This is a genomic window from Acidovorax sp. 59 (assembly GCF_002754175.1).
Lineage (GTDB): Bacteria > Pseudomonadota > Gammaproteobacteria > Burkholderiales > Burkholderiaceae_C > Acidovorax > Acidovorax delafieldii.
On sequence record NZ_PEET01000001.1, the window covers coordinates 2,905,895 to 3,016,365 of the forward strand.

111 protein-coding genes (1 of these 111 cut by a window edge) are annotated in these 110,471 nt (G+C 65.2%); 74 read left to right on the forward strand and 37 right to left on the reverse strand.

Annotation, left to right across the window (positions count from 1 at the left end; translation table 11 throughout):
• The 3 genes from CLU87_RS13170 to cysS all read right to left on the reverse strand — a co-directional run.
• Positions 1 to 490 carry the 5' portion of an acetyl-CoA carboxylase carboxyltransferase subunit alpha gene (locus CLU87_RS13170; protein ID WP_056747083.1) on the reverse strand. The gene continues 488 nt to the left of window position 1, outside the view, so 490 of the gene's 978 nt are visible here — the first part of the coding sequence; it begins with the start codon at positions 488 to 490; its stop codon lies off the left edge, out of view.
• A gap of 79 nt (positions 491 to 569) precedes the next feature.
• Positions 570 to 1,244: a DNA-3-methyladenine glycosylase gene (locus CLU87_RS13175; RefSeq protein ID WP_056747082.1), complete on the reverse strand. Its 675-nt coding sequence runs from the start codon at positions 1,242 to 1,244 to the stop codon at positions 570 to 572.
• A gap of 47 nt (positions 1,245 to 1,291) precedes the next feature.
• Positions 1,292 to 2,674 (reverse strand): cysteine--tRNA ligase, encoded by a 1,383-nt coding sequence (gene cysS / locus CLU87_RS13180; RefSeq protein ID WP_099730718.1) that lies wholly within the window; start codon positions 2,672 to 2,674, stop codon positions 1,292 to 1,294.
• A gap of 218 nt (positions 2,675 to 2,892) precedes the next feature.
• Between cysS and CLU87_RS13185 the strand changes: the two genes are divergently transcribed.
• The 6 genes from CLU87_RS13185 (at position 2,893) to CLU87_RS13210 (ending at position 8,215) form a co-directional block, all read left to right on the forward strand.
• Positions 2,893 to 3,969 carry a tetratricopeptide repeat protein gene (locus tag CLU87_RS13185; RefSeq protein WP_099730719.1) on the forward strand — a complete coding sequence of 359 codons (1,077 nt, stop codon included), beginning with the start codon at positions 2,893 to 2,895 and terminating at the stop codon, positions 3,967 to 3,969.
• 70 nt (positions 3,970 to 4,039) lie between these two features.
• Positions 4,040 to 5,347, forward strand: a complete 1,308-nt coding sequence (locus CLU87_RS13190) for a L,D-transpeptidase family protein (RefSeq protein WP_099730720.1) — start codon at positions 4,040 to 4,042, stop codon at positions 5,345 to 5,347.
• Positions 5,344 to 5,925, forward strand: coding sequence for a peptidylprolyl isomerase (locus CLU87_RS13195; protein WP_099730721.1), 582 nt, complete (start codon positions 5,344 to 5,346; stop codon positions 5,923 to 5,925). The genes CLU87_RS13190 and CLU87_RS13195 overlap by 4 nt, the downstream gene beginning before the upstream one ends.
• A gap of 29 nt (positions 5,926 to 5,954) precedes the next feature.
• A complete protein-coding gene (locus tag CLU87_RS13200; protein WP_056064668.1) occupies positions 5,955 to 6,461 on the forward strand; it encodes a peptidylprolyl isomerase in 507 nt (168 codons plus the stop codon).
• Positions 6,462 to 6,543: 82 nt separating this feature from the next.
• Positions 6,544 to 7,344 carry a UDP-2,3-diacylglucosamine diphosphatase gene (locus tag CLU87_RS13205; protein WP_199170828.1) on the forward strand — a complete coding sequence of 267 codons (801 nt, stop codon included), beginning with the start codon at positions 6,544 to 6,546 and terminating at the stop codon, positions 7,342 to 7,344.
• Between the two features lie 46 nt (positions 7,345 to 7,390).
• A complete protein-coding gene (locus CLU87_RS13210; RefSeq protein WP_099730722.1) occupies positions 7,391 to 8,215 on the forward strand; it encodes a zinc-dependent peptidase in 825 nt (274 codons plus the stop codon).
• 109 nt (positions 8,216 to 8,324) lie between these two features.
• Here CLU87_RS13210 and CLU87_RS13215 read toward each other — a convergent pair whose 3' ends face one another.
• The gene (locus CLU87_RS13215) at positions 8,325 to 8,558 is read right to left on the reverse strand and encodes a hypothetical protein (protein ID WP_099730723.1); all 234 of its coding nucleotides are present in this window, start codon (positions 8,556 to 8,558) and stop codon (positions 8,325 to 8,327) included.
• A 144-nt stretch (positions 8,559 to 8,702) separates the two neighbouring features.
• Entirely contained in the window at positions 8,703 to 11,369 is a 2,667-nt protein-coding gene (gene mdeB, locus CLU87_RS13220) for an alpha-ketoglutarate dehydrogenase (RefSeq protein ID WP_099730724.1), read from the reverse strand.
• A 102-nt stretch (positions 11,370 to 11,471) separates the two neighbouring features.
• Here mdeB and CLU87_RS13225 point away from each other — a divergent pair, with 102 nt between their 5' ends.
• Positions 11,472 to 11,939: an Lrp/AsnC family transcriptional regulator gene (locus tag CLU87_RS13225; protein WP_099730725.1), complete on the forward strand. Its 468-nt coding sequence runs from the start codon at positions 11,472 to 11,474 to the stop codon at positions 11,937 to 11,939.
• A gap of 34 nt (positions 11,940 to 11,973) precedes the next feature.
• Here CLU87_RS13225 and CLU87_RS13230 read toward each other — a convergent pair whose 3' ends face one another.
• The 6 genes from CLU87_RS13230 to CLU87_RS13255 form a co-directional block, all read right to left on the reverse strand.
• Positions 11,974 to 12,870 carry a DUF3014 domain-containing protein gene (locus CLU87_RS13230; protein ID WP_099730726.1) on the reverse strand — a complete coding sequence of 299 codons (897 nt, stop codon included), beginning with the start codon at positions 12,868 to 12,870 and terminating at the stop codon, positions 11,974 to 11,976.
• A 163-nt stretch (positions 12,871 to 13,033) separates the two neighbouring features.
• Positions 13,034 to 13,705: an alpha/beta hydrolase gene (locus CLU87_RS13235; RefSeq protein ID WP_099730727.1), complete on the reverse strand. Its 672-nt coding sequence runs from the start codon at positions 13,703 to 13,705 to the stop codon at positions 13,034 to 13,036.
• Positions 13,706 to 13,763: 58 nt separating this feature from the next.
• Positions 13,764 to 14,594, reverse strand: coding sequence for a class III extradiol ring-cleavage dioxygenase (locus tag CLU87_RS13240; protein WP_099730728.1), 831 nt, complete (start codon positions 14,592 to 14,594; stop codon positions 13,764 to 13,766).
• Positions 14,595 to 14,764: 170 nt separating this feature from the next.
• On the reverse strand, positions 14,765 to 15,178 hold the full coding sequence (gene arfB / locus CLU87_RS13245) for an alternative ribosome rescue aminoacyl-tRNA hydrolase ArfB (RefSeq protein ID WP_099730729.1): 414 nt from the start codon (positions 15,176 to 15,178) through the stop codon (positions 14,765 to 14,767).
• Positions 15,179 to 15,205: 27 nt separating this feature from the next.
• Positions 15,206 to 15,679 carry a type II 3-dehydroquinate dehydratase gene (aroQ, locus tag CLU87_RS13250; protein WP_056064698.1) on the reverse strand — a complete coding sequence of 158 codons (474 nt, stop codon included), beginning with the start codon at positions 15,677 to 15,679 and terminating at the stop codon, positions 15,206 to 15,208.
• Between the two features lie 192 nt (positions 15,680 to 15,871).
• Entirely contained in the window at positions 15,872 to 16,207 is a 336-nt protein-coding gene (locus CLU87_RS13255; RefSeq protein WP_056064701.1) for a hypothetical protein, read from the reverse strand.
• Positions 16,208 to 16,378: 171 nt separating this feature from the next.
• Between CLU87_RS13255 and CLU87_RS13260 the strand changes: the two genes are divergently transcribed.
• The 6 genes from CLU87_RS13260 to CLU87_RS13285 all read left to right on the forward strand — a co-directional run bounded on the left by CLU87_RS13260 (position 16,379) and on the right by CLU87_RS13285 (position 21,333).
• Positions 16,379 to 18,214, forward strand: a complete 1,836-nt coding sequence (locus CLU87_RS13260) for a glutamine--tRNA ligase/YqeY domain fusion protein (RefSeq protein WP_099730730.1) — start codon at positions 16,379 to 16,381, stop codon at positions 18,212 to 18,214.
• Positions 18,215 to 18,437: 223 nt separating this feature from the next.
• Positions 18,438 to 19,220, forward strand: coding sequence for a TIGR02391 family protein (locus tag CLU87_RS13265; RefSeq protein ID WP_143227278.1), 783 nt, complete (start codon positions 18,438 to 18,440; stop codon positions 19,218 to 19,220).
• Positions 19,221 to 19,751: 531 nt separating this feature from the next.
• Positions 19,752 to 20,300, forward strand: a complete 549-nt coding sequence (locus tag CLU87_RS13270) for a DUF924 family protein (protein WP_099730732.1) — start codon at positions 19,752 to 19,754, stop codon at positions 20,298 to 20,300.
• Between the two features lie 103 nt (positions 20,301 to 20,403).
• Positions 20,404 to 20,712, forward strand: coding sequence for a nucleotidyltransferase family protein (locus tag CLU87_RS13275; protein ID WP_099730733.1), 309 nt, complete (start codon positions 20,404 to 20,406; stop codon positions 20,710 to 20,712).
• The gene (locus CLU87_RS13280; RefSeq protein WP_099730734.1) at positions 20,702 to 21,046 is read left to right on the forward strand and encodes a DUF86 domain-containing protein; all 345 of its coding nucleotides are present in this window, start codon (positions 20,702 to 20,704) and stop codon (positions 21,044 to 21,046) included. Before CLU87_RS13275 ends, CLU87_RS13280 begins: the two co-directional genes overlap by 11 nt.
• Entirely contained in the window at positions 21,043 to 21,333 is a 291-nt protein-coding gene (locus CLU87_RS13285) for a hypothetical protein (RefSeq protein WP_099730735.1), read from the forward strand. The genes CLU87_RS13280 and CLU87_RS13285 overlap by 4 nt, the downstream gene beginning before the upstream one ends.
• A gap of 57 nt (positions 21,334 to 21,390) precedes the next feature.
• Here CLU87_RS13285 and CLU87_RS13290 read toward each other — a convergent pair whose 3' ends face one another.
• Positions 21,391 to 22,332, reverse strand: a complete 942-nt coding sequence (locus tag CLU87_RS13290; protein ID WP_099730736.1) for a M14 family metallocarboxypeptidase — start codon at positions 22,330 to 22,332, stop codon at positions 21,391 to 21,393.
• A 224-nt stretch (positions 22,333 to 22,556) separates the two neighbouring features.
• Here CLU87_RS13290 and CLU87_RS13295 point away from each other — a divergent pair, with 224 nt between their 5' ends.
• The 5 genes from CLU87_RS13295 to CLU87_RS13315 all read left to right on the forward strand — a co-directional run bounded on the left by CLU87_RS13295 (position 22,557) and on the right by CLU87_RS13315 (position 26,469).
• Positions 22,557 to 23,984, forward strand: a complete 1,428-nt coding sequence (locus CLU87_RS13295; RefSeq protein ID WP_099730737.1) for a S1C family serine protease — start codon at positions 22,557 to 22,559, stop codon at positions 23,982 to 23,984.
• Complete coding sequence (locus CLU87_RS13300; protein WP_099730738.1) at positions 23,981 to 24,982, forward strand: FHA domain-containing protein; 1,002 nt, start codon at positions 23,981 to 23,983, stop codon at positions 24,980 to 24,982. Before CLU87_RS13295 ends, CLU87_RS13300 begins: the two co-directional genes overlap by 4 nt.
• Before the next feature lie 37 nt (positions 24,983 to 25,019).
• The gene (locus tag CLU87_RS13305; protein WP_015014990.1) at positions 25,020 to 25,349 is read left to right on the forward strand and encodes a hypothetical protein; all 330 of its coding nucleotides are present in this window, start codon (positions 25,020 to 25,022) and stop codon (positions 25,347 to 25,349) included.
• 152 nt (positions 25,350 to 25,501) lie between these two features.
• Entirely contained in the window at positions 25,502 to 25,819 is a 318-nt protein-coding gene (locus CLU87_RS13310) for a DUF2322 family protein (protein ID WP_099730739.1), read from the forward strand.
• Positions 25,820 to 25,986: 167 nt separating this feature from the next.
• Entirely contained in the window at positions 25,987 to 26,469 is a 483-nt protein-coding gene (locus tag CLU87_RS13315; RefSeq protein ID WP_099730740.1) for an SRPBCC family protein, read from the forward strand.
• 42 nt (positions 26,470 to 26,511) lie between these two features.
• Here CLU87_RS13315 and CLU87_RS13320 read toward each other — a convergent pair whose 3' ends face one another.
• A complete protein-coding gene (locus CLU87_RS13320; protein WP_199170829.1) occupies positions 26,512 to 27,297 on the reverse strand; it encodes a transporter substrate-binding domain-containing protein in 786 nt (261 codons plus the stop codon).
• A gap of 353 nt (positions 27,298 to 27,650) precedes the next feature.
• Between CLU87_RS13320 and CLU87_RS13325 the strand changes: the two genes are divergently transcribed.
• A complete protein-coding gene (locus CLU87_RS13325; protein WP_056064732.1) occupies positions 27,651 to 27,899 on the forward strand; it encodes a hypothetical protein in 249 nt (82 codons plus the stop codon).
• A 152-nt stretch (positions 27,900 to 28,051) separates the two neighbouring features.
• Here the strand turns inward: CLU87_RS13325 and CLU87_RS13330 are convergent, their stop codons facing one another.
• Positions 28,052 to 29,314, reverse strand: a complete 1,263-nt coding sequence (locus CLU87_RS13330) for a phosphatidylserine/phosphatidylglycerophosphate/cardiolipin synthase family protein (RefSeq protein ID WP_099730741.1) — start codon at positions 29,312 to 29,314, stop codon at positions 28,052 to 28,054.
• A 174-nt stretch (positions 29,315 to 29,488) separates the two neighbouring features.
• Between CLU87_RS13330 and CLU87_RS13335 the strand changes: the two genes are divergently transcribed.
• Both CLU87_RS13335 and CLU87_RS13340 read left to right on the forward strand, forming a co-directional pair.
• The gene (locus CLU87_RS13335; RefSeq protein ID WP_099732173.1) at positions 29,489 to 30,430 is read left to right on the forward strand and encodes a M23 family metallopeptidase; all 942 of its coding nucleotides are present in this window, start codon (positions 29,489 to 29,491) and stop codon (positions 30,428 to 30,430) included.
• Between the two features lie 88 nt (positions 30,431 to 30,518).
• Entirely contained in the window at positions 30,519 to 31,055 is a 537-nt protein-coding gene (locus CLU87_RS13340) for a pseudouridine synthase (RefSeq protein ID WP_099730742.1), read from the forward strand.
• Between the two features lie 19 nt (positions 31,056 to 31,074).
• Here CLU87_RS13340 and CLU87_RS13345 read toward each other — a convergent pair whose 3' ends face one another.
• On the reverse strand, positions 31,075 to 31,785 hold the full coding sequence (locus tag CLU87_RS13345; RefSeq protein ID WP_099730743.1) for a glutathione S-transferase family protein: 711 nt from the start codon (positions 31,783 to 31,785) through the stop codon (positions 31,075 to 31,077).
• Positions 31,785 to 32,393 (reverse strand): glutathione transferase GstA, encoded by a 609-nt coding sequence (gene gstA / locus CLU87_RS13350; protein ID WP_099730744.1) that lies wholly within the window; start codon positions 32,391 to 32,393, stop codon positions 31,785 to 31,787. Before gstA ends, CLU87_RS13345 begins: the two co-directional genes overlap by 1 nt.
• A 141-nt stretch (positions 32,394 to 32,534) precedes the next feature.
• Between gstA and CLU87_RS13355 the strand changes: the two genes are divergently transcribed.
• Positions 32,535 to 33,425, forward strand: coding sequence for a LysR family transcriptional regulator (locus CLU87_RS13355; protein WP_099730745.1), 891 nt, complete (start codon positions 32,535 to 32,537; stop codon positions 33,423 to 33,425).
• 97 nt (positions 33,426 to 33,522) lie between these two features.
• Positions 33,523 to 34,077, forward strand: a complete 555-nt coding sequence (locus tag CLU87_RS13360) for a dihydrofolate reductase family protein (RefSeq protein WP_099730746.1) — start codon at positions 33,523 to 33,525, stop codon at positions 34,075 to 34,077.
• Positions 34,078 to 34,113: 36 nt separating this feature from the next.
• Here CLU87_RS13360 and CLU87_RS13365 read toward each other — a convergent pair whose 3' ends face one another.
• Positions 34,114 to 34,608 carry a DUF2242 domain-containing protein gene (locus tag CLU87_RS13365; RefSeq protein ID WP_056747050.1) on the reverse strand — a complete coding sequence of 165 codons (495 nt, stop codon included), beginning with the start codon at positions 34,606 to 34,608 and terminating at the stop codon, positions 34,114 to 34,116.
• Positions 34,609 to 35,076: 468 nt separating this feature from the next.
• Between CLU87_RS13365 and CLU87_RS13370 the strand changes: the two genes are divergently transcribed.
• The 5 genes from CLU87_RS13370 (at position 35,077) to CLU87_RS13385 (ending at position 40,151) form a co-directional block, all read left to right on the forward strand.
• Entirely contained in the window at positions 35,077 to 35,511 is a 435-nt protein-coding gene (locus CLU87_RS13370; protein ID WP_099732174.1) for a thermonuclease family protein, read from the forward strand.
• A gap of 148 nt (positions 35,512 to 35,659) precedes the next feature.
• Positions 35,660 to 36,952: an MFS transporter gene (locus tag CLU87_RS13375; RefSeq protein WP_099730747.1), complete on the forward strand. Its 1,293-nt coding sequence runs from the start codon at positions 35,660 to 35,662 to the stop codon at positions 36,950 to 36,952.
• Between the two features lie 169 nt (positions 36,953 to 37,121).
• The gene (locus CLU87_RS13380; protein WP_099730748.1) at positions 37,122 to 38,732 is read left to right on the forward strand and encodes a DUF1800 domain-containing protein; all 1,611 of its coding nucleotides are present in this window, start codon (positions 37,122 to 37,124) and stop codon (positions 38,730 to 38,732) included.
• A gap of 57 nt (positions 38,733 to 38,789) precedes the next feature.
• On the forward strand, positions 38,790 to 38,912 hold the full coding sequence (locus CLU87_RS23605; RefSeq protein WP_255409862.1) for a hypothetical protein: 123 nt from the start codon (positions 38,790 to 38,792) through the stop codon (positions 38,910 to 38,912).
• A 12-nt stretch (positions 38,913 to 38,924) separates the two neighbouring features.
• Positions 38,925 to 40,151: a DUF1501 domain-containing protein gene (locus tag CLU87_RS13385; RefSeq protein WP_099730749.1), complete on the forward strand. Its 1,227-nt coding sequence runs from the start codon at positions 38,925 to 38,927 to the stop codon at positions 40,149 to 40,151.
• Between the two features lie 98 nt (positions 40,152 to 40,249).
• Here CLU87_RS13385 and CLU87_RS13390 read toward each other — a convergent pair whose 3' ends face one another.
• Entirely contained in the window at positions 40,250 to 41,167 is a 918-nt protein-coding gene (locus CLU87_RS13390; protein WP_099730750.1) for a DHH family phosphoesterase, read from the reverse strand.
• A 124-nt stretch (positions 41,168 to 41,291) separates the two neighbouring features.
• On the opposite strand from CLU87_RS13390, the gene CLU87_RS13395 reads away from it, so the two are divergent.
• Positions 41,292 to 41,771: a TerB family tellurite resistance protein gene (locus CLU87_RS13395; protein ID WP_099730751.1), complete on the forward strand. Its 480-nt coding sequence runs from the start codon at positions 41,292 to 41,294 to the stop codon at positions 41,769 to 41,771.
• 78 nt (positions 41,772 to 41,849) lie between these two features.
• Here the strand turns inward: CLU87_RS13395 and CLU87_RS13400 are convergent, their stop codons facing one another.
• A complete protein-coding gene (locus CLU87_RS13400; protein ID WP_099730752.1) occupies positions 41,850 to 42,185 on the reverse strand; it encodes an ankyrin repeat domain-containing protein in 336 nt (111 codons plus the stop codon).
• A 272-nt stretch (positions 42,186 to 42,457) separates the two neighbouring features.
• Between CLU87_RS13400 and CLU87_RS13405 the strand changes: the two genes are divergently transcribed.
• Both CLU87_RS13405 and CLU87_RS13410 read left to right on the forward strand, forming a co-directional pair.
• Entirely contained in the window at positions 42,458 to 43,246 is a 789-nt protein-coding gene (locus CLU87_RS13405; protein ID WP_099732175.1) for a pseudouridine synthase, read from the forward strand.
• Between the two features lie 70 nt (positions 43,247 to 43,316).
• Positions 43,317 to 44,267, forward strand: coding sequence for a nitronate monooxygenase family protein (locus tag CLU87_RS13410; RefSeq protein ID WP_099730753.1), 951 nt, complete (start codon positions 43,317 to 43,319; stop codon positions 44,265 to 44,267).
• A gap of 34 nt (positions 44,268 to 44,301) precedes the next feature.
• Here CLU87_RS13410 and CLU87_RS13415 read toward each other — a convergent pair whose 3' ends face one another.
• Positions 44,302 to 44,892, reverse strand: coding sequence for an NAD(P)H-dependent oxidoreductase (locus CLU87_RS13415; RefSeq protein ID WP_056747039.1), 591 nt, complete (start codon positions 44,890 to 44,892; stop codon positions 44,302 to 44,304).
• A 96-nt stretch (positions 44,893 to 44,988) separates the two neighbouring features.
• Between CLU87_RS13415 and CLU87_RS13420 the strand changes: the two genes are divergently transcribed.
• The 3 genes from CLU87_RS13420 (at position 44,989) to CLU87_RS13430 (ending at position 47,088) form a co-directional block, all read left to right on the forward strand.
• On the forward strand, positions 44,989 to 45,612 hold the full coding sequence (locus tag CLU87_RS13420; protein ID WP_101390010.1) for a hypothetical protein: 624 nt from the start codon (positions 44,989 to 44,991) through the stop codon (positions 45,610 to 45,612).
• A gap of 212 nt (positions 45,613 to 45,824) precedes the next feature.
• Entirely contained in the window at positions 45,825 to 46,754 is a 930-nt protein-coding gene (locus tag CLU87_RS13425) for a DMT family transporter (RefSeq protein ID WP_099730755.1), read from the forward strand.
• Positions 46,755 to 46,872: 118 nt separating this feature from the next.
• Positions 46,873 to 47,088, forward strand: coding sequence for a hypothetical protein (locus CLU87_RS13430; RefSeq protein ID WP_056064801.1), 216 nt, complete (start codon positions 46,873 to 46,875; stop codon positions 47,086 to 47,088).
• Between the two features lie 43 nt (positions 47,089 to 47,131).
• Here the strand turns inward: CLU87_RS13430 and CLU87_RS13435 are convergent, their stop codons facing one another.
• Positions 47,132 to 48,067: a succinylglutamate desuccinylase/aspartoacylase family protein gene (locus CLU87_RS13435; RefSeq protein WP_099730756.1), complete on the reverse strand. Its 936-nt coding sequence runs from the start codon at positions 48,065 to 48,067 to the stop codon at positions 47,132 to 47,134.
• Between the two features lie 105 nt (positions 48,068 to 48,172).
• Between CLU87_RS13435 and CLU87_RS13440 the strand changes: the two genes are divergently transcribed.
• Entirely contained in the window at positions 48,173 to 51,301 is a 3,129-nt protein-coding gene (locus tag CLU87_RS13440) for a polymer-forming cytoskeletal protein (RefSeq protein ID WP_099730757.1), read from the forward strand.
• Between the two features lie 385 nt (positions 51,302 to 51,686).
• On the opposite strand, the gene CLU87_RS13445 is transcribed toward CLU87_RS13440, so the two are convergent.
• On the reverse strand, positions 51,687 to 52,709 hold the full coding sequence (locus tag CLU87_RS13445; RefSeq protein ID WP_099730758.1) for an OmpA family protein: 1,023 nt from the start codon (positions 52,707 to 52,709) through the stop codon (positions 51,687 to 51,689).
• Positions 52,710 to 53,017: 308 nt separating this feature from the next.
• On the opposite strand from CLU87_RS13445, the gene CLU87_RS13450 reads away from it, so the two are divergent.
• Both CLU87_RS13450 and CLU87_RS23345 read left to right on the forward strand, forming a co-directional pair.
• Positions 53,018 to 54,307: an MFS transporter gene (locus CLU87_RS13450; RefSeq protein ID WP_099732176.1), complete on the forward strand. Its 1,290-nt coding sequence runs from the start codon at positions 53,018 to 53,020 to the stop codon at positions 54,305 to 54,307.
• Positions 54,308 to 54,387: 80 nt separating this feature from the next.
• Complete coding sequence (locus CLU87_RS23345; protein WP_167514358.1) at positions 54,388 to 54,531, forward strand: hypothetical protein; 144 nt, start codon at positions 54,388 to 54,390, stop codon at positions 54,529 to 54,531.
• A 142-nt stretch (positions 54,532 to 54,673) separates the two neighbouring features.
• Here CLU87_RS23345 and CLU87_RS13455 read toward each other — a convergent pair whose 3' ends face one another.
• Both CLU87_RS13455 and ylqF read right to left on the reverse strand, forming a co-directional pair.
• A complete protein-coding gene (locus CLU87_RS13455; protein WP_099730759.1) occupies positions 54,674 to 56,950 on the reverse strand; it encodes a bifunctional diguanylate cyclase/phosphodiesterase in 2,277 nt (758 codons plus the stop codon).
• 190 nt (positions 56,951 to 57,140) lie between these two features.
• Complete coding sequence (gene ylqF, locus CLU87_RS13460) at positions 57,141 to 58,112, reverse strand: ribosome biogenesis GTPase YlqF (RefSeq protein WP_099730760.1); 972 nt, start codon at positions 58,110 to 58,112, stop codon at positions 57,141 to 57,143.
• Positions 58,113 to 58,206: 94 nt separating this feature from the next.
• Here ylqF and CLU87_RS13465 point away from each other — a divergent pair, with 94 nt between their 5' ends.
• Positions 58,207 to 58,458: a hypothetical protein gene (locus tag CLU87_RS13465; RefSeq protein ID WP_056064818.1), complete on the forward strand. Its 252-nt coding sequence runs from the start codon at positions 58,207 to 58,209 to the stop codon at positions 58,456 to 58,458.
• Between the two features lie 56 nt (positions 58,459 to 58,514).
• Positions 58,515 to 58,685, forward strand: coding sequence for an oxidoreductase-like domain-containing protein (locus CLU87_RS13470; RefSeq protein WP_056747202.1), 171 nt, complete (start codon positions 58,515 to 58,517; stop codon positions 58,683 to 58,685).
• Positions 58,686 to 58,779: 94 nt separating this feature from the next.
• On the opposite strand, the gene gshA is transcribed toward CLU87_RS13470, so the two are convergent.
• Positions 58,780 to 60,306 carry a glutamate--cysteine ligase gene (gene gshA, locus CLU87_RS13475; protein WP_099730761.1) on the reverse strand — a complete coding sequence of 509 codons (1,527 nt, stop codon included), beginning with the start codon at positions 60,304 to 60,306 and terminating at the stop codon, positions 58,780 to 58,782.
• Between the two features lie 71 nt (positions 60,307 to 60,377).
• Positions 60,378 to 61,286, reverse strand: coding sequence for an SDR family oxidoreductase (locus CLU87_RS13480; RefSeq protein ID WP_099730762.1), 909 nt, complete (start codon positions 61,284 to 61,286; stop codon positions 60,378 to 60,380).
• Positions 61,287 to 61,603: 317 nt separating this feature from the next.
• On the opposite strand from CLU87_RS13480, the gene CLU87_RS13485 reads away from it, so the two are divergent.
• The 11 genes from CLU87_RS13485 to tolA all read left to right on the forward strand — a co-directional run bounded on the left by CLU87_RS13485 (position 61,604) and on the right by tolA (position 69,681).
• Positions 61,604 to 61,885 carry a DUF427 domain-containing protein gene (locus CLU87_RS13485; RefSeq protein ID WP_056064826.1) on the forward strand — a complete coding sequence of 94 codons (282 nt, stop codon included), beginning with the start codon at positions 61,604 to 61,606 and terminating at the stop codon, positions 61,883 to 61,885.
• A 566-nt stretch (positions 61,886 to 62,451) separates the two neighbouring features.
• Complete coding sequence (locus tag CLU87_RS13490) at positions 62,452 to 63,090, forward strand: DUF938 domain-containing protein (RefSeq protein WP_099730763.1); 639 nt, start codon at positions 62,452 to 62,454, stop codon at positions 63,088 to 63,090.
• Between the two features lie 12 nt (positions 63,091 to 63,102).
• On the forward strand, positions 63,103 to 63,399 hold the full coding sequence (locus CLU87_RS13495; protein WP_056747028.1) for a 2Fe-2S iron-sulfur cluster-binding protein: 297 nt from the start codon (positions 63,103 to 63,105) through the stop codon (positions 63,397 to 63,399).
• Between the two features lie 225 nt (positions 63,400 to 63,624).
• A complete protein-coding gene (ribBA, locus tag CLU87_RS13500) occupies positions 63,625 to 64,746 on the forward strand; it encodes a bifunctional 3,4-dihydroxy-2-butanone-4-phosphate synthase/GTP cyclohydrolase II (protein ID WP_099730764.1) in 1,122 nt (373 codons plus the stop codon).
• Positions 64,747 to 64,765: 19 nt separating this feature from the next.
• The gene (ribH, locus tag CLU87_RS13505; RefSeq protein WP_015015031.1) at positions 64,766 to 65,230 is read left to right on the forward strand and encodes a 6,7-dimethyl-8-ribityllumazine synthase; all 465 of its coding nucleotides are present in this window, start codon (positions 64,766 to 64,768) and stop codon (positions 65,228 to 65,230) included.
• A complete protein-coding gene (gene nusB, locus CLU87_RS13510; RefSeq protein WP_056064843.1) occupies positions 65,227 to 65,766 on the forward strand; it encodes a transcription antitermination factor NusB in 540 nt (179 codons plus the stop codon). Before ribH ends, nusB begins: the two co-directional genes overlap by 4 nt.
• A 118-nt stretch (positions 65,767 to 65,884) precedes the next feature.
• Positions 65,885 to 67,090, forward strand: coding sequence for a pyridoxal phosphate-dependent aminotransferase (locus tag CLU87_RS13515; RefSeq protein WP_099730765.1), 1,206 nt, complete (start codon positions 65,885 to 65,887; stop codon positions 67,088 to 67,090).
• A gap of 20 nt (positions 67,091 to 67,110) precedes the next feature.
• Positions 67,111 to 67,530, forward strand: coding sequence for a tol-pal system-associated acyl-CoA thioesterase (gene ybgC, locus CLU87_RS13520; RefSeq protein ID WP_099732177.1), 420 nt, complete (start codon positions 67,111 to 67,113; stop codon positions 67,528 to 67,530).
• Positions 67,527 to 68,240, forward strand: a complete 714-nt coding sequence (tolQ, locus tag CLU87_RS13525; protein ID WP_099730766.1) for a protein TolQ — start codon at positions 67,527 to 67,529, stop codon at positions 68,238 to 68,240. The genes ybgC and tolQ overlap by 4 nt, the downstream gene beginning before the upstream one ends.
• 15 nt (positions 68,241 to 68,255) lie before the next feature.
• A complete protein-coding gene (locus CLU87_RS13530) occupies positions 68,256 to 68,678 on the forward strand; it encodes an ExbD/TolR family protein (protein ID WP_056064849.1) in 423 nt (140 codons plus the stop codon).
• A 31-nt stretch (positions 68,679 to 68,709) separates the two neighbouring features.
• Positions 68,710 to 69,681, forward strand: coding sequence for a cell envelope integrity protein TolA (tolA, locus tag CLU87_RS13535; RefSeq protein ID WP_099730767.1), 972 nt, complete (start codon positions 68,710 to 68,712; stop codon positions 69,679 to 69,681).
• Positions 69,682 to 69,959: 278 nt separating this feature from the next.
• On the opposite strand, the gene CLU87_RS13540 is transcribed toward tolA, so the two are convergent.
• Positions 69,960 to 71,300: an MFS transporter gene (locus tag CLU87_RS13540; protein WP_056065185.1), complete on the reverse strand. Its 1,341-nt coding sequence runs from the start codon at positions 71,298 to 71,300 to the stop codon at positions 69,960 to 69,962.
• Between the two features lie 261 nt (positions 71,301 to 71,561).
• On the opposite strand from CLU87_RS13540, the gene cyoA reads away from it, so the two are divergent.
• The 7 genes from cyoA to CLU87_RS13575 are packed head-to-tail and all read left to right on the forward strand — an operon-like array spanning position 71,562 to position 78,372.
• Entirely contained in the window at positions 71,562 to 72,620 is a 1,059-nt protein-coding gene (gene cyoA / locus CLU87_RS13545) for a ubiquinol oxidase subunit II (RefSeq protein WP_099730768.1), read from the forward strand.
• 8 nt (positions 72,621 to 72,628) lie between these two features.
• Positions 72,629 to 74,632: a cytochrome o ubiquinol oxidase subunit I gene (gene cyoB / locus CLU87_RS13550; RefSeq protein WP_056064859.1), complete on the forward strand. Its 2,004-nt coding sequence runs from the start codon at positions 72,629 to 72,631 to the stop codon at positions 74,630 to 74,632.
• Positions 74,625 to 75,260, forward strand: coding sequence for a cytochrome o ubiquinol oxidase subunit III (gene cyoC / locus CLU87_RS13555; RefSeq protein WP_015015041.1), 636 nt, complete (start codon positions 74,625 to 74,627; stop codon positions 75,258 to 75,260). The genes cyoB and cyoC overlap by 8 nt, the downstream gene beginning before the upstream one ends.
• Complete coding sequence (gene cyoD / locus CLU87_RS13560; RefSeq protein WP_056064862.1) at positions 75,261 to 75,683, forward strand: cytochrome o ubiquinol oxidase subunit IV; 423 nt, start codon at positions 75,261 to 75,263, stop codon at positions 75,681 to 75,683.
• Positions 75,683 to 76,501 carry an SURF1 family protein gene (locus CLU87_RS13565; RefSeq protein ID WP_099730769.1) on the forward strand — a complete coding sequence of 273 codons (819 nt, stop codon included), beginning with the start codon at positions 75,683 to 75,685 and terminating at the stop codon, positions 76,499 to 76,501. Before cyoD ends, CLU87_RS13565 begins: the two co-directional genes overlap by 1 nt.
• The gene (locus CLU87_RS13570; RefSeq protein WP_056747020.1) at positions 76,476 to 77,807 is read left to right on the forward strand and encodes an ATP-binding protein; all 1,332 of its coding nucleotides are present in this window, start codon (positions 76,476 to 76,478) and stop codon (positions 77,805 to 77,807) included. The genes CLU87_RS13565 and CLU87_RS13570 overlap by 26 nt, the downstream gene beginning before the upstream one ends.
• A 19-nt stretch (positions 77,808 to 77,826) precedes the next feature.
• Positions 77,827 to 78,372 carry a response regulator transcription factor gene (locus CLU87_RS13575; RefSeq protein WP_056064872.1) on the forward strand — a complete coding sequence of 182 codons (546 nt, stop codon included), beginning with the start codon at positions 77,827 to 77,829 and terminating at the stop codon, positions 78,370 to 78,372.
• Between the two features lie 104 nt (positions 78,373 to 78,476).
• Here the strand turns inward: CLU87_RS13575 and sbmA are convergent, their stop codons facing one another.
• The 6 genes from sbmA to CLU87_RS13605 all read right to left on the reverse strand — a co-directional run bounded on the left by sbmA (position 78,477) and on the right by CLU87_RS13605 (position 87,745).
• A complete protein-coding gene (sbmA, locus tag CLU87_RS13580) occupies positions 78,477 to 79,466 on the reverse strand; it encodes a peptide antibiotic transporter SbmA (protein WP_056064875.1) in 990 nt (329 codons plus the stop codon).
• A gap of 150 nt (positions 79,467 to 79,616) precedes the next feature.
• On the reverse strand, positions 79,617 to 82,172 hold the full coding sequence (locus CLU87_RS13585; protein WP_099730770.1) for an ankyrin repeat domain-containing protein: 2,556 nt from the start codon (positions 82,170 to 82,172) through the stop codon (positions 79,617 to 79,619).
• A gap of 144 nt (positions 82,173 to 82,316) precedes the next feature.
• A complete protein-coding gene (gene acnB, locus CLU87_RS13590) occupies positions 82,317 to 84,908 on the reverse strand; it encodes a bifunctional aconitate hydratase 2/2-methylisocitrate dehydratase (protein WP_099730771.1) in 2,592 nt (863 codons plus the stop codon).
• An 88-nt stretch (positions 84,909 to 84,996) separates the two neighbouring features.
• Positions 84,997 to 85,638 (reverse strand): hypothetical protein, encoded by a 642-nt coding sequence (locus CLU87_RS13595; RefSeq protein WP_056064883.1) that lies wholly within the window; start codon positions 85,636 to 85,638, stop codon positions 84,997 to 84,999.
• Positions 85,639 to 85,670: 32 nt separating this feature from the next.
• Complete coding sequence (locus CLU87_RS13600; RefSeq protein WP_099730772.1) at positions 85,671 to 86,738, reverse strand: CoA ester lyase; 1,068 nt, start codon at positions 86,736 to 86,738, stop codon at positions 85,671 to 85,673.
• A 20-nt stretch (positions 86,739 to 86,758) separates the two neighbouring features.
• The gene (locus CLU87_RS13605; protein ID WP_056064888.1) at positions 86,759 to 87,745 is read right to left on the reverse strand and encodes a malate dehydrogenase; all 987 of its coding nucleotides are present in this window, start codon (positions 87,743 to 87,745) and stop codon (positions 86,759 to 86,761) included.
• A gap of 236 nt (positions 87,746 to 87,981) precedes the next feature.
• On the opposite strand from CLU87_RS13605, the gene CLU87_RS13610 reads away from it, so the two are divergent.
• From CLU87_RS13610 to CLU87_RS13660, 11 genes are all read left to right on the forward strand, one after another.
• A complete protein-coding gene (locus CLU87_RS13610; RefSeq protein ID WP_056064891.1) occupies positions 87,982 to 88,770 on the forward strand; it encodes a GntR family transcriptional regulator in 789 nt (262 codons plus the stop codon).
• 133 nt (positions 88,771 to 88,903) lie between these two features.
• Positions 88,904 to 89,338 (forward strand): succinate dehydrogenase, cytochrome b556 subunit, encoded by a 435-nt coding sequence (sdhC, locus tag CLU87_RS13615; protein ID WP_056064896.1) that lies wholly within the window; start codon positions 88,904 to 88,906, stop codon positions 89,336 to 89,338.
• 63 nt (positions 89,339 to 89,401) lie between these two features.
• Positions 89,402 to 89,767, forward strand: a complete 366-nt coding sequence (gene sdhD / locus CLU87_RS13620) for a succinate dehydrogenase, hydrophobic membrane anchor protein (RefSeq protein WP_015015055.1) — start codon at positions 89,402 to 89,404, stop codon at positions 89,765 to 89,767.
• 22 nt (positions 89,768 to 89,789) lie between these two features.
• Entirely contained in the window at positions 89,790 to 91,598 is a 1,809-nt protein-coding gene (sdhA, locus tag CLU87_RS13625; protein ID WP_008906046.1) for a succinate dehydrogenase flavoprotein subunit, read from the forward strand.
• 21 nt (positions 91,599 to 91,619) lie between these two features.
• The gene (locus tag CLU87_RS13630; protein ID WP_015015057.1) at positions 91,620 to 92,324 is read left to right on the forward strand and encodes a succinate dehydrogenase iron-sulfur subunit; all 705 of its coding nucleotides are present in this window, start codon (positions 91,620 to 91,622) and stop codon (positions 92,322 to 92,324) included.
• Between the two features lie 33 nt (positions 92,325 to 92,357).
• Positions 92,358 to 92,684, forward strand: coding sequence for a succinate dehydrogenase assembly factor 2 (locus tag CLU87_RS13635; protein ID WP_056064900.1), 327 nt, complete (start codon positions 92,358 to 92,360; stop codon positions 92,682 to 92,684).
• A gap of 59 nt (positions 92,685 to 92,743) precedes the next feature.
• The gene (locus CLU87_RS13640; protein WP_056064903.1) at positions 92,744 to 94,054 is read left to right on the forward strand and encodes a citrate synthase; all 1,311 of its coding nucleotides are present in this window, start codon (positions 92,744 to 92,746) and stop codon (positions 94,052 to 94,054) included.
• Positions 94,055 to 94,272: 218 nt separating this feature from the next.
• Positions 94,273 to 94,539, forward strand: coding sequence for a metal/formaldehyde-sensitive transcriptional repressor (locus tag CLU87_RS13645; protein WP_056064906.1), 267 nt, complete (start codon positions 94,273 to 94,275; stop codon positions 94,537 to 94,539).
• Between the two features lie 46 nt (positions 94,540 to 94,585).
• Positions 94,586 to 95,701 carry an S-(hydroxymethyl)glutathione dehydrogenase/class III alcohol dehydrogenase gene (locus CLU87_RS13650; protein ID WP_099730773.1) on the forward strand — a complete coding sequence of 372 codons (1,116 nt, stop codon included), beginning with the start codon at positions 94,586 to 94,588 and terminating at the stop codon, positions 95,699 to 95,701.
• A gap of 173 nt (positions 95,702 to 95,874) precedes the next feature.
• Positions 95,875 to 96,747, forward strand: coding sequence for an S-formylglutathione hydrolase (fghA, locus tag CLU87_RS13655; RefSeq protein WP_099730774.1), 873 nt, complete (start codon positions 95,875 to 95,877; stop codon positions 96,745 to 96,747).
• 36 nt (positions 96,748 to 96,783) lie between these two features.
• A complete protein-coding gene (locus CLU87_RS13660; protein WP_099730775.1) occupies positions 96,784 to 98,502 on the forward strand; it encodes a phosphoethanolamine transferase in 1,719 nt (572 codons plus the stop codon).
• Positions 98,503 to 98,578: 76 nt separating this feature from the next.
• Here CLU87_RS13660 and CLU87_RS13665 read toward each other — a convergent pair whose 3' ends face one another.
• Entirely contained in the window at positions 98,579 to 99,613 is a 1,035-nt protein-coding gene (locus tag CLU87_RS13665; protein ID WP_233193783.1) for an NAD(P)H-quinone oxidoreductase, read from the reverse strand.
• Between the two features lie 137 nt (positions 99,614 to 99,750).
• On the opposite strand from CLU87_RS13665, the gene CLU87_RS13670 reads away from it, so the two are divergent.
• From CLU87_RS13670 to CLU87_RS13680, 3 genes are all read left to right on the forward strand, one after another.
• Complete coding sequence (locus CLU87_RS13670; RefSeq protein ID WP_099730777.1) at positions 99,751 to 100,620, forward strand: LysR family transcriptional regulator; 870 nt, start codon at positions 99,751 to 99,753, stop codon at positions 100,618 to 100,620.
• A gap of 100 nt (positions 100,621 to 100,720) precedes the next feature.
• Entirely contained in the window at positions 100,721 to 101,008 is a 288-nt protein-coding gene (locus CLU87_RS13675; RefSeq protein WP_099732178.1) for a GNAT family N-acetyltransferase, read from the forward strand.
• Positions 101,009 to 101,194: 186 nt separating this feature from the next.
• Positions 101,195 to 102,235: a DMT family transporter gene (locus CLU87_RS13680; RefSeq protein WP_099730778.1), complete on the forward strand. Its 1,041-nt coding sequence runs from the start codon at positions 101,195 to 101,197 to the stop codon at positions 102,233 to 102,235.
• Positions 102,236 to 102,352: 117 nt separating this feature from the next.
• On the opposite strand, the gene CLU87_RS13685 is transcribed toward CLU87_RS13680, so the two are convergent.
• The gene (locus CLU87_RS13685; RefSeq protein ID WP_099730779.1) at positions 102,353 to 103,252 is read right to left on the reverse strand and encodes a LysR family transcriptional regulator; all 900 of its coding nucleotides are present in this window, start codon (positions 103,250 to 103,252) and stop codon (positions 102,353 to 102,355) included.
• An 89-nt stretch (positions 103,253 to 103,341) separates the two neighbouring features.
• Here CLU87_RS13685 and CLU87_RS13690 point away from each other — a divergent pair, with 89 nt between their 5' ends.
• Positions 103,342 to 104,406 (forward strand): sodium-dependent bicarbonate transport family permease, encoded by a 1,065-nt coding sequence (locus tag CLU87_RS13690; protein ID WP_099732179.1) that lies wholly within the window; start codon positions 103,342 to 103,344, stop codon positions 104,404 to 104,406.
• A gap of 61 nt (positions 104,407 to 104,467) precedes the next feature.
• Here the strand turns inward: CLU87_RS13690 and CLU87_RS13695 are convergent, their stop codons facing one another.
• A complete protein-coding gene (locus tag CLU87_RS13695) occupies positions 104,468 to 105,727 on the reverse strand; it encodes a PA0069 family radical SAM protein (protein WP_099732180.1) in 1,260 nt (419 codons plus the stop codon).
• A 210-nt stretch (positions 105,728 to 105,937) separates the two neighbouring features.
• Between CLU87_RS13695 and CLU87_RS13700 the strand changes: the two genes are divergently transcribed.
• Complete coding sequence (locus CLU87_RS13700) at positions 105,938 to 107,140, forward strand: ammonium transporter (RefSeq protein WP_099730780.1); 1,203 nt, start codon at positions 105,938 to 105,940, stop codon at positions 107,138 to 107,140.
• A 148-nt stretch (positions 107,141 to 107,288) separates the two neighbouring features.
• Positions 107,289 to 109,220, forward strand: coding sequence for a phospholipase D family protein (locus CLU87_RS13705; RefSeq protein ID WP_099730781.1), 1,932 nt, complete (start codon positions 107,289 to 107,291; stop codon positions 109,218 to 109,220).
• A gap of 20 nt (positions 109,221 to 109,240) precedes the next feature.
• Here the strand turns inward: CLU87_RS13705 and CLU87_RS13710 are convergent, their stop codons facing one another.
• Positions 109,241 to 110,218 (reverse strand): tRNA-dihydrouridine synthase, encoded by a 978-nt coding sequence (locus tag CLU87_RS13710; RefSeq protein WP_099730782.1) that lies wholly within the window; start codon positions 110,216 to 110,218, stop codon positions 109,241 to 109,243.
• Between the last annotated feature and the right edge of the window lie 253 nt (positions 110,219 to 110,471).

The window sequence follows — 110,471 nt, forward strand, 5'->3', positions numbered from 1 at the left end:
CGCCGGGCGTGTCCACAAAGGTGAACACGGGCAGCTTGAATTTCTCGGCCGTCTTCATCAGGCGCAGGGCCTTGCGATAGCCCTCTGGCTTGCTCATGCCAAAGTTGCGCATGGCGCGCTCCTTCGTGTCGCGGCCCTTCTGATGGCCCAGCACCATACAGGCGTGGCCGTTGAAGCGCGCGAGGCCGCCCACGATGGACAGGTCGTCCGCGTAGTGGCGGTCGCCGTGCAGCTCGACGAAGTCGGTGAAGATGTCGCGCACGTAGTCGAGCGTGTAGGGACGCTCAGGGTGGCGGGCGATCTTGGTGATCTGCCAGGGCGACAGTTCGCTGTAAATGTCTTTGGTGAGTTGCTGGCTCTTCTTGCTCAGCTGGTCGATCTCTTCCGAGATATCGACGGCACTCTCGGTCTGCACGTAGCGCAGTTCTTCAATTTTGGACTCCAGCTCGGCAATGGGCTGTTCGAAATCCAGAAAGGTCTTTTTCGCCAACGTTTTTCTCCTAGGGGGATCGCACCCGGCGGGGTTGCCACGAATGGCACGCACTGTAACCGGCGCGCCTGCAGTGGTGTCAATAAGTTACAGGCAGGGGGTCCAGAGACCGCCAAATATACCAAGTCGCGACGCTGCACCAGGGCTTCCAGGCCTCGGCCACCTCGCGGGCGTCACTGCGGCTCACGGGGTCGCCAGAGAAGTAATTCTGGCTGATGCCGCTGATCAACCCCACGTCATCGAGGGGCAAAACATTGGGCCGCATCAAATAGAAGATCAAAAACATCTCGGCCGTCCATCGACCGATGCCACGGATGGCCACCAGCTCGGCAATGATGGCTTCATCGTCCATGGCGGCCCAGTCCTTGACGTGCAGCTTGCCGCCTTCAAAGTGCATGGCCAGGTCCACCAGGTAGTCCACCTTGCGGGCAGACAGGCCCGCGGCCCGCATGTCGTCGATCTTGAGCTTGAGCACGCTGGCGGGCTTCATGCCGCGCGGCAGCAGCGCCACAAAACGCTCCCATACGGCCTGTGCTGACGCGACTGACACCTGCTGTCCCACGATGGAACGCGCCAGTGTGATGAAGGGGTCGCCCTTGGTTTGCAGCGCGGCGTCGCCAAACTGCGGTATCAGGCGCTTCATCACCCGGTCTTTTTTCACCAGGTGCTTGCAGGCCTCGGCCCAGTAGTCGGGCGTGGCCAGCACCAGCGACGGCGCCACAGCGTCACCCGCTATCTTTTTAGAAGCTGCCACCGCTTATTCCACCTGCACTACTGGCATATTTAGCATCAAAACAATGCTCATTGGGCAGCTTCCCATGTGGTGCCGGCGGCAGAGTCCTTGAGCACGATGCCCTGGGCCAGCAAGTGGTTGCGGATGCGGTCGGCCTCGGCAAAGTTCTTGGCCGCCTTGGCTGCGGCCCGGGCAGCAATCTGTGCCTGAATCTCAGACTCATCCACACCGGCGGCCCTGGACTGAAGAAAAGCCTTGGGGTCACCCTGCAAGATCCCCAGGCAGCCACCCAGCGCCTGGAGCAACCCCGCCAGCTCGACGGAGCGGGTCTTGTTGACCTCGCTGGCCAGGTCAAACAGCACGGCCACGGCCTCGGGAGTGCCAAAGTCCTCGTCCATCGCGGCCTTGAAGCGGGCCGCGTAAGGGTTGGACCAGTCGATGGATGCCGCTTGTGAGGGAGTCACCAGGCTCAGCGCGGTGTACAGCCGCTTGAGCGCCTGGCGCGCGTCATCCAGATGCGCATCGCTGTAGTTCAGCGCACTGCGGTAGTGGGCGCGGACGATGAAAAAGCGCACGGTTTCTGCGTCGTACGTCTTGAGCACGTCGCGGATGGTGAAGAAGTTGCCCAGGCTCTTGGACATCTTCTCGTTGTCCACGCGCACAAAGCCGTTGTGCACCCAGAACTTGGCCAGCGGTTTGCCCGTGGCACCTTCACTCTGGGCGATTTCGTTCTCGTGGTGGGGGAACTGCAGGTCCGCGCCGCCGCCGTGGATGTCGAAGGTCTCGCCCAGCGTGGCGCAGCTCATGGCCGAGCACTCGATGTGCCAGCCGGGGCGGCCAGCACCAAAAGCGCTGTCCCACTTGGCCTCGGGCGGCTCCTCGGGCTTGGCGGACTTCCACAGCACGAAGTCGAGCGGGTCTTCCTTGCCGTCCAGCACGGCCACCCGCTCGCCGGCGCGCAGCTCGTCGAGCGACTTACCCGAGAGCTTGCCGTAGCCATCGAACTTGCGCACCGAGTAGTTCACGTCGCCGTTGCTCGCACGGTAGGCCAGGCCCTTGCCCTCCAGCTGACCGATCAGCGAGAGCATCTGCGGCACGTATTCAGTAGCACGCGGCTCCACCGACGGCGGCTCGATGCCCAGCAGGCCGATGTCCTGGTGCATCGCGGCAATCATCTCGTCGGTGAGCTGACGGATGGTGATGCCCCGCTCCAGCGCGCGCTTGATGATCTTGTCGTCGATGTCGGTGATGTTGCGCACGTAGGTCACGCGCAGGCCGCTGGCCTTGAGCCAGCGCTGCACCACGTCGAACGCCATCATCATCCGCGCGTGGCCGATATGGCACAGGTCATAAATGGTCATGCCGCACACATACATGCGCACATGGCCAGGTTCGAGCGGGGAAAAGTCTTCCAATGCACGCGACAGCGTGTTGTAGATGCGCAAACTCATGGGATTTCAGTAACGGGAGACTTGATGGGGTGGGCGAGGCAAAGAAACTCACCCGGCAGCAGCGGAACTCGGCCCTTGACAGGGGGTGGCCCGGCAAGGGGCGTCCAGCAAAATCACCAGCGGCAACAGCGTACCGTCATGACAACCCCCTCAGCTACAATCCGCCGCAGTATAAGCCCCCGCCCGGGCTGGCTGCCGCCCAACTCCTTTGTACCCCCATGAAGCAAGTCCGACGCACACTCCCACGCCTACTGCGCCTTCTGGCACTGACCGCCCTGATGGGCACGGGCGTGGTCCACGCGGACGACTATGCCGACATCACCCAGTTGCTCAAGGCTGGCAAGGCGTCCGAGGCGCTGGCCAAGGCCGACCAGCGCCTGGCCGCCAACCCACGTGACCCGCAGCTGCGCTTCTTGCGCGGCGTGGCCCAGACCGACTCGGGCAAGCAGGCCGACGCCATCGCCACCTTCACCAAGCTCACCGAAGAGTACCCAGAGCTGCCCGAGCCCTACAACAACCTGGCTGTGCTGTACGCCAACCAGAACCAGCTGGACAAGGCCCGCACGGCGCTGGAAATGGCGATCCGCACCAACCCCAGCTATGCCACAGCACAGGAAAACCTGGGCGACATCTACGCCAAGCTGGCCAGCCAGGCTTACAACAAGGCGCTGCAACTGGATGCCAACAACGCCAACTCCGTCAAGCCCAAGCTGGCGCTGATCCGCGAATTGTTCTCCAACGAACCCGGCAGCAAAACCGGTCGCCCTGCCGCCGCAGCGCCCGCGCCCGCCGTGATGGCAACCCAGCGCCCTGCACCCGCTCCAGCGCCCGCCGCTGCGCCAGCAGCTGCAGCGCCAGCGCCTGCCGCCGCTCCAGCTCCAACTGTCAGCCCCGCTTCCGCTGCAACGGCTCCTGCACCGGCACCGGCCCCAGCGCCTGCAGCTGCCAGCGACGCGTCCACCCAGGCCGTTACCTCCGCCGTACAGGCCTGGGCTGCGGCCTGGTCGTCCAAGGACATGAAGGGGTACCTGGGCGCGTACGACAAGTCGTTCGATCCACCTGGTCGCCAAGGCCGCGCTGCCTGGGAGAAGGAACGCGAGGCGCGCATCGTCGGCAAATCCAAGATCAGCGTGAAGCTTTCTGACATCACCGTGTCCGTACAAGGTGACAAGGCCACGGCCCGGTTTCGCCAGGCATACAGTGCCGACTCGCTCAACGTGAGCAGCCGCAAGACGTTGGACCTCGTCAATAACAACGGCCGCTGGACCATCGTTCGCGAATCCACAGGCGGTTGACCATGGCCCCCGATGCGGCGCCTGCGCCTTCCGCGCGGGCTTTTTTTTTGCCCTGACAGTCAGCTGATAGATGGTTTGCATGTTTGTGCCCCTGACCAACGCAGGCCGCAGGGCAGCATCGGCGGTGCTGTTGCTGCTGGGCCTCTCGTTGGCCACGCCAGCCCTGCCGCAGGGTGCCAAGGCCCGCCGGGCGGCTGCTGCGCATGCGGCATCCACCACGCCCCCAGTGGCGCCCACACCTGCTGAGCTGCGCGACGGCCAAGCGGAGACGCGCCTCATGGCGGTCTACAAGCTGGTGGCCGAAGGCCGGGGTCGCGAGGCGCTGGCCCAGGCCGAAAGCCTGGCGCGCGACTACCCCAATTTCCAGCTGGCGCAACTGGCGGTCGGTGACCTGCTCATGTCGCGAACCCGCCCCCTGCGGCATATGGGCGATGTGGCCCCTGAGCCGGACTCGGCCCGCAGCATCCAGGCCGCTGCGGCACTGGCCGAATTGCGCACCGAATCGCGCCAGCGGGTGGATGCACAACGCAGCCGCCCCCCGGTCAATGCCATCCCCGCACAGTTCCTGGAGCTGTCCCCTCGCTCGCGCCACGCGATTGCGGTGGACACCTCGCGCTCTCGCCTGTATCTCTTTGAAAACACCGCCCAGGGCCTGCGGCTGGTGGCCGACTACTATGCCTCCGTGGGCAAGCTCGGCATCGAAAAAGAGGTGGAGGGTGACCAGCGCACACCGCTGGGGGTGTACTTCATCACCAGCCGCCTGGACCCGGCCAAGCTCAAGGACTTCTACGGCGCGGGCGCCCTGCCCATCAACTATCCCAACCCCCTGGACCAGAGCCGGGGCAAGACGGGCAGTGGCATCTGGCTGCATGGCACGCCGCCCGACCAGTTCTCGCGCGCGCCACTGGCGACCGACGGTTGCCTCGTGCTGGCCAACCCCGACCTCGAACGCATCCTGCGCACGGTGGAGCCCCGCTCCACCCCCGTGGTCATTGCGCGCCAGTTGCAATGGGTGGAGCCTCACAGCGTGGCGGCCGACCGCAAATCGTTCGAAGCGGTGCTCAACGCCTGGAGCACCGCCAAGACCGCGGGCGACATGAAGCGCCTGCTGGGCTTTTATACGCCCGACTTCCAGAGCTACCGCAAGAAGCCGCTGGAGGAATGGACCCAGGTGCTGCAGGCCGAGGCCCGCGCCCTCAAGGGCAGGGAACTCCAGCTCAAGGACAAGTCTTACCTGCGGTGGACAGACTCGGCCGACACCATGGTGGTAACGTTCGGCGAAGTCGCCGAAGGCGCCCGTACAGGCCCGGTCAAGCGCCAGTACTGGACGCGCCGCGGCCAACAATGGCAGATCTTTTTCGAAGGAGTGATTGGATGATTTCCAGAAGAAATTCGACGGTAGCGCTGGCAAGTATTGCCCTGACTGCTATGTTTACAGTAGCACCCGTACAGGCGCAAGATGCCCCCAAGGTCAAGCTGGCCACGTCGATGGGCGACATCGTCGTGCAGCTTGACGCCACCAAGGCCCCCAAGACGGTCGAGAACTTCCTGGCCTACGTGAACAGCAAGCACTACGACGGCACGATCTTCCACCGCGTGATCGATGGCTTCATGATCCAGGGCGGCGGCTTCACGGCTGACATGCAGCAAAAGCCCACCAAGGCCCCCATCCCGCTTGAAGCCAAGAACGGCCTCAAGAACGACACGTACACCATCGCCATGGCACGCACCGGCGATCCCAACTCGGCCACTTCGCAGTTCTTCATCAACGTGAAGGACAACGGCATGCTCAACGCACCCAACCCCGATGGCCACGGCTACGCCGTGTTCGGCAAGGTGGTAGAAGGCACCGCCGTGGTGGACAAGATCAAGGCCGTGGCCACCGGCAACAAAGGCGGCCACCAGAACGTGCCCACCACCCCCATCACCATCAACTCCGCCACCGTGGTGAAGTGAAGCGCCCATTTTTTGAAAGAAGCAAAGCCATGAGCAACCCCCAAGTCGAACTGCACATCGCCGGCTACGGCGTCATCACCCTCGAACTCGACGCCGCCAAGGCACCCAAGTCGGTCGAGAACTTCCTGGCCTACGTGAACAAGGGCCACTACAACAACACTATCTTCCACCGCGTGATCCCCGGCTTCATGGTGCAAGGCGGCGGCTTTGAGCCCGGCATGACCCAGAAGGGCACCGACGCGCCCATCGAAAACGAAGCCAACAACGGCCTGAAGAACGCCAACTACACCGTGGCCATGGCCCGCACCAGCGACCCGCACTCGGCCACCGCCCAGTTCTTCATCAACGTGGCCGACAACGGCTTCCTGAACCACACCGCACCTTCGGCCCAGGGCTGGGGCTATGCCGTGTTCGGCAAGGTCGTGTCGGGCACCGACGTGGTGGACAAGATCAAGGCCGTGAAGACGGGTCGCAAGGGCTTCCATGACGACGTGCCGAAGGAAGACGTGATCATCGAGAAGGCCGTCGCCCTCTGAGCATTGCATCCCCCTGTGGCGCTGCGCGCCCCGCTGAGGCCACGCCCATGTCGGCCGCCCATTGCAGGCCGCAGCGCAAGGGATGAACCACCCAGCCCCCCCCGTGACCACGACCGTGCCCCGGTTCGAGGAGCTTGTCGCTCCCTCGCATTGGCGCACGGTCGATTTCATTTCAGACCTGCACCTGCAGGCCAGCGAGCCCGCCACGGTGGCCGCATTCCAGCAGTATCTGGAAGGCACCACGGCAGACGCCCTCTTTATCCTGGGCGACCTGTTCGAAGTGTGGGTGGGCGACGATGCCATGAGCGAGCCCAGCAGCTTTGAAGCCCGGGGCTGCGCCCTCCTTCGAGCCGCCGCGCAGCGCCTGTCGGTGTACTTCATGCATGGCAACCGAGACTTCCTGGCGGGCCCTGCCTTCCTGGCTGGGTGCGGCATCACCGGCCTGGCAGACCCCACAGTCCTGGTCTTTGGCGGCCAGCGGTATGCCCTGAGCCACGGCGACCTGCTGTGCCTGGACGATGTGGACTACCAGCGTTTTCGCCTGCAGGCCCGCAGCGCCGCCTGGCAGCAGCAGTTTCTGGCCCAGCCCTTGGCCACGCGCCGCGCGCAGGCGCGCGGCATCCGCCAGGAGAGCGAGGCGCGCAAGCAGTCGGGGGCCACGTACGCCGATGTGGACAGCCCCGCCGCCATCGCCTGGATGCAGGCCGCAGGCGCCCACACCCTCATCCACGGCCACACCCACCGGCCAGCCGACCATGTGCTGGCTCCGGGCCTGCAACGCGTGGTGCTGAGCGACTGGGATGCCGCAGCATTGCCCCCCCGGCTGGAAACACTGCGTTTGTCCAGCGCAGGCTTGGAACGGCTGCCCCTGGCCCCCAAGTAACAGCGGTCATGAACTGAGCGGGCCCACCTCCCGCAGCCCGATTGCCATGCCCCCCTTGCTCAACCGCCTCTGGCGCCGCGTGCGCGCCACCGTGGCCCCGGTACCGGACATCTCTGCCACGTTGTGGCTGCAGACCATCCAGCGCTACCCGTTCCTGGCCGCGCTGTCGCTGCACGACCAGGCCAAGCTGCGCGTGCTGAGCGCGCTCTTTTTGCATCACAAGGAATTCCACGGTGCCCATGGCCTCACGGTGACCGACGCCATGGCCATCGACATTGCCGCGCAGGCCTGCCTGCCCCTGCTGCATTGGGGCGACCCCGCCAAGGCGCTTGGCTGGTACGACGATTTTGTGGGCATCGTGCTGCACCCCGGCGAGGCCGTGGCCCGCCGCCAGACGATGGACGAAGCGGGCGTGGTGCACGAGCACACCCAGGTGCTGCTGGGCGAGGCCATGGAGCGCGGCCCCATCATGCTCAGCTGGCAGCATGTGAGCAACGCCACCGAGAACACCGCGCGCGGCCACAACGTGGTGGTGCACGAGTTCGTCCACAAGCTCGATATGAAAAACGGCCAACCCAACGGCTGCCCGCCCTTGCCTGCAGGCTTCATGGACACACACACCGGCCGTGCGGCGTATGAGGCATGGTGGGCAGCCTGGGAGCCCGCCTACGAACAGTTTCGCGAACGCGTGATCATGGCCGAGCGCTTTGGCGCCGAACGGCCCTGGCTGGACGCGTACGGCGCCACCTCGCCCTCCGAGTTCTTTGCCGTGGCCTGCGAGGCGTACTTTGTGAATCGCGAACGGTTTGCCCAGGAGTTTCCGGGATTGATGCCAGTGCTGGATGCGTTCTTCCAGCGCCCTGCAAGCTGAGCCTGGCGGTACGCATGGGGGGCCACCACCCCTTTTTGTACGCTGGCAGGCCACAGGCCAGCCATCCCTGCAGTCACTCAGGCTGCAGCAGCACCCCACCGCACAGCCTTCACGCGCCCAGCGCGTTTTCCACTGCCTGCTTGGCTTCTTCCAGACTGCTGAAAAACTGGGTGGGTTGCGGCATGGCCTTGGGCGAATGTGCGGGCGGCGGCCACAGGCGGTCGTCTGTCCAGGCGGCGGTCCACCCGCCAATGTCTTTGCGCTTGATGGAGCAAAGTGCTTGCCCGTCCACGTTGGCTATCCAGGTGGTCGGCGGGTTATGGTCCCAGATGACATGTGCCATGGCGCCCTCTCACGGTTGCTAAACCATTGTAGGAAGCCTGCGCGAAATTGGGCAATGGCGTTCACCCCCCCCCGCTGTCATCAGGCGACAGAGCGGAGGCACGGTAAAACGACGGCAGGCGCCTGCGCTCGCCCCCCGCACCCATCAGCCAGCGGCCAGCGCTCGCCGCGCTGCCTGGGCCACGCTGGCTGCATCCACCCCAAAGAATTGCCGGAGCGCTGCCCGCGTGTCGCTGCGGCCAAAGCCATCGGTGCCCAGGGTGATGTACTTGCGCCCTTCGGGGATGAATGCGCGCACCGTCTCGGGCACGGCGCGCACGTAGTCGGTGGCGGCGATCACTGGTCCACGGGTCGTGGCCAGTTGCTGAGTCAGCCATGCGGGAGCAGGCTGGGCATCGCCCGCCAGCCAGCGCTGCTCGCAGGCCACGCCGTCGCGGGCCAGTTCGCTCCAGCTGGTGACGCTGAGCACGGTCACATCCACACCCTCACTCGCAAGTTGTTCTGCGGCCTTGACCACCTCGGTCAGGATGGCACCAGAGCCCATCAGGGTGACGCTTTTGGACGAAATCGCGCTGTCGCGCTGGTGGATATTGCCTGAATAGCTCCTGAAAACATAGCATCCACGCATCACGCCTTCTGCCGTACCGGCGGGCAGGTCGGGTTGTGCGTAGTTCTCGTTCATCAGCGTGACGTAGTAGAAGACGTCGCGCTGGTCGGTCACCATCTCGCGCATGCCGGCATCGATGATGACGGCCATCTCGCCCGCATAGGCCGGGTCGTAGGCCTTGCAGTTGGGGATGGTGGCGGCGACCAAATGGCTGCTGCCGTCCTGGTGCTGCAGGCCCTCGCCGCCCAGTGTGGTGCGGCCCGAGGTCGCGCCCAAGAGGAAGCCGCGCGCACGCTGGTCCGCAGCCGCCCAGATAGCGTCGCCCACGCGCTGGAAGCCGAACATCGAGTAGTAGATATAAAACGGCAGCATGGCCAGGCCGTGCACGCTGTAGCTGGTGGCGGCCGCCGTCCAGCTGGCGATGGCACCGGCCTCGCTGATGCCTTCTTCCAGAATCTGGCCGTCCAGCGCCTCGCGGTAGCTCAGCACCGAGCCGATGTCCTCGGGCGCATAGCGCTGGCCCACGCTGCTGTAGATGCCCACCTGCTTGAACAGATTGGCCATGCCGAAGGTGCGCGCCTCGTCGGCCACGATGGGCACGATGCGCGGGCCCAGCGTGGCGTCTTTGAGCAACGTGCCCAGCATGCGCACGAAGGCCATGGTGGTGCTCATCTCCTTGCCATCGGCCTGCAGCGCGAACTGCGCGTAGCTATCGATGGATGGGACGGGCAGCGCGTCGCACGCCGTCTCGCGGCGCGGCAGGTAGCCGCCCAGTGCGTCGCGGTGGCTGCGCAGGTAGCGCATTTCGGAGCTGTCTTCGGCGGGCTTGAAGAAGGCCAGGCTGGTGGCCTGCTCGTCGCTGAGCGGCAGGTTGAAGCGATTGCGAAACTCGATGAGGTCGGTCTCGTCCAGCTTCTTCTGGCTGTGCGTGGTCATCTTGCCCTGGCCGGCAGTGCCCATGCCGTAGCCCTTCTTGGTGTGGGCCAGGATCACGGTGGGCTGCCCCTTGTGCGCAGCGGCGGCGGCGTAGGCGGCGTGGATCTTCACCAGGTCGTGCCCGCCGCGCTTCAAGCGGTCGATCTGCTCGTCCGTCATGCCCTGGGCCAGGGCCGCCAGCTCAGGGTTCTGACCGAAGAAGTTGTCGCGGTTGAAGCGGCCGTCCTTGGCGGCAAAAGTCTGCATCTGGCCGTCCACCGTGCCTTCGAGCGTGCGCACCAGCGCACCGGTCAGGTCGCGGGCGAACAGGCCGTCCCAGTCGCTGCCCCACACCAGCTTGACCACGTTCCAACCCGCGCCGGCGAACAAGCGCTCCAGCTCGTCGATGATGCGGCCGTTGCCACGCACTGGGCCATCCAGGCGCTGCAGGTTGCAGTTGACGACCCAGACCAGGTTGTCCAGGCCTTCACGCGCGGCCAGGGTCAGCGCGCTCATGCTCTCGGGCTCGTCCATCTCGCCATCGCCGAACACGCCCCACACCTTGCGCCCCGCGCAGTTCAGCAGGTTGCGGTGCGTGAGGTAGCGCATAAAGCGTGCGTGGTAGATGCTGCTGATAGGGCCGATGCCCATCGAGCCCGTGGGGAACTGCCAGAAGTCCGGCATCAGCCAGGGGTGCGGGTAGCTCGACAGCCCCTGCGCGCCTGCACCCGGCGCCGTCAGTTCCTGGCGGTAGTGCATCAGGTCCTGCTCGGACAGGCGCCCTTCCAGGAAGGCGCGGGCATACACGCCGGGCGCGCTGTGCGGCTGGAAGAACACCAGATCGCCCCGGTGCTGCCCTTCGCCCAGGCCTTCACGGGCACGAAAAAAATGGTTGAACCCGCTTTCGAAAAGATCCGCAGCACTGGCGTAGCTGGCGATGTGCCCACCCAGCTCGCCATACGCCTGGTTGGCCCGCACCACCATGGCCAGCGCGTTCCAGCGCACGATGGAAGCCACGCGCTCCTCGATGGCCAGGTCACCCGGGAACACAGGCTGGTCCTGCACCGCCACGGTGTTCACGTACGGCGTGTTCAGGTCGGGCTGCCAGCCAATGCGCTGGGCACGCGCCACCCGCACCAGCTCCTGCAGCATGTGCCGCGCTCGCTCGGGGCCTTCGGTGGCGACGAGTGCCAGGAAGGCATCGCGCCACTCGGCGGTTTCTTCGGGATCGGCGTCCAGGGGGGCGCCGGTGGCTTGTTGCAGCAGGGCGTGGGGTGTGAGGGCGTTCATGGAGGCCACTGTAGCGAGGCTGGCTCCAAATGAGTTGCCGTTTTGCCTTTCGTGACGCACACCTATAGCACTTTATGCCGCCAAAGCCATAAACTGCGGCATATGAAACTGGATACCCTCGATTTGCGCATTCTGGCCGAGCTGCAGGCCGATGGATCTTTGTCCAACGTGGAACTGGCGCGGCGCGTGCACCTGTCGCCCTCGCCCTGCCTGGCGCGAGTGAAGGCGCTCGAGGCAGCAGGCGTCATCAGCCGCTATGTGGCGCTGGCCAATGCGGCGGCGCTGGGGCTTGGCCTGAATGTGTTCATCAGCATCAGCCTCAAGGCGCAAAGCAAGGAGGCCCTGGCCGACTTTGAACGCCGCATTGCCGAGCACGATGAGGTGATGGAGTGCTACCTGATGAGCGGAGACAGCGACTACCTGATTCGGGTAGCGCTTGCCGACATTGGGGCGTTGGAACGTTTCATTCTGGAGCAGCTGTCGCCCATTCCGGGCGTGGAGAAGATCCGGTCGAGCTTTGCACTTAAGCAGGTGCGCTACAAGACCGCCCTGCCCTTGCCCAGCGCCTGATGCAGCCCACAGGCCGCCGGATGCGATGCAAACGCTATTTACGCGCCACGCCGCTCGTGACCACGCGCTTGCGCAGCTCGCGGATCAGCGCCTTGGCACGCGCCTCGTTGGCGGGGCCCATGCGCAGCAGGATCTTCTGACCGCTGGGCAGCGCCTCCAGCGCGGGGTCCACAAACTCGTAGCGCACCCAGGGCCGCAGGTTGGGCACTTCGGTGTTCACGGGCGTGAGCTTGACCTGCAGCGGGCCCGCCGGCTCGGGCGCCTGCAGCAGTTGGTCCAGCACCGCCACCAGGCGGTCGTTGAAGTAGCGCCGGGGGTAGCCCAGCTCTTCATACGCTTGCTGAAACAGCGGGTACAGCCGCGCGTACAGCGCCACGGCGGGCTCCATCGGTACCGCTTCAGCAAACGCCAAGAAGGCGCTGTAGCGTGCGGCATTGGCCGCCGCGATGGTGGTGGGCGCGTTGCCAGTGCCATCCACCACAAACCGCTGCGCCGTGGGCTGCACCGGCCACATGCGCGATGGCGCGTGGGCGCGGCCCAGGTTGTCCACCGTGGCCACCACACGACGCACAAAACCGTCGGTCTGCAGAAACATCGCCAGCTTGTCGCGGCCCAGCAGCTCGGCCAACAGCTCTGCAACCCGAGGGTCAGACTCGGCCAGCGCAGGCAAGGCAGCGTCGGGCGGTGCCAGCGCATCCACCGGGTTCTGCGGCCCCGACGCCTCGGGAGCGGGAGCGGGCGGGGGCGCTGCCGGTGCTGGTGGAGCGGCCACCACAGGGGGTGGCGCCAATGCGATCTCTACCGGCCGCAGCCAGAACCACCATGCCGCGCCAGCCGCCACGGCGCACACCAGCGCGGCCAGCAAGACCCAGAGTGCGGGGGAGGTGCGCTCTGGCGCGGGGCGGAATTCTGCGGTGTCTTGATCGGGCATCGGCTCTCCTTCAACACAGGAACAACCCTTGTCCGAGCCTCTACAGCGTTAGGCGTTCCCTGCCAGTCCCCCCAAAGGCGACTTGCCCGATTGGATCGCCACACGCCCAGGCCCTGGTAACGCGATGTAGCCAGCATCGGGCTGGCCCGCCCACAAAATCTGCCTAGAACGCCGTGGGCGTGGTGGACAGCGACTCCAGCCAGGCCACCGTGGCTGCCAGCTCGGAGGGACGAATCTCGTGTGCGCTGGGGAACTCGCGGTACGTCACCGTCACCGGCAGTGGCGCCATGTGGTGGGCGATGGCCTGGGCGTTGGCCAGCGGGATCACGTTGTCGTGGGTACCGTGGCTCAGCCACAGTTGCTTGCCGCGCAGCGCATCGGCAGGTGCGGTGAGCGGCACCACCTGCGGCAGCAGGCGGCTGTGCCACACCAGGCCTGCATGCATCAACGCGGGCCGGGTGAGCAACAGCGACAGCGCCATGATGCCGCCCTGGCTGAAGCCACCCACCACCACCCGCTCGGGCGGAATGCCCAGCTGATCGGCGGCAGACTCGACCGCCTGGGCTACCAGGGCGCGGCTTTGCGCCTCCTGCTCTTCGTTGATGGTGCGCTCGCCGCTGGGCTCGATGGAGAAATCAAACCACGCGTGTGAGCCCGGCCCCATGCGAAACGGCGCACGCAGGCTCAGCACATGAAACCGGTCCGGGATCTGCGGGGCCAGGCTGAACAGGTCCTGCTCGTTGCTGCCCACGCCATGCATCAGCACCAGCAGCCAGGGCCGGGGTGCGGTGGCGGCAGCGGGACGCTGCAAAAATGTGAGCGGCAAGGTAAGCATATATGTGCGCCTCGAATGGTTTAGGGCCAAAAACGGGTGGAATGCGAGGAGTTCCGTGTCAGTGCGCCGGCTCCAGAGCAAAAGCGTCCATCGACAGCATGCTGTACATCACCTCGCGGCTCAAGTAGTTTGCGTGCAGGTCGTCGCCTGCTGCGCCCAGTGCAAAGAAGATCGGCAAAAAGTGGTCTTCGGTCGGATGTGCGCGGTGGGCGTGAGGCGCCTGGCTGCGGTAGTTGAGCAGTGCTGCCATGTCCCCACGGGCCAGAGCGTCCTCGATCCAGCGGCTGAACTCCAGCACATAGGGCGCGGGCGCGCGCTCGCCGCCAAAAAACTCGGCCAGGTTGTGCGTCATGCTGCCCGACCCCAGCACCAGCACGCCCTGGCTGCGCAGGCTGCGCAAGGCGGCTCCCAGTGCATACACATCGGCCGGGCCCGCGCCCACGGGCAGCGCCACCTGCACCACAGGCACGTCGGCCAGCGGGAACAAGTGCATCAGCGGCACCCAGGCGCCGTGGTCAAAGGGACGCGCGGCATCGCCCTGGGCCGCCACGCCAGCAGCCTGCAACAGACCCAGAACTTCTTGCGCCAAAGCGGGTGAGCCCGGAGCGGGGTACTGCAGCTGGTACAGCGCGGGAGGGAATCCGCCAAAGTCGTGCCAGGTGGCAGGCTGCGGCCCGGTCATCACCTGCGCCGAGCGCGCCATCCAATGCGGCGACATGACCACCACGCCACGCAGGCCGGGGTATTGCGACTTCAGGCTCTGGCCCCATTGCGTGAGCGCCGGGCCCGTGGTGCCAGCGTCCAATGCGAACAAGGGCGCACCATGCGACACAAACAGCGCGGGGACTGCGGCAGAAACAGGAACGGGGGCTTGGGCAGAGGCAGACATGACAACTCCAACAAGGAACACCATGAATGTAGGACTGATAGCCCGTGATACCAAGCCCTGCAAGGCAGACAGATTGTTCTACGGATGATGCCAATCAAACATTGACAGCGCCCTGGTGCACAGCGCGTAACGCCCTCCAGCCCCTACGCAGGCCTGCTCTGGCCCGCAGGTCAGGAGCCGTCGCGCACCCTGCCCCGCAGTGCCTTGGTCTCGCCCCGCTGCGTTTTGCTTTTTAAGCGCCGCTGTTTCGACCCATAGGTGGGCTTGGTGGCCCGGCGCACGCGGGGCGGCACGGCCACGCTGTTGACCAGCGCATTGAGCCGCTCCAGGGCATCGGCACGGTTTTGCTCCTGGCTGCGGTACTGCTGGGCCTTGATGACCAGCACACCGTCTTGCGTGATGCGGGTGTCGCGCAGGGCCAGCAGGCGCTCCTTCACGCCCTCGGGCAGCGACGACGCCACCACGTCAAACCGCAGGTGGACCGCGCTCGATACCTTGTTGACGTTTTGTCCGCCCGCGCCCTGCGCGCGCATGGCGGTGATTTCAACCTCGTCCTCAGAAATTTGCAGGGGCAGCGGGGCCATGGCCGTGGAATCCCCCGCGCCCAGCCATCAGGCCGCTGGCTGCTGGGCCAGCAACTGCGCCAGCCCGTCAATCGCCAGGCCATAGCCCAGCACGCCAAAGCCACACATCACTGCCTTGGCGGCGGCGGCCATGTACGAATGGTGGCGGTAGGCCTCGCGCGCATGCACATTGCTGATGTGCAGCTCGATCAGGGTGATGCCCGTGCCCTTGATGGCGTCGTGTAGCGCAATGCTGGTGTGGGTGTAGGCCCCAGCGTTCATCACCACGCCCGCCAGCTCGCCCGCTGCGTGCAGGCGGCCCGCCTCGTGAATCCAGTCCACCAGCGCGCCTTCGTGGTTGCTTTGGTGAAAACGCAGCGCAAAACCGTGGCGGTTGCAGGCGTCGGTGCAGAGCTTTTCCACATCGGCCAGGGTGGCTGCGCCGTAAACGGCAGGCTCGCGCGTGCCCAGCAGGTTCAGGTTAGGGCCATTGAGGACAAAAACGGTTTTATTGGCAGTCACAGACAAGTCTCCGGGGCAATGCGCCTGCCACGCTGGCAGGCCAGAGTGCGGGATTATGCGGCGCCCCAGCGCAGGGGCCGCCCCAATAAAAAAGCGGCCCCGAAGGACCGCTGTAAAAGGCAGCCTGTGCAACGCTGCCTGTGAGCGACTCGCGCCCAAGAGGTTGGTGACAAACCAGCCGCTGGGGGCTGATCAACGGTCCCAGTGGCGACCGTGGCCGTGCCCGTGGTGGCGGTGGCCATAACCATAACCGCCGTAATACACCGCTGGGGGTGGCGTGTAGTACACCGGGGGAGCGTTGTAGTACACAGGGCGTGGAGGGGGAGCGTAGTACACCGGTGGGGGCGGTGCCACATACACCGGGGCGGGGGCGTAGTAGCCATTGCTGGCCCCCACCACCACGCCTGGCACGCCAATGCCCACGGACCAATTGACATCGCGGGCCTGGGCGGAGCCAGCACCGGCCAACAGGGCCAGCGCTACACCCGCCACAGCGGCCGCAGTAGAAACAGAACGGGTTTTCGTCATGGAAATCTCCTAGTGAATGAGGGCGGCCCACCAAAAGGACACGCCTCACCGGTACACAACGCACCAAGTGCCTAAAAGGATGGCACAAAATCGTCTTTACGTTGTGTCTGAACGTACACGCGCTGGTTTTAATGCGTAAACCGTCACGAAACCGCCGCCTAAAATGGCTGGATGAGCACCCCCTCCCCCGCCAATACCGCCGCCACTGCCACTTCTGCGGCCCCTGAAACCGTCAAGCCCAGCAATTTTTTGCGCCAGATCATCGAACACGACCTGGACAAAGGCACCTACGCCACCCGCCGCTGGGCTGGCACCCCCGGCGACGCCGCCCACCACACGGCCGGCCAGCCCGATCCCGCCAAGATCCGCACCCGCTTCCCGCCCGAACCCAACGGCTACCTGCACGTGGGCCACGCCAAGAGCATCTGCATCAACTTTGGCCTGGCGCGCGACTATGGCGGCGTGTGCCACCTGCGCTTTGACGACACCAACCCCGAAAAAGAAGACACCGAATACGTCAACAGCATCATCGACGCCGTGAAATGGCTCGGTTTTGACTGGACACAGATCGGCCAGGCCCCTGGCAGCGCCGCCCCCTACCAGGCCAGCGACTACTTCGGCTTCATGTACCGGGCAGCCGAATACCTGATCGAAGCCGGCCACGCCTACGTGGACGAACAGACCGCCGAACAAATGCGCGTGAACCGGGGCGACTTCAGCAAGCCCGGCGTGGACAGCCCCTTCCGCAGCCGCACGCCGGCAGAGAACCTGCGCATCTTCCGCGAGATGAAGGACGGCCAACACGAAGACGGATCGATGGTGCTGCGCGCCAAGATCGACATGGCCAGCCCCAACATCAACATGCGCGACCCGGCCATCTACCGCATCCGCCGCGCCACGCACCACAACACGGGCGACACCTGGTGCATCTACCCCATGTACACCTACGCGCACCCCATCGAGGACGCGCTGGAGCAGATCACCCACAGCCTGTGCACGCTGGAGTTTGAAGATCAGCGCCCCTTCTACGACTGGCTGCTGGAGCGCCTGACCAAAGGCGGCCTGCTGGCCAGCCCGCCCCCCCGCCAGTACGAATTTGCGCGCCTGAACCTCACCTACGTCATCACCAGCAAACGCAAGCTCGCCCAGCTGGTGTACGACCACAAGGTCAGCGGCTGGGACGACCCCCGCATGCCCACCATCGTGGGCCTGCGCCGCCGTGGCTACACGCCCGCCGCCATCCAGACCTTTGCCGAGCGCATCGGCGTCACCAAATCCGACAGCTGGATCGACTACAGCACCCTGGAAGGCTGCCTGCGCGAAGACCTGGAGCTGAAGGCCCACCGCGGCATGGCCGTGCTCAACCCCGTCAAGCTGGTGCTCACCAACTGGGACGACGTGATGGGCGCAGGCCACCTGGAGCCCTGCAGCCTGCCCGCCCTGCCCCACCCACCCGAAGGCGTGGAAAGCCCCGTGCGCCACTTCACCATCGGCAAGGAAGTCTGGATCGAGCGCGAAGACTTTGAAGAAGTGCCCCCCAAGGGCTACAAGCGCCTCTTCCCCGGCAACAAGGTGCGCCTGAAGGGCGGCTACGTCATCGAATGCACCGGCTGCACCAAGGACGCTAACGGAGTCATCACCGAAGTGCTGGCCACCGTGGTGCCCGACACCAAAAGCGGCACCCCCGGCGCCGACAGCGTGAAGGTCAAAGCCGCCATCACCTGGGTGGGTGTGGCCGACGGCGTGAACGCCGAAGTGCGCATGTACGACCGCCTGTTCCTGGACGCGCAGCCCGACGCGGGCGGCAAGGACTTCATCGAAAGCCTGAACCCGAACAGCCTGAAGGTGGTGACCGCCATCGTGGAGCCGTCATTGGCCAATGCGAAGCCAGACGACAAGTTTCAGTTTGAGCGGCATGGGTACTTTGTGGCGGATCGTATTGACCACAAAGCCGAAAAGCCGGTGTTTAACTTGGCGGTGGGGTTGAAGGATTCGTGGGGGAAGTGATTTCACTTTGAATCTTGAAAAGCCAGCAGACCTCAAGTCTGCTGGCTTTTTTCATTTAGAGCGACTATTGCTGCTGAGCCGACAGTACCCGTTCGCTGAAACGATCATTGATTCAAAATGGATTCGCTGACACCGAAAAGCACGGTTGGCGGACCCACGTTTTAGTCGACGTAAAGGCGAGCTCAGTTTGCAGAAGCTGCAGCTCGGTTACAGCCGATGCTGCATGGATTTCCAATCTTTATTACCTTTGACGTCTCAAATGACCCCACTTCGCTCACTGGTCCCAGAAGGACATGCCGTCGCAACGATGCCGATCACAGATCTCGCCGGCTACGTGCTCGAAGTGCTTATGTCCGCTGACCCAATGGAGCGCGGGGTCTGGAATCGACGCAACTTCTGCATCCAAGCAGAACGTGAGTACGCTCAGCCCGGACAGACAGCCGACGGAGCAGTTGGCACTGCTTGCTCAGCAGCTTGGTCGTGGCTGGAAGCAAATGGATTTATCGCCAAGCACCCAGAGCAAGACAACGATTGGTACGTACCAACTCGCCAAGGCGAAGCTCTGCGTGACCATCAAGCTCTAAGGCAGTTCATGACAAGTGAACAACTACCAGAGACCTTTCTGCATCCGGAACTGCTGCAGCACGTCCGGCCACTGTTCTTTCAATCTAGGTTCGAGACCGCAGTTTTCGAGGCGTTCAAGTCGCTGGAAGTTTCAATACGGAACGCCGCGAACTTAGGTCATGACCTAGTTGGCGTACAACTTGCAAGCCGAGCTTTTCATCCAGAAGAAGGTCCCTTGACTGACATGACCGCCGAGCGAGGCGAACGCGTCGCGCTAATGAGCCTAATGACCGGAGCAATTGGTAGCTACAAGAATCCATCGTCACATCGTCGTGTTGCGATCGAAGCGAAGGAGGCACGAGACATGATCATGCTCGCATCGCACCTTCTAAAAATTGTTGACTCTAGGCGTTGTTCTGACATTTCAACGCTCGCTACTTAAACGTCAGATCGCATGCAAATCCAAGACGTCGAGATATACCGCTCAGACCTCGAAGAGCTGATTAAGCGCTTCGCAACCAAGACGGTATCTTTGGTTTCAGCCGAGACCATTAGGTCTTGGGCCCAGGCCAACGCCTACAGCGTTAGGGGCGATCCGATCGCAGCAGCCTTCCCGCCCAATCGCACTCACTCTTTCATCGTCGCTGTACGACGAGCTATCGATGAACGGTCGATACGTAGCATGATCGATGGACTTGCCGTCACCGGCTTTGCGACAGAAAGTGAACTGCTAGAAAGTAGCCCATATCAGTTCTTGTCACACACTGTTCTTCACGAACTGGCTCACATTGAAAACGGGTGGGGTCAAGAATTCGAAGCAGAGTGTGATCGATGGGCATTCTCGCGACTAGAAAACAGGAAATGCGGCTCAACCTCGCCCACGGCGCGATCTGCCCCCCTACGTTGAGCGCTTCAGGTTGCGATAACTTCACCGACAACTCCTGGCCATCGCCCCTCTAACCAAACCCACGCCATGGCTCTAACGCAATTTCCCCAGATCCTCCAGTTCTGGTTCACCGAACTCACTCCCCAGCAGCATTTCTTCAAAGACGCCGCCCTGGACGAATCCATCCGAACCCGCTTCGGCCCCACGCTGGATGCCGCAGCCCGCTGTGAACTGTTCCCCTGGCGCGCTACCCCAGAAGGCCGGTTGGCAGAAATCCTGGTGCTGGACCAGTTCTCGCGCAATGTGTACCGCGACACCGCCCGCGCCTTTGCGCAAGACGCACTGGCCCTCGCCCTGGCGCAAGAGCTGGTGGCCAGCGGGCAGGACCGCAGCCTGCCTACGGCGCAGCGCGTGTTTGCCTACATGCCGTACATGCACAGCGAATCTGCCGTGATTCATGAGCAAGCCCTCGCGCTGTTTGCGCAGCCGGGCATGGAAAACAACCTAGACTTTGAGCGCCGGCACAAGGCCATCATCGACCGCTTTGGGCGCTACCCGCATCGCAACGCGGTGCTGGGCCGCACCTCCACGGCCGAAGAGCTGGCGTTTTTGAGCGAGCCGGGGTCATCGTTTTAGGCATCGCACTAATTCGCTATATTCTTCATAGCACTTCCCGCTTATCAAACAAGCGCTACAGGCCAATATGGCGGTCAATGAGGTGCTCGATTAAACTGCGTCTATGCATCCCGCCATCGCCCAATACCGCACCGGCATTGCCGCTATCTGCCGGCGCTACGGCATTCGGCGGCTGGAGGTGTTTGGCTCGGCGGCACGGGCCAGTGACTTTGACCCCGCCCACAGCGACGCCGATTTTCTTGTGGAGTTTGCTCCGGGCATTGAGCCCGGGCTCCACTCCATTTTTGGCGCCAAGGCCGATCTGGAAGCACTGCTGGGCCGGGGCGTGGACCTGGTGGAACCCGGCGCTGTGCGCAACCCGTACGTGCTAGCCAACATCAACCGCCACCGCGAGGCTGTGTATGCAGCGTGACCCGCGCGCCTTTTTGTGGGATGTGCGCGAGGCGGCTGCCGCCATTGAGGCTTTTACCCAGGGCATGGATGCAGCAGCCTATGGCGCCAACGCCATGGCCCAGGCGGCGGTAGAGCGCAAATTTGAAATCATTGGCGAAGCACTCAACCAACTGTCCAAGCTGGATACGGCCATGGCCGCCCGCATTCCCGACGTGGCGCAGATCGTGGCGTTTCGCAACCAACTCATCCACGGCTATGCGACGGTGAACGTGGGTACTGTGTGGAACATCACCCAATCAGCCCTGCCCGCCTTGCTGCGCGCGGTACAGACTCTTCTGGAAGAGCAGGATTGAAACACCCCACCTTCGCCCACATACCGCCCGGCCCGCTGGCAGGGCCGTTGCAGCTGGTGCCCGTCAACGCTGGCGTGGTGTCAGTCCACACTGCCGATGGCGCGCATGTGGGTTCGCTCAAGCTGGTCGGCGGGGTGTGGAAGTTCAAGGCCATGGGCTACGACGCCGCAGGCCGCATGGAGCCGGGCCATGGGCCGCTGACGGAGCAGCACAACATGGCGTTCGCGGCGCTCGATGAGGCCGAGGTGAGTGCCCGGCTGCTGGGCGCGTTGGGAAGCGCTGGGTAACGAGCGCTAAGAAAGCACCAAAAATATACGAAGCCGCGCCGCACAGCGCTGCAACCCTCAGAGTTGGGCGTCGGCCAGCACAAACTCCACCGCCGCACACGCCGCCGCCACCTGCGCCTCAATGCACTGCTCGGGCGTGGCGCGGGCGCTGTCGGGGTAGACCTCCGTTGTGGTGGTGTAGCGGGCGCCGCTGATGCCCGCGCACAGGCCCCACTGCTTCATCGGGTAGTGGATGACGCCCGGCGCCACCACGGGCGTGCCGATGATTTCGTTCTTGTCGTCCGCAGGCGCAATGTGCGTGACGCGGCTGACGGCGTCGATGATGGCTTGCTGGAAGGCGGGCTGCGGGTTGTCGGTGTCGTCCACCAGGTAAAAGCCGTCGGGGATGCTGCCGGGCTCGAACACCTTGCCGTCGCGTGCGGCCACAGCGGGGCGGTATTCGGATTCGTCGGTGTCGGTGGTTTCGTGCAGGTCGATGTGGGCGGCAAACTGGCCGTGCAGCGGCGCCACCAGGCGCATGAGGGCGGCGGACTCTTGCGCGGGCGATCCGTCGCGAAATGAGCGGTTGGGGTCGACGGCGTCGAAGTTCCAGCGCTGAAACCGCTCGTACGCCCAGGGGCTCACGCACGGCACCACCAGCAGGTTGGCGCGGCCTGCAAAGCGCTCGGCGTGCGTGTCCACAAACCGCAGTGCTCCGTGCACGCCGCTGGTCTCGTAGCCATGGACCCCGCCGGTCACCAGCACGGTGGGCAGGCCGGGCTGCCAATCGCGGCTGCGCAGGGCCCGCAGGGGAAAGCGCTCTGCCGGGTGCTGGGCGTCGGCATAAATCACGTCGCCATACATCTCCACGTCAAACCGGCCCCGCATTGCCTCGATGGCCGTGAGCACGTCGTCGGCGTAGCTGCGCTGGCGCACCTGCCGTGCGCGCCACTGGTCGCGTTCTGCCGCGCCCCAGGCTTGGCCGGGCGTGCCGATGGGATAGGTGTGGGTGGGTTGCATGGGTGCGTGGGATGGAGTGGCAGGTGAATGGCAGGCCCGGCGGCAAGCGGGGCCAACGGAATGGACAACGCCAATAAGAGCGGCTAACAAAACTCAGCGAAGCGGTTCTGGCTAGGCGCTGTGTCGCAGGCAGTACGAGCAGTACGACAAGACACAGCAACGACGCCAGAAGAGTTTTGTTAGCCGCTCTAAGGCTTGTCGCAGGGCGTTCATAGAATACCGCGATGCCCTTCCCTTCGATTCGGCCCTTGCGGCTGGCGACCTCGTCGCTGCTTTTGCTGCTGTGTGCGCTGGCGCACGCACAGCCCGCCCCCCAACCCGCAGCTGCCAGCACCCCGGCCATGCGCCCGGCGGGCGGTGCCCCTGGGGATGGCACAGCACCCACACCGGGGGGCGCTACAACCGCCGCGCCCACAGCGGCCGATGCAGCCCTGCTGTCGCGCGATGCGCGGCGCATTTACGAGCTGTCGCGCGACAAGCTGGTGCAGATCCGCACGCTGCTGCGCAATGCCAACACGCAGGCGTCGATTGGCTCGGGCTTTTTTGTGTCGGCCGATGGGCTGATCGTCACCAACTTTCACGTGGCCAGCCAGCTCGCGCTGGAGCCCGAGCGCTACCGGGGCGTGTACGTGACGATGGAGGGGCAGGAGGGCGAGGTGGAGCTGTTGGCGTTTGACGTGCAGCGCGACCTGGCCGTGCTGCGCGCCAAAGGGCGCACAGCCGCTGCGCCTGTGCTGGGCTTTCGGCCAGACACCGACGCGCTGGCGCAGGGCGAACGCATTTACTCGCTGGGCAACCCGCTGGACATCGGCTTTGCCGTGACCGAGGGCACCTACAACGGGCTGGTCAAACGCAGCTTTTACCCGCGCATTTTTTTTGGCGGCGCGCTCAACCCCGGCATGAGCGGCGGCCCCGCCGTGGACGACGCAGGCCGGGTGTTGGGCGTCAACGTCGCCAAGCGGCTGGATGGCGAGCAGGTGAGCTTCTTGATACCCGCCGAGTTTGCGCAGGCGCTGGTGCAGCGCGCAGCCAATGCCCAGCCCATCACGCAGGCCGCGCATGCCGAGATGACGCGGCAGTTGATGGAACACCAGCAACTGCTGACGGACCGGTTCTTGAAAGCGCCGTTTCGCGAGCAGCGCCATGGCAACTACCGCCTGCCCGTGCCCGACGATGCGCTGGCGCGGTGCTGGGGATCGGGGCGTGACCCGGCCTTTCCGGGCCTGAACCTGGAGCGCACGCAGTGCCAGGCCGACAGCGATGTGGTGGCGGGCGACTTCAGCACTGGCGCGGTGCGCCTGTCCTACGAGGCCTACAACGCGCCCACGCTGGGCGCCGCCCGGTTTGCCCGCATGTACTCGCAAAGTTTTGCGAATGAGCGCCTGCCCACGCGCGGCAACCGCCACCAGACGGCGGCCGAGTGCACCGAGCGGTTTGTGGACCCCGGCACCGTGCCGCTGCGTGCGGTGGTGTGCCTGTCGGCCTACCGCAAGCTGACCGGCCTGTACAACATGACGGTGCTGGCCACCTCGGTCAACCAGCCCACACGGGGCGTGCTGGGCCGCCTGGATGTGCAGGGCATTGCGTTTGACAACGGCATGAAGCTCGCCAGCCACTACCTCAAGGCCTTTCGCTGGGAGGCCGCACCATGAGCGCGATGCCAACCACCACCACCCTGGGGCTGATCGAGGCGTTTGACCGCCACGGCGCGCTGCTGGCGCGTGCGCCCATCACCCGCTGGCCCGTGACGGTGGGCCGCGCGCTGGACTGCGACCTGGTGCTGGACGACCCGTTTGTGGCGCCCCGGCACCTGCGCATTGACCGCGCGGTGGACGAGCCCCGCACCGTGCAGGTCGAGGTGCTGGAGACACGCAACGGCGCACGCCTGCAGCGCAAGCAGCATGCCCAGGGCGAACGCTTTGACTGGCCCGATGGCATGCCCATCGACCTGGGCCACACCCACATCCATCTGCGCCTGGCCGATGCGCCCATTGCCGAGGAGCAGGCGCTGCCGCAGTTTCCGTGGCGCACCGTGGGCACCACGGCCGCGCTGGCGGTGCTGGTGCTGCTGGCCGGGCTGGGAGAGTCGTGGCTGGAGGCCCGCGACGCCGCGCAATACCTGAAGTCGCTGCCCCTGTTGCTGCTGACCACGCTGGCCGTGGTGGGGGCCTGGGCGGGTCTGTGGTCCGTGGCCAACAAGCTGTTTGGCAGCCAGCTGCGGTTCTGGCGCCACGTGCGCATCGCATGCGCCGCAGTGCTGGTGGCCGACGCGGTGCAGCTGCTGAGCTACGCGACGGCGTTCACGTTCTCGCTGGAGTCGCTGTCGCGGTTTGCCCCGGTGCTGATGGTGCTGGTGCTGGCCGGCGCGCTGTACGCCCACCTGGCCACCGTTCTGCCCCGCCGCCGCGTGGGCCTGGCCTGGGCCATGGCGGCTGTGGTGCTGCTGGGTGTGCCGTCTTGGCTGGGCGCGCAGTGGCTCAACCGCATGCGGCTTGGCAACGAGCTGTACATGAGCAGCCTGTTCCCTCCCGCCCTGCGCGTGGCCCCTGCGGTGCCGGTGGACCAGTTCCTGCAGGACGCCGATGCGCTGCGCGGCAAGCTGGACCGGCGCCTGCGGGATGACGGGCTGGCGGACGAGGACGACGAGTAGGCGACCAGACGGCCTGCTTCTACCCTGCCATTGCCCCATGCGCCGCCGCAAGCCCCACCACCACGTCTACGTGGTCGAGCTCTCCAAAGACGTGCTGCTGGAGCCGCGCTTTCGCAAGTGCAACCCCGGCTACATCGACGGCAAGCCCTGCGTGTACGTGGGCATGACGGGGCTGGACCCGGATGTGCGGTTTGACAAGCACAAGGCGGGCATCCAGGCCAACCGGTTCGTCACGCAGTACGGCCTGCGGCTGCTGCCGGACTTGTACGAGGGCTTCAACCCCATGACCTACGAGGAGGCCGTGGACCGGGAGATCGAGATTGGCATCGACCTGCGCTCGGCCGGGTTTGGGGTGTGGCAGGCGTGAGCGCCTGCTCAAGGGGAGGCGCCTATTCCAAGTCTGGGCCCCACGCGCATCCTTTAAGATTCCGCCCCGCTGATTCAACCACTCACTTTTTTATAGCTGCTCGCGCATGATCTTCTAGCGCTTGCGGCTCATTTCACTTGAATTTGACTGCCATGAACTTCGCAGATCGCCTGAAGCAACTCCCTTCCGCCAGCCACCTCGCCGCCCTGCAACTGCTGGGCGCAGACGGCCAGGTGCTGGCCACCATCGAGAACAAGCCCGGCCAGACCGGGTCGCTGGTGGTGTATGCCGCACTGGCGGCGCTGTATGGCGGGCAGATCACGCCTGCAGCCGCCAGCCTGGGGCTGGAGTGGTATGCGGAGCATGTGGCGGATGCGCGCGCCTTTCCGGACAAGCACCCCAACATCGACCGGCTGCTGGCCTGGGCGCAGGGCAGTGAGCGCTTTGCGGTGCGCACCATCGCCGCCTGAGCCGGCGCCACAAAAAAATGTGGTGATGCAAAGGGCCGGTTGTCGAAAACGCACCGGCCCGTTCGTCGTAGAGGTGTGAACGCGTAAAAGCCCCAGGCCATTGACCATCATGGTGTTGGAGCGCACGCTGTCATCCATCCACCCCGATTCCCGCAAGGAGACCCTGCATGACGAACCCCAACCCCTCCGCAGCCCCGACCGCCGCCACCGGCACCGTCACCCTGCACCGTGTGCTGCGCGCCCCGGCCGAGCGCATCTACCGCGCGTTTCTGGATGCAGACGCCATGTGCAAATGGCTGCCACCCCACGGCTTCACGGGCCGGGTGCTGAGCCTGGATGCGCGCGTGGGCGGCAGCTACCGCATGCAGTTCACCAACCTGAGCAGCGGCGGCACGCACGCGTTTGGCGGCGAGTATGTGGAGCTGGTGCCGGGCGAGCGCATCGTGCACACCGACCGGTTTGACGACCAGAACCTGCCGGGTGAGATGCGCACCACCGTCCAGCTCAAAAAAGTGATGACGGGCACCGAGGTGTCCATCGTGCAGGCAGGCATCCCGGCGGTGATCCCGACCGAGATGTGCTACCTGGGCTGGCAGGAGTCGCTGCAGTTGCTGGCGCTGCTGGTGGAGCCGGAGATTCCGGGCGAGTAGCCCACAGGTCCACTGCGCCAGACCCAAGTCACTTCAAAGCCGTCACTTCAGCCACTTGTCTGCGGCCTGCTTGATGGTGCCCCGGCTGTCCACCAGGCCCCACACAAAGCCCATCACGCGCACGTAGTCAGCGTCGTCAGTGGGCAGCATGAAGCCCAGGTAGTTCTTGGGCGTGAGCGGCGCGTCCACAAATGCGGCGTGCAGGCGCGGGTCGGCCTTGGCGTAGTGCAGGGCTTCATACGTTTCGGTGATCATCACGTCGCCCTTGCCTTCGGCGATCAGCGCGGGGATCTCGGCGTTCTTGTCGTGCGTGCTGACCTGGGCGGCCTTGAGGTTGGCCAGCACATAGGTTTCGTTGGTGCCGCCGGGGTTCTTGATGACGCGCACGGTGGGCTGGTTCATGGCATCCACGCTGGTGTATTTGGCCTTGTCGGCCGCGCGTACCAGGGCCACTTTGCCGAACGGGGCGTAGCCGGGCAGCATGTCAAAAATGCGCATGCGGTTGACGTTGCGGGTGATGCCGCCCACGGCCACGTCAAACTTGTCGCCCTGCAGGTCCTTCACCAGGTTGGGCCAGGTGGTGGGCACGTATTCGATCTTCACGCCCAGCTCCTTGGCCATGGTTTCGATCACATCGATGTCGTGGCCGCTGTAGCCCGCGTCGGTCTTGATGGCAAACGGGCGGTAGTCGCCGGGCGTGCCCACGCGGATGACCTTGGCCTCCATGATCTTGTCGAGCCGGGGGCCTGCCTGCGCGGCCGGGCTGAAGGCGAGGCTGGCGACCACGGCTGCGGCTGCGGCCAGGGCCAGGGTTTTCTTGATGATCATGGGCAGGTTCTCCAGTAGGTCAGAAGATGTGACAAGAACAGGCATTTCCGTGGCCCGCAGCGAATGCGGACGCACAGGTGCTTGGGCCAGACACGTTACAGCAAACGGCGCGCAGTACAAGGGCACATCGGCGGCCCACGGTCCGCATCGCGACACGTTGCGCCCTGCATGACGCAAAGCCTATGCCAGACGCGAGAGCACGCAGTTCGCCCGGCGCAGGCATGAGCGCCTGCAATGGAGAATCCTTCGGATGCTCTAATTTTTATAGCGCATTAGGCATATCCGTTCGGCGCCAGACATCCATCTGGCACCAAACTGGGTTACCCTGACCAGTTCTGCAACAAGGATTCGCCATGAAAAAACTCAACGTCACCATCCAGCTCGAAATGACCGTGCCTGACAACTGGGAGCTGGTCGATACCTCCGAGGGCACGCCGGTCATCAAGCTGCCCGATGGCAAGTTCATGGACATCGCCATCGAACCCCTGTTTGCCACAGATCCCGAAGACCTGTGGGCCAGCACCGAAGACGAAGACGTGCTGGACGACATCCTCGACATGGTGGACAGCGAAGCCGTGACCTACGAGTTCGTGACGCACTGATCCATAAGCACGGCGGAGATGCCCGCCAGGGCAAAAACTGCCCCGGCGGCGTACCGCAACCGCCGCCGCGCATCCACTACCAGCAACTACACATTTGATAGCACCTGGCGCATTGCTAATTGGCACCAGCGGCTGATTTCATTCAAACATCGTCACAGCTGCGACCGCATCCAGCCGGTCAAGGTCTCGTGTACTTTCTCGCGCAGCGGGCGGTCCCGCCAGGCCTCGTAGGTCACGCGGCGTGACCGCCGGATGTCGTCTTCAAACACCTGAGTCTGGCGCTGTGCAAAGGCAGCGTCGTACACGTTCAGGTTGGCCTCGTCGTTCAGGCGGAACGAGCGGTTGTCAAAATTGGTGGAGCCCACCGACACCAGCAACTGGTCCACGATCATGACCTTGCAGTGGTACATGGTGGGCCCGTATTCGTAGATCTCGGCCCCGGCCTGCAGCAGCTCGCCCCAGGTGGCACGGGATGCGGCCTTCACGGTCTCGGTGTCGGTGTGCTCGCCGGGGGTGATCAGGCGCACGCGCACGCCGCGTGCCAGCGCATCCATCAGCAGCTTGCGTGTCAGGTCGTCGGGCACAAAGTACGCCACCGACAGGTCGATGCTGCGCTCGGCCGCCGTGATGGCCAGGTGGTACATGAGCTGCATGCTCTCGCTGCCACTCGATGGCGAGCTGGAGAACATCTGCGCCTTTTGCGCACCCGCTGGTGCGATGGCCGGAAAGTACGCCTCGCCATGCAGCACCTTGCCGGTGACCTTGAGCCAGTTGTCCAGAAACGTGGCCTGCATCTGCGCCACCACGGGGCCACGCACCAGGTAGTGCGAGTCGCGCCAGTGGTCGGGGTCCTGCGCGTGGCCCGTCCATGCCGGGGCAATGCCCACGCCGCCGGTAAAGCCCACCTGCCCGTCCACCACCAGCAGCTTGCGGTGGGTGCGGTTGTTCAGCCGGGCCAGGTTGTACCAGTGGGGTTTGTGGAACTTTTCAATCAACACCCCGGCCGCCTTCATCTCGGCCAGATAGCTCTCTTCCATCTTGGCGCTGCCCACCCAGTCGAGCAGCACATGCACGGGCACACCGGCGCGGGCGCGCTCGCTCAGGGCGTCGGCAAACTGCTTGCCGATGTCGCCCGACCAGTAGATGTAGGTTTCGAAGGTGACGCTTTTCTGCGCGGATTTGATCGCGGCCAGCATGGGCGGAAAGATCTGGTCGCCGTTGAGCAGCTCGGTCACCGCATTGCCGCCCACGATGCCCGGGCCCAGCAGGCTGCCCAGGGCACGTTCGAACTGCGGGTGGGCGGCGCTGTACAGGCGCGGCAGCTGTTGCTGCACCTTTTTCTCGCCCGCCGTGAAGTTGAGTGCCAACAAAACAAGGGCCCCCGTGGCCAGGGCCGTGAGCAAGACAGTGAGCATGGTGGAACGGCGGCGAGGGGCGGCGGGTGGCATGGCGCGATGGTAGGTGCCGACATGCAGGCGCGATGTAGGCGGACGCCGCCAACACCGGGGGCACAATCGCCCTTGTCGGCCGCGACAGCGGGGCGCTTTGCACCCGTACCAGCCCCCCGCGCAGCCACTTTGTTTTTGTTCATGCCTTCCTCTGCCGTGTCTGAATCTGCCCGCCCTGCTTCCGCCCGCCCCGCCCTCTCCATCACCCGCCGCAGCGCCTTGATCGGCACGGCGGGCCTGCTGGCGCAGCCTGCCCTGGTGGCCCCTTTGCATGCCAAGCCTGTGCCACCCGCGCCCACGGTGTGGCCCCAGGCGCTACAGGTGCCCGGGGGCGTGGCACGGCTGTCGCTGGGCCCGGCGGCCACGCGGCCGGTGGCGCAGGTGCGCCAGGGCGAGGTGGATGTGCCGCTGCGGGTGGTGGGCGATGCCATCGAGTGGACGGCCATCGTGGGCATTCCACTGGCGGCGGCGCCGGGTGATGCCTTCATCAGCGTGCTGCCCGAGGGCGGCGGCAGCCCGCGCCTGGTGCACTACAGCGTGGCCCCCAAGCAATACAAGGAGCAGCACCTGAAGGTGTCGCCCCGCACGGTGGACCTCTCGCCCGAGGACCAGGCCCGCTACGAGCGCGAGCGCGACCACCAGGCCCAGGTGATGGCCACCTTCACCGAGCAGCCCGCCGGCGTGGCGCTGGCATCGCTGCGCATGCGCGTGCCCGTGCCGGGGCGGCGGTCCAGCTCGTTCGGGCTGCGCCGCGTGTTCAACGGCCAGCCGCGCAATCCGCACAGCGGCATGGACATTGCCGCCGCCACCGGTACGCCCATCGTGGCGCCGCTGCCGGGCCGGGTGATTGACGTGGGCGACTACTTCTTCAACGGCGGCACGGTGTGGCTGGACCACGGTCAGGGCCTGCTCACCATGTACTGCCACCTGAGCAGCATGGAGGTGCGCGTGGGCGATGTGCTGCAGGCGGGCGACGCGTTCTGCAAGGTGGGCGCCACCGGCCGCGTGACCGGCCCGCACCTGCACTGGGGCGTGATGCTGAACCGCACCATGGTGGACCCGGCGCTGTTCGTGCCGGCCTGATGGCGCAGGGCTTCATTACTATGTATTTGATAGCACCCAGCGCATATTTCACTAGCGCATCCGGCCCTTTTTGCTTGAAACCAGCCCCATGACCTCGCGCCTGATCCGTTTCAACAAGCCCTACGGCGTGCTGAGCCAGTTCACGCCCGAGGGCAAGTGGCAGGGCCTGAAGGACTACATCGACCTGCCCGGCGTGTACGTGGCCGGGCGGCTGGACGCCGACAGCGAAGGGCTGCTGCTGCTGACCAACGACGGCAAGCAACAGGCCCGCATTGCCGACCCGCGCTTCAAGATGGAGAAGACCTACTGGGTGCAGGTGGAGGGCATCCCCAATGAGGCCGCGCTGGCCGCGCTGCGCAGTGGCGTGGTGCTGAACGACGGCCCCACCCTGCCCGCCCGCGCGCGGCTGCTGGAGCCCGCCCCTGCGGTGTGGGACCGCACCCCGCCCATCCGCGAGCGCAAGGCCATCCCCACCACCTGGATCGAACTCATCATCCGCGAAGGCCGCAACCGCCAGGTGCGCCGCATGACGGCCGCCGTGGGCCACCCCACGCTGCGGCTGATCCGCGCGGCCATCGGGCCGTACACGCTGGACGGGCTGGCGCCGGGCACCTGGGCGGATTGAGCTGGCAGGCGTGCGGGGTCTACGCGGCCACCGCCTGCATGCGCCGCGACAGGGCTGACCCACGCGCGCGCAAAAAGGCCCGCAAGCCCTCGGCATAGTCCGCACCCACGGCCTGCTGCACCGAAGGGCGTGCCGCCAGCGCAGCCCGCCACTGCTGCACCAGCGGCAAGCCGTGCCAGAGCCCCAGGCCATCCACGCCCGGCAAGGTGTCGATGACGTCGAAGTACCGGAACACCGGGCCAAACACCGCATCCACCATGCCAAAGTCCGGCCCGGCAAAGTACGGCCCCGGCACGCTGCGCTGGCCCAGGGCCTCTTCGATCTGCACGAAGCGGCTGCGCTGGTCCTGCGCGCGGGCCTGCAGCGTGGCCTCATCCGCTGCGGCGTAGAAGGCGCCGATGGTGTTCAGCACCGCAGAGCCAAACTCCATCCAAGCCCGGTGGCGTGCGCGCTGCAGCGGATCTGGCGGGTGCAGCACGGGCATGGCCACCTCGTCCAGGTATTCGCAGATCACGGCCGACTCGAACAGGCTCTGACCGCGCACCTGCAGGACCGGGGTCTTGCCCAGCGGCGAGATTGCCAGGAACCAGTCGGGCTTGCGGGCCAGGTCGATGGTGCGGCGCTCGAACGCCAGGCCCTTTTCGTGCAGCACGATGGCCACGCGCTGCACATAGGGGCACAGCGCGTGCGAGACCAGAGTGAGCGCGGCGGGCGCTGTGGTCTGGGCCATCACGACAGCAACCCCTCAGCCCGCAGCGCGGCCTGCACCTGCGGGCGGGCCGCCACGCGTGCCATCCAGGCCTGCAGGTGCGGGTAGGCAGTGAGCGGGATGCCCAGCAGGTGGGACCAGTTGACGATGGTGAAGCCATACGCATCGGCCACGCTGTAGCCGCCCGCCAGAAAATCGCTGCGCGACAGGACGGTATCCATCTCGGCAAAACGCACGGCCAGCTTGGCCTTGACGGCCTGGCGCGTGGAGTCGGCCGTCTCCTTGTGCCACAGCCAGGGGCTGAAGCCCTTGTGCAGTTCGGTGCTGACGAAGGTGAGCCACTCCAGCACGGCCAGCCGCTCGCTGGAGCCGGGCTGGCCGATGAGTGCGCGCGCCGGGTCCAGGTCGGCCACGTACTGCAGCAGCGCCGCTGCTTCGGTGTGGCGCGACTGGTCGGCCAGCTCCAGCAGGGGCACATAGCCGCGCGGGGAGATGTCGAGGTAGTTGGCGCCGGTCTCGGTGGTGTGGCGCACCAGGTTCACCTTGACCAGATCGAACGCAACGCCGACCTCGCGCAGGGCAATGTGGACGGCGAGCGAGCAGGCACCGGGGGCGTAGTAGAGCTTCATGGGAACGGGGCTTTCTGTAAAAACGGTTGGAATGTGTCGCCGTTGCTACCCACTAGCAGCCACAGACACCCATCGGTACACGGCAAGGCCCGGCGACAGGCAGAATCTATTCTTGCAATAACGCAAACAAAATAAGCACCCATGAAATCAACCGTTGCATCAGCGCAATACCAACTGGGCGCGGCCGAGCTGGAAGTGCTGCTGGCCATGGTGCGCACCGGCACCCTGGCGGCCGCCGGTGAGCGGCTGGGTGTGGATGCGTCCACTGTGTTCCGTGCCATCCAGCGCATCGAACGGGGGCTGGGCCAGTCGCTGTTCGACCGGTCGCGCGCCGGCTACCGCCCCTCGGAACTGGCCCAGGCATTGGCCGAACAGGCCGAGCGTGTGGAAGCCGCCCTGGAGGCCGCGCGCTCTGCCGCACAGGCGCAGCCCGAACAGGTGTCGGGCACGGTGCGCATCTCCACCACCGACACCATCCTGCACGGCCTCATCGCCCCGGCCCTGCAGATGCTGCAGCCCCTGCACCCGGCCCTGGTGTACGAGCTGCACGCCGGCAACGAGCTGGTGAGCCTGACGCGGCGCGACACCGACATCGCCGTGCGCGCGACCAAGCGCCCGCCACAGCACCTGGTGGGGCGGCAGCTGGGCATGATCCGCTCGGCCCTGTACGCAGGCACCGCCAGCACCCTGGCCCTGTCGGATGTGGAGGCGGGCCGCGCCGCCTGGATTGCGCCCGACGACGCCCTGCCCGACCACCCCTCGGTGCGCTGGCGCAAGAAGCAATACCCCAGGGCGCAGCCCACCTACCGCGTCAACAGCCTGCTCACCGTGATGGAACTGGTGGCCCTGGGCATGGGCGTGGGGGTGCTGCCCCTCTTTCTGGCCCAGGGCCGCAGCGACCTGCGCCCGCTCACGGGCGCGTTGGCCGACGGCGAGACCGAGCTGTGGCTGCTGACCCACCCGGAGTCGCGGCACCTGCGGCGCATTGCAGCGGTGTACGGGCATCTGGCGGAGACGGTGCAGCTGCCCTGAGTCACCTGGGGCCTCTGGCCGATGAATGCACGGGGCAGACCCCACCCGCGCCTGCTGCCAGCACGTTGTCAGCAGCCGGTCCCTACAGTGCGCGGGCATGACCATTACACAGTTCTACGGCGCATCCAGCCTCGACGGCTTCATCGCCACGCCCGACCATGACCTGGGCTGGCTGATGCAATTTGGCGAGATCGAAGGCTCCAGCTACCCCGACTTCATCCGCAACGTGGGCGCGCTGGCCATGGGATCACACACCTACGAATGGATGCTGAAACATGCCATCGATGCGGGACAGCCCTGGCCGTACACACCGCCCACCTGGGTGTTCAGCACACGCACGCTGCGCAGCATTGCGGACGCCGATGTGCGCTTTGTGCGTGGCGATGTGCGCCCCGTGCACCAGGCCATGGTGCAGGCCGCAGCAGGGCGCAATGTGTGGGTGGTGGGCGGGGGCGACCTGGTGGGGCAGTTTGACGATGCGGGCCTGCTGGACGAGCTGATCGTGCAGGTGGCGCCGGTCACGCTGGGCTTGGGCACACCGTTGTTTCCGCGCCGTGTGGTGCAGCCGCCGCTGCAACTGCAATCCGTGACCACGCTGGGCGGCGTGTTTGCCGAGCTGCGCTACCGGGTACCGCCACGTTCCGACCGCTGAGTGCCTGAGTGCGGGCGACTGTCCCGCCAGGGCTGCTCAGTCCGCCAACGCCTGGTCAATGACCAGGTAGCGTTTGACCAGGTCAAAAAAGCTGTCGTAGAAGGTGTCCTTGGCAATGGTCTCGCTGCCCACCTTGACCAGGGACTCGCTGCTGGATGAGAACGGCAGCGACACCGAGCCGATGGCGCCCACACCCACGCTGGCCGAGTTGTTGGTCTTGCGCAATGCGTAGGTGTCCTGGGTGGCCGTCACAAAGCCCAGACTGACCTTGCCGTCGTTGGCCTCGGGCACACACACCACGCGCACCACCATCTGCAGGTGGGACTCGGGCTCGGGCTGGAAGCTCTTCTTGCCTTCCACCAGGTCGGCCGCGCTGGACGAGATGACGTAGCCCTGGCTGAGCAGCGCGCGGCGCGAGGCTTCACACGTCTGGGCCGGCGTGGCATCGAACAGGCGCGAGTACGTGGCGACCGAGCCAAAGTTCTCCTGCACGCCAAACGTCTTGGCCCCTGTGCCGGCACAGCCTGCCATGACCAAAGTCGCGCCACAGGCTAGGGCCACTGCAGCGGCGCGCAGGAGCGCTGGTTGGGGGGCATGGGATTCTGTGGACCAGGGGAAACGCAAAACCGGGACTCCTTGGGGGTGGGTAGCTACCGCCGACAATAACAAGCACGTTACAAGCGCATTCGACAATGCGCCCCATTGTCACAGCGCCTGGGGTGTCTGACGGTAGTAACCGCTCCCGGTTCCCCACATTCTTCATGCCATGCACAAACTGGCGTGGTAACACCTTGAAGCAAAGCGGTCCGGTGATACGCCGGGGGCTTGGCACAGAACATGCCCCGCGCACCAGCACCTGCCACGACGCTCTTGCACCCATGCAAAGCGCTATACCATTCATAGCTACAAAGGCACGCTGCAGTGGCGCATCTAGCCAAAATTGGCTCACTGCAGCAAAAACACCGCCGCCAGCGCCTGCAACCCACTATTAAGCCCCCCGTGCCCCTCGCTTCCCTGTTTTGCCTGGTCGTCGCCATCAGCGACGGCGACACCCTCACCGCCCGCTGCGGCACGCCCGGCGCCTATCAGCAGGTGAAGGTGCGCATCGCCGCCATCGATGCGCCCGAGTCGCGCCAGGCCTTTGGACAAAAGGCACGGCAGCATCTGGCCCAGCTGTGTTTTCGGCAACGCGCCACGCTGCAACCCGTGGACGAGGACAGCTATGGCCGTATGGTGGCGCAGGTGCGTTGCGGTGGCACCGATGTCGCCACAGCACAGGTGCGCGCGGGCATGGCCTGGGTGTACACGCCGTACGCCAGCAGCTACCCGCACCTGGCGCCCCTGCAGCGCTCGGCACAGGCCCAGCATGCGGGCCTGTGGTCCCAAAAGCGGCCCTTGGCACCCTGGGACTACCGGCACCGGCATCGCCGTTGATTCCAGCTGCGCCGCGCCCACAGAGGCACTGGACAGGTACTTTGCGAGCCATTGACAGCAGACTGCGTCCACAAAAGCTAGCATCTGGCCTCCCACCCACAAGGCCGCGCAACGTCTGCGGCACGCCCCGCACTCTCCGACCCATTCCATGTCCAGCCCAGAGCCGACCGCCCCCCGCGCCGCCGTTGCCGTACCAGAAGAACCTGCCAGCGTTTATCGCCACGCGGGTTTCCTTTCGTTCCTGATCGCCCGTGTCGTGGCCGTCATCGCCACCCAGGTACAGGCGGTGGTGGTGGCCTGGCAGGTGTACGACCTGACCCGGCAGCCGCTCGCGCTAGCCTATGTGGGGCTGGCGCAGTTTCTGCCCATGCTGGCTTTGTTGCTGCCCGCGGGCGACCTGATCGACCGCTTTGACCGCAAGCGCATCCTGGCGATCGCCTGGTCGGTGGGCGGCCTGTGCAGCGCCCTGCTCTGGTGGCTGTCTGGCCACGGAAGCAGCGGGGTGGCGGGCATTTATGCCGTGCTGGTGCTGTATGGCTGTGCCCGCGCGTTCTCGGGCCCGGCCATGCAGAGCCTGTTGCCACAGATCGTGCCCCGTGCACAACTGGCCCAGGCCATCGCCGCCAACAGCATGCTGATGCGTGTGGCCAGCATTGGCGGGCCGCTGCTGGGCGGGCTGCTGTATGCGCTGGGCGGCGGCGAGCTGACCTATGCCATCTGCTGCGCGTGTTTTGTGCTCGGGGTGGCCCTGCTGCTGCGCGTGGTGGTGGCCCATGCCACGGCACCCGGCCCCGCGCAAGGCACGATGTTCGAGCGCTTTGGCGCGGGCATCACCTTCATCCGCACGCGGCCCATCATCCTGGGCACCATCTCGCTGGATCTGTTTGCCGTGCTGCTGGGCGGCGTGGTGGCGCTGCTGCCCATCTATGCGCAAGAGGTGCTGCATGTGGGCCCGGCGGGCCTGGGTGCGCTGCGCAGTGCCATGGCTGTGGGCGAAGTCAGCGCCGGGCTGTACCTGAGCATGCGGCCCTTCAACCGCCAAGTGGGCCGCACCATGTTCATCGCGGTGGCGGTGTTTGGCGTGGCCAACCTGGTGTTTGCGCTGTCCACGCTGTTCTGGCTGTCGTTTGCGGCGCTGCTGGTGGCGGGCGCGGCCGACATGGTGAGCGTGTACATCCGGGGCGCTCTGGTGCAGTTCTCCACGCCCGACACCATGCGCGGGCGGGTGAACGCGGTGAACATGCTGTTCATCGGCTCGTCCAACGAACTGGGCGAATTCCGCGCGGGCACCAGCGCCGCATGGCTGGGCGTGGTGCCCGCCGCCATCGTGGGCGGCCTGTGCACGCTGGGTGTGGTGGGTGGCTGGATGATGGCGTTCCAGACCCTGCGCAAGGTAGACCGTTTTGAGGAGGCGGCGCAGGCCACGGGCGCAGCGCCATAGCACCGAGAACCTGTTCTCAGGCGATCATTTCTGGGGGTTTGGAGATACCCCTCGATACATCCTCCCTGGCGTTTGTGTCGCGCAGGTAAAACCCGCCGTGCGGGCTTGCATGCGGGTGGTGGCAGCGGCACCATGCGGACAGCCATTGGCTGGCTGCCCGCGAGGCCTCATGACCCCCACTAACCCACTGCACCTCCACCGCCGCACCCTGCTGCTCGGCCTGGCGGGCTGCGCCGTCTTTGGCGCCCCCCTTGCCACACAAGCCGCGCCCCCCGCAGCCGCACTGCCCCACACAACAGGCCCGGGCACCTGGAGCGCGCCCGACGAACCCACCCTGGCACGCCTGCTGGACCGCGTGACCTGGGGCTGCACCGCCCAGGGCACGCAAGCGCTGGGCGGCTTGGGCATCAGCGCGTATCTTGCTGCGCAACTGCGCCCAGGTGCCAACGCAGCACTGCCCCGCGAAGCCCAGGCACAGATCGACGCCATGGCCATTTCGCGCACCCCCATCGAGGCGCTTGCGGCCGACATGGAAGCCCGCAACCGCGCCGCCAAGGCCCTGCCCACCGAGGACGAGCGCAAGGCCGCGCTCAAGGCCTGGCAGCAGGACATGCGCGCCCTGCAGCAGGAGGCTGCCGCCCGGTTTGTGCTGCGCGCGCTGTATTCGCCCAGCCAGTTGCGCGAGAAGATGACCTGGTTCTGGATGAACCACTTCAACGTGTTTGCAGGCAAGGGCAACCTGCGCGCCCTGGTGGGCGACTACGAAGAGCGTGCGGTGCGCCCCCACGCGCTGGGCCGCTTTCGCGACCTGCTGGGTGCCACCGTGCGCCACCCGGCCATGCTGCGCTATCTGGATAACGCGCAGAACGCCGCAGGCCGCATCAACGAAAACTACGCCCGCGAGCTGATGGAGCTGCACACGCTGGGCGTGGACGGTGGCTACAGCCAGCAGGACGTGCAGGAGCTGGCCCGCGTGCTGACCGGCGTGGGCGTGTCGCAGCGGCCACCGGGTGACGAGCCCCCGCGCATGAGGCCCGCACTGCTTCGCCACTACGTGCGCGAGGGATTGTTTGAATTCAACCCGCAGCGGCATGACTGGGACCCCAAAACACTGCTCGGCCAGCCGCTCCGCGCCCAAGGTCTGGCCGAGGTGGACGAAGCGCTGGACCGCCTGGCCCGCGCGCCTGCCACCGCGCGCTTCATTACCCGCAAGATCGCGCTCTTTCTGGTGGGCGACAACCCGCCCCCCGCACTGCTGCAGGCACTGGCCCGCAGCTTTGAGCGCACGGACGGCGACATTGCGGCAGTGCTGGAAACGCTGTTCCACACACCAGAGTTCCGTGCGTCCCTGGGCCAGCGTTTTCGGGACCCGGTGCACTACGCACTGGCGGGCCTGCGCCTGGCCCACGGCGATGCCGTGCTGCCCAGCACCGACCCTGCGCTGGCGTGGCTGCAACGGCTGGCCGAGCCTTTGTATGGCCGTGTCACGCCCGATGGCTACCCGCTGGACTCCGCGACATGGTCAGGCTCGGGGCAGATGAGCACGCGCTTTGAGATGGCGCGGGCCTTGGGGGCAGGCGCCATGGCTGCCCCACCTGCGAGCGATGACGCGGCACCCCGCACAGCGCCGCGCATGCCCCCGGCCCTGGCGCAGACCGCCTACGTGCGTACGCTGGAGCCCACCTGGTCCCCTGCCACGCGCAGCGCCCTGGCGCAGGCCACCTCACCGCGCGAATGGAACCTGCTGTTCCTCGCATCCCCTGAGTTCATGCACGGATGAGGAGAAGAGATGGAGTACATCCCCCTGAGTCGCTTCGCGCCTTCCCCCTTCTCTCGAATGGCTTCGCCCTTCGGCAAGGGGGACGCAGCCCGTGCGGCGGGGCGGCCCTTGCACGGCTGCCATGGCTTTGGCCGCGCACGCGCCTGCGCAGCAGCCGATGATGCGTTCGGGCGCGATTGAAAGGACAGCCCCATGCTTTGTAGACGACACCTTCTCCAGGCCCTGGTCGCCAGCGCACTCGGCACGGGCCTGGGCGTGCACAGCGCCAGCGTGCTCGCCGCGCCCCGCGCTCAGGACGCGCGCTTTCTGCTGGTGTTCTTGCGCGGTGGCTACGACTGCGCCAGCCTGCTCGTGCCCACGGCCAGCAGCTACTACTACGAGACACGGCCCAACATCGCCATCGCCCGGCCGGGGCAGGAGGGCGGCGCCCTGCCGCTCACGCCCGACTGGGGCCTGCACCCGGCACTGGCTGAATCGATGCTGCCGCTGTACCAGCAGCGCCAGCTCGCCTTTGTTCCGTTTGCGGGCACGGACGACCTCTCCCGCAGCCACTTCGACACCCAGGACAGCATCGAGCTGGGTCAGCCCCTGGGCGGGCGGCGCGACTACCGATCGGGCTTTCTGAACCGGCTGGTGGCCGAGCTGAACCCGCGCGCCGACAGTGCCCCGGTGGCGCTGCAGCCGATGGCGTTCACCAGCACCCTGCCCCTGGTGATGCGCGGGGCGGTGGATGTGCCCAACACCGCACTGAGCGCAGGCGCGGGGCGCGGTGGTGTGGATGCGCGGCAGGCCGAACTCATCGCCTCCATGTACCGGGGCACACCGCTGGCCACGCCCGTGAACGAAGGCTTTGCCACCCGCGATGAGGTCGCCCGCACCATGCAGGGCGAGATGGAAGCCGCCAGCCGCAATGCGCTGAGTACCAAGGGATTTGAAGGCACGGCCCGGCGCATGGCGCGACTCATGCAGTCGCGCTACCAGCTCGGCTTTGTGGACGTGGGCGGCTGGGACACCCATGTGGGCCAGGGCGCCGCCACCGGCACGCTGGCCAATCGCCTCGAGGAACTGGGCCGTGGCCTGGCAGGCTTTGCCGACGAGATGGGCCCCGCGTGGAAGTCCACCGTGGTGGTGGTCATCAGCGAGTTTGGCCGCACCTTCCGCGAGAACGGCAACCGGGGCACGGACCATGGCCACGGCACGGTGTTCTGGGTGCTGGGCGGCGGGGTGAATGGCGGCCGCATTGCGGGCGAGCAGCAGGCGCTGACCGCCACCACGCTGTTCCAGAACCGCGACTACCCCGTGCTCAACGACTACCGCAGTGTGTTGGGGGGACTGTTCGCCCGCATGTACGGGCTGAACCCGGCGGCCGTGGCGCGGGTGTTTCCAGGGACCCAGGGGGCTGACCTGCGGCTGGTTTAGCCGCGCTATCGCGCCATATCATTCACTATATTTTTGATAGCTACTCAGGCATATCGTTCTAGCGCTACAGGCGATTTATCCTCAAAATCGCCCGGGCATCACGCGTTGAAGGTACCTGTCAGCAGCTCTGGCAGGCGCTCCACCTTCATCTTGAAGCCGCAGGCCTGCGCATGGCCACCGCCGCCCATGCTTTCGGCCAGCGCGATGCAGTCAAAGTTGCGCTGCGCACGCAGCCCCACCTTCACGCCCTTTTCGCCTGCACTCCACATCAGTGCAAAAGTGCCCGTTTTGGCCGAGAGGATGTCGCCCACCAGGCTGTGGAACATGCCGGGGGCGTTGACCATCAGGCCGGTGATGCCGTTGAACACCAGCGGCTGCGCGCCTTCGGCGATGTCGGCGCAGAGCTTGCGGTACTTCTGGTCCATGGCCTCGCCGCGCACCATGAACTGTTGGAGCTGATCGGGCGTGAAGTCGGCAATCTCGCGCCAGCGCGCAAAGCCTTGCTCTTCCATGTCCAGGGCTGACAGGAAGGCAGCGCTCTCGGCAAACTCCCACTTCCAGATGTCGCGGTCTTCCACGTACTTGAACAGCGCGGGCATGGGCTCGTGCGGGTGAAAAAACTCCCACGCCAGGCGCGCACCCGACTTGTTCATGTCGAAGTGCACCACGCCGCAGCGGCAGGCAAAGCCGGTGAGCTTTTCGGCCGCGCTCTTGTGGTGGTCCAGCATGACCAGCTTGGCGGCGCGCTCGTCGATGGCGGCCATCACCTCGTTGGCAAACGAGAAGTCGAGGATGTAGACCGCACGGCCTTGCAGGGGCGGCAGGTCGTCCACGGTCTTGACATCGCCGTGGTCCAGCCCCACGTATTCAGCCTGGTCGCCGTAGTACAGCCATGCCGCCAGCGCCGCGCCAAAGCCATCGGGGCAGTTGCGCCCGTGGTACAGGATCAGCGGTGCGGGGTCGTTCTTGTCGGGGGCAACCAGCAGTTGCAAGGGGAGTATGGTTTTCTTCGTCATGGCCCCCGATTGTCGCCGGGGCTTTGTGCCGCAGCGAGCGCAACGTGCGCAGCCAGCACATGTCAGCGGAACCAACCCCATCCCCAACGCCTCCACCCTACTGACGCAGCCAGCAAACCACACGATGTTCCAAGCCCTCAAAGACCTGCTTGAAAGCCTCACCCCGTTCAACCCCGTGCCATCTCCTGCAGAGCGTGCGCGGTCTGTGCAACTGGCAGCCGCCGTGTTGCTGGTGGAGGTGGTACGGACCCAGTCGGCGGTGGGCGATGCGGAGCGCAGCGTGATGCAAACCGCACTGCACCGGCAATTTGCACTAAGTGACGATGAACTGCAGCGCCTGCTGGAACAGGCCGCAGCCACATCCAGAACCGCCTACGACTACCAGCGCTTCACCAGCCAGCTGAACGAGCATTTCACGCAGGATGAGAAAATCCAGCTCGTTGAAGGCATGTGGCAGATCGCCTACGCGGACGCACGCCCGGACGAGAACGAGATGCACACCATCAGCAAGGTGGCCGGCCTGCTGCATGTGACGCACGGCGAGTACATCGGCGCCAAGCTCAGGGCGAAAGAAACAGCACACGCAGGCCAGTCACCCCATTGAGACGGGCGCGGCCCCGGTGAGCGCCGCAGCGCACGGGTGGCGTCCCTCGGGGAAAAGGACGCCAAGCAACCCAGAGGGCTAAATGGGCAACCAGCGCCACCAGAACGGCTTGCGCTCTTCCTGGGCGCCCTGCGCCTGCAGCAAGGCGATGAACTCGGTGCGCCGGTAGCGGCGCGCGGCCTCCAGTGGGGTCATGTCGTCGAAGTCCGACCGCAGCCCCGGGTCAGCCCCATGCGCCAGCAGGTAGTGGGCGATCTCATGGTGGCCCTGGATCAGGCTCGCCACCAACGGCGTGCAAAGGATCTCGGGATGCTGGTAATTGGGGTTCACGCCTGCACTGATGTGGTGGCGCACCAGCGCCAGGTCGCCCGCCACGGCGGCGGCGTACATGTCTTTCCAGTCTCCAGCGGACATACCTGGGCATCCTTTGCAAGGGTTGAACGGGGCCAGTGTAGGCAGCGGCGCGTGCGGCACAATCCGCGCCTTCCCCTAGGGATCCTCTGCACGAATCAGCGCGCCGTGTGCATCAGCGGCCTCGGGCGGTCTGCAGCGTTGCAAATACTCGCAATAGCTACGGCTATTGCTGCGTTTTTGCGCCTTGCAGCCCCTCCCGATCCGCTGCGCTCACTTGCCGCTTGATTCGTGCAGAGGATCCCTAGCCCGCGATGGCCCACACACATTCCTCCATGCCCCCTCCCCTGCACATCCTCTGGCGCGACGAGCACCTGGTGGCCGTTTACAAGCCTGCTGGCTGGCTGGTGCACCGCACGGGGCTGGACGCGGGCGAGACGCGGTTTGTGATGCAGACCCTGCGCGACCAGCTGGGCCGGCATGTGTTCCCGGTGCACCGGCTCGACAAGGGCACCTGCGGCGTGCTGGTGATGGCGCTGCACAGCGATGCGGCGCGCGCGCTGTCACAAGCGTTTGAGCATGGCGCCACGCACAAGCGCTACCTGGCGATGGTGCGCGGCTGGGCGCCTGAGGCCATCGAGGTGGACCACGCCTTGAAGCCCGACGATGCGCCTGCGGATGCCGCCGTACAGGACGCCCACACACGCTTTCGGCGGCTGGCGCAGCTCACGCTGCCCGAGGCCAGCGACGCTCGTTTTTCCAGCACCCGCGCCTCGCTGGTCGAGGCCACCCCCACCACCGGGCGGCGCCACCAGATCCGCCGCCACCTCAAGCACCTTGCGTACCCCATCATTGGCGATGCCACGCATGGCAAGGGCCCGCTCAACCGCTGGTGGGCCGAGCGGCTGGGCCAGCAGCGGCTGTGGCTGCATGCCTGGCAGCTCACGGTGCCGCACCCTGTGACGGGGGCGGCGATGACCTTCGAAAGCGGGCTGCGTTGGCCGGGACCTGCGGACTGGGACTGCGGGCGCGCCCCCGCCGACGACTCCACCGTGCCATGCGCCGACTGGCAGCGCCTGTTTGCCAAGCTGCCCTGGCACGAGCCCCCCGTCCCGGCCCCGTAACGCGGGCGACACGGCGACGGCATGCCCGTCGAAATAATGGGCGCTCTCAAAAAACCAGGAGACCTTGCCCATGACCGCACCCGCCACCAACCGCGTCCTTGCCCACACGGGCGCGCGCTACCCCATCATCCAGGCGCCCATGGGCTGGATTGCGCGCACGCAGCTGGCCTCGGCGGTGTCGCGCGCGGGGGGGCTGGGCATCATTGAGACGTCCTCCGGCGAGACGGCCAATTGCCAGGCCGAGATCACCAAGATGAGCGCGCTGGGCCTGCCGTTTGGCGTGAACCTGCCCATCCGCTTTTTGAAGGACGACGCCATGCTGCGCTTTGTCTGCGCGTCGGGCGTGAAGTTTGTGACCACCTCAGCGGGTAGCCCCGCCAAGTTCATCGCGCCGCTCAAGGACGCGGGCATCACCGTGTACCACGCGGTGCCCACGGTGGACGCAGCGCTGAAATGCGTGGACGCAGGCATTGACGGCCTGGTGGTCGAAGGCGGTGAAGGCGGCGGCTTCAAGAACCCCGAAGAGGTCTCCACCCTGGTGCTGCTGCAGGCCATCCGCGCACGGGTGGACGTGCCGCTGGTGGCGGCAGGTGGCATCTGCGACGGGCGCGGCATGGCCGCAGCCTTTGCGCTGGGGGCCGAGGCGGTGCAGATGGGCACACGGTTTGTCAGCTGCGCCGAAAGCCCCGTGCACGCCAACTACAAGAACGCGATCGTCGATGCGGGCGTCACCGGCACCTGGATGCTCAACACCAAGGCCAGCCCCTGCATCCGCGCGCTCAAGTCGCAGCGCACGCAGGCCATCCACGAGGCGGGACTGATGCCCGCCGACAGCTTTGCGGGCGTCCAGCGCGTGTACTTTGACGGTGACATGGAGGCGGCCCCTGCGCTGGCGGGGCAGACTGCGGGATTGATTGACTCCGTCAAGACCGCGCAGCAGATCATTGAAGACACCGTGGCGGAATTTTTTGCCATCAGCCAGCGCATGGGTGCCATGGGCATGGCGCGCACGTTTGGCTGAAGAAGGCGGCGGTGCGGCCAGCCGCGCCTGTGGCCTACGCCGCCTTGGCCCCCAGCGCGCGCATGCGCGCCTTCCACTTGGCAACCCCACCCTCGCCCAGTTGATCCACGCTGCCCACCAGCGTCTCATGCACCGGCGCAACGCCCACAAAGCCCAGGATATTGCGCTCCAGCGACTTCACGCTGTGTGCACGGAAGTACCAGCGATAGACAAGCGCTGGCATGCCCATCGTGACCACCACCCGCGCACTGCGCCCGGTGAGCCCCTTGCGCCCAAAGGGGTTGCTGCCTTCGGGGTTGAAGGCAAAACCGGGCCTTGCCACCTGCTCCAGAAAACCCTTGAGCAAGGCTGGCATGTCGCCCAGCCACAGCGGAAAGAACAGCACGATGTGCTGCGCCCAGCCGATGTCAGCCTGCGCAGGCTTGAGAGACGCGGGCAGCAGGCCCAGCTCCCACTCGTGCTGGCTGCGCAGCAGGGCAAAATCAATGGCGGCCACATCCACCAGCCTCACCACATGGCCCGCCGCCATGGCCCCTTCGGCGTAGGCCTGGGACAAGGCGTGGCACAAGTGGGGCGCCAGGGCATCTGGGTGTCCCTGGATCAACAGAATGCGCATGGGGTCCATGTTCGTTCTCCTCATCCACATCGATGCGGAAAGCCTGCAAGCACTATCGTCTGACTCTACGCCTTCCCGCAACATTCCACGATCCTGGACCCGACCATGCGCACCATTCTCCGTTGCACCACGTTGTCCCCGCAGTTCCTGCAGTCCCGGCTGCGAATGGCTACTTCGGCAGTGGTCCTGATCGCCCTGGTGGCGTGCGGCACGGCGCCAGCCCCCATCGATCCCCCTGAGAAGGCACACCTGCCGTTGCTTCGTGGCTGGTTCGAGGGGCAAGAGGTCCTCTATGTGACCACCGATGCATCCGATGCCGACATGGCCCGCGCCAAGCATGCGAACTACGCGCCGCTGCTGGCCAACGCCCTGCCCGACCCGCAGGCATCCACATCCTCTGGCATGCAGCGCATGCAGCGCCTGGGGGCGACCGATCGCGTCTACGGCACCACCAACTTCGAGCAGGCCAGCGTGTTTGCATCCGCTCCCCGCCCTGTGGGGTCTGCAAATGCCTACACGGCTTACAGCCCGTTGTGGCAACTGGTTCAGGTCACCTGGGTCGATGCCACGCAGGCTCGCACCCTGCGGTCCGAGGAAGAAGTGCTGGACGCCCAGGACAAAGGCCAGATCACGCTGCAGATAACGCGGGTGGTGCTCAACTGCCCCATCATCCACCGTGGTCGGCTGGGGGCACTGCCGGGTGTTTCAGTCGATGGGCGCACACCCTGAGGCAGACCGCCACGCAATACAAGCGGGGCTGCGTTCCGCGGCACTTCACTGCCATCCCCTGCGCTACACTTTTTGCCCCTGCTCTGCGCGGCGGCCGCCATGACACCGACGCACTCCCGCAATGCCTTCCCTACTCGGCAGCTGTGAGCCACCTTCCGCACCCAACGCCGTGTCGGCCGTGGCGCACGCTCTGCAATACCTAAAGCATCCCCATGGCTGAAAACGCCCCCTCCCAGTCCTCCGCATCGCCCGCCCCGCCCATACAGGCTGTACCGTCCAGCAACCTGCGCGGCATCATCGCCATGGTGGCTGCGGTGGGTTTCTTTTCGCTAATGGATGCGCTGCTCAAGACGCTGAGCGCCCACTACCCCGCCATGCAGGTCGCTGCGCTGCGGGGCTGGGCTGCGCTGCCGTTGGTTGCGCTCTATGCGCTGTGGCGTGGCGAAGTGCCACGGTTGCTGAAGGTGCGCTGGCCCCTGCATTTTTTGCGTGGCGGACTCAACGTGGCCATGCTGGCACTGTTTGCATTTGCCATCCGTGAACTGGCACTGGCCGAGGCCTACACACTGTTCTTCATTGCGCCGCTGCTCATCACTGCGCTGTCTACGGTGGTGCTGCGCGAGAAGGTGCGCGCTGCCCACTGGGTCGCCATTGCGCTGGGCATGGTGGGCGTGCTGGTGGCTCTGCGACCCAATCAGGAGGCGTTCTTTACCCTGGGCGCACTGGCCGTGCTGGCGGCAGCCACCTGCTATGCGGTGTCGGCCATCACGGGGCGCATGCTCACCCGCACCGACTCCAGTGCCAGCCTGGTGTTCTGGACCACCACGCTGCTGGCACTGGGTGCCGGCGCGCTGGCCTGGCCGCACTGGGTGGGCGTGGCACAGGCGCATTGGCCACTGGTGGCAGGGCTCGCCATCACAGGGTTTGCAGGCCAGTTGGCGATCACCGAAGCCTTTCGCCACGGGCAGGCTTCCGTGGTGGCGCCATTTGAATACACGGCGCTGGCCTGGGGCATGGGGCTGGATTGGGTGCTGTGGCAGACGGTCCCAGGCTACAGCACGCTGCTGGGCGGCGCCATCATCATTGGCAGCGGCCTGTACCTGGTGCGCCAGGAGCGCACGCAGGCAGTGGTGCCACCCTGACCGGTGCGAGACCGGCCACTTGCCGTCGCTCCGGCGCGGCATGCGCTGACACAGCAGTCAGGCAGTTCACCCTGTAATGAAGCGATGAACACAGCGGCACTGCCGCAAGGAAATCGCCATGACACAACACGCCACCGTCCACGGCCACGTGACCTACACCCCAGGCGACGGCGCCCCGATCGCGATCCCCGAGGGCCCGATCGAGGTGACCACCAGCGCGGACAGCACCACGCTGAGCTGGTCGGTCGAAGAAGACATCGTCGGGTCTGCGGCGCTGCCACCCGACCAGTTCAACCAGTACGTCAAGGACGGCAAGATCCGTTTCAAGAAATAGCCCGGGCGCCCACGCCCTAGACCTCCCCGCCGCCCGATCCGTATCAGATCGGCCGCGTGAGGTACACCGCCTCGCGGCCCACGATGGGCTCGCGGGTGGGCATGAGGATGGTGCAGTCGTCGCACAGCGCGCGGATCTCGTGCGGCCCATCGGTGGCGATGAGGTCACCCTTGGCAAACACCTCAAACCCTTGCACGGGCTTTGTGAAGCGGAAGTCCGACGTGCGGACCATGCAGGTCTCTAGCAGCTCGTAGCGGCGCTGCTCGGCGGGCGCGGGCCGGTCGGCCACCGGTGCGATAAGGCCAAAGTGCGCCAGAAAGTCCAGCGCCACCGCAGTGGCCATGTCGGCCGCCGATTGGCGGAAGTGCTGGCCACATTCCACCACCAGCGCCACCCCATCTCCCTCGGCCTGCCCGTGGCGACCGTGCTGGATGAGCGGCGTGCCCGAACCCAGGCCACTGGGCATCACCAGGTGCACCGGCGGGCGGCCGATGGCCAGCGCCACCTCCGCATTGCGCGGGTAGGCTGGGTACACCCAGAACGGCTGCACGTCCTGGCTGGTGGAGTGGATGTCGAGGATGTGATCGGCCGCAGCCACCACGGGGCGCAGGATGCGGGCACGCTGCAGCTCGGGGCTGTCGGCCGTGCCGTCCAGCTCGGCCGCCGACCAGATGCGGTTTAGGTTGTGCACCAGCTGGCGGCTCTCGAACGGGCGGCTCTGGTCAAACGATTCGTAGGCGGCCACATTCGCAAAGCTGACGGTCAGCGTGCCGATGAGGGGTCGCACACCCGTGTCCAGCAGGTGGGTGGCCGCCACCATACCGCAGATCTCGTTGCCATGCGTGAGGGCGTTGATGAGCACATGGGGGCCAGGCTTGCCCGACTCAAAGCGGTGCACATAGTCGATGCCGACATTGCCCTGGCGGTAGGCAGAGAGGTCGCGGGGGAGGACTTCAAAAACGGGGGGGTTCTGCGTCATGGCAATGAATTAATAAGATGACACATCATTGTCTGCGCAAAGCCGGATCATTGCTGGGCGCGGTGTACGATGCCCGCCGGTTGAGTCCCTCCTGTGTCCCTGCCCATGCCCACTGCCCGACTTTGCCCACTGGCCGATCTGGCCCACCGCATTCCCCCCGACTGCTGGATGGCAGAGCGTCTGGCGGAGGACCCTGATGCCCTGGCCGATGAAACCGCGCTATGGATCACAGGCGACGCGCACTGGCCTGCGCTGCACCTCGACGCCCCCCTGGCCCAGGGCAGCCCGCTGCGCCAATGGCTGCAAGAGCAACCCGACGGCCCCAATGAGGCCTCCGTACCCCGTGCGCCCTTTGTGATCGTGGTGGATGGAGACCTGCGCATTGACGGCGCCTTGACCAGCGCCGACACCGATGGCACGACGCACCTGGTCGTCAACGGCAACCTGCATGTGCAGAACGCCGTGATCGGCGGACAGCTGGTGTGTTTGCAAGGTGCGCTGCAGGTGCATGACCTGCTTTGGGGCCACTACAACCATGGCGAGCTGCGCGTGCGTGGTGGGCTGCAAGCCCGGGTGGCGCTGTTCACCGACGAGTACCACCTGCACATCGAAGGCCAAGAACAGGTGGAGTTTTTGCTGGACGAGGTGCGCGGTGTGCCCCACCGTGCGGAGTTCTCGGCCGAGATCGTGGGTGCCGTGTTCGCCCCCGAGTTCCACGAGGGCGTGGACGCCGGCGAAGACGGCCTGGCTGCCATGATCAGCCGCCGCCAGGTGCTGGCCGCCGTGCGGGCAGGCCAGAGCGCGGTGCGCAGCAGCGCAGACATCCACGCCGACCAGCCTGTGGCCGACGACCTGTGCGCAGACAACTCCATCAGCATCGAGAACATCCTGGCCGTGGTGCACACGCCAGTGATCGCGCACAAGGAACACAAAGCCTACGGCTGGTTCCAGCAGACTGATTTCTCACTGTGCCAACGGCATGTGGACGAAGAAGGCGACGCGCGCGACGACAACGTGTTCATCACGGTGTGGAAAACCTGGGACTTCTACCTGTCGGTGGAGCAGGTGCCCGCGCCCCGCAACTGGCTGGAGCGTGTGGCCACCAAGCTGTGGCGCCATGCTGCCCCCACGGTAGCGCAGCGCACGCTGCTGTACCGCCGCTACACACAGGGCGAGCCTGGGGACTGGCAGGTGCTGGCGCCCCCCGCCGAGCCCGGCCACGACCCCGACGCCTGGAAGGCCTGCGAACACGCCTGGCGCGGTGTGCTGGACTACGTGCGCAAAGCCGTGGGTCAGCACCGCGCACGCTACTCGCTCTACCAGCGCCTGCAGGCCACATTGACGGCCGAGCACATCGAGGCCTTCACCAGCCTGCCTGTGTTCACCGAGCAGTACAACGACTGGTGGGACAGCGACCGCAACGGCTATTGGGAGGGCGAGGTCTGGGTGGGGGCGCGCCAGCCCTGCATGCACGACGGCGAACCCTGGGGCCGCGCGCTCAAGTACAGCTGGCGCAACGGTGATGACGCGCCGGGCGACGACGAAGACAACGCCCACAGCGCCTACCAGATCCAGGTGGACGAGGCGCGCGAGGGGCCGGCCGCTGTCGAGTTCAGCTACGCCCAGCGCCAGAGCGACAGCCGCGCCCCCCTGCCCCGCTGCGCCGCCGACCACATTGCCCGCCTGCTGCGCTTTCACGGTCTGGTGCAGGCCCGCATCCGCGCGCGGCACGAAGAGGCGCAGGCCCAGCAGGCCGAGGCCCGCCGCATCGAAGCCGCCGTGCAACTGCTGACTCCCCCCCCATTGCCCCCCGACCTGCCCGATGCCGCCGTGTTTCCTGTCGAACTCATGACGCTGTCGGAGCAGTGGCAGGCCGATGGGCAAGCCTACGTGGCGGCCATCCGCGCGCACCAGCGGGCCAACGATGCCCACCGCGCCGAGGCCTCGGCAACAGCCGGCGGCGGCGATGAGGACAACGGAGCCGAAGAACACGACAACGCCCTGCCCGAAGACCCGCGCAAGGCCGATGCGCCCACCGTGCTGCAACTGGCACGCGTGGTGAGCCACTGGGCCGACGAAGAGCTTGCCACGCGGTTTCGCCAGCGCTTTGCCTTTGCTCCGGATGCCTACGTGGCGCGTGCCGCCCAGGCCGGCCAATTCATCGGCCCCTTGTTTGTGCTGGACGATGACCGTGTGGTCGCACGCATCGGTGCGGCCCATGACGACGACGCCCGCTGGGTGTTGCTGCATGGCACAAAGCACACGCCCTTGCCCGCCATCCATGGCCTGGGCCGCTCGCCCGATCGCCGGTGCTTTGCCCAATGCGACGGCCTGCAAATCACCACCCACCACGGATGGAATGGCCCCGTGATTGCGCAATTTGCCCTGCCGCGCGGCAACGAAGGCCTGCCGCCGCAGGTGCAGGTGTCGGCAGGCCCGCTAGGGCAGCGCTGCGATGAAATCATTCCCTTCAACGATGGCCTGCGCGTGCTGCTGCGCAACCCCACAGGGGTGTATCTTCTGCACCCCGCAAACCGAGGTGCCGACAGCCCAGTGCAACGCCTGCACCCGCAGACGTTTGAAGAAGATGGCCCCTACACCTGGCCCAAGAACCAGATGGATGAAAAGGTCGATGGTGAGACCGTCACAGTGCTGGCGCTGGACATGCTGCACATGGCCCTGTCGCCTGATGAGCGTCACATCGCAGTAGGCGACCAGGACAGCTGCCACATCCTGCTGGACGCGCACGGCGCTGTGGTGGCCGAGCACGAGCCCCTATCGTCTTACCCCCACCATGCGGTGTTCTCGCTCGACGGCACACGCCTGTTTGCCAACTCATGCCATCTGTATTGGGGCAGTACCTGCTCGATCCCCATCGGGGCGGCACCGCAAGAAGCGACCGATGAGGACACCCCACCACTGGACGAACGCTGCCGCGTGTACGCCTCTGTCACCTTGCCGGGCCTGGTGATCCTGGGCGATGCGGACGGCTACCTGCATGCCATCAGCGACGAGGGACAAGCCCTGTGGCGCCACCACATCGGCAGCACGATCAGCGCTATCGAAGCCTCCCCCGATGGAGAAACCCTGTGGGCGGCCAGCTATGGCGGCTACCTGGTGCGGCTGCAGCGCAGCGAGGCGGGCATGGACCCTTACTCCATCAGCACGTCACTGTATGTGGAGACGCGGCGGTGGATATTCTGGCGGGATGAGGTGGGGCCGGTGCGGTGGTAGCAGAGCAAGTCTGCCCACGGTAGCCACACCAGACTCTCATTTTGATCTGCAGGAAAACACATACCAACCAGGTCCGTGAAAGCGCTGGAACACGGCTTCCCGCCCGCGTCCACATGCTGCGTTGGCCAGATTCTTGACGTCCTCTTCTGTCGCCAAAGCGGGCCTGGCGATCTGTACGCCGAAATCATAAGACTCCACAACTCGCGGTTGGCAGCCTGTCGATGCCACCGCAATGCCCAAGCCCCATCCGGCCCCAAGAAGTCTCATGCAGATGTTCTGCCCACGCGGCGAAGGCGTGACGTTGGATGAGTGGGCACCGACAAGTGCAGTGCCCAGGTTAGGTTGAAGGCGCCCAACCCAGCTGCATGCATCAGGGACAAAAATCTCACTGCGGCACCAGCTCCACGCGCCGGTTCTTGGCCTTGCCCTCATCGCTGTTGTTGCTGGCTACAGGTGCGAGCGACGCGACGCCATTGCCCACCAGGCGATTGGCCGCAATGCCGTAGTCCTTGGCCAGCACGGCGGCCACTGCGTCGGCGCGGCGCTTGGACAGCGCCAGGTTGCTATCGAAACTGCCCACGCTATCGGTATGGCCCACTACATGCAGCTTGACAGTGGGCTCGGCCTTCAGGAAGGCGGCGATCTGCTCCAGCGAGGGTTTGGACTCGGGCTTCACGTCGGCCTTGCCAGTGTCGAACAGGATGCCGTAGATGGCGACCTTGCCATTGGCCGTGATGGACTTGCTGATGTCCGATGCGCTGACCACCACCATGTTCTGCTCCATGGCTTTGGTTTCCAGGATGTCCACTGCGATGTAGGCGCCCTGCCTGGATTTGTACGTAGCGTCTTCCTTAGGCCAGTCGATGGAGATCAGGCGCACGGTAGTGTTGCCCTTCTGGAAGGTCCCCGTGCGCACGGTGCTCGCATCGGCGCCATACATCACGTATTCGCTGCGGTTGTTCTTGATGAAGTCGCGCTGGCCACTGCTGAAGTTGGCCAAAAAGTTGGTGTAACTGCCCGCAGCACTGTCACGGGTGGAGTCATACAGCGCCGTGAAACCGCTGGCCGTAAGGTCGTTGGCATAGTTGCGAAACAGCTCCAGCGACCGCGTGGCACCGGGGGCCTCGTACCACAGGCGGGTGAGCTTGCCTTCCAGAGCAAGTGGCGGCTGCACGTAGCGCCGCTTGTAGGTCTGCAGGTCGAACTCCTTGAACGTGGAAGTCTGGAACTCCACGGCGTCGAAGTTGCGCACCTCGTAGCCCACGATGGTGCTACCACCAAAACGCTTCACGGCGGGGTGATCCTTGGCGCCGGCAAGGTCCTGTGCAAACGTTGGCCACACGCTGACCGAGGCCAGGAACCCGAGGCACAGCGATGCGCCCCACTGACGAAACAGCTTCATGCTCATGGGCAATCTCCGGTTGAATACACGCATCGCTGACTGAGCTGCACCCGGCGTTGCGACAGGCGGCGGGCTCGCATCCATCATAGGCGAGCACCTGGCTGCAGGCCACCCAGCCTTCATGCGACGCCATGGCGCAGCGCGCCGCTTTCGCGAAATGCATCACGGTTTCACACCGGCTTTGTGTTGGACACCTCCCGCAAGCTTCATGTCACTTGCCAAACGCCGAACCGGATCCCACAGGAAATTGAGACCCATGCACTGGCTCATGGCATGAGCGTTGCATGCGCCCCCTGCACGCACTTGCACCCTCCATGACTTCATCCCACCGCTCCGCCCGCTCCCGTGCACCCGCTCCTTCAGATGCGCCACCACCCAGCGCCCCTGACCTCAGCACGCCGGTGCTCTTGCTCATGGCCGTGGCCTGCGGCCTGTGTGCGGGCAGCAACTACTTCAACCAGCCGCTGCTGCACTCCATTGCCACGCAGCTGCAAGTGCGGGACGCGTCGGCGGCGCTCATCGTGACGCTGGCGCAGGTGGCGTACGCGGCAGGGCTGCTGCTGTTGGTGCCGCTGGGCGACCTGCTGGAGCGGCGGCGGCTCATCACCACGCTGATGCTGCTGGCCGCTCTGGGACTGTTTACCAGCGGGTTTGCGCACAACTACGCCATGCTGGCGCTGGGCACGCTGCTCACCGGCCTGTTTTCGGTGGCGGCGCAGGTGCTGGTGCCGCTGGCAGCCACCCTGGCTGCGCCGGGCCGCAGCGGCCGGGCCGTGGGGCTGGTGATGAGCGGGCTGCTGACCGGGATTCTGGCGGCGCGCAGTGTGGCAGGGCTGCTGTCGGAGGTGGGCGGCTGGACGCTGGTGTACCGGGTGGCCGGCGTCGCCATGGTGGCCGTGGCGTTGGCGCTGTGGTGGGTGATGCCGATGTCACGCAATACGACCTCAGCACCGACACAGGGGTATGGACAGGTCTTGCGGTCGCTGGGCACGCTGGCCTTGCACCACCCCCGGTTGCGCAGCCGGGCCTTGCTGGGAGGGTTGTCGTTTGCCTCCGTCAGTGTGTTGTTCTCCACCATGGCGCTGCTGCTGGCGGGGCCTGCACACCGACTGGGCGACGCCGGCATTGGGCTGGTGGGGCTGGCGGGCGTGGCCGGTGCACTCATGGCCAATGTGGCAGGCCGCATGGCTGACCGTGGGCAGGCGCAGGTGGCCACCGCCGCATCGGTAGGTTTGCTGCTGCTGGGCTGGGGCGCGCTGTGGCTGGGCGCCAGCAGCCTGGTGTGGTTTGTGGTGGGCATGCTGGTGGCCGACCTGGCGCTGCAGGGCGTGCACATCAGCAACCAGAACGTGATCTACCGGCTGGACCCCACCGCCCGCGCGCGGCTGAACGCGGTGTACATGACCAGCTACTTTGTGGGTGCGGCCACGGGCTCGGCGATGGGGTCGGTGGCCTGGCTGTGGGGCGGATGGGGCGCCACCTGCGCGCTGGGCATGGGCATTGCCGTGCTGAACGCGCTGGCACTGGCCTGCGACCAGCGGCTGGCTGTGCGGGCGCTGGGTGATGGTGTGCGGCAGGCTACAGAAGAAGGCGCGGGCGCGTAGCCCCCGGCAGCCGCCAGCGGCGTAATTTGTGACGTACCATCCTCGCACGGTCCCATCCCGAGACCTTTCAAGGAGGCCCCATGGCCAAAGGCGAACAGCGCAGCAACAAGATGGCGAAGAAACCCAAAAAGGACACCTCGCCGCCCAAGGAACACAGCGCATCGGACCGGCCCATGCCGCCGATGACCACCGTCATGCCCAAAGGCAAAGACAAAAACAAATAGGTCACACCAGCACTCCGCCTGCCCCGGCGAATACGCTACCAAAACAATAGCTTCAGGCGCATATTGCATAAGCGCCTGCAGCTATTTTTGTTTGAAATTCCGCATCAGACAGCCCTTCATTCGGCGCTCGCCGCCGCAGGGCTCAGGCAGGCTGGGCCCACCGCGCCAGCCACTGTGCATCGGGCTCTGGCCGGCCAAACAGGTAGCCCTGGTACACGATGTCCGGGGCGCGCTGGCGCAGGAAGTCGGCCTGGGCCTGAGTCTCCACCCCCTCGGCCACCACACGCAGGCCGAAGTGCCGTGCCACCGACAAGATGCCTTCGACCAGCACGCCATCGTCGGCATTGGTGGGGGCCTCGTGCACAAACGACCGGTCGATCTTGATCTCCTGGATGGGCAGGCGCTTGAGGTAGGCCAGCGATGAGTAGCCGGTGCCAAAGTCGTCCAGCGACATGTCCACGCCCAGCGCGGCCAGGGAGCGCATCTTGGCCACCGCGTCATCAAAGTCGTCGATCACCAGGCCTTCGGTAACCTCCAGCGTCAGCAGCCGCGGGTCGGCCCCCGTGGCAGCCAGCACTGCCCGCAGTTGCCCCACAAAACCCGCCTGCCGGAACTGCCGCGCGCTGAGGTTGACCGAGAGCCGCAACCGCCGCTCGCGGAACACCGGCTGCGCCAGCAGCGCGCAGGCATGGGCCAGCACCCACTCGCCCAGGCTGACGATGAGGTCGGACTCCTCGGCCACCGGAATGAACACGCCCGGCGCCACCAGGCCGTCACGCGGATGCTGCCAGCGCACAAGCACCTCGGCACCCGTGACCTGGCCCGACACATCCACCTGCGACTGCAGGTGCAGCCGCAGCTCGCCTGCGCCAATGGCATGGCGCAGTTCGCGCTCCACCCGAAAGCGCTGCTCGGCGGCCTCGCCCATGCCCTGCTCAAAAAACGCAGCCCGTCCGCCCCCGGCCTGCTTGGCGCGGTGCAGGGCGGTGCCCGCGCGCCGCAGCGCATCGTGAGCACCGTCGTCCGACGTTTGGGGGTACAGGGTGATACCCACGCTGGCGCCCAGTTGGGCGTCCTGCGCATCGCCCTCCAGACGCAAGGGGCGCAGCAAGGCGGCCTGCAGTTTTTCGGCAAAGGCCAGCGCATGCCGGCCCGCCAGCGAGGCATCCACCCCCAGGCCATGCAGCACCACGGCAAACTCATCGCCCGCCACACGCACCAGCAGGTCTTGGGACGGCAGGATCTCGGACAGCCGCAGCGCCACGGCACAGAGCAGTCGGTCCCCCATCTCGCTGCCGCGCGCATCGTTGAAAGTGGTGAACCGGTCCAGGTCCAGCAGCAGCAAGGCATGCTGGGTGGAAGGCGGGCGACCTGCACGCCCGCGCAACACGTGCAGCCGCTCCATCAGGGTGGACCGGTTGGGCAGGCTGGTGAGGCCGTCGAAATGCGCGAGGCGGTGAATTTCGTCGGCAGCGCGCTTGCGTTCGGTGATGTCCTGCTTGAGCTCCACATAGTGGCTCACGCGGCCGTCGGTCTGGCGGATGGGGGCCACCACCACAGATTCGATCAATTCCTGCCCGTCCTTGCGGTAGTTGACCTGTTCGCCTGCCCAGCTGTCACCGCGCGCCAGTGTGGTGCGCAGGCCCTCGCGCTGCGCGGGCGCCAGGCCGTTGCTGGAATAGTCTGCCGAGGCGCGGCCCACCACCTCGTCGCGCGCGTAGCCCGTGCGGCGCACAAAGGCCTCGTTGACGTACTCGATGTCCTCGCGCAGATCGGTGATGACGATGGCCTCTGGACTTTGCTCCACTGCCCGCAACAGCTTGCGCAGCGACGCCTCGCTGGCTGCCAGGTTGGCCGCAGTCTGCTGGGCCTCACGCACCCGGCTCATGTAGTTGCGGCGCGACAGCAGCGTGGCTGCAGCGGTCAGCACCAGAATGCCTGCAAGGTACACAGCACCCGCCACGCGGTTGGCCACCTGAACGGGCTTGAGCAACCCCTGAACGTCCGCCCAGATGAAACCCAGGAACAGCAGGGCCGTGAGCCCCACAAGCGTTAGCGTGGCACGCGCTCCCAGCAGCCATCCGGCCAGCACAATGATCACGGGGTAGTTCAGCAGGTTGGGGCCGTTCACGCCGCCATTGCGAGCCGCCACCAGCGACACCGATACCCACACGCCCCACACCAGCAGATAGGTGGCCAGCGTCCACCGCCGCCAGCGGGCCAGCAGAAGCGCCGTGCCGCCAATGCAGCCAGCGACAAAGTTGAGCGCCACGCGCACTGGCTGCACGGGCTGATCCCACAGCAGCAGAAAGCCGATGACAAAACCCAGCAACATCACGGACCAACCCGCTACGCGCACCAGGTGGCGCGTTGTAGCGTCTTCGTGGTCTGGCAGCGGAACAACGGGGGCTTCGGCCATGGCGACGGGAATTACGGGGGAGGAAACCATCGTAACCGCAGGCATAGAAAACGCCTATGAACAAAACGCCGCTGGCGTGGCTGCGGTGCCCATCCATCAGCATCTGCATCGGTGTCACCAAGAACCGTCGCCAGCTTCGGCCCAGGGTGGCCGCCGCAGCCTACAGGCCCGCAAGCGCAGGCCTTATCAATCAGTCCGCGTCGCTGTCCGGCGCAGGCTCGCGCACACCGGAGCCCTTGCCCTTGGCCTTGGCACGCGCGTCTTTCTTTGCCTGGCGCTTGGCGTCTTCGGCCAGGCCTGCAGCACGCCAGGCTTCAAACTCGGCGGGCGTTTCCAGAGTGATGCGGCCCAGGATGGCGGTGCGAAAGTCCGTCATCACAATCTCGGCCGTCTTTTGCAGGTTGACCTTGCCGCCACCCAGCATGGCGCCGCGCTTCTTGCCGATGGCTGCGAGCAGTTCCTCGTCGTGCATCGTGGCCACGGCACCCGCAGGCAGGCCCAGCTTGTAGCGGGACTCCAGCAAGGGGGCGTAGTGTTTTTGCAGGCGGCGCAGCAGCTCCAGCGCCACCAGTTCTTCGTCATACGCGTTGCGGCCCACGGCGCCGCTGGCGGCCAGGTTGTAGCCACTTTCGGGCACCACAATGCGCGGCCACAGCATGCCCGGCGTGTCCCACAGGTAGAAGTCGTCGGCCAGGGTGATGCGCTGCTCCAGCTTGGTGATGCCCGCCTCGTCGCCCGTCTTGGCATGGCGCTTGTTGGTCAAGGTGTTGATCAGCGTGGACTTGCCCACGTTGGGCACGCCGCAGATGAGCACCCGCATGGGCTTGGCCATGCCCCCGCGGTTGGGAGACAGCAGATGGCAGGCGTCGATGAGCTTGCGCGCAGGGGCGGGGTCAGACGCATCCAGCGGCACGGCGCGCGTGTCGCTCTGGGCGTTGTACCAGTCCACCCACAGCGCGGTGCGCTCGGGGTCGGCCACGTCCTGCTTGTTGAGCACCTTGAGCGTGGGCTTGTGGCCCGTGATCTCAGCCAGCAGCGGGTTGGCGCTGGAGCCGGGCAGGCGCGCGTCCAGCACCTCGATCACCACGTCAATGTCCTTGATGCGTTCGGTGATGGCTTTGCGGGTCAGGTGCATGTGACCGGGGAACCACTGGATGGCCATGCGGGGGTACTTTCTTCTTGATTCAACAGGTTCTGAGGGTGGCAAGGATAATCGCGGTCGCACTTGCACCACGCCACCGCGCTATTTGACCTCCATGCCAGCCCCTCTCGACAACTCGCGCAAAGCCAATGCCACCAAGGCCGACAAGGAGCTGCTGTTCAAGGGCGTGACCCTGGCCCTTATCGGCCTGGTCATCTTGCTGGCGCCCTATGTCGCCCGCTCCAGCAGCGTGCGCGACCTCATGACCCAGGCGGCGCTGGTGGGCTGGTTTGCGCTGGTGCTGGGCATAGCATTCGGCGTGCAGTACGGCCTGCGCCGCGCCAAGGCGGGGCGCCGCCAGCCGTGACCTTGCCGGAGTGGACGGCCCCGGCACCGGCTGCGGACGGCGCCACGGCGCAAGCCATGTTCGCGGCGCTGCAGCAACGCGCGGCCACTGCGGGCATCACGCTGCGCAACCCGCCGCCCGAGCCCACCACCTGCTGTGGGCGTGGCTGCAATGGCTGCGTGTGGGAAGGATTCCTGGACGCCGCCGAATACTGGCGGCAAGAGGCCCTGCTGCAGCTGCAAGACTGATTTTGAAGCCGTTTGGGCTGGTAGCGTTAGTGCGATATGCCCTGGCAGCTACAAAATTAATAGCACACCCATGCCACTCGGCACGGTCGCACACTCAGCCCAGCTGCTCCACCGCCATGTACTGCTCGCGCCATTCTTCAAACGGAAGCGTGTCTGCGGCTTCGATGGCCTTTTGCGCGGCAATCGACTCATCGGCCATCGCCAGGTAACGCGCCTGCTGCTCGGCCGTCCAGGGCAGGGCCAGCAGTGCGTCGCGGGCGGCGATGGACTGCTGCCGTGCAAAAGCTTCAAAGTGGTGCTGGTGCTCGCGCGCCATGCTGTCCAGCACGCGGGCCGATGGTGTGCGCTCGGGCGCAGCCATCAGTGCGCGGGCATCGCGCAGTGCAACGCTGTAGTCGTTGGTGCCGTGGGTGGCATCCAGCGCGGCGGCCAAGGGCTCGCAAGCGGCCAGCACTTCAGTGCCCCATTCGGTCAGCGGCACGCTCTGGCCGTTGCGCGACAGGCGCAGGCCGGGCTCGCGGCCCCGCTCGGCGGTGAGGTGCTGGTTCTGCTTGAGTTCGGCAATTTCTGCGGGCGTGTCGGGCGGGCTGTCGGACAGCAGGCAGTGCAGCAAAAACACGTCGAGCAGGCGCATGGTGGGTGCGGTGATGCCCACGGGCACGAACGGGTCCAGGTCCATCAGGCGCACTTCGACGTATTCGACCCCGCGCTCGCGCAGGGCATGCAGCGGGCGCTCGCCCGTGCGCACCGTGCGTTTGGGGCGGATGGTGCCGTAGAACTCGTTTTCGATCTGCAGCAGGCTGGTGCCGAGCTGGTTGTAGTCACCGCCGGGGTTGCGCACACCCACGGTTTCGTAGGCGGGGTATGGCTTGGTCAGTGCCTCGTGCAGAGAGTTGGCGTAGCCGGTCAGGCCGTTGTAGCTCACGGCCAGCGTAGCCTGTGCGTCGCTCTGGTAGCCCAGGCGGCCCATGCGCAGCGATGTGGCGTGGGGCAGGTACAGCGCGCTGCCGCCCTCCATGCGCTCCAGGCGGTGCTCGCGCCCCTCCACAAAACAGGGGCACAAGGCGGGTGAGGCGCCAAACAGGTACAGCAGCACAAACGCGTGGCGCCGGAAGTTGCGAATCAGCGCGAAATACTGCTCGCTGTCCACGCCCGGCAGCGACCAGTTGTAGTGAATGCCCGAAATGGTCTGCATGCGCCGGCCATAGCGGTGGCCCAGGCCCATGCGGTATACGCTCTTGGCGCGGCCCACGTTGGAGCTGCCGTAGCGGCCGATGGGAATGGTCTCGTCCGTGGGCAGGCCGCAGGGCATGCTGGAGGCCCACAGCAGCTCGCCGCCGCTGTCCTTCAGGGTGTGGTGCACGAACTGGTGCACCTCGGTCAGCTCATCCAGGCACTGCTGCACGCCCTTGTGGGCGCCAGTGATCAGCTCCAGCTGCGACTCGCTGTAGTCCGTGGTGATCAGGGGATGTGTGAGGGCCGAGCCCAGCGCCAGCGGGTGGGGGGTGAGGGCCAGGCCACCGGTGGGCAGCACGCGCAGCCCTTCCTTTTCGATGCCACGGCGAATCCCCCCCAGGGCGTCCGCCGGGTAGGCGGCCAGTCTCTCGTGCAGTTTGCTCATATGTTTATACCGATCCAACTTCTGTCGGCCCGGAACTTAGCACGTTGAGCGCTGGCCCGCCCAGAGGGGTGTCAAGCCCTTGCGGCCAAAGCGCGTCCAACCTCGTTGGTTCCCTGCGCTGCGCCACTTTGTGGTACTTGCTCGCCCGCCCGCTCCGTCACCTCGGCCAGGCGGGCCGCCAGTTGCTCGGGCACATCGGCGCCAATGCCCAGATGGATACCTTGGGTGAGGGTGATGTGGGCGGCTTCAAACGTGCCCGCACCGGCACACAGGATAGTGCGCGTGGGCGCGCTTTCGTGCGCCAGCACCAGCATGGCGGGCACCACGGCCTCGGGCTTCAAGGCGTCCAGCACTTCCTGGGGCATCAGGCCCTCGGTCATGCGCGTGGCGGCCGTGGGGGCCAGGGCGTTCACATGGATGTTGTACTTGGCGCCTTCGATGGCCAGAGTCTGCATCAGCCCCACCTGGGCCAGCTTGGCTGCGCCATAGTTGGCCTGGCCAAAGTTGCCATACAGGCCGGTGGACGAAGTGGTCATCACGATGCGGCCATATTGCTGGGCCACCATGTGCGGCCACGCGGCCTTGCAGCAGTTGGCGGCGCCCATCAGGTGCACATCCACCACCAGGCGGAAGTCATCCATGCTCATCTTGGCGAACGACTTGTCGCGCAGAATGCCGGCGTTGTTGACCAGGATGTCCACCCGGCCCCAGGCGTCGATGGCCTGCTGCACCATGGCCTCGACCGCCGCAAAGTCGGTGACCGACGCGCCATTGGCCAGCGCCTCGCCGCCCGCAGCGCGGATTTCATCGACCACGGCCTGCGCCGCACCCACGGTACCGCCGCTGCCGTCCACCGCGCCGCCCAGGTCGTTGACCAGCACCTTGGCGCCGCGCTTGGCCAGCGCCAGAGCATGCTGGCGGCCCAGGCCGCCGCCCGCGCCCGTCACGATGGCCACGCGGCCTTGGAAATCAATACCCATGGTGAAGGTTCTCCTGTTGTCTTGGTCAATCAGTCAGTGGAATAAAAACCTCTGGCACCTGCCCGAATGGGCTGGCGCCGCGCGCTGCACTGTAAGCCACAGCGCGGCCCGAGCAGGTTGCACAGGCGACTGGCCCCTACGCCTCCTCCGGCCAAGCAGGCCGAGCACCGCGCACGCCCACGCGGCACATTGGGAATAATGGGTGCCTGCGCCAGCCCCGGGGTAGCGGCCGGCGCAGCCCTCCTGCACTCATTTTTTGATAGCTGTTGGCGCATGTAATACCGGCGCTATCGGCCATTTTTACCCAAGGATCTCCCATGAAAGCAATCTGGAACGGCGTGGTGGTTGCCGAGAGCGACGACACCGTGGTGGTGGAAGGCAATCACTACTTTCCCGAAAGCGCGCTGCACCGCGACTACTTCACGTTCAGCAACCACAAGACCACCTGCGCCTGGAAGGGCCAGGCCAGCTACCTGTCGCTGCTGGTCAACGGCGAGATGAACACCGACGCTGCGTGGTTCTATGCCGACCCCAAGCCCGAGGCCGCCGAGATCAAGGGCCGCGTCGCGTTCTGGAAGGGTGTGAAGGTCACGGCCTGAAACGGCCTGACAGCACCCTGCGCAGGTTATCCCTGCGCGCACTGGACAATCGTGTGGATAAGTTTTGGCAAGTCCTGTATGACAACGCCAAGTGCTTGATTTGCAAGGAAATGCACTGCATTGCCTTATTTTTAGGCAACCCGGTAAATCATGGCATGGGTTATCCCGGCGCACACTGGACAATGGTGTGGATAACCTTGGATAAGCCTTGTATGGCACGTTTAAGTGGTTGATTTGCAAGGAATATCCTTGCATTGCTCAAAAAACAGGCAATTGCAGAACGTCCTTTGCCACGTGCGGCCGATACCCCTTCACAGGCATCCAAACCCCCGGTTATCCCTGCCCGCACTGGACAATCTTGTGGATAACTGTGAACAAGCCTTGTATGACAGTCTTAAGTCATTGATTTACAAGGCAACTTCTTGTGCCGCTGAAAAAACAGGCAGCACGGGTGGGTAAATCGTCTGCGGTACAGTGCACGTCGGCCCTTGGTTGGCCGCTCTTTATTTCATAGCTGCCAGCGCATGATCCACTAGCGCTAGCGGCCAAAAACACTCCATCCACCAGTGTCCACCACGTACCTTCAGCACAGTCCCGCCGCAGAGCGCAACCAGGGGCCCATCCTGGCGCAGCTGCTGGCGTTGCTGCCCAACACCGGCGCCGCGCTGGAGATTGCCAGTGGCACCGGCCAGCACGCCGCGCACTTTGCAGCCGCCCTGCCCGGCTGGACCTGGCAGCCCACCGACCTGCAGGACACCCATTTCGCCTCCATCACCGGCTGGGCCGCGCAGGCCGGTGCCCGCAACGTGCAGGCGCCCCGGCGGCTGGACGTGCTGCACGACCAGTGGCCCAGCGACGGCCCGGTATTCGGCGCCGCGTCGTTCGACCTGGTCTATTGCGCCAACATGCTGCACATCGCCCCCTGGGCCTGCTGCACCGGGCTGATGCAGGGCGCCGCCCGGCACCTGGCGCCAGACGGCCACCTGGTCACCTACGGCCCCTACCTGGAAGACGGCGTGCCCACCGCCCCCGGCAACCTGGCCTTTGACGCCAGCCTGCGCGCGCAAGACGCCGCCTGGGGCATCCGCCGCATCGAAGACGTGATGGCGGTAGCCGCCCAGGCCGGCCTGCAACTGGCCGCGCGGCACGCGATGCCCGCCAACAACCTGCTGCTGGTGTGGACCCACGCCGCCCACCAACCCTGAAGAGATACGTCCATGACGACACCCACCACCGCCCCCTTCTTCATCGCCAAGGTCGAGCCCGATGGCACCCAGTGCGACGCCTGGCCCGAGCAGCCGCTGCTGCTGTCCATGGAGCAAGGCGGCATCGACTGGCCCAGCTCCTGCCGCAACGGCACCTGCCGCACCTGCCTGGGCCAGCTGGTCGAAGGCACGGTGCGCTACGCCATCGAATGGCCAGGCCTCACGGCCGAAGAAAAGGAAGAAGGTTGCGTGTTGCCCTGCGTGGCCTACCCCACGTCGGACGTGGTGCTGCAGGGCAGCGCCATCTGATCTGCGTCAGGCACCGCGCCTTTCAAACACCAAGCAGGCCCTGGTGCACTAAAATCCAGGGCTTTGGGGGCACGATGCCCCTTTGACGTGCGGCAGCGCCGCATCGCATGTTCTTTGGGGCGGTTTCTTGGAGGCACCACACTTGCCTTCGGCCACGGGGACCTGTGCTGCAGCACACCGCCAGCTGGCAACCGCCAGAGGCTCCACAGAAAGCCCCGACCTTCCATGAACACCCCCCTCACCCCCGTGCCGATCTCGCCCGTCGAGGACATCGTGGCCGAGATGCGCGCCGGGCGCATCGTCATCCTGGTGGATGAAGAAGACCGCGAAAACGAAGGCGACCTCGTCCTGGCCGCCGACCATGTGACGCCGGAGGCCATCAACTTCATGGCCCGCTTCGGCCGGGGCCTGATCTGCCTGACATTGAGCCGCGAGCGCTGCGAGTTCCTCAAGCTGCCGCCCATGGCAGCGCGCAACGGCACGGTGTACAGCACGGCGTTCACCGTCTCCATCGAAGCCGCCGAGGGCGTGACCACCGGCATCTCGGCCGCCGACCGCGCCCGCACCGTGCAGGTGGCCGTGGACCGCAACAGCCAGCCCAGCGACCTGGTGCAGCCCGGCCACATCTTCCCGCTGCAGGCGGTGGACGGCGGCGTGCTGATGCGCGCCGGCCATACCGAAGCCGGTTGCGACCTGGCCGCCATGGCGGGCTGCAGCCCCGCATCGGTGATCTGCGAGATCATGAAGGACGACGGCACCATGGCCCGCCTGCCCGATCTGCAGCTGTTCGCGGCCGAGCATGGCCTCAAGATCGGCACCATCGCGGACCTCATCGAATACCGCAGCCGCAACGAGTCGCTGGTCGAAAAGGTCGGCACGCGCACACTGCAGACGGCGTATGGCGAGTTCACCGCCCACGCCTTCCGCGACAAGCCCAGCCAGGCCGTGCATCTGGCACTGGTCAAGGGCCAATGGAGCGCCGACGACGTGGTGCCCGTGCGTGTGCACGAGCCGCTGTCGGTGTTCGATGCGCTCGAAGTCAACCGCTCCATGCACTCCTGGGGCCTGGACACCAGCCTGCAATACCTGGCCAAACAAGGCAAGGGCGTGGCCGTGCTGCTCAATTGTGGCGAAAGCGCCTCCCAGCTGCTGGCCCAGTTTGAAGGCACCGCCCGCTCCGCCCAGGCGCCCGAGCGCGGCCGCATGGACCTGCGTACCTACGGCGTGGGCGCGCAGATCCTGCGCGAATGCGGCGTGCACAAGATGGCCCTGATGGGCCAGCCACGCCGCATGCCCAGCATGACAGGCTACGGCCTCGAAATCACCGGCTTCATCCCCAAAGAATAAAGACAGGAACAGGATCACTATGTTTGGCGCAGACAAAGGCACCGCAGACAAACTGGACGGCAAGAAGCTGCACATCGGCATCGTGCAGGCCCGTTTCAACGAGAGCATCACCAACACCCTGGCTGCTGCCTGCCGCGCAGAGCTACTGGCCCTGGGCGTGCAGGAAAAGCACATCAAGCATGTGCTGGTGCCCGGCGCGCTCGAAGTGCCCGTGGCCCTGCAGGCCATGGCCGAGAGCGACGAGTACGACGCGCTGATCGCGCTGGGCTGCATCATCCGCGGCGAGACCTACCACTTCGAGCTGGTAGCCAACGAATCCGGCGCGGGCGTCACGCGCCTGTCGCTGGACTACCAGATCCCGATTGCCAACGCCATCATCACCACCGAGAACATGGAACAGGCCATCGCCCGCCAGACCGAAAAGGGCGTGGACGCAGCCCGCGTGGCGGTGGAAATGGCCAACCTGCTGGACGAACTGTCATGAGCGAAAACACCCCTACGCCATCGTCGGCACGTCCGCCCAAGCAAACCCGCACCGGCCTCAAAAGCACGGGCACCCGCAAGGCCGCCTCCAAGTCCAACCGCAGCCGTGCACGCGAATTCGCACTGCAGGCGCTGTATCAGCACCTGGTGGGCGGCAACGACGCTACTGCCATCGATGCGTTCACGCGCGACCTGGCGGGCTTCCACAAGGCTGACTCGGCGCACTACGACGCGCTGCTGCATGGCTGCATCGAGCATGCCGCCAGCATGGACGCATTGATCACCCCGTTGCTGGACCGCAAGATGGCCGAGATCTCGCCCATCGAACACGCCACCATGTGGATCGGCGTGTACGAGTTCCAGAACTGCCTGGATGTGCCCTGGCGCGTGGTGCTCAACGAATGCATCGAACTCGCCAAGGAATTTGGCGGCACGGACGGCCACAAGTACGTGAACGCCGTGCTCAACGGCCTGGCCCCCCAACTGCGCGCCGTGGAAGTGGCGGCCGACAAGGCCGCAGGCGCGGGCGCTGCCTGACCTGCCACCGCCCCGCTGCCGCCCTGCCCGTTGAACCGGGGCGGCTTGGTTTCTTTTCTTTCTACGCCCTCACGCCAACACGTCCACAAGGGGCCCGGTCGGGGCAGGATGCCATTCCATGAAGTTTTCCACGCGCGCCGAGCGCATTGAACCGTTTTATGTGATGGAGGTCGCCAAGGCCGCGCAGGCCCTGGCCCGCGAGGTGGCGGGCACGCGCGAACCGATGATCTTCTTGAACATCGGCGAGCCCGACTTCACCGCCCCGCCCCTGGTGCAGGAAGCCGCAGCCCGCGCCGTGCACAACGGCGCCACGCAGTACACCAACGCGCTGGGGCTGGATGCGCTGCGCGAGCGCATCAGCGGCTGGTACCAGAGCCGCTTTGGCGTCAACGTGCCTGCACGCCGCATCGTGGTCACCTCCGGTGCATCGGCCGCACTGCAGCTGGCGTGCCTGGCGCTCATCGAGTCGGGCGACGAAATTTTGATGCCCGACCCGAGCTACCCCTGCAACCGCCACTTTGTGAGCGCCGCAGAAGGCAAGGCCGTGCTGCTGCCCACCACGGCGGCCGAGCGTTACCAGCTGAGCGCCGACAAGGTGCGTGCGGCATGGAACGAGAAAACGCCCGGCAGAACTGGAAAAACGCGGGGCGTTTTGCTGGCCTCGCCCTCCAACCCCACCGGCACCTCGATAGCGCCCGATGAGCTGCGCCGCATCCATGAGGTGGTGCGGTCGCAAGACGGCATCACGATGATCGACGAGATCTACCTGGGCCTGTCGTACGAGGAAGAGTTTGGCCACACCGCGCTCGCCATCGACGACAACATCATCAGCGTCAACAGCTTCAGCAAATACTTCAACATGACCGGCTGGCGCCTGGGCTGGATGGTGGTGCCCGAGGCCATGGTGCCCGTGGTGGAACGCCTGGCGCAGAACCTGTTCATCTGCGCCAGCACCGTGTCGCAGCATGCAGCGCTGGCCTGCTTCGAGGCCGAGAGCATTGCCGAATACGAACGCCGCCGCGCCGAGTTCAAGGCGCGGCGCGACTTCTTCATCCCCGCGCTGCAGTCGCTGGGTCTGAATGTGCCCGTGATGCCTGATGGCGCCTTCTATGCCTGGGCCGACTGCACGCAGGCCGCGCAGCGCCTGGGCGTGAGCGGCAGCTGGGACTTTGCGTTTGAGCTGATGCGCCGCGCGCACATCGCCGTGACACCGGGGCGCGACTTTGGCACGGCCGAGCCCGAGCGCTTCATCCGCTTCTCCACCGCCAACTCCATGGCGCAATTGCAGGAGTCCGTGGAGCGGCTGCGCAAGCTGCTTGGATGACCAAGGCGAGCGACCCCACGATGGCGTTTGAATTTCCGATCCGGATTTACTGGGAAGACACCGATGCCGGTGGCATCGTGTTCTACGCCAACTACCTCAAGTTCTTTGAGCGCGCGCGCACCGAGTGGCTGCGCTCGTTGGGTGTGGGCCAACAGCAGTTGCGGGAACAAATCGGCGGCATGTTTGTCGTAACCGACGCGCAGCTGCGCTACCACCGCCCCGCGCGGCTGGACGATGAACTGATTGTTACTGCCGCCCTGCAAAGCAGTGGCCGCGCATCGTTGACAATAGTGCAGCAGGCGCTCCTGAAACCAGAGCAGATGACCGACCAGCCCCCGACCTTGCTGACCGAAGGCACCATCCGCATCGGATGGGTGGATGCCGCCACCCTGCGCCCCGCCAGAATTCCCAGCACCCTCCTGGAACAACTCACACCATGAATTCCCAAAACATGTCCATCATCTCCCTGGTGCTGCACGCCAGCTGGGTGGTGCAACTCGTGATGATGCTGCTGCTGGGCGTGTCGGTGGCCAGCTGGGCCGCCATCTTCCGCAAGCTGTTTGCCTTGAAGCGCGTGAAGACACTGAACGAGGATTTCGAGCGCGAGTTCTGGTCGGGCACCAGCCTGAACGACCTGTACGCCGCTGCCGCCCAGAACGCCAAGCAGGCAGGCCCCATGGAACGCATTTTTGCCAGCGGCATGCGTGAGTACCAGAAACTGCGCGAGCGCCGCATCACCGACCCGGGCACCTTGCTGGACGGCGCGCGCCGCGCCATGCGTGCGAGCTTCCAGCGTGAGATGGATGTGGTCGAGTCGAGCCTTTCCTTCCTGGCATCGGTCGGCTCCGTATCGCCGTATGTTGGCCTGTTCGGCACCGTGTGGGGCATCATGCACGCCTTCACCGGCTTTGCAGGCATGGAACAGGTCACACTCGCCACCGTGGCCCCGGGCATTGCCGAGGCGCTGGTCGCCACCGCCATCGGCCTGTTCTCGGCCATCCCGGCCGTGATCGCCTACAACCGCTTTGCACGCGACATTGACCGCGTGGCCACGCACCAGGAGACCTTCATCGAAGAGTTCTCCAACATCCTGCAGCGCAACCTGGGCGCCCAGCCCGCGTCCACAGGCCACACGGCCTCGGGCCACTGATCCGGGAGGCGCCCCATGCCCGCCATGGCATCCCGCGGCCGAGGCCGCCGCACCATCAACGAGATCAACATGGTCCCGTTCATTGACGTCATGCTGGTGCTGCTCATCATCTTCATGGTGACGGCGCCAATGCTCACACCCGGCGTGGTCGACGTGCCCAGCGTGGGCAAGAGCAAGAACATGCCCAAGGTAGTGGCCCAGGTCATCGTCAACAAGGACGGCACGCTGCAGTTCAAGACCCCCGAAGCCACGCGCAGCCTGAACCAGCGGGAGATTGGCGATGCCGCCAGCCGCTGGCAAAAGGGCCAGGGGCCCGAGAGCGCCGTGGTCATCAGCGCCGACAAGGGCGTGCAGTACGAAACCGTGGTGAAGGCGATGGACGCTCTGCAGAAGGCAGGCGTGCAACGCGTAGGCCTGTCGGTCAAGCAAGGCGGTTGAACCGAACCCGCCCGGCACCGCTCAGACGCCCATGCACGCCCACACCGACCGCGACCAGTTTGCCCCGCCCCGTCCACCGGCGCGCCTGCGCGCCATCGCGCTGGCGGTGCTGGTGCATGCGGTGCTGATCGGCGCGTTGACCTGGGGTGTGAACTGGAAGAACACGGCCGACCAGCCCGCCGTAGAAGCTGAGTTGTGGGCCGCCGTGCCCACCCAGGCTGCGCCGCGCGCTGTGGAGCCCCCACCGCCCCCGCCACCACCGCCTGTGCAGCAGGTCACCCCCCCCCCGCCCCCTGCCCCCCCCGTGCGTGCGGCCGAGCCGCCCGACACGCGCGAGGCGGACATCGCCATCGAGCGCGAGAAAAAGCGCCTGGAGCAGGAAAAGAAAGCCCGCGAACAACAGCAGCTGCGCGAAAAGCGCGAACGTGAGCGCAAGGAAGAAGAACGCCGCGACCGCCTGGAGCAGGAGAAAAAAGAGCGCCTGCAAAAAGAACGCGACAAAGAAAAGGAACAGCGCGAAAAGCAGCTGGCCGAACAGAAAAAGGCCGAGCAGGACAAGCAGAAGAAGCTGGCCGAAGACAAACGCAAGGCCGACGAGGCCGCCAAGCGCAAGGCGGAGGCGGAAGAAAAGCAGCTGGCCAAGATGCGCGAGGACAACATGCGCCGCATCCAGGGCATGATAGGTGCCACTGGAGGCGAAAACGCCACCGGCACGGCCCAGCGTAGCGCGGGCCCCTCAGGCAGCTACGGCGGCAAGGTCGCGGCCAAGGTCAAGCCCAACATCGTGTACCCGGACGCCATCTCGGGCAACCCGCGCGCCGAAGTGGAAGTGCGGCTGTCACCCGACGGCACCATTGTGGGCAAGCGACTGGTGCAGTCCAGCGGCAACAGGGCCTGGGACGACGCGGTGCTGCGGGCACTGGACAAGACTGAAACATTGCCGCGCGATGTGGACGGGCGCGTGCCGCCCTCCCTCACCATCGGCTTCAGGCCCCAGGACTGAGCGGGACCCGAGCCCCTCCCTCACGGGGCTTGCACTTCTGCCGTGGTCCCTCGCCTCGTTGCTGATGCGCTGCTCGATCCCACGCCGCAACAGCGCTGACCGCCTGCGTCTGAGCCCTTGTAGCGGTGTGCCCCGGTACGATGGACTGAGCCGTGCCTTGCAAGCCCCCAAAGCAAAGCGCCCGGCAGAACCGGGCGCTTTTTGAGCCTTTTATGCTGGTAGCGCTAGTGGAATATGCGCTGCAAGCTATACATTCAATAGCAATTCGCCAGCATGCATCAGCGGTCGCGCCGCTCCATGCGGCGGTTCAGGTTCAGCGCACCCAGCGTGCATGCCACACCCGACAGCAGGTACACCGTCACTGCCAGCAGACCGAACTGCGATGACAGATACAGGGCCACCAGCGGTGCGAAGGCTGCACCAATGATCCAGGCCAGGTCGGCCGACAGGGCGGCGCCGGTGTAGCGGTACTGCGGCGAGAAGTTGGCCGTGACCGTGCCCGATGCCTGGCCGTACGACAGGCCCAGCAGCACAAAGCCCAGCAACAGGAACATGGTGCTACCCACCTCGCCGGTGTTGAGCAACACCGGCGCCATGAAGCTGAACACGCCAATCAGCACCGCCATGCCGCCCAGCAACTTGCGGCGGCCCAGGTGGTCCGACAGCCAGCCCGACACCATGATGGCGCCCGCCGCGAGGAACGCGCCGACGATCTGCACGCCCAGGATCTGGGTGACTGGCTGGTCGGAGTACAACGTGATCCATGACAGCGGGAAAACCGTGACCAAGTGGAACAGTGCAAAGCTGGCCAGCGCCGCAAAGGCGCCCAGCAACACGTTGCTGCCTTCATCACGCATGACGCGGCTCACCGGCACAGGCTGCAACTCGCGGTCCTTGAGCAGTTCGGAATACGACTGCCCCACCACCAGGCGCAGGCGGGCAAACAGGGCCACCACGTTCACGGCAAAGGCCACAAAAAACGGATAACGCCAGCCCCAGGCCAGAAACTCTTGCACCGTGAGGCTGCTGTACAGGTAGGCAAACAGGCCCGCAGCCAGCACAAAGCCCAGAGGCGCGCCCAGCTGGCCGATCATGGCGTACCAGCCCCGGCGCTCCTTGGGGGCCGACATGGCCAGCAGCGACGGCAAGCCGTCCCACGAACCACCCAGCGCCAGGCCCTGGCCCACACGCAGGATCAGCAACGCCACGATGGCTGTAGTGCCCACATCCTTGTAGCCAGGCAAAAAGGCCATGCCCACCGTGCAGACGCCCAGCACGAACAGCGCAATGGTCAGCTTGGTGCCCCGCCCCCATCGCCGCTGGATGGCCATGGAGATGGCGGTACCCACAGGGCGGACCACGAAGGCAACGGCCAGCAGCGCAAAGGCCATCAGCGTGCCGTCCAGGCGCGACAGGAAGGGAAACAGGAAGGACGGGAAGACAAGAACGCAGGCGATCCCGAAAACGAAGAAGTCGAAATACTCGGACGAGCGTCCGATGATCACGCCCACAGCGATTTCGCTGGGGGTGACGTCTTCATGCGTATCAGCCCGCGAGAGAGAGGCGGCGCTTTCGTGAAAACCGGCCGCGGGGTAAGTGGCAGTGGCGGGGCTGCTCATGAACATGGCTCCTTGACGTTGTGTAGCTAACTCAGACCGTTCCGTTCTACACGCAACTTCTGTGGGCCACAAGTGCGGTTTCACTATGCCGGCTGCAGGAAATGTCCTTCAAAGCCCTTGAATGCACCACATTGGTGCAAAAACAGCCTGCGCTTTTGACCTTGGACAAAATGTCCAATCGACAAAAAAGCTAGCGCTAGTACATTCGCACACATCCCGTTATCCGCGTTTACCCTGAAACGCATTGATCGCGCTCTACACATGCTCAAACTTCCCCAACTTCGTGGGCCCACCTGGCTGCTCGCCCTGACAGCGCTGGGTAGCCTGGCAGGCTGCAGCAAGGCTGTCGTGCTCAACCCTGCCGGTGACGTCGCTGCCCAGCAAGGCCAGATGGTCATCACCGCCACGCTGCTGATGCTGATCATCATCGTGCCCGTGATCGCGCTCACCCTGCTGTTTGCCTGGAAATACCGTCAGGGCAACACCGAGGCCGAGTACGACCCGGAATGGCACCACTCCACCACTCTGGAGCTGGTGATCTGGACCGTGCCGCTGCTGATCATCATTGCGCTGGGCGCCATCACCTGGATCGGCACCCACAAGCTCGACCCCTACCGTCCCCTGGACCGCATCGACGCGCAGCGCCCCGTGCCCGCCGATGTGAAGCCGCTTGAAGTGCAGGTAGTGGCCATGGACTGGAAGTGGCTGTTCTTCTACCCCGAGCAAGGCATCGCCACCGTGAATGAAGTGGCGGCACCGGTGGACCGCCCGATCCTGTTCAAGCTGACGGCCACATCCACCATGAACGCGTTCTACGTGCCAGACCTTGCCGGCATGATTTACGCCATGCCCGGCATGCAGACCGAGCTGAACGCGGTGATCAACAAGCCTGGCGTGTTCAAGGGCATGTCGTCGCACTACAGCGGCGCGGGTTTCTCGGGCATGACGTTCAAGTTCCATGGCCTGAGCAACGAGGACTTTGCCCAGTGGGTGCAAAAGGCCAAGACCGAAGGCAAGCCCCTGGACAAGGGCACCTACCTGAACCTGGTCAAGCCCAGCGAACGTGATCCGGTGCAGCGCTTTGCCTCGGTGGAAGAAGGCCTGTACGACAAGGTGCTCAACCGCTGCGTCGAAGACGGAAAGATGTGCATGCACCACATGATGGCCATCGATGCTCTGGGTGGCGACGCTTACATGCGCGCTGCAGGGCTGAACCTGCCCCAGGACGTCTGCACCGTGCAAAACGCCGCCCAGGTGGTGGCCGCACTCGAAACCCGCAACGTACCGGCACCAACGACTGGCGCCAGCATCCGTCAATGAGCACTCCTATGTCCTCCGAAACCCTTTCTCCATCCCACTGGGCGCTGGGCCGCCTGAGCTGGGACGCCGTACCGATGGCGCATGAGCCCATCGTGCTGGCCACCTTCATTGCCGTGGTGTTGGGCGGCCTGGTCGTTCTGGCCGGCATCACCAAGTTCCGCCTGTGGGGACCCCTGTGGCGCGACTGGATCTGCAGCATTGACCACAAACGCATCGGCATCATGTACATGATCCTGGGCCTCGTGATGCTGCTGCGCGGCTTTGCCGACGCCGTGATGATGCGCCTGCAGCAGGCCATGGCCTTTGGCGACAACATGGGTTACCTGCCGCCGCACCACTACGACCAGATCTTCACCGCCCACGGCGTGATCATGATCTTCTTCGTGGCGATGCCGCTGGTCACCGGCCTGATGAACTACCTGGTGCCGCTGCAGATCGGCGCGCGCGACGTGTCGTTCCCGTTCCTGAACAACTTCAGCTTCTGGATGACCACGGCCGGCGCCGTGCTGGTGATGGTGTCGCTGTTCCTGGGCGAGTTCTCCACCTCCGGCTGGCTGGCACTGTCCAACCTGGGGGCGCAGAGCCCCAGCACCGGCCTGGACTACTACATCTGGGCGCTGCAGATAGCGGGGGTGGGCACGACGCTCTCGGGCATCAACCTGATCGTGACCATCATCAAGATGCGCGCGCCGGGCATGAGCCTGATGAAGATGCCCGTGTTCACCTGGACCGCCCTGTGCACCAACGCACTGATCGTGGCGTCGTTCCCCGTGCTCACGGCCGCACTGGTGCTGATGTCGCTGGACCGCTATGTCGGCACCAACTTCTTCACCAACGAGCTGGGTGGCAACCCCATGCTCTACGTGAACCTGATCTGGATCTGGGGCCACCCTGAGGTGTACATCCTGGTGCTGCCCGCGTTCGGTGTGTTCTCCGAAGTGGTCGCCACGTTCAGCAAAAAGCGCCTGTTCGGCTACACGTCCATGGTGTATGCCACGGTGTGTATCACCATCCTGTCGTACCTGGTGTGGCTGCACCACTTCTTCACCATGGGTTCGGGCGCCAGCGTGAACACCTTCTTCGGTATCACGACGATGATCATCTCGATCCCCACGGGCGCGAAGATCTTCAACTGGCTGTTCACCATGTACAAGGGCCGCATCCGCTTCGAGCTGCCCATGATGTGGACCGTGGCGTTCATGGTCACGTTCGCCATCGGCGGCATGACCGGCGTGCTGCTGGCCGTGCCCCCGGCCGACTTCGTGCTGCACAACAGCCTGTTCCTGATCGCCCACTTCCACAACGTGATCATCGGCGGCGTGGTGTTTGCCATGTTTGCCGGCATCAACTACTGGTACCCCAAGGCGTTTGGCTACAAGCTGGACCGCACCTGGGGCGTGCGCTCCTTCTGGCTGTGGCTGGTGGGCTTCTGGGTGGCGTTCACGCCGCTGTATGTGCTGGGCCTGATGGGCGTCACCCGCCGTGCCAACCACTTCGAAGACCAGTCGCTGCAGATCTGGTTCGTCATCGCTGCCATCGGCGCGGCCATGATTGCCGCAGGCATTGGCTGCTTCCTGATCCAGCTGGTGGTCAGCTTCCTCAAGCGCGAACAACTGCGCGACTGGACGGGCGACCCCTGGGACGGCCGCACGCTGGAATGGGCTACCTCTTCGCCTCCACCCAACTACAACTTCGCCTTCACCCCCGTGGTGCACGAGATCGACGCGTGGTGGGACATGAAGAAGCACGGATACAAGCGCCCTCTGGCGGGCTTCCAGCCCATCCACATGCCTGCCAACACTGGCGCCGGCGTGGTGATCTCAGGGCTGTCGCTGGTGTTCGGCTTTGCACTGATCTGGCACATGTGGCTGCTGGCGGGCGTCTCGTTTGCGGCCGTCGTTCTGGCCGCCATCATCCACACGTTCAACTACAAGCGTGACTTCTACATCCCGGCATCCGAAGTGATCTCCACCGAAGAAGCCCGCACACTCCAACTGGCCCGCCATGTCTGATATCCGCATCCACGCTGGCGCCGCAGCAGGCGCCCTGGCCCCGCGCGAGTACCACCTCGCGCACGAGCCCCATCCTGAAAACGGCACGGCCCTGGGTTTCTGGCTGTACCTGATGAGCGACTGTCTCATCTTTGCAGCACTGTTCGCCACTTACGGCGTGCTGGGCCGCAGCTATGCCGCAGGCCCCACCGGCGCGCAGCTGTTCGACCTGACCCTGGTGGCCATCAACACCGCCTTCCTGCTGCTGTCGTCCATCACCTTCGGTTTTGCCATGCTGCGCAAGCAGCTGGGCGACGTGAAGGGCACGCTGCTGTGGCTGGCGGTCACGGGCGTGTTTGGCCTGTGCTTCCTGGGCCTGGAGCTGTATGAGTTCTCACACCTGCTGCACGAGGGCGCAGGCCCGCAGCGCAGTGCCTTCCTGTCGGCGTTCTTCACGCTGGTGGGCACCCACGGCCTGCACGTCACCTTCGGCCTGATCTGGCTGGTGGTGCTGATGGTCCAGATTGGCAAACATGGCCTGATCCCCGAGAACAACCGTCGCCTGATGTGCCTGTCCATGTTCTGGCACTTCTTGGACGTGGTCTGGATCGGCGTTTTCACCTTTGTGTACCTGATGGGGGTGCTGTAAATGAGCGCACAACACGCAACACACGCGCACGATGCGCATGGGCATGACGATCACCACCACGACGCAGGCCCCCACAGCACCTTTTCGGGCTATGTGATGGGGTTTGTGTTGTCCGTCATCCTCACGGCCATTCCCTTCTGGCTGGTGATGGCCAAGGTGATTGCGGACCGCAACACGGCTGTGCTGGTGCTGGGCGGCTTCGCCGTGATCCAGATCCTGGTGCACATGGTGTTCTTCCTGCACATGAACGGCAAGATCGAAGGCGGCTGGACGCTGCTGTCCACCATCTTCACCGTGGTGTTCGTGGCCATCGCCATCGCGGGAACCTTGTGGGTGATGTTCCACATGAACGCCAACATGATGCCCGAGCACCCCACGCCCACGCCGCCCACGCACGAGGCGCCAGGACACTCCACGCCCTGATGCCTGCAGCCCCCACCACCATGGCACTGCCGCGCCGGGGGTTGCGCCGCGCAGTCCTGCTGGTGCTGGGCATGGCCCTGTTTCTGGGCTTTGTGTCGCTGGGCACCTGGCAGGTCCAGCGCCGTGCCTGGAAGCTGGACCTCATCGAAAGAGTAGACCAACGGGTGCACGCCGCACCAGCCGCACTGCCCCCTGTGGAGCAATGGTCTGACATCCGTGCCGCACAGCATGAGTACCTGCCGGTGGTCTTTCAGGGCCACTGGCTGCCCGGCAAAACGGTGCTGACGCAGGCGGTCACCGAGCTGGGCGCGGGGTTCTGGGTAATGACTGCCCTGCAACGGGATGACGGTACCCAGGTGCTGGTGAACCGGGGCTTTGTGCCCCAGGAGCAACGCGCCCAATGGCTGGAGGCTCAGCCACCCGCCGATGGCACGGCCACCGTCCAGGGGCTGTTGCGCATGCCAGAGCCGGGCGGCGGCTTTCTGCGCACCAACGACCCGGCGCAACAGCGCTGGTACTCGCGCGACGTGGCGGCCATCAGCAGCGCGCTGGGTCTGACCCGGGCGGCTCCATTTTTTGTGGACGCAGGACTTCCGGGTACCGCAGCGGCGTCTTCAGCCGCCTCCGGCTGGCCCCGCGCTGGCCTGACCGTCATCCGGTTCCACAACAGCCACCTGGTGTACGCCCTGACCTGGTATGGTCTTGCGCTCATGGTTGTCGTTGCCGGCTGGTATGTGGCACGCTATGAGCGCCGCCTGGGCGCACGGGCCACCAGCCGCCTCCCGACCCACGATGAACACCCTCCCACAACGCCCTGACCCTGCGCTGGCCACTGCGCCGCGCAATGCACGTTCCGCCGACGCCGCCGCCGGGATCAAGAACCTCCAGCAACTGATCGAGCTGCGCTGGATTGCAGTGGTGGGCCAGGTGTTCACCATCGAGATGGCGCACTACAGCCTGGGCTTGAAGCTGCCGCTGCAGGAGATGCTGCTCGTGGTCGGCTGCCTGGCGGTCTTCAACGTGGTGAGCCTGCTGCGCCTGCGCACGGGCCGCGCGGTGCGCAATGTGGAGCTGTTTCTGGCGCTGCTGATCGACGTGGCGGTGCTCACGGTACAGCTGTACCTGAGCGGTGGCACCAGCAACCCCTTCGTGTTTTTGTACCTGTTGCAGATCACGCTCGGCGCCGTGCTGCTGCGCGGTGCCTACATCTGGTCCATCGTGATCATCACCGTCCTGTGCTTTGCGGCGCTGGCAGACCACCACCTGCCACTGGCCCTGCCCCAGGATCTGCACCAGGGCCTGTCGAGCCTGTATGTGCTTGGGCTGCTGGTGTGCTTTGTGCTCAACGCCACGCTGGTGATGGTGTTCATCACCCGCATCAACCGCAACCTGCGCGAGCGCGATGCCCGCCTGGCGGCCGCACGCCGGCGCCGCGTGGAAGAAGAACACATCGTGCGCATGGGCCTGTTGGCGTCCGGCGCTGCGCACGAACTGGGTACCCCGCTGTCCACCCTTGCGGTGATCCTGGGCGACTGGCAACACGACAAGCGGCTGGCCAGCAACGCCGCGCTCAAGGAAGACATTGCCGAGATGCAGACCCAGGTGCAACGGTGCAAAAGCATCGTGAGCGGCATCCTGCTCTCGGCGGGTGAAACGCGCGGCGAGGCGTCGGTGCAGACCACTGTGCGCAAGTTTGTCGATGCGCTGGCACAGGAGTGGCGCAGCACCCGCACGATCCCCCAGTTTGACTACGACAACGACTTCGGCACCGACACCCCCATGGTGTCGGACACCACCCTCAAGCAAATGGTTTTCAATGTGCTGGACAATGCTCGCGACGCCTCGCCAGGCTGGGTGAGATTGGCGGTTACGCGCAATGCAGACGCCTTGTGCATGACCGTGACCGATGCCGGCCCCGGCTTTGCGCCCGACATGCTGTCCAAACTGGGTACGCCCTACCAGTCCTCCAAAAACCGCCCTGGCGGAGGGTTGGGGCTGTATCTGGTGCTGAACGTGGCCCGAACCCTGGGTGGCAGCGTGGAGGCGCGCAACCGTCCCGAAGGGGGCGCACAGGTGACCATCGAATTGCCCCTGGCCTCGATTGCGCTCCCCCCGAAGGTATGAATGAACGAAAGAACCCACCGTGGACACTGAAGAAGCGCAACGACAGCTGCTGATCGTCGAGGACGACGAAGCCTTTGCGCGCACGCTGGCCCGCTCGTTTGAACGGCGCGGCTACAGCGTGTTGCAGGCAGCGAGCCTGGCCGACGTAGAGGTGTTGCTGGAGCAGCACCAGCCCGGGTATGCGGTGGTGGACCTCAAGCTCAAGGGAGAGGCCTCAGGCCTGGCCTGCGTGCAGACACTGCACGCCGCTGACGACGAGATGTTGATCGTGGTGCTCACGGGTTTTGCCAGCATTGCCACCGCGGTGGAAGCCGTGAAACTGGGCGCGTGCCACTATCTCGCCAAGCCCTCCAACACCGACGACATCGAAGCTGCGTTTGGGCTCAAGGAAGGCAATGCCGAGGTGGAACTGACCAATCGCTCCAGTTCCATCAAGACGCTGGAATGGGAACGCATCAACGAGGTACTGGCTGAAACAGGCTTCAACCTGTCAGAGGCCGCGCGGCGCCTGGGTATGCACCGCCGCACCCTCACACGCAAGCTCGAAAAGAAACAGGTGCGTTAGCCGCAACGGCTTTGGACCCGCCCTCCCCTGTTTCGGTGCCGATCCATCTCGCGGGGCGCAATCTGCACGGCCGGTCACGCGCTCCTGCGGCTCCCAAACAGCACTCAGGCAGCCTCAGGCACCGCCTTCAGCATCTGCTGCTCGAAAGCGCGCAAACGCTTGTAGATCGATATCTGTTCCACCACCGTGCTCCAGTTCAGCACCAGAAACTGGAACGACTCCAGCACCTTGTCAAAGGCCCGGGCAATCTGCTGCATCACCCCCAGGGTGATCACCCCCGCGATCAGCGTGGGGCCCAAAGCCACCAGGGGCACCAGCACACTCACCTGCAGGTAAGACCACTTCACCACATCGAAGTACAGGTAGTGGAAAAACAGCCGGAAGTAATTGCGGCGCACACCCGCGAACAGCTCAGCCGCCGTGGGCGGAGAAGCCCGGTTCGGGTCGTCCTCGCCCAGCACCAGCTCCTTGCGGTACGCCGCCTCCACCCGCTGGTTGTGAAACTCCAGCCCCGGTAGCTTCACACCCACGCAGGCCAGCAGCAGCGTGCCCCCCAGTGACCAGGCCAGTGCGACCCAGACCAGGGAATGCGGAACGGCGCCGATCAAGGGCAGCGCAGTGACTTTGTCGGACAGCGTCCAGAGCACCGGCAGAAAGGCCCCGAGCGTCATGAGGCTGCGCATGAAACTCAGGCCCAGATCTTCCATCGTGCGGGCGAAACGCATGGTGTCCTCCTGCACACGCTGTGCCGCACCCTCGATGTGCCGCAGGCGTGGCCAGGCCGCCATGTAATGCTCATTCATCGCCTGCCGCCAACGAAAGATGTAGTGTTTGCTGAAAAAATCCGCCAGCACCGCCGTCGTCACATAGATCATGGCAATGCGCGCGAAGGTTGAAAGCTGTCCCCAGAACTGCTCTGCGGTGATGCTGCCAGGCTTACCCAGAGCCTCCTGTATGAGATCGTAAAAGCTGCCGAACCAGTCGTTGATCTGCACGTCCAGCTGCACACGGTAAGCCGTGGCCAGAAGAATGACGAGAGAACCCAAGATGGACCAGGCCCACCAGCGGCGGGCGAAAAAGAAGGACTTGAACATCGTAGTGCCGTGTTGGAATGGTTCTGCGAATTCTGAGTGCCACACGCAATGATCGTTCCGCAGTAGACAATGCCACTGATCGCCTGCCGCCGGGGCAGACACCGGCCAACCAGCCTTCGCACCGCGCGCAGACCCGGCGCCAGCCTCTGGCTAGCGCGGCCGGGCCCTTTGCTCCAGCCATTCCTGAGCCGCCTGCTGCCCACCCCAGCGCGACCAATCCAACGCGCTCTTTCCGTGCGGGTCTTTCTGCGAAAGATCCACTCCCTGCTCATCCAGCCAACGCAGCACGGCCACCCGCCCTTTGGCTGCGGCCAGCATGGCGGGGGTCTCGCCTCGGCTGGCGGGCGCGGGTTCGGTCAGCGATTGCCCTTGCTCTTTGAGCCAATCCAGGCAAGGCACGCAGCCGCTTTGCGCGGCCATGTGCACGGGGCCCCAGTCCCAGCGGTTGCGGGCTTGCAGGCTGGCACCCGCCTGCACCAGGCGTTGCGCCACCGCCAGATGGCCGCCATAAAAGGCCCGCAGCAGGGCCGTATCGCCGCGCTCGCTGTCCTTGGCCGTCTGCCGCAGATCGGGCTCGGCCCCGGCTTGCAGCAGCGCCTCCACATGCGCCAACTGCCCCCGGTGGGCGGCCAGCATCAGCACGGAGGAGCCGGTGTCCGCCAGCAGGTTGGGGTTGGCGCCATCGCGCAGGGCCTGCGCCAGTGCGCTGGCATCGCCCGCGTTCTGAGCGTCCATCAGGCGGGCATCTGCAGGCGCCCAAATGCGCGATGAAGCCACTGCCGCAGGGGCTTGCAGTACAGCGCTGCGACCTGCCCCCCACACCGCACGCCCGCCATGGGCCCACCACACGAGCAAGCCAAAGGCCAAGAGCCATGCCCAACCACCCCAGGCTGGGCGTGAATGGGCAGCCACCTGGGGCCGCTGCGCCCCTGGCGTGAAGCGCCCCCGACGATCCAACCACGCACGTGCCACGGCCTGGCCCACGGCCTGCGCGGCAGCCGTGCCGCTCAGCCCTGGTGTCAGCGTTTGCGAATGCCCTGATGCATCCTTGCCCAGCACCGCGTGGTAGGCCTGGGTCCCCGCCGTGAACTGCAGCTTGTGCACCAGCGACTGGCTGGACTCGCCTGGCAACGTGGCCACGCGAGACCAAACCCAAGAGCCGCGACGCACGACCAGGCCATCGTCCTGCACCCGCAGCGTCCACCGCCGGGTGGCGGCATGCAAGGCCCAGGCAGGCAGCACCAACACAGCCAACCAACCCCAAAAGCCGCTCGGCAGCACCAGGGCGCGGGGCTGGATGCGGTCGTTCACCCACCACTCCAGCGCCAGCAAAGCCAGGGCCACCGCCGCGGACCAGCGCCAAGCGGTCTGCGTGAACGCGAGGGACCAGGCATCTGGCGTCTCGGTCAAACGCACGTCAGGGGGAAGAAAGCCTGGGGATTCAGCAGACTTCCCCATGCCCGGTAGATCCAACGGCTGAGAGGCGGCATCGCGGCCCAAGACGACCGGCTCGATGGGGACTTCCTGCGTCCACTGCGCCCGCCGGTCAAAGCGGTCCGGCACCGAAGCGGCCTCAGCCCAGGACGGGGTGGCGGCCTGGACCGCCAGGTCATACGCCAGCTCCAGCGCACCATCGGCGCGCACCAGTTCCAGCCGCCAGTCCACCCGCTCGCCACCGCGCCGCGAACCATGGGTGGGGGAGTCATCAGGCAGTTCAAAACGCGCTACCAGTCGCATGCCGCCATCGCCCGTCGACTGGTGCCGCGCCGTGGCGTTCAGTACCTCCACCTGGCGCTCGGGCGAACCGGAGCTGGATTCGTCCACACGGTATTGCGCCAGCTGCATGCGCAAGTTTTCGGACCCCGCTTGCTGCACAGCCCGCGCAGGCAACACCAGCGTGATTTCGACCGATCGCCCCGCCGTGGGCCGCGATGGCAGGGCCGTCATACCAACCCCCTGGTAGCGCCAGGCCTTGCGGCTGTTCTGCCAGGCGGCAGCGACCAGGCCCACGCCGATCACCACAAAGACGCCCATGAAGCCCTTGGCCCACCAGGGACCTTTGCCGTCCGACCAGAACAAGGCGGCCATAGGGAAAGCGATGCCACACCAGAATACCGCGAAGAACCACAGCGCCCCCTGCCCCTTGGCCAGGGAATGCGTTGGCTCCAGGTCTGGCACATCGTCCTGGGGGCGCCTCAAGATGCGCAGAAACATCCATGCAGCAGTCACCCCGACGCCGGTGAACACCAGGGCAAACGGCAGCCGAAAAATTTGCAGCCGCCAGCGGATGCTGCGGTCCAGCAGGGCTTGGGCCGGGGCCTTGGGGTTGACCCAGGCGGTGATGGATTCGCCCCGCTCCTGCGCTTGGCGCAGGGCGCGGTGCCATTGCGCCTGCCAGTCGCCGACGTTGTCGGCACTGGGGTGCAGGTCCAGCCCCACACGCTGCGCTTCGTACGTTTGGCCCGCCACGGTGTAGCGGTACCGGGCCAGCACCTGGTAGGTGGTGCCACCCTCGCTGCCCGCGTGCTGCTTCAGTTGCACATCCAGCAGCTGGGCCGGCACAGGCTGCCATGAGCGCACGGTCCAGACTGCCAGCGCCGTTTCAGCCAAGGGCCGCAAACCTGCCCAATACCCACCAGCACCGAACACCACCGCAAAGATGGCGCAGAAAACCAGCAAAACCCCTCGTCCCATTGTGTTGCCCATGGCTCCCTCCTTTTGTTGTTGTTATGGATGTCTTGTTATGGACTCCAGCATAGTGACGAATGGATGACTTTTGTGTGACACCCAAGGTGGGCCAAAAAAAAGCGGCCCCTGAGGGCCGCTTCTGTTGCGCAAAGAGCGCGAGGATCAGGCGGTGACGCCCTTGGCGGTTTCTGCGTACTCTTCGATCTGGTCGAAGTTCAGGTACTTGTAGATCGAAGCGCCGTCCTTGTTCACGATACCCATGGCTTCGTGGTATTCGGCCACCGAGGGGATCTTGCCCAGCTTGGACGCGATGGCGGCCAGCTCGGCGGAGGCCAGGAACACGTTGGTGTTCTTGCCCAGGCGGTTGGGGAAGTTGCGGGTGGAGGTGGACACCACCGTAGCGCCTTCGCGCACCTGCGCCTGGTTGCCCATGCACAGCGAGCAGCCGGGCATTTCGGTACGGGCGCCGGCAGCACCAAAGTTGGCGTAATGGCCTTCCTTGATCAGCTCGCTCTCGTCCATCTTGGTGGGCGGAGCCACCCACAGCTTGACGGGGATGTCACGGCTGCCGCCCAGCAGCTTGGCTGCTGCGCGGAAGTGGCCGATGTTGGTCATGCAAGAACCAATGAAGGCTTCATCGATCTTGGTGCCAGCCACTTCCGACAGGGTCTTGGCGTCGTCGGGGTCGTTGGGGCAGCACAGGATGGGTTCCTTGATGTCGGCCAGATCGATCTCGATGACGGCTGCGTATTCGGCATCCTTGTCGGCTTCGAGCAGGTTGGGGTTGGCCAACCAGGCTTCCACCTTCTCGATGCGGCGCTGCAGCGTGCGGGCATCGGCATAGCCGTCAGCGATCATGTTCTTCATCAGCACCACGTTGCTGGTGAGGTATTCCTTGACCGGCTCAGGGTTGAGCTTGATGGTGCAACCGGCTGCGGAGCGCTCCGCCGAAGCATCCGACAGTTCAAACGCTTGCTCGACCTTCAGGTTGGGCAGGCCTTCGATTTCCAGAATGCGGCCCGAGAAGATGTTCTTCTTGCCCGCCTTGGCCACCGTCAGCAGACCAGCCTTGATCGCGTACAGCGGAATCGCGTGCACCAGGTCGCGCAGCGTCACGCCCGGCTGCATTTCGCCCTTGAAGCGCACCAGCACCGACTCGGGCATGTCCAGAGGCATCACACCCGTCGCAGCGCCGAAAGCCACCAGGCCAGAGCCTGCCGGGAACGAAATACCGATGGGGAAACGCGTGTGCGAGTCGCCGCCCGTACCCACGGTGTCAGGCAGCAGCAGGCGGTTGAGCCAGCTGTGGATCACGCCGTCGCCAGGACGCAGGGCCACGCCACCACGGTTGCTGATGAACGCAGGCAGTTCGCGGTGGGTCTTCACGTCCACGGGCTTGGGGTAGGCCGCCGTGTGGCAGAACGACTGCATGACCAGATCGGCCGAGAAGCCCAGGCAGGCCAGGTCTTTCAGCTCGTCGCGGGTCATCGGACCGGTGGTGTCTTGCGAGCCCACGGTCGTCATCTTGGGTTCGCAGTAGGTACCGGGGCGCACGCCCTGGCCTTCTGGCAGACCCACGGCGCGGCCCACCATCTTCTGAGCGAGGGTGAAGCCGGCCTTCGAAGCGGCAGGTGCCTGGGGCAGGCGGAACAGCGTGGAGGCTGGCAGGCCCAGGAACTCACGTGCCTTGGCCGTCAGCGAACGGCCGATGATGAGGTTGATACGGCCGCCCGCACGCACTTCGTCAAACAGCACATCGCTCTTGAGCTTGAACTCGGCCACGGTGGCACCGTTCTTCACGATCTTGCCGTCATAGGGAAGGATGTCGACCACGTCGCCCATTTCGAGCTTGGATACATCGACTTCGATCGGCAGCGAGCCCGAATCTTCTTGCGTGTTGAAGAAGATGGGAGCGATCTTGCCGCCCAGGGTCACGCCGCCAAAACGCTTGTTCGGCACAAACGGGATGTCCTGGCCCGTGGCCCAGATCACACTGTTGGTGGCTGACTTGCGGCTGGAACCGGTGCCCACCACGTCGCCCACGTAGGCCACGAGGTTGCCCTTCTTCTTGAGGTCTTCGATGAACTGCATCGGGCCACGCTTGCCGTCTTCTTCGGGCTTGAACGCCGCATCAGGGCGGGTGTTCTTCAGCATGGCCAGGTAGTGCAGCGGGATGTCTGGGCGGCTCCAGGCATCCGGTGCGGGCGACAGGTCGTCGGTGTTGGTCTCACCGGGCACCTTGAACACCGTGACGGTAATCTTCTTCTCGACTTCAGGACGGGTGGTGAACCACTCGGCATCGGCCCAGCTTTTGATGACTTCCTGCGCCTTGGCGTTGCCTGCCTTGGCTTTCACAGCGACGTCATTGAAGAAGTCGAACATCAGCAGCGTCTTCTTCAGACCCTCTGCGGCCACACCAGCCACTTCGGCATCGTCCAGCAACTCGATCAGCGGGTGCACGTTGTAGCCACCCACCATGGTGCCCAGCAGTTCCGTGGCCTTGGCCTTGGAGATCAGACCCACGGTGATGTCGCCGTGCGCCACGGCAGCCAGGAAGCTGGCCTTGACCTTGGCAGCGTCGTCCACGCCAGGCGGCACGCGATGGGTGAGCAGGTCCAGCAAAAAGGCCTCTTCACCAGCGGGTGGGTTCTTGATCAATTCGATCAGCTCAGCCACCTGCTTGGCGTCCAGGGGCAGAGGGGGGATACCCAGTGCGGCGCGTTCAGCAGCATGGTCTCGGTAGGCTTTCAACATTGTTTTCTCCAGTTGCGTTCTAAAGTGGGACGTAGCGTGTAGCGTTCGGCTCGGCACACACCAGTCGTTGATGGGTGCGCGCGGTTTTTTATTTGGTGGCGGGCAGCGGGTCCAGCACGCTCACAGGCGGGTTCTTCTTGATGGCTTCTGCCACCACCACCTGCTCAGGGCTCATGCACTCGTCAGCCAGACGCTGACCAGCGCGCTGGTTCATCAGCATGGATTTGTTGGCGATCTGCAGCCACACGGCACCACCCTTGGCGTCCTCCAGGCGTACCGTGCCCGTGGTCGTCGCGACCGGCGACATGTAGTACTTGAAACCCTTGCCTTCCACATGGAAGTGGCCTGGGGTGGCGGGATCGGCTGTCACCGTGACAAAAGCACCGAGCTCACAGGGCATGCGCCCCACGTGCACGCGCTCTGCAATCGCCAGTTCGGCGGGCGACAGGGCTGCTTCAGCGGCGATGATGCCGGCCGCCACCTGGTTGGTGGCGCTCTTGAGCTGGGTACGGCTGCTGGTGGGTTCGGCCTTGGCAGTGGCATGGCTCTTGGCGGGAGCCTTGGCTGCGGTCTTGCCCTCTGCTGGCTTGGCGGCCGTCTTGGCGGTTGGCTTGGCAGCGGGTTTGGCTGCAGCCTTGGTGTCGGACTTGGCCGCTGGCTGGGCTGTTGTTTGTGCCAAGGCAAAGGCCGGAGCCAGCAACATGAGAGCGGAGGCAATGACGAATTTCATGGGAAGTCCTGCGTGGAAATGTCCAGGGGTGTTCACGATGGAACGAGAGTCGATGCGTCAAACCAGTGACGCACCGCCAAGGGTAGTGCGCGCCCAGTGCTGTGGGCGCGCTCCAGAATCTGCCAATAAAAGCGGTAGCTGGCACGGTCATGCAATACCCCATACACACTGATGGGTGCCCAGTCCTCCAAGGCTGCCGCCGAAATGATCCGGGCTGCGGTGTCGATATCGTCCTGCAGGGGCGCAAAGGCCTGCAGGATGGTGCGGATCTGCGCCGGATGGATGCTCCACATCCGTGTGTAGCCCAGCTCGCGCGATGCGCGGCCGGCAGCACCTTGCAGGGCTGCCATGTCCGAAAACTCAGTCACTACGCAATGGGAAGGCACCTTGCCATGCGCGTGGCACGCCGAGGCGATTTCGAGCTTGGCACGCACCACCAGCGGGTGCGTGAACTGCCCGGCAGAGGTCATGGCCTGTGCGGGAATGGCGCCTCCATGGGCGGACACAAAATCCATGAGGCCAAAACTCAGGCTCTGGACGCGGGGATGGGAAGCGATTTCAAAAGCGCGCTGCACGGCAGCGGGGGACTCGATCAACACATGCAGAGGCACATGAGCCGCCGACGCGCGCTCCAACGCACGTTCAGCCATCAGCACATCATCCACCGACTCGACCTTGGGCACCATGAGATGGCACAGCCTGTGTCCTGCCTCGCCCGCAATCGTGGCGACATCATTGACAAAAGCGGGGTGATCCACCGCATGAACACGAGCCGCTACCCGAGCCCCTGGAGCCGCAGCGGCTGCCATACGTGCCACCAGCGACGCATGCTGGGACTCCAGCCCGACAGGCGCGCCATCTTCACAATCGAGAGTGACATCAAAGACGCAGGTGCCAAATTCCTGCGTCATCTCTGCCTGCAATTGCAGGCTTTTGCGCATGCGCACTTCCACGCCGCTGTAGTGGTCGCAGACTGGCAGAAAACCAGTCTGCGCCTGGGCGCCGAGCAACACATCGCGCGGATGGACGGACGCAGCGCCCGGCCCCGGTACAGAGGCTTGGACGGCCCGAAGGCCCGATGCCAAAGGCGTCGGCTGCATCGCGTCGTTTACCAGCTTGATTACAGCAGGTGCTTGACGCCGTCTTGCTCGCCTTGCAGTTCGGCCAGCGTGATGTTGATACGCTCTTGCGAGAACGCGTCGATGTCCAGACCTTCAACAATCTTGTACTCGCCGTTTTCGCAGGTCACGGGGAAACCAAACATCGTGTCCTTGGGAATGCCGTATTCGCCGTTGGATGGAACACCCATGGTGACCCACTTGCCGTTGGTGCCCAGGGCCCAGTCGCGCATGTGGTCGATGGCTGCGTTGGCTGCAGACGCTGCCGACGACAGGCCACGGGCTTCAATGATGGCGGCGCCGCGCTTGCCAACGGTGGGCAGGAATGTGTTGGCGTTCCACTCCTGATCGTTGATCATCTTGGCCACGCTCTCGCCCTTGATGGTGGCAAAACGGTAGTCAGCGTACATCGTGGGCGAGTGGTTGCCCCACACGGTCAGCTTTTCGATGTCGGCCACAGCCTTGCCGGTCTTGGCGGCGATCTGGCTGGCAGCGCGGTTGTGGTCCAGGCGCAGCATGGCCGTGAAGTTCTTGCGTGGCAGGTCAGGGGCCGACTTCATGGCGATGTAGGCATTGGTGTTGGCAGGGTTGCCCACCACCAGCACCTTCACGTCGCGCGAAGCCACGGCATTCAGGGCCTTGCCTTGTGCCGTGAAGATGGCGCCGTTGACGGCCAGCAGTTCGGCACGCTCCATGCCAGGGCCACGTGGGCGCGAGCCGACCAGCAGTGCGTAGTCGGCATCCTTGAAGGCTGTCATGGGATCGCTGTGGGCGGTCATTTCGACGAGCAGCGGGAAGGCGCAGTCGTCCAGCTCCATCATCACGCCCTTGAGCGCCTTTTGAGGGCCTTCGACAGGGACTTCGAGCAATTGCAGAATGACCGGCTGGTCCTTGCCCAGCATTTCGCCGGAGGCGATACGGAACAGCAGTGCGTAACCGATTTGACCGGCGGCGCCGGTGACAGCAACGCGAACGGGCTTCTTGCTCATGGTGAAAACTCCAGGAAGTGAGGAAAACAGGTGTGAGTGCAACGCAAGCACCAGCGCCTGTCACCAGTAGCCCGTGCCCCGCAAAACAGCATTGGAGTTTACCCCTGATTGGACACCCCGGTCAATTTGTCTTATGTCTTATATAAGATATGATTGCACCCCGTTTGTCGTTCGATTGTCATGTGGCAACCGCACTGCCGCACCACAACACACGCACAACTTACAGATCCCACACCATGTCATCGCTTCCGTTCGCAGCAGACAGCCCCGCGCCCCCGCAGAGCGCAGCGGGAGCCGCCACGCCAGCGTTCAGCCCGCTGTACCAACAGATCAAGGGGCTGATCCTGCAAAGCCTGCAGCAGGGCGAATGGAAGCCTGGCGAGGCCATTCCGAGCGAAATGGAGCTGGCTGCACGTTTTCGCGTCAGCCAGGGCACCGTACGCAAGGCGATTGACGAACTGGCCGCAGAGAACCTGGTGATGCGCCGGCAGGGCAAAGGCACTTTTGTCGCCACCCACGCCGAGCAGCATGTGCAGTACCGATTTCTCAAGCTACTGCCCGACACCGGAGACGCCCGCGTGGAAGGCCCTGCGCAGCGCCGCGTGATCGATTGCCGCCGCGTGCGGGCCAACGCCGATGTGGCCCGCGCACTGGCGCTGCGCAGCGGCGATGCCGTCATGCAGGCAAGGCGCATCCTGTCGTTTGCAGGAGTGCCCACCATTTTGGAAGACATCTGGCTGCCCGGACAAGCATTCAAAGGCCTCACCGCCGAGCAGCTCGCCAACTACCAGGGACCGACCTACGCCATGTTCGAACTCGACTTTGGCGTGCGCATGGTGCGTGCCGAAGAAAAAATCCGCGCCGTGCTGCCCGACGAGGAACAAGCCCAACTGCTGCAAATCACACCCGTGACACCGCTGCTGAGCGTCGAGCGCATTGCCTACACCTACAACGATGTTCCCATGGAGTTACGCCGCGGGCTGTATCGCACCGATACCCACCACTACCGTAATGAATTGAGCTGACAGCAGGCTGGCACCCGAGCATTAACGTCGAAAATTTCAAGCCCGGCTAAACCCTTGTGTTGCGTTGCAATAGAATTTTGCGTTCTTTGCATCTTCAAATTACAAAGCAGTTACATCCACGAAAGCACCAGAAATGACAGAACTAGCCAAAAAACGGCCTGAATTCCGCAACATCAATGCCTTCAAGGACTTGACGACCTACCGCATGACACCTGCCGCGTGGGTTTCGATCTTGCACCGCGCCAGCGGACTGATCATGTTCCTGCTGCTGCCTTTCATCATCTGGATGTTCGACACCTCGGTGTCTTCCGAAATCTCGTTCGCCAAATTCTCGGCGGCCTTCAATATCGGCATCGGTTTTGTGCCTGGCTGGTTCATCAAGCTGGTCGCTCTGGCCCTGATCTGGGCCTACCTGCACCACTTCACTGCCGGCCTGCGCCACCTGTGGATGGACGTGAGCCACAGCGCCGTGAACAAGCAATTTGGCAAGAGCTCTGCTCTGACCGTTCTGGTCATCAGCATTGGGCTGGCCCTGGTGCTGGGCGCCAAGCTTTTCGGCCTGTACTGATCAACCCACAAAAACGGCGGTCGCTGCCAGCCAGCGCCTGTTGAAGAACGAGAGGAAATTTCCATGTCCGTCAATTACGGTTCCAAGCGCGTCGTCGTCGGCGCCCACTATGGCCTGCGCGACTGGCTCAGCCAGCGTGTCACGGCAGTCCTGATGGCGCTGTTCACCCTGGCCCTGCTGGCCCAGGTCATCTTCTCCAAAGGCCCCATCGGCTACGACAAATGGGCGGGCATTTTCTCGGCCCAATGGATGAAGGTGCTGACCTTCTCCGTGATCGTCGCGATTGCCTGGCATGCGTGGGTCGGCCTGCGCGAAGTCCTGATGGACTACATCAAGCCCGTGGGCCTGCGTCTGGCACTGCAAGTGTTCAGCATTGTCTGGCTGGTCAGCTGCGCCGGCTGGGGCATCCAGGTTCTGTGGCGTCTCTGATTCCCGCGATTGAAGGTACACAATGAGCTACACACAAGCCAACATCACCAAGCGCAAGTTCGACGTCATCATCATCGGAGCCGGCGGCTCCGGCATGCGGGCATCCCTGCAACTGGCCCGCGCGGGCCTGAACGTTGCGGTTCTCTCCAAGGTATTCCCCACCCGTTCGCACACCGTCGCTGCCCAAGGCGGCATCGGCGCTTCGCTGGGCAACATGTCCGAGGACAACTGGCATTACCACTTCTACGACACCATCAAGGGCTCCGACTGGCTCGGCGACCAGGATGCGATCGAGTTCATGTGCCGCGAAGCCCCCAAGGTCGTGTACGACCTGGAACACATGGGCATGCCCTTTGACCGCAACACCGACGGCACGATCTACCAGCGCCCCTTCGGCGGCCACACCGCCAACTACGGTGAAAAGCCCGTGCAACGCGCTTGCGCTGCAGCCGACCGCACCGGTCACGCCATGCTGCACACGCTGTATCAGCAAAACGTCAAGGCCCGCACCAACTTCTTCGTGGAGTGGATGGCCCTGGACCTGATCCGCGACGCCGACGGCGACGTGGTGGGCGTGACCGCGCTGGAGATGGAAACCGGCGATCTGCACATTCTTGAAGCCAAGACCACGCTGCTGGCCACCGGTGGCGCAGGCCGCATTTTTGCCGCCTCGACCAACGCCTTCATCAACACCGGTGACGGCCTGGGCATGGCTGCACGCGCCGGCATTCCGCTGGAAGACATGGAGTTCTGGCAGTTCCACCCCACCGGCGTGGCCGGCGCGGGCGTGCTGTTGACCGAAGGCTGCCGCGGTGAAGGCGCAATTTTGCTCAATAGCAATGGCGAGCGCTTCATGGAGCGCTATGCGCCCACCTTGAAGGACCTGGCACCGCGCGACTTCGTGTCCCGCTCGATGGACCAGGAAATCAAGGAAGGCCGTGGCTGTGGTCCCAACAAGGACTACGTGCTGCTCAAGCTGGACCACCTGGGCGCAGAAACCATCCACAAGCGCCTGCCCTCGGTGTACGAAATCGGCGTCAACTTCGCCAACGTGGACATCACCAAGGAGCCGATCCCTGTGGTGCCCACCATCCACTACCAGATGGGCGGCATCCCCACCAACATCAATGGTCAGGTGGTGGTGCAGCAAGGCGGCAATGACAACCTCGTGGTCAACGGCCTGTACGCGGTGGGCGAATGCTCTTGCGTATCGGTGCACGGCGCCAACCGCCTGGGCACCAACTCGCTGCTGGACTTGCTGGTGTTCGGCCGCGCAGCTGGCAACCACATTGTCGAGTTCAACGACAAGAACAAGAACCACAAGCCCCTGCCCAAGGATGCGGCCGACCGCACCCTGGAGCGCCTCAACCGCCTGCAAGGCGCCAGCAGCGGCGAATATGCCCAGGACGTGGCCAACGACATCCGCGCCAGCATGCAACTGCACGCCGGTGTGTTCCGCACGCAAGCGAGCATGGACGAAGGCGTCAAGAAGATCGCCGAGCTGCGCAACCGTGTGAATAGCGTGGGCCTGAAGGACCACTCCAAGGTGTTCAACACCGCGCGCATCGAAGCGCTGGAAGTCGAGAACCTGATCGAAGCTGCGCAAGCCACGATGGTGTCTGCTGCTGCCCGCAAGGAATGCCGTGGTGCCCACACCGTGAGCGACTACGAGCGCCCCGCAGACGACCCAGTGGCACCACTGGGCCGCGACGATGCCAACTGGATGAAACACACCCTGTGGCACAGCGAGAGCAACAGCCTGACCTACAAGCCCGTCAAACTCAAACCCCTGACCGTGGACTCAGTTCCGCCCAAGGTTCGCACGTTCTAAACGGATACAGGAGCACCCACCATGGCAAAACGCACCTTCCAAATCTACCGCTACGATCCTGACAAGGACGCCAAGCCCTACATGCAGACCGTCGAAGTCGAACTCGACGGCAGCGAACGCATGCTGCTGGACGCCCTGATGAAGCTCAAGGCGCAAGACCCCACCCTGTCGTTCCGTCGCTCCTGCCGCGAAGGTGTTTGTGGCTCGGACGCCATGAACATCAACGGCAAGAACGGCCTGGCCTGCCTGACCAACATGAACACGCTGCCCGGCACCGTGGTACTGAAGCCCCTGCCCGGCCTGCCAGTCATCCGCGACCTGATCGTGGACATGACGCAGTTCTTCAAGCAGTACAACTCCATCAAGCCGTACCTCGTCAACGACAACGTGCCGCCCGAAACCGAGCGCCTCCAGTCGCCTGAAGAGCGCGAAGAGCTGAACGGCCTGTACGAGTGCATTTTGTGCGCCAGCTGCTCCACCAGCTGCCCCAGTTTCTGGTGGAACCCCGACAAGTTCGTGGGCCCCGCTGGCCTGCTGCAGGCCTACCGCTTCATCGCCGACAGCCGCGACGAAGCCACCACGGAGCGCCTGGACAACCTGGAAGACCCGTACCGCCTGTTCCGCTGCCACACCATCATGAACTGCGTGGACGTGTGCCCCAAGGGTCTGAACCCCACCCGGGCCATCGGCAAGATCAAGGAATTGATGGTGCGCCGCGCCATCTGAGCGCGGCCCGTTCATCGTCCTACACACCGGTCCATGCAAACGCTGTCCACCCCATCCATCGCGCCAGAGGCGGCTTCGCCGCTGCTGGACGAACGCGAGCTGAGCAAGCTGCACTGGCGCTGCCGGCGCGGCTTGCTGGAGAACGACTTGTTCATCGAGAAGTTCTTCCACCGCTTCGAATCGACGCTGACGAGGCGCCACGCCCAGGGCCTCAACGCGCTGATGGATCTGGCGGACAACGACCTGCTGGACCTGCTGCTGCGGCGGCGAGAGCCCTCGGGCGAACAAGACACACAAGAAGCGCGTGAAGTGCTCGGCATGCTGAGACAAAGCGGTGGCGCCACGGCAGTGCATGCCTGACACCCAGCCCTCGCACCAAGACCGGATTCGTATCGGCAACCTACCCAAGGAAAGTAACAATGAAGCTAGCTGACAACAAAGCCACCCTGTCGTTCAGTAACGGCAGCCCCAGCGTGGACCTGCCGGTCTATCAGGGCAGCATCGGCCCGGACGTCATCGACATCCGCAAGCTGTATGCGCAGACGGGCATGTTTACCTATGACCCGGGCTTCCTGTCCACAGCAGCCACCCAGTCGGCCATCACCTACATCGATGGCGACAAGGGCGAGTTGCTGTACCGCGGCTACCCCATTGAGCAGTTGGCTGAGAACTGCGACTTCCTGGAAACCTGCCACCTGCTGCTGTACGGCGATCTGCCCAACGCTGCACAAAAGACCGACTTCACCAGCCGCGTGACCAACCACACCATGGTCAACGAGCAGATGCAGTTCTTCCTGCGTGGCTTCCGCCGCGACGCGCACCCCATGGCTGTGCTGACCGGTCTGGTGGGCGCCCTGTCGGCCTTCTACCACGACAGCACGGACATCAACAACCCGCAGCACCGCGAGATCGCCGCGATCCGCCTGATCGCCAAGATGCCCACGCTGGTCGCCATGGCCTACAAGTACGGCATGGGCCAGCCCTACATGTACCCGCAGAACCACCTGAGCTACGCAGGCAACTTCCTGCGCATGATGTTCGGCACCCCCTGCGAAGAGTACAAGGTCAACCCCGTGCTCGAACGCGCGCTGGACCGCATCTTCATCCTGCACGCTGACCACGAGCAGAACGCCTCGACCTCCACCGTGCGCCTGTGCGGCTCGTCGGGCACCAACCCGTTTGCGGCCATCGCCGCCGGCGTGGCCTGCCTGTGGGGCCCTGCCCACGGCGGCGCCAACGAAGCTGCACTGAACATGCTGTACGACATCCAGGCCCAAGGCGGCGTGGAAAAGATCGGCGACTTCATCAAGCAGGTCAAGGACAAGAACTCCGGCGTCAAGCTGATGGGCTTTGGCCACCGCGTGTACAAGAACTACGACCCCCGCGCCAAGCTCATGCAAGAAACTTGCAATGAAGTGCTGGCCGAGCTGGGCCTGGAAAACGACCCGCTGTTCAAGCTCGCCAAGGAACTGGAAAAGATCGCCCTGGAAGACGACTACTTCGTGCAGCGCAAGCTTTACCCGAACGTGGACTTCTACTCTGGCATCGTGCAGCGCGCCATTGGCATCCCCGTGAACCTGTTCACCGGTATCTTCAGCCTGGCCCGCACCGTCGGCTGGATTGCCCAGCTGAACGAAATGATCGGCGACCCCGAGTACAAGATCGGCCGCCCCCGCCAGCTGTTCACCGGCTCCGTGCGCCGCGACGTGCCTCCCCTGGCCAGCCGCTGATCGGAGCGGCGCACTGCGCCGCTCCCGCACCCCAAAAAGCCCGCAGGCAGTGCCTGCGGGCTTTTTTCATGGCTCATCAAGAGGTGTTCACTGCCAATTCCTGAATACTCCCCCTGAGTAATAGCCCTTTTAATGCCTGTAGCGCAATCAGCATATGCGCTTGTCTTTTATACTGCCACCCAGTACACCCTAGTGAACGACCAACCAGCCGCCTGCCCATGCCCCACACTGCCGAGGACAAACAACGCGCCATCACGCGCCTCCGCCGCATCAAGGGCCAGGCCGAGGCGCTGGAGCGCGCGGTGGAAGCGGGCAGTGACTGCGCCCCCATCCTGCAGCAGCTGGCGGCCATGCGTGGCGCCGTGCACGGACTGATGGCCGACCTGCTCGACAGTCACGTGCGCGAGACGCTGGCGGAAAAACCGGCCCCGTCTCAGCAGGCCATTGACGAAACGCTGGCGCTGCTTCGCTCCTACCTCAAATAGACCGCCCACCCGCATTCCCTACCCGATTGACCGAAAGGACCACCCCATGAAATCCCGCGCCGCCGTTGCCTTCAAAGCCGGAGAACCCCTGCAGATCGTCGAGATCGACGTCGCCCCGCCCAAAAAGGGCGAAGTGCTTATCAAGATCACCGACACCGGCGTGTGCCACACCGACGCCTTTACCCTGAGCGGTGACGACCCCGAAGGCCTGTTCCCCGTGGTGCTGGGCCATGAAGGCGCGGGCATCGTGGTGGAAGTGGGCGAAGGCGTGACCAGCGTGAAGCCCGGCGACCACGTCATCCCGCTCTACACCGCCGAATGCGGCGAGTGCCTGTTCTGCAAGAGCGGCAAGACCAATCTGTGCGTGAGCGTGCGCGCCACGCAGGGCAAAGGTGTGATGCCCGATGGCACCACGCGCTTCAGCTACAACGGCCAGCCCATCTACCACTACATGGGCTGCAGCACGTTCAGCGAATACACCGTGGTGGCCGAGGTCTCGCTCGCCAAGGTCAACCCCAACGCCAACCCCGAGCAGGTCTGCCTGCTGGGCTGCGGCGTGACCACGGGCCTGGGCGCCGTGAAGAACACCGCCAAGGTGCAAGAGGGCGACACCGTGGCCGTGTTCGGCCTGGGTGGCATCGGCCTGGCCGTGATCCAGGGCGCCAAGCTGGCCAAGGCCGGGCGCATCATCGCCATCGACACCAACCCCTCCAAGTTCGACCTGGCTAAGGTGTTTGGCGCCACCGACTGCGTGAACCCCAAGGACTTCGACAAGCCCATCCAGCAGGTCATCGTCGAGATGACAACCTGGGGCGTGGACCACAGCTTTGAGTGCATCGGCAACGTCAACGTAATGCGCGCTGCGCTCGAATGCGCGCACCGGGGCTGGGGCCAGAGCGTGATCATTGGCGTGGCCGGTGCCGGGCAAGAGATCAGCACCCGCCCCTTCCAGCTCGTCACCGGCCGCAAGTGGCTGGGCACGGCGTTTGGCGGCGTCAAGGGCCGTAGCGAGCTGCCCGGCATGGTCGAAGACGCGATGGCCGGCAAGATCCAGCTGGCACCGTTCGTCACACACACCATGGGCCTGAAGGACATCAACGAAGCGTTTGACCTGATGCACGAAGGCAAGTCGATCCGCTCGGTCGTCAAGTACGCCGCGTAACTCGGCTACTCGCCAGCGCCCACAGCCCCAGAGACAACCGGGCACTCTGGGTGCTGGCCCTGGCGGGCCATGACAAACGGCCTGGAGCCGGTTTTTAGGCTCCCTACCAGCGAAAACTGCCTCAAGCGCTACGAGTTATTGCCTGAGCAGCTATCAATTCAAGAGCAATCACCATGACCACTCCCCTGGATCTGCTCAGCAGACACGCCTGTTTTGGCGGCGAGCAGCGCTTTTACCAACACACCTCCACCACCATCGGCCTGCCGATGAAGTTCTCGGTGTACCTGCCACCCCAGGCACAACAGGGCCCTGTGCCCACCGTGTTGTACCTGGCGGGGCTGACCTGCACCGAGGAGACCTTTGCCATCAAGGCCGGAGCCCAGCGCCTGGCCGCCGAACTGGGCCTGGCCCTTATCGCGCCCGACACCAGCCCGCGCGGCGAGGCCGTGTTGGCCCTGCCCGGCGCCACGGCCAGCTGGGACTTTGGCGTGGGCGCGGGCTTCTACCTCGACGCCACGCAGAGCCCCTGGAACACCCACTGGCGCATGGAGAGCTACCTGCTGCAAGAGCTGCTGCCCCTGGTGGGCCAGCACCTGCCCATCGACGGGCAGAGCCTGGGCATCTTTGGCCACAGCATGGGCGGGCACGGCGCTCTCACGCTGGCCCTGCGCCACCCCGGCCGCTTCAAGACGGTGTCGGCCTTTGCGCCCATCTGCGCGCCCACCCAGTGCCCCTGGGGCGAAAAGGCCTTCACTGGTTACCTGGGCCCCGACCGCACCACCTGGCTGGAGCACGATGCCACGGTGCTGATGCAGCACCAGCCCATTGCGCCCTACCCGGCAGGCATCCTCATCGACCAGGGGCTGGACGACAAATTCCTGGCCGACCAGCTGCACCCCCACCTGTTCGAGGCCGCGTGCCAGGCCATCGGCCAGCCGCTCACGCTGCGTCGGCATGCGGGTTACGACCACGGCTACTACTTTGTGCAGAGCTTTGTGGGCGACCATTTGGCCCACCATGCGCGGGGTCTTGGCGCCGGACATTAATGCGCACTTAAGCAACTGGCAGCACACTAACGGGCTATGCTTTTGTCCCTGCGGCGCCTGCTGCCCTTTGCCCCGGCTTCACGCTCGGAGCCCCCCACCGCCTCCCCTGCCCCCCGCCCCATGCATCCTGCATGGGTGGTGGTGCTGGTCAGCACCTGGCTGGCTACGGCCTGCAACGTGCCGCTGTGGCAAGAGGTGGCCCAACTGCCCGGCCAGGGCAGCCTGCGTGGCTGGGGCTTTGCGCTGGCATTTGCGCTCATCGTCGCGGCGGGCAACGCCGCGCTGCTGAGCCTGCTGGCCTGGCGCTGGACGCTCAAGCCCGCCGTGCTGGTGCTGGTGCTGATGGCCGCGTTTGGCGCGTACTTCATGCTGGCCTACGGCATCGCCATCGACGCCAGCATGCTGGTCAACGTGATGCAGACCGACGTGAAGGAAGCAGGCGACCTGCTCAACCTGCGCATGCTGGGCACCGTGCTCATCCTGGCCGTGCCGCCCCTGTTGTGGCTGTACCGCCGCCCCGTGCAGCGCCTGACCGCGTTGCGCCATGTGGCGCACAACGGCCTGCTGCTGGCGGGCTCCATCGCCGTCATCGTGGTGTGCCTGCTGCTGGTGTTCCAGGACTTTGCATCGACCATGCGCAACCACACCAAGCTGCGCTACCTGATCAACCCGCTCAACAGCGTGTACGCGCTGGGCAACATTGCCACCAAGCCCCTGCGCATGGACACCAGCAAGATCCTGCCCCTGGGCCGTGACGCCCAGCTGGGCGCCAGCTACGCCAGCCAGGCCAAGCCCCCGCTGCTGGTGCTGGTGCTGGGCGAGACGGGCCGCAGCGGCAACTTTGGCCTGAACGGCTATGAGCGCGACACCACCCCCCGCCTGTCGGCCCGCAAAGACCTGGTGAGTGCTCGCAACGCCTGGTCCTGCGGCACCAGCACCGCCGCGTCGGTGCCCTGCATGTATTCGCACCTGGGCCGCACAGGCTACGAAGGCCGCTCGGCCAACTACGAAAGCCTGATCGACGTGCTGCACCACGCCGGCCTGGCGGTGCTGTGGGTGGACAACCAGTCGGGCTGCAAGGGCGTGTGCGACCGGGTGGGCGAGACCATCACCAGCACCCAGAAAGACCCAGCGCTGTGCGCTGGCGGCGAGTGCCTGGACCGCGTGATGCTCAAGGACCTGGACGCCCAGATCGCCGCCCTGCCCGCCGAGCAGCGCCAGCGTGGCACCGTGGTGGTGATGCACCAGATGGGCAGCCACGGCCCCGCGTACTACAAGCGTTCCGCGCCCGAGAACAAGAAGTTTGGCCCCGAATGCACCTCCACTGCCTTGCAGGAATGCCAGCGCGAGCAGGTGGTCAACGCCTACGACAACAGCATCGTAGAGACCGATCATTTCCTCGATTCAGTGCTCCAGTGGCTGGGAGCGCAGGAACAACATGCCCAGACAGCTATGATTTACGTAGCAGACCATGGTGAGTCGCTGGGTGAGAACAACATTTACCTGCACGGTCTGCCCTACTCCATTGCGCCCGACGTGCAAAAACACGTGCCCTGGATCACCTGGCTGTCACCCACCATGCAGGCGCGCACCCACCTCGCCACGGGCTGCCTGCAGCAAGACCTGGGCGAGCGACGCATTACGCACGACCACTACTTCCACTCGGTACTGGGCCTGATGGATGTGAAGACCGAGGCGTACAACACCGAGCTGGACATGTTTGCCGCGTGCCGCAAGCCCGCCGCGGCGGGCTGAGGCGGACCGAGGCGGGGCCAGTCGGACGGCCCCGGCAGCCCTGTGCCACAAAGGTGTGGCGCAGGGCGCAGCCAGCTCAGCTCCCTTGGGGCAACAACAGAATCTTGCCGATGCTGGCGCCAGACTCCATGCGCCGATGGGCCTGTGCAGCATCGGCCAGTGCAAACGTGCTGTCGATCACCGGCCGGATCACTCCAGCGGCCAAGGCTGGCAGCCACTGCTGGGCAAACCGCTGCACCATGGCCTGCTTGACCTCGGGCGGGCGGGACTTCATCACGGTGCCAAAAATCTGCAGGTGGCGGTACAGCAGCACATCCATGGGCAGCTCCGCACCCTGCGCACCGCCCAGCAGCCCCACCGACACCAGGCGTCCGCCGTCGGCCAGAGACCGCACGTTGCGCTGCAGGTACGGAGCCCCGATGAAGTCGATCAACACATCCACGCCCCGGCCCTGCGTGGCCTGGTCCACCACCGCCTGAAAGTCTTCGCTGCGGTAGTCGATGAACACATCAGCCCCGCAGCCCAGCACAGCGCCGCGCTTGTCGCCCCCCGCCGTGGCAAACACGCGCGCACCCGCCGCATGGGCCAGCTGCACGGCGGCCGACCCCACGCCGCCCGCCGCCGCATGGATCAGCACCGACTCGCCCGCGTGCAAGCGCGCCAGGTGGAACAGCGCCTCGTGCGCGGTCACGAACACCTCGGCCACGGCGCCAGCGGCTACCAAGTCCATGCCCGCAGGCACCGGCATGGCCATGCGGTGGTCAATGCGTGACAGCTCGGCGTAGGCACCCCCGCCCACGATGCCCATCACGCGGTCGCCCACGGCAAAGCCTTGCACCTCGGGCCCCATGGCGACCACCGTGCCCGCAATCTCCAGCCCCATGGTGTCGGCATCGCCAAAGTAGGCGCGACCATAGGCCCCTTTGCGGTGCAGCAGGTCGGCCCGGTTGACGCCGATGGCGGCGTTGCGCACCAGCAGGTCGTGCGGGCGCACCTCTGGGACAGGGATCTCGCGCGCCACCAGCACTTCCGGGCCGCCGAAGTCATCGAACACGATGGCTTGCATGGTGGGTTGGGGGTTTGCAGGTTGTTCGGCCGCTGGTGTGGACATGGGTGTTACTCCTCAAGCAATGGTTTCAGTGCCTTGAAGGATAGGGCTCCACGCAGTGATTCAAACGCAGCAATTTTGCTCTACAGCGATGCAAATTTGCATCACACTCACCCCTCATCCGCAACCTCCATACGGCCATGAACTGGGACGACACCCGCATCTTTCTTGCCCTGACCCGCGCGCCCTCCTTGCGCGCCGCCGCGCGCAGCCTGGGCGTGGACCAGGCCACCGTCGGGCGGCGGCTGAACGCGCTGGAGGCCGAACTGGGCGCCAAACTATTTCTGCGCGCCAAGGACGGCTACCTACTCACCGCTGCAGGCGAGACAGCGCTGGCCGCGGCCCGCCGCATGGAAAGCGCGGCCCTGGACCTGCGCACCCGCATCGAGGGCCAGGACACCAGCCCCGGCGGCCTGGTGCGCGTGACCAGCACCGACTCGATCGCCATCGACCTGCTCATGCCCGCCATTGAGCGCCTGCAACAGCACTGGCCCCACATTCGCGTGGACCTGGAGGTGTCCACCCAGTTGCTCAGCCTCAGCCGCCGCCAGGTGGACATCGCTTTCCGCAACGTCCGACCCGAGACGCCCGACCTCGTGGTGCGCCGCGTGGTGTCGTGGCCTGTGGGCCTGTTCGCCAGTGCGGGCTATGTCGAGCGTTTTGGCATGCCGGTGCCAGAGGACGAACTGCGCGGCCACCACCTGGTGGCCTACGCGCCTTACCTGGAGCAAAGCCCGTTTCTGACCATGGCGGGCGTGCCTGCGCGCCAGGCCAGGGTTGCACTGGCCGTGCGCTCCAGTCTGCTGGTGCGCAAGGGCGTGGCAGCGGGCATTGGCCTGGGTGAAATGCCGGTGTGGATGGGGGCGCGCGAAGGCCTGGTGCGCATCTGGCCCGAGCGCCGCCGGGCGACCGACTACGAGGTCTGGCAAGTCATGCACCCCGACCTGCAACGCACGGCCCGGGTGCGCGCCACCGCAGAGTTTCTGTCCGAGGCATTCCCAGTCCAGTAGACGCCCCAAGCCGATGGAGCCCGCCCCGCCGGGCCGGGCCGCCACTGCAGCACCGGATGCACCATACTCTGACGCAGACCCATACCCCTTGCGCCCCAACATGCCACACACCATTCACCACCAGGAACAGGACGCCAAAGGTGCGTTCTACATCGAGCACAACGGCCAGCGCCTGGCCGAGATGACTTACAGCCGCACCAACGCCACGATGATCATCGTGGACCACACCGAGGTGGACCCATCGCTCGGCGGCCAGGGTGTGGGGCGCGCGCTGCTCGACGCACTGGTCCCATGGGCCAGGGCCACAGGCACCAAGGTGGTCCCGCTGTGCCCATTTGCCAAGGCGCAGTTCGACAAGGACGCGTCTTTGCGGGACGTGCTGGTGTAAACAGGCCTGCCGACAGCGGTGCCCGCCCGAGGCGGTCCATTGCTGGTTACTGCGGGTCATGGCAAAGAACGCCCTTTCCCCGTGGATGGGCGGCGCAACCCGCGCGCATCGGTGGTGGAGTGACTCCAGTCCTGTCGGCCCACAGCCGCTGAAGACGCCAGGCGCCTTCAGGTAGAAAATTCCGCCATGAATCAAAGCGTCATTTACGCCCTGGGCGCAGCGGTGCTCTTCGGCGCCAGCACCCCATTTGCCAAACTGCTGACGGGCGACCTGCCACCGGTGCTGCTGGCAGGCCTTCTGTATCTGGGCAGCGGCCTGGGACTGGCCCTGGTGCGTGTGGCCCGCGATGGCGGGCTCAAGCCCTCTGGCATTCCCTTGAATGAATGGCCATGGCTCCTGGGCGCCGTGCTGTTTGGAGGCGTGGTGGGGCCGGTGGCGCTGATGCTGGGACTGCACTCCACCAGCGGCGCCACGGCTTCGCTGCTGTTGAATCTGGAAGCGGTGCTGACCGCAGTCATTGCCTGGTGGGTGTTCAAAGAAAACGCCGACCGGCGCATCGTGGGGGGCATGCTTGCCATCGTGGCGGGAGGCATTGCCCTGGGCTGGCAGACCGGCTCTCCGTGGCAACCCGGCGGCACGGGCTCCTGGCTGGTGGTCCTGGCCTGCTTGTGCTGGGCCATCGACAACAACCTCACACGCAAGGTTTCTGCCTCCGACGCGCTCTTTGTTGCCAGCATCAAGGGCCTGATCGCGGGGTCGGTCAACACCACGCTGGCCATCAGCATGGGCGCCGCCTGGCCTTCGTGGGCCACACTGTCTGCAACGATGGCTGTCGGCCTTTTGGGATACGGACTGAGCCTTGTGCTGTTTGTGCTGGCATTGCGCGGGCTCGGCACAGCCCGCACGGGAGCGTACTTCTCCACCGCGCCCTTCATGGGGGTGGTTGTGTCCTTGTTGGTGTTCTCGGAACCAACGTCATGGGTGTTTTGGATGGCCGCTGCGCTGATGGGCCTGGGGGTGTGGTTGCACCTCACGGAACACCACAGCCATGAGCACCAACACGAAGCGCTGGAACACGAGCACGAACACGAACATGACGAGCACCACCAGCACGCGCATGGCGTAGAGCATCGCGGCAGCGGCAAACACAGCCACCGACACACGCACCTGCCACTGAAGCACACACACCCGCACTACCCGGACATCCACCATCGGCATGTGCATTGAGACCGAACACCCGCTTGTGGCGGGGCCGTCCCTTTGCAGGCAGCACGGCATTCAGCGTTAAGCGCCCCCCAGTCATCACCAAGGGACGCGCCGTTGGCGAGCCCGCAGGGTGCGCAATTAGCGCAGTGCCATCCAGCCCTCCACCTCTCCCACCAAATGCGCCCGGAACACCTCGGCAATCGGTGACAGCTGCTTGCCCTTGGGCCAGACCAGGTGCCACTGCGACTGGATGGGAAAGCCCTGCACGTTGAGCACGGCAAGCCCCTCGTGGTGCGGGCCCAGGGCGTGGTGGGAGACGATGGAGACGCCCAGCTGGCCCTCCACCGACTCCTTGATGGCTTCGTTGCTGCCCAGCTCCAGCAACGCGCTGGGCGCAAAACCCAGTTGGCGCAGGTGGGCGTCAGTGGCCATGCGGGTGCCGGAGCCTTTTTCGCGCAGGATGAAACGCTCCGTCTGCAATTGCGCGAGCTTGATGCGCTTTTTGGCGGCCAGGGGGTGACCTGCGGGGGCGATGACAACCAGCGGGTTCGGCATGAGGATCTGGTCCTCCAGCGGCAAATCCACGGGCGGCATGGACATGACGTAGAGGTCGTCCAGATTGCTGCGCAGGCGGGTGATGACGTGGTCGCGGTTGAGTACCTCCAGCGAGATATCGATCTGCGGGTGCAGCTTGCAGAAGCTGCCCAGCAGGCGGGGCACAAAGTATTTGGCGGTGCTGACCACGGCGACCTTGAGGCGCCCGCTGGTGAGGCCCTTGGCGCCCGACACGCGCTGCTCGAACGCATCCCACTCGCCCGCAATGGCACGCGCAGTGCGGGCCAGGGCCTGTCCCGCCTCGGTCAGGTGTACACGGCGTGAGACCACCTCGTACAGCGGCAGGCCCACGGCCTGGGTCACCTCACGCAACTGCATGGAGGCCGTGGGCTGCGTGACATGCATGACCTTGGCGGCGGCGCTGACGCTGCCCGTCTCGGCCAGCGCCAGGAACAGTCGCAGCTGGCGAAAGGTGATGTTCATAGATTTTTATCTATAGATAACAGCGTTCGAATCGATTTTACTTTGCAGCCACACATCCCTAGCATCGGCTCCCAACAAGGAGTTGAATGATGCAAAGCTTGCTGGACCCCGCGATTTTGTTTTTTGCCCTGGGAGTGTTTGCGGGCCTGGTCCGATCCAACCTGGAGATGCCGGCGGCGATCTCGAAGTTCTTGTCCATCTACCTGCTGATGGCGCTGGGCCTCAAGGGCGGGTTTGCCTTGGCTGCTTCAGGCCTGACACCCAGTGTGGCCAGCAGTCTGGGGCTGGCGGTGCTGCTGGCCGTGGTGGTTCCTCTGGTGGGCTATGCGCTGCTGCGGCGGGTGCTGTCGGGCTTCAATGCGGCGGCGGTCGCAGCCACCTACGGATCGGTCAGCGCCGTGACCTTTGTGACGGCCACGCAGTACCTGGAGTCACAGCACATTGCCTACGGCGGCTATATGGCGGCAGCCATGGCGCTGATGGAGTCGCCCGCCATCATCCTGGCGGTGATGCTGGCCAATGCGATGCGGCAGTCGGTGGCAGTCACCGCCCCAAGCCCCCTCCTGCGCGTGCCACCGGTGGTCGCCATGGCGTCGGCAGGGGGCCCCGCACTGGGTGGCGCAAGCGCAGGCGGCGCGCCAGGCAAACCAGGGCCTCACCTGTCGGTGGGCAAGATCCTGCACGAGTCGTTCACCGATGGCACCCAGTTGCTGCTGCTGGGCGCCATGGTGATCGGCATGGTGACTGGCGATGCCGGCAAGGCGGCCATGCAGCCGTTCTCGGGCGATCTGTTCAAGGGCATGCTGTGCCTGTTCTTGCTGGACATGGGCCTGTCCACGGCTCGCAACCTGCCTGCGGTGCGCAAGCAGTCACCATGGCTGCTGGCCTACGCGGTGCTGGGGCCGCTGACGCACGCCAGTCTGGCCCTGGCGCTGGCCTGGCTGCTGCAGGTGCCCACGGGGGATGCCGTGCTGCTTATGGTGCTGGCCGCCAGCGCGTCCTACATCGCGGTGCCTGCCGTGGTGCGCTATGCCATCCCCGAAGCCGACCCGTCGCTGTACGTGAGCCTCTCGCTGGGGGTGACGTTTCCGCTGAACATCCTGGTGGGTATTCCGCTGTACACCCAGATAGTGCAGCGGGTGTGGGGGGGCTGACGAGGCAACGCATTGCGGCCTGCGGCGCGCAGTGCAAAGTGCACGGAGGCGGGCACGGGATCTAGAAGAGGCTCCCCTGCCCTTTCAGCAGCCCCGGCCTGAACTGCCCCAGGTCCAGCCCCTCGCGCTCCCGGTTGAGCCCCAGGCGGCGGCAGGTGTTGGCAAACCGCTGGCGCAGCAGGTCGGCCCAGAGCCCGCTGCCCTTCATGCGGGTAGCAAAGTCGCTGTCATAGGTCTTGCCAGCCGCGCGCTGGGCCCCGGTCAGGGGGTGCAGGTCTTGCACCCTGGCCATGACGCGCGCTGCGCGCTGCGGGTAGTGCACGGCGAGCCATTCGCGAAACAACGCATCCAGCTCCCACGGTAGCCGCAGCACCGTGTAGAACGCGGTGCGCGCACCGGCGTCGCGTGCGGCCTCCAGTACCTGCTCCATGTCTTCGGTGATGAACGGGATCTGGGGCGCCACGCTCACGCCCACCGGCACACCCGCCTCGGCCAATGCACGGATGGTGCGCAGGCGCCGGTGGGGCGCGGCGGCGCGGGGTTCCATGCGGCGAGCCAGCGCAGCGTCGAGTGTGGTGATGGTGATGTACACCGCCGCCAAGCGCTGCGCTGCCAGCGGGGCGAGCAGGTCCAGGTCGCGCTCCACGCCGCTGGATTTGGTGATCAGCGAAAACGGGTGGCGCGCCTCGCGCATCACTTCGATCACGCTGCGCGTGAGCTTCAGGTCGCGCTCCACGGGCTGGTAGCAGTCGGTGGCGGAGCCGATGTTGAGCAAACGCGGCACGTAACGCGGCTGTGCAAGCTCTTGACGCAACACCTGCGCCACGTTGTGCTTGGCCACGATCTGCGTCTCAAAGTCGAGTCCGGGCGAAAAATTGAGGTAGCTGTGTGTGGGACGGGCGTAGCAGTAGATGCAGCCGTGCTCGCAGCCCCGGTAGGGGTTGACCGAGAGTTCAAAAAAGATGTCTGGCGAGTCGTTGGCGCAGATGGCGCTGCGTGCCGTCTCGAAATGCACGCGGGTGGCGGGTGAGGGGCTGGCGCAGGCTCCCTCGTCGCCCCCGCCCCATGCATCACCCTCTTCAGCACCCCCGCCGTTCGGCTTGCCATCCTGAGCCGTACCCGTGCCACCCTGCTCCACGCCCTCGGCCCTGCCAAGGGCGCGCGGATGGCTCCACCCATCATCTGCACGTTCGCGCTGGTCTTTGGCAAAGCGGTGGGCTATGGCCGTGGCGGCACCGCGCCCGCGGATGGCCTGCAGCGGAATGCGGATGTCCTGCGGCCGTGCAGGCAGGTCGTCGTCGGGAGGGTCAAGTGAACTCATGGCGATCGAGTGGTGGAGCAGCATGCACGATAAAACTGTTTATTTATACAGTATTTATCCACCACCCACAAACCCGCCCTCTGGCAAAGCCCCAATTCGGTGCAAAGCCTTGCACCAATTCCTGGCGCACTTCTTGCTTCAACTTGGTGCAAATCTGTGGCGTCGGATGAAAACGCACCAGAGTCGATCAATCACTATCGCGAGGACGTTATGGAAGCACTCAAACAGGGCACGGATGCCTTGTTCATCTTGCTCGGGGCGATCATGGTGTTGGCCATGCACGCCGGGTTTGCTTTTCTGGAGCTGGGCACAGTCCGCAAAAAGAACCAGGTGAATGCACTGGTCAAGATCCTGGTGGACTTTTCGGTGTCCACGGTGGTCTATTTTGTGGTCGGCTACACAGTCGCCTACGGCACGCATTTCTTCATCGGTGCCGAATCGCTGGTGCAGCAAAGCGGCTATGCGCTGGTCAAGTTCTTCTTCTTGCTGACGTTTGCGGCCGCCATTCCGGCCATTGTGTCGGGCGGCATCGCGGAGCGCGCCAAGTTTTGGCCGCAACTGCTGGCAACGGCAGTCATCGTCGGCTTTGTGTACCCGTTTTTTGAGGGTATTGCCTGGAACCAGCATTTTGGTGTGCAGGGCTGGATCAAGGCGCTGACGGGCGAAGAGTTCCACGACTTTGCGGGCTCGGTGGTGGTGCACGCCATGGGCGGCTGGATTGCGTTGCCGGCGGTGATCCTGCTGGGCTCTCGCGCCAACCGCTACCGCAAGGACGGTGCGATCTCGGCCCACCCGCCGTCCAACATCCCGTTCCTGGCGCTGGGCGCCTGGGTGCTGGTGGTGGGCTGGTTCGGCTTCAATGTGATGAGCGCGCAGACCGTGGACAAGCTTTCGGGCCTCGTCGCTGTGAACTCGCTGATGGCCATGGTGGGCGGCACGCTGGCCGCCCTGGTGCTGGGCAAGAACGACCCCGGCTTTGTGCACAACGGCCCGCTGGCGGGTCTGGTGGCCGTGTGTGCGGGCTCGGACCTCATGCACCCGCTGGGTGCGCTGGTGGTCGGCGCGGTGGCCGGGGCCATTTTTGTGCTGATGTTCACCCTGACGCAAAACAAATGGAAGATCGACGACGTGCTGGGCGTATGGCCGCTGCACGGGCTGTGCGGCACCTGGGGCGGACTGGCTGCGGGTATCTTTGGCAGCAAGGCGTTGGGCGGGCTGGGCGGGGTCAGCCTGTCGGCCCAGCTCATTGGTACCGGCATGGGCGTGCTCTGGGCCCTGGTTGGCGGCGTGGTGGTGTACGGCATCCTCAAGCAGACGGTGGGTATCCGCCTGACACAGGAAGAAGAGTTTGACGGCGCCGACCTGAGCATCCACAAGATCAGCGCCACGCCCGACCGCGAAGTGAGCTGGTAGCCAGCCCAACCGGCGGCGGCCCGGACCCGGCACCACGCCTGGTGCAGGGCCCAGCCGTCGCCTTGGCGCCCCGTCTGACATCGCCTGGGCCGGCGCACGGCTATACCTGAGCCCTGCGCCCCAGCGGCTCCACGGTCACAATCGCGCCATGTTGTCTTTGCCCTCCTTGTCCTTGACCCTGCGGGCCCGCCCCGGCTGGCTGGGCATGGCGCTGGTGGTGGTTGCCATGGCCCTTGCCGGTTGTGCGGGCCTGCCCAAGGATGTGGACCGCCCGGTGTCGGCAGCCTGGTCGGCCCCTGGCGATACCCCCCTGGGCCAGTTGGTAGCAGCACGCAGGGTCACCGAAGGGGCGCGGCACGCTTCGGGGTTTGCGCTGCTCAGCGGCCCGCAAGCCGCCTACAGCAGCCGCCTGGCACTGGTGGACGCCGCACAGAAAACCCTGGACCTGCAGTACTACGCGATCCACGCAGACGCCAGCAGCGAACGCCTGCTGCTCAGCGTGATGGCAGCAGCCCAGCGCGGCGTGCGGGTACGCGTGCTGCTGGACGACTTCCACAGCACCGGGCGTGATGCGCAGGTGATGCGGCTGGCGTTTGTGCCCAACATCGAAATGCGCATGTTCAACCCCCTCACGGGCGCAAGGGGGTCTCCCATTGGTCGCATGCTGGGCCTGCTGGGCGACTTCTCGCGCGTGCAGCAGCGCATGCACAACAAGCTGTTCATTGCCGACAACGCCATGGCTGTGACCGGGGGCCGCAACCTGGGTGATGCCTATTTCGGCAATGCCGACTCGGGCAACTTTGTGGACCTGGACGTGCTGGCTGCAGGCCCCATCGTGCGGGACCTGTCGCGCAGCTTTGACAGCTACTGGAACAACGAGCGCGCCTACCCGGTGCAGTCGCTCATCACGCAGGGCGAGCTTGACCACCTGCGCGACAGCATCCGTGTGGCCGACGAAGGGCGCAGACGCCGTGTCGCAGGCCAGGGTGGCACCAACGCCCCAGACCGTCTGCCGCCCGATATGGGGCCAGGCAGCACCGCTGCGCAGCGGGCACGCATCTGGAACTACGAGCCCATGGACCTGGAGCGCACGCCCTTCGTCTGGGCTGCGGCGGCCGTGCTGGTGGACCAGCCTGCCAAGATCCCGGCCGACAGCGCAGGGATGGGCAATGGGGCTGCTCTGGCCTTGGCAGCACCGCCGCCGGGCCCAGGCGCCAGCGCCGCCGCAGGGGCGACCCCCAGCCCCAAGGCCGCTGCTGCCGCCTTGGTCTCGGGGTCCCGCACGATACCGGCGGCCGACAGCGCGGCAGCCTCCCCACCCCGCGTGCTGCCGGCGGCCGATAGCGCCACCGCATCTTCCAACGGCGCGTCACCCGACAGCCCCCGCGCAAGCCCCGAAGCCACCGAGGCCCAAACCGACACCGTGGTGGACGGGCTGTTGCAGCTCATGGGCCAAGCGCGGCGCGACCTGCTCATCATCTCGCCCTACTTTGTGCCGGGGCCGGACATGGAGGCCGCCTTTGCGGCGGCAAGGGCGCGCGGCGTGCGGGTGCGGGTGCTGACCAATTCGCTGGCCTCCAACGACGCGCCCATTGCGCATGCCGGCTATGCCCGCCACCGGCCGCAGCTGCTTGCCATGGGGGTGGAGCTGTACGAGATGCACAGCGAACTGCCAGGGGTGCTGCGGGGAGCGCTGGGCGTATCGGGCAGCATGGGCGGCGGCGCGGGTGCCGTGGGTTCGCAAGGCAGCTCGCGCGCCATGCTGCACTCCAAGCTGATGATCGTGGACGGCCGACTGCTGGCGGTGGGGTCGATGAACCTGGACATGCGCTCGCAGCGGCAGAACACCGAGGTGGCGCTGCTGATCCGCAGCACGGAGCTGTCTCGCCGCGCCCTCACTCAGATCGACACGGCGCTGAAAGAATCCGCGTGGCAGGTGCAGGCCACCGACCAGGGCCTGCGCTGGCGCGCCCCCGAGGGCAGCGGGCTGCCAGACGCCACGACCGAGCCCGACGCCAGTGCCCCGCTGCGGCTGATGCTGCAGCTGCTGGGCCCCCTGGCGCCCGACCACCTGCTGTAGCGGCGGCCTGAGAACCCGTCCTAAGCGCCGTGGGCGCTCTGGGCTTGCGCCTGCAAGTCCGCCACCCACACGGTGATCGCCCGCTGGTCCGTCATGGTGCGCACATGCTGGTACGCCACCTCGGCCTCGGCAAACCGGCGGCGCAACAGGTTAAGCCATTGCTTCAGGCGCCCCGCGCGCTGGCGCGGCTCCAGGTCGTCGCACACCAGCTGCCAGAAGGCGGCCAGGTGTGGCACGAGATCGGCCCACACCACGGTGTCCGTGTCCGGCCGCCCAGCATCGGCAGCGCGAATGGCGCGTGCAAGACCGGGGTCCGCCACGATGCCTCGGCCCAGCATCAGCGCGTCGCAGCCCGACACTTCACGGCAGCGCTGCGCGTCGGCCACCGTCCAGATCTCGCCATTGGCCACCACCGGGATGGAGACCGCCGCGCGGATGGTGGGGATGTGCTCCCAGTAGGCCGGTGGGCGGTAGCCGTCGGCCTTGGTGCGCGCGTGCACCACCAGCTCGGCAGCGCCCCCTGCCTGCATGGCCTGGGCACATTCACGCATCAGGTGGGTGTCGTTGAACCCCAGGCGCATCTTGGCCGACACCGGCAGGTGCGCCGGCACGGCGCGGCGTACCGCAGCCACTACGGCCGCAATGCGCTCAGGCTCCTGCAGCAGCGCCGCGCCACCGCCGTGGCGATTGACCACCTTGGCGGGGCAGCCGAAGTTCAGGTCGATCCCCTCGGGGCCCAGCGCCGCCAGGCGCGCCGCGTTCTCGGCCATGCTGACCGGGTCGGAGCCCAGCAACTGGGCCCGCACGGGCACCCCGGCCAAGGTACGGCTGCCGTTGCGCAGCTCGGGCACGTAGCGCAGGAACACCTTGTCGGGCAGCAGGGTGCCGGTGATGCGGATGAACTCCGACACGCAGCGGTCCACGCCGCCCACGCGGGTCAGCACATCGCGCAGCACAAAATCCAGAAGCCCCTCCATCGGGGCGAGCAGCAAGGTCATCTCAGGGGGACTGCTGGCTCGATGAGCCCTCTCCGAAAAAAGAGCCTCCTCAGGCACTCAGCAGCAAAAATCAAACAAAAATAGCACCAAGCGCTAGTGCAATATGCCCAAGCAGCTATCAAATAAGGAGCAATTGCGCAGGCATGCGGCGCTTGAGGCAGCGCCAGCCAGCCCACGATTGTGATGCAGGACATCCCAAGGGGTCATCACGGCGTCACGCCCGGCTGGTGGAATCGTCGCTCCAGAGACCGAC

Excerpts from the sequence above, each read along its gene's own strand:
- cysS (WP_099730718.1), bottom strand. The coding sequence starts at position 2,674 with ATGAGTTTGCGCATCTACAACACGCTGTCGCGTGCATTGGAAGACTTT.
- CLU87_RS13185 (WP_099730719.1), top strand. The coding sequence starts at position 2,893 with ATGAAGCAAGTCCGACGCACACTCCCACGCCTACTGCGCCTTCTGGCA.
- CLU87_RS13190 (WP_099730720.1), top strand. The coding sequence starts at position 4,040 with ATGGTTTGCATGTTTGTGCCCCTGACCAACGCAGGCCGCAGGGCAGCA.
- CLU87_RS13195 (WP_099730721.1), top strand. The coding sequence starts at position 5,344 with ATGATTTCCAGAAGAAATTCGACGGTAGCGCTGGCAAGTATTGCCCTG.
- CLU87_RS13200 (WP_056064668.1), top strand. The coding sequence starts at position 5,955 with ATGAGCAACCCCCAAGTCGAACTGCACATCGCCGGCTACGGCGTCATC.
- CLU87_RS13205 (WP_199170828.1), top strand. The coding sequence starts at position 6,544 with ATGAACCACCCAGCCCCCCCCGTGACCACGACCGTGCCCCGGTTCGAG.
- CLU87_RS13210 (WP_099730722.1), top strand. The coding sequence starts at position 7,391 with ATGCCCCCCTTGCTCAACCGCCTCTGGCGCCGCGTGCGCGCCACCGTG.
- CLU87_RS13215 (WP_099730723.1), bottom strand. The coding sequence starts at position 8,558 with ATGGCACATGTCATCTGGGACCATAACCCGCCGACCACCTGGATAGCC.
- mdeB (WP_099730724.1), bottom strand. The coding sequence starts at position 11,369 with ATGAACGCCCTCACACCCCACGCCCTGCTGCAACAAGCCACCGGCGCC.
- CLU87_RS13225 (WP_099730725.1), top strand. The coding sequence starts at position 11,472 with ATGAAACTGGATACCCTCGATTTGCGCATTCTGGCCGAGCTGCAGGCC.
- CLU87_RS13230 (WP_099730726.1), bottom strand. The coding sequence starts at position 12,870 with ATGCCCGATCAAGACACCGCAGAATTCCGCCCCGCGCCAGAGCGCACC.
- CLU87_RS13235 (WP_099730727.1), bottom strand. The coding sequence starts at position 13,705 with ATGCTTACCTTGCCGCTCACATTTTTGCAGCGTCCCGCTGCCGCCACC.
- CLU87_RS13240 (WP_099730728.1), bottom strand. The coding sequence starts at position 14,594 with ATGTCTGCCTCTGCCCAAGCCCCCGTTCCTGTTTCTGCCGCAGTCCCC.
- arfB (WP_099730729.1), bottom strand. The coding sequence starts at position 15,178 with ATGGCCCCGCTGCCCCTGCAAATTTCTGAGGACGAGGTTGAAATCACC.
- CLU87_RS13255 (WP_056064701.1), bottom strand. The coding sequence starts at position 16,207 with ATGACGAAAACCCGTTCTGTTTCTACTGCGGCCGCTGTGGCGGGTGTA.
- CLU87_RS13260 (WP_099730730.1), top strand. The coding sequence starts at position 16,379 with ATGAGCACCCCCTCCCCCGCCAATACCGCCGCCACTGCCACTTCTGCG.
- CLU87_RS13265 (WP_143227278.1), top strand. The coding sequence starts at position 18,438 with ATGGATTTCCAATCTTTATTACCTTTGACGTCTCAAATGACCCCACTT.
- CLU87_RS13270 (WP_099730732.1), top strand. The coding sequence starts at position 19,752 with ATGGCTCTAACGCAATTTCCCCAGATCCTCCAGTTCTGGTTCACCGAA.
- CLU87_RS13275 (WP_099730733.1), top strand. The coding sequence starts at position 20,404 with ATGCATCCCGCCATCGCCCAATACCGCACCGGCATTGCCGCTATCTGC.
- CLU87_RS13280 (WP_099730734.1), top strand. The coding sequence starts at position 20,702 with ATGCAGCGTGACCCGCGCGCCTTTTTGTGGGATGTGCGCGAGGCGGCT.
- CLU87_RS13290 (WP_099730736.1), bottom strand. The coding sequence starts at position 22,332 with ATGCAACCCACCCACACCTATCCCATCGGCACGCCCGGCCAAGCCTGG.
- CLU87_RS13295 (WP_099730737.1), top strand. The coding sequence starts at position 22,557 with ATGCCCTTCCCTTCGATTCGGCCCTTGCGGCTGGCGACCTCGTCGCTG.
- CLU87_RS13300 (WP_099730738.1), top strand. The coding sequence starts at position 23,981 with ATGAGCGCGATGCCAACCACCACCACCCTGGGGCTGATCGAGGCGTTT.
- CLU87_RS13305 (WP_015014990.1), top strand. The coding sequence starts at position 25,020 with ATGCGCCGCCGCAAGCCCCACCACCACGTCTACGTGGTCGAGCTCTCC.
- CLU87_RS13310 (WP_099730739.1), top strand. The coding sequence starts at position 25,502 with ATGAACTTCGCAGATCGCCTGAAGCAACTCCCTTCCGCCAGCCACCTC.
- CLU87_RS13315 (WP_099730740.1), top strand. The coding sequence starts at position 25,987 with ATGACGAACCCCAACCCCTCCGCAGCCCCGACCGCCGCCACCGGCACC.
- CLU87_RS13320 (WP_199170829.1), bottom strand. The coding sequence starts at position 27,297 with ATGATCATCAAGAAAACCCTGGCCCTGGCCGCAGCCGCAGCCGTGGTC.
- CLU87_RS13325 (WP_056064732.1), top strand. The coding sequence starts at position 27,651 with ATGAAAAAACTCAACGTCACCATCCAGCTCGAAATGACCGTGCCTGAC.
- CLU87_RS13330 (WP_099730741.1), bottom strand. The coding sequence starts at position 29,314 with ATGCTCACTGTCTTGCTCACGGCCCTGGCCACGGGGGCCCTTGTTTTG.
- CLU87_RS13335 (WP_099732173.1), top strand. The coding sequence starts at position 29,489 with ATGCCTTCCTCTGCCGTGTCTGAATCTGCCCGCCCTGCTTCCGCCCGC.
- CLU87_RS13340 (WP_099730742.1), top strand. The coding sequence starts at position 30,519 with ATGACCTCGCGCCTGATCCGTTTCAACAAGCCCTACGGCGTGCTGAGC.
- CLU87_RS13345 (WP_099730743.1), bottom strand. The coding sequence starts at position 31,785 with ATGGCCCAGACCACAGCGCCCGCCGCGCTCACTCTGGTCTCGCACGCG.
- gstA (WP_099730744.1), bottom strand. The coding sequence starts at position 32,393 with ATGAAGCTCTACTACGCCCCCGGTGCCTGCTCGCTCGCCGTCCACATT.
- CLU87_RS13355 (WP_099730745.1), top strand. The coding sequence starts at position 32,535 with ATGAAATCAACCGTTGCATCAGCGCAATACCAACTGGGCGCGGCCGAG.
- CLU87_RS13360 (WP_099730746.1), top strand. The coding sequence starts at position 33,523 with ATGACCATTACACAGTTCTACGGCGCATCCAGCCTCGACGGCTTCATC.
- CLU87_RS13365 (WP_056747050.1), bottom strand. The coding sequence starts at position 34,608 with ATGGCAGGCTGTGCCGGCACAGGGGCCAAGACGTTTGGCGTGCAGGAG.
- CLU87_RS13375 (WP_099730747.1), top strand. The coding sequence starts at position 35,660 with ATGTCCAGCCCAGAGCCGACCGCCCCCCGCGCCGCCGTTGCCGTACCA.
- CLU87_RS13380 (WP_099730748.1), top strand. The coding sequence starts at position 37,122 with ATGACCCCCACTAACCCACTGCACCTCCACCGCCGCACCCTGCTGCTC.
- CLU87_RS23605 (WP_255409862.1), top strand. The coding sequence starts at position 38,790 with ATGGCTTCGCCCTTCGGCAAGGGGGACGCAGCCCGTGCGGCGGGGCGG.
- CLU87_RS13385 (WP_099730749.1), top strand. The coding sequence starts at position 38,925 with ATGCTTTGTAGACGACACCTTCTCCAGGCCCTGGTCGCCAGCGCACTC.
- CLU87_RS13390 (WP_099730750.1), bottom strand. The coding sequence starts at position 41,167 with ATGACGAAGAAAACCATACTCCCCTTGCAACTGCTGGTTGCCCCCGAC.
- CLU87_RS13395 (WP_099730751.1), top strand. The coding sequence starts at position 41,292 with ATGTTCCAAGCCCTCAAAGACCTGCTTGAAAGCCTCACCCCGTTCAAC.
- CLU87_RS13400 (WP_099730752.1), bottom strand. The coding sequence starts at position 42,185 with ATGTCCGCTGGAGACTGGAAAGACATGTACGCCGCCGCCGTGGCGGGC.
- CLU87_RS13405 (WP_099732175.1), top strand. The coding sequence starts at position 42,458 with ATGCCCCCTCCCCTGCACATCCTCTGGCGCGACGAGCACCTGGTGGCC.
- CLU87_RS13410 (WP_099730753.1), top strand. The coding sequence starts at position 43,317 with ATGACCGCACCCGCCACCAACCGCGTCCTTGCCCACACGGGCGCGCGC.
- CLU87_RS13415 (WP_056747039.1), bottom strand. The coding sequence starts at position 44,892 with ATGGACCCCATGCGCATTCTGTTGATCCAGGGACACCCAGATGCCCTG.
- CLU87_RS13420 (WP_101390010.1), top strand. The coding sequence starts at position 44,989 with ATGCGCACCATTCTCCGTTGCACCACGTTGTCCCCGCAGTTCCTGCAG.
- CLU87_RS13425 (WP_099730755.1), top strand. The coding sequence starts at position 45,825 with ATGGCTGAAAACGCCCCCTCCCAGTCCTCCGCATCGCCCGCCCCGCCC.
- CLU87_RS13430 (WP_056064801.1), top strand. The coding sequence starts at position 46,873 with ATGACACAACACGCCACCGTCCACGGCCACGTGACCTACACCCCAGGC.
- CLU87_RS13435 (WP_099730756.1), bottom strand. The coding sequence starts at position 48,067 with ATGACGCAGAACCCCCCCGTTTTTGAAGTCCTCCCCCGCGACCTCTCT.
- CLU87_RS13440 (WP_099730757.1), top strand. The coding sequence starts at position 48,173 with ATGCCCACTGCCCGACTTTGCCCACTGGCCGATCTGGCCCACCGCATT.
- CLU87_RS13445 (WP_099730758.1), bottom strand. The coding sequence starts at position 52,709 with ATGAGCATGAAGCTGTTTCGTCAGTGGGGCGCATCGCTGTGCCTCGGG.
- CLU87_RS13450 (WP_099732176.1), top strand. The coding sequence starts at position 53,018 with ATGACTTCATCCCACCGCTCCGCCCGCTCCCGTGCACCCGCTCCTTCA.
- CLU87_RS23345 (WP_167514358.1), top strand. The coding sequence starts at position 54,388 with ATGGCCAAAGGCGAACAGCGCAGCAACAAGATGGCGAAGAAACCCAAA.
- CLU87_RS13455 (WP_099730759.1), bottom strand. The coding sequence starts at position 56,950 with ATGGCCGAAGCCCCCGTTGTTCCGCTGCCAGACCACGAAGACGCTACA.
- ylqF (WP_099730760.1), bottom strand. The coding sequence starts at position 58,112 with ATGGCCATCCAGTGGTTCCCCGGTCACATGCACCTGACCCGCAAAGCC.
- CLU87_RS13465 (WP_056064818.1), top strand. The coding sequence starts at position 58,207 with ATGCCAGCCCCTCTCGACAACTCGCGCAAAGCCAATGCCACCAAGGCC.
- CLU87_RS13470 (WP_056747202.1), top strand. The coding sequence starts at position 58,515 with ATGTTCGCGGCGCTGCAGCAACGCGCGGCCACTGCGGGCATCACGCTG.
- gshA (WP_099730761.1), bottom strand. The coding sequence starts at position 60,306 with ATGAGCAAACTGCACGAGAGACTGGCCGCCTACCCGGCGGACGCCCTG.
- CLU87_RS13480 (WP_099730762.1), bottom strand. The coding sequence starts at position 61,286 with ATGGGTATTGATTTCCAAGGCCGCGTGGCCATCGTGACGGGCGCGGGC.
- CLU87_RS13485 (WP_056064826.1), top strand. The coding sequence starts at position 61,604 with ATGAAAGCAATCTGGAACGGCGTGGTGGTTGCCGAGAGCGACGACACC.
- CLU87_RS13495 (WP_056747028.1), top strand. The coding sequence starts at position 63,103 with ATGACGACACCCACCACCGCCCCCTTCTTCATCGCCAAGGTCGAGCCC.
- ribBA (WP_099730764.1), top strand. The coding sequence starts at position 63,625 with ATGAACACCCCCCTCACCCCCGTGCCGATCTCGCCCGTCGAGGACATC.
- ribH (WP_015015031.1), top strand. The coding sequence starts at position 64,766 with ATGTTTGGCGCAGACAAAGGCACCGCAGACAAACTGGACGGCAAGAAG.
- nusB (WP_056064843.1), top strand. The coding sequence starts at position 65,227 with ATGAGCGAAAACACCCCTACGCCATCGTCGGCACGTCCGCCCAAGCAA.
- CLU87_RS13515 (WP_099730765.1), top strand. The coding sequence starts at position 65,885 with ATGAAGTTTTCCACGCGCGCCGAGCGCATTGAACCGTTTTATGTGATG.
- ybgC (WP_099732177.1), top strand. The coding sequence starts at position 67,111 with ATGGCGTTTGAATTTCCGATCCGGATTTACTGGGAAGACACCGATGCC.
- tolQ (WP_099730766.1), top strand. The coding sequence starts at position 67,527 with ATGAATTCCCAAAACATGTCCATCATCTCCCTGGTGCTGCACGCCAGC.
- CLU87_RS13530 (WP_056064849.1), top strand. The coding sequence starts at position 68,256 with ATGCCCGCCATGGCATCCCGCGGCCGAGGCCGCCGCACCATCAACGAG.
- tolA (WP_099730767.1), top strand. The coding sequence starts at position 68,710 with ATGCACGCCCACACCGACCGCGACCAGTTTGCCCCGCCCCGTCCACCG.
- CLU87_RS13540 (WP_056065185.1), bottom strand. The coding sequence starts at position 71,300 with ATGAGCAGCCCCGCCACTGCCACTTACCCCGCGGCCGGTTTTCACGAA.
- cyoA (WP_099730768.1), top strand. The coding sequence starts at position 71,562 with ATGCTCAAACTTCCCCAACTTCGTGGGCCCACCTGGCTGCTCGCCCTG.
- cyoB (WP_056064859.1), top strand. The coding sequence starts at position 72,629 with ATGTCCTCCGAAACCCTTTCTCCATCCCACTGGGCGCTGGGCCGCCTG.
- cyoC (WP_015015041.1), top strand. The coding sequence starts at position 74,625 with ATGTCTGATATCCGCATCCACGCTGGCGCCGCAGCAGGCGCCCTGGCC.
- cyoD (WP_056064862.1), top strand. The coding sequence starts at position 75,261 with ATGAGCGCACAACACGCAACACACGCGCACGATGCGCATGGGCATGAC.
- CLU87_RS13565 (WP_099730769.1), top strand. The coding sequence starts at position 75,683 with ATGCCTGCAGCCCCCACCACCATGGCACTGCCGCGCCGGGGGTTGCGC.
- CLU87_RS13570 (WP_056747020.1), top strand. The coding sequence starts at position 76,476 with ATGAACACCCTCCCACAACGCCCTGACCCTGCGCTGGCCACTGCGCCG.
- sbmA (WP_056064875.1), bottom strand. The coding sequence starts at position 79,466 with ATGTTCAAGTCCTTCTTTTTCGCCCGCCGCTGGTGGGCCTGGTCCATC.
- CLU87_RS13585 (WP_099730770.1), bottom strand. The coding sequence starts at position 82,172 with ATGGGCAACACAATGGGACGAGGGGTTTTGCTGGTTTTCTGCGCCATC.
- acnB (WP_099730771.1), bottom strand. The coding sequence starts at position 84,908 with ATGTTGAAAGCCTACCGAGACCATGCTGCTGAACGCGCCGCACTGGGT.
- CLU87_RS13595 (WP_056064883.1), bottom strand. The coding sequence starts at position 85,638 with ATGAAATTCGTCATTGCCTCCGCTCTCATGTTGCTGGCTCCGGCCTTT.
- CLU87_RS13600 (WP_099730772.1), bottom strand. The coding sequence starts at position 86,738 with ATGCAGCCGACGCCTTTGGCATCGGGCCTTCGGGCCGTCCAAGCCTCT.
- CLU87_RS13605 (WP_056064888.1), bottom strand. The coding sequence starts at position 87,745 with ATGAGCAAGAAGCCCGTTCGCGTTGCTGTCACCGGCGCCGCCGGTCAA.
- CLU87_RS13610 (WP_056064891.1), top strand. The coding sequence starts at position 87,982 with ATGTCATCGCTTCCGTTCGCAGCAGACAGCCCCGCGCCCCCGCAGAGC.
- sdhC (WP_056064896.1), top strand. The coding sequence starts at position 88,904 with ATGACAGAACTAGCCAAAAAACGGCCTGAATTCCGCAACATCAATGCC.
- sdhD (WP_015015055.1), top strand. The coding sequence starts at position 89,402 with ATGTCCGTCAATTACGGTTCCAAGCGCGTCGTCGTCGGCGCCCACTAT.
- sdhA (WP_008906046.1), top strand. The coding sequence starts at position 89,790 with ATGAGCTACACACAAGCCAACATCACCAAGCGCAAGTTCGACGTCATC.
- CLU87_RS13630 (WP_015015057.1), top strand. The coding sequence starts at position 91,620 with ATGGCAAAACGCACCTTCCAAATCTACCGCTACGATCCTGACAAGGAC.
- CLU87_RS13635 (WP_056064900.1), top strand. The coding sequence starts at position 92,358 with ATGCAAACGCTGTCCACCCCATCCATCGCGCCAGAGGCGGCTTCGCCG.
- CLU87_RS13640 (WP_056064903.1), top strand. The coding sequence starts at position 92,744 with ATGAAGCTAGCTGACAACAAAGCCACCCTGTCGTTCAGTAACGGCAGC.
- CLU87_RS13645 (WP_056064906.1), top strand. The coding sequence starts at position 94,273 with ATGCCCCACACTGCCGAGGACAAACAACGCGCCATCACGCGCCTCCGC.
- CLU87_RS13650 (WP_099730773.1), top strand. The coding sequence starts at position 94,586 with ATGAAATCCCGCGCCGCCGTTGCCTTCAAAGCCGGAGAACCCCTGCAG.
- fghA (WP_099730774.1), top strand. The coding sequence starts at position 95,875 with ATGACCACTCCCCTGGATCTGCTCAGCAGACACGCCTGTTTTGGCGGC.
- CLU87_RS13660 (WP_099730775.1), top strand. The coding sequence starts at position 96,784 with ATGCTTTTGTCCCTGCGGCGCCTGCTGCCCTTTGCCCCGGCTTCACGC.
- CLU87_RS13665 (WP_233193783.1), bottom strand. The coding sequence starts at position 99,613 with ATGTCCACACCAGCGGCCGAACAACCTGCAAACCCCCAACCCACCATG.
- CLU87_RS13670 (WP_099730777.1), top strand. The coding sequence starts at position 99,751 with ATGAACTGGGACGACACCCGCATCTTTCTTGCCCTGACCCGCGCGCCC.
- CLU87_RS13675 (WP_099732178.1), top strand. The coding sequence starts at position 100,721 with ATGCCACACACCATTCACCACCAGGAACAGGACGCCAAAGGTGCGTTC.
- CLU87_RS13680 (WP_099730778.1), top strand. The coding sequence starts at position 101,195 with ATGAATCAAAGCGTCATTTACGCCCTGGGCGCAGCGGTGCTCTTCGGC.
- CLU87_RS13685 (WP_099730779.1), bottom strand. The coding sequence starts at position 103,252 with ATGAACATCACCTTTCGCCAGCTGCGACTGTTCCTGGCGCTGGCCGAG.
- CLU87_RS13690 (WP_099732179.1), top strand. The coding sequence starts at position 103,342 with ATGCAAAGCTTGCTGGACCCCGCGATTTTGTTTTTTGCCCTGGGAGTG.
- CLU87_RS13695 (WP_099732180.1), bottom strand. The coding sequence starts at position 105,727 with ATGAGTTCACTTGACCCTCCCGACGACGACCTGCCTGCACGGCCGCAG.
- CLU87_RS13700 (WP_099730780.1), top strand. The coding sequence starts at position 105,938 with ATGGAAGCACTCAAACAGGGCACGGATGCCTTGTTCATCTTGCTCGGG.
- CLU87_RS13705 (WP_099730781.1), top strand. The coding sequence starts at position 107,289 with ATGTTGTCTTTGCCCTCCTTGTCCTTGACCCTGCGGGCCCGCCCCGGC.
- CLU87_RS13710 (WP_099730782.1), bottom strand. The coding sequence starts at position 110,218 with ATGACCTTGCTGCTCGCCCCGATGGAGGGGCTTCTGGATTTTGTGCTG.